Origin of the sequence: Escherichia sp. E10V5, from assembly GCF_004212315.1 — a bacterium.
In the GTDB taxonomy this organism is placed as follows: domain Bacteria; phylum Pseudomonadota; class Gammaproteobacteria; order Enterobacterales; family Enterobacteriaceae; genus Escherichia.
The window spans coordinates 1-113,371 of sequence record NZ_RHJM01000030.1 but is presented as its reverse complement, the minus strand read 5'-3'; the positions used below and the strand labels follow the sequence as shown (position 1 = coordinate 113,371).

The following is a 113,371-nucleotide window of genomic DNA, read 5'->3' as shown; positions in this document are numbered from 1 at the left end:
AAATATCGAGTCTCCTTGTTTCTACTTAAGCTGGCAATTGGATTTGCCAGCTTTCTTTTTAATTTTTGGGGAAAATTAACATCAACTGCATTAATTACCTTCTTATTGAGCCAATGCTTGCCAAACCTTGATTTCATTTTCCCACAGCACTTTTAAACATTAAACCTGACTACAGAAAATATCAGCCATGATAATGTTTGAAATGGCTAATTTGCTGTGAAATTTATAAAACCATAAAGGTTTCAGCGAGTTGTTTAATGAGTCGCACGGTAATTATTTCAACGATGGTTTATGTTTTGCCATGGTGGCGATATGAAGCGGGAGTGTTATATGCCTCATAGTCACCATAAGTGATTATGAGGCGGTGTGGGAAATACTGTGCCGACGGTCTGATATTGATTATTTTTTAACGAATAAACTAGCGAAGCTAAACAAGCTGGCAGCGCTGAATATTAGTTCTATCCCCACCAGTGTAGAAACTAGTGTTACAGAAACCATTGGCGTTGCACCCAGGAATATCCATGCAATGATGATATCCAGGATACCAATGACTAGTTGTAGCCAGCTGCCTTTCATTGAACGCTGGCGATACCAGCTCATCAAGCGAATAACCCCAGCGACACAAAACAAGCCAGCGATAAACGCCGCAATAGCAAAAATTCCCAGTTCTGGTGCGCGGATGAAGAAATAGCCGATCAACAAATAGGCGACAGCGACAAGGAAGCCGGATAATACAGGCCAGAAATTATGACTCCGGTTGCTGAATAAACCGACAATAAGCGCAATGCCTGAGCAGATTAATAATGCGCCAACGACTGTGCTAAGGATATCGCCAGAGACAAACGGGAAGCTTATACACAGTAAACCGACAATAAACAGTAGCACAGCAATAAACTGGATTGCTCTCCGATGCTTCTTAAGCATATCCAGATCAAATTTCAAAATTGTTGCCTTATCTATATATAACATAGAACCACCCTATAAATTTAAGAAGAAAAATCCCTACTATCAATCTATGCCAAAAATGCATCCAGGAATGCATGTGATTTAATAAAAATTTCCTAATTAATGTGCCCAACACCCATGTAACTTGTTGTATTTAAATAAAAATATCTTATTTTGATATTTTATCTCAACATGACATACCCAAAAAACCAGGTTATAACCTCAATGTCGAAATTGATTCGTGACGGCTCTTTCACTTTATAGTTGAGGATATTACGATGAAAAAAGTATTAGGTGTAATTCTTGGTGGCCTGCTTCTTCTGCCAGTTGTGAGCAATGCCGCGGATGCACAAAAAGCAGCTGACAATAAAAAACCTGTCAACTCCTGGACCTGTGAAGATTTCCTGGCTGTGGACGAATCCTTCCAGCCGACTGCAGTCGGTTTTGCTGAAGCACTGAATAACAAAGATAAACCAGAAGATGCGGTTATGGATGTTCAGGGCATTGCAACCGTAACCCCAGCTATCGTTCAGGCTTGTACTCAGGATAAACAAGCCAGCTTTAAAGATAAAGTTAAAGGCGAATGGGACAAGATTAAGAAAGATATGTAATTCATGGAATGCGTTGCATCGTATTTCCTTGAATATTGAACAGGCAGGAATACCTCGCGTTAAAAGCAGATAATCCTCCTGTTCATATATACTTTATTTGTTGAATGGGTTGTAAAATGAATATTTCATCTCTACGTAAAGCCATGATCTTCGTTGGCGCTGTAGCGGCACTTTCACTGGTTAATGCACAATCTGCACTGGCTGCTAATGAATCTGCTAAAGATATGACTTGTCAGGAATTTATTGACCTGAATCCAAAAGCGATGACACCGGTTGCATGGTGGATGCTGCATGAGGAAACGGTTTACAAAGGTGGTGATACTGTAACCTTAAATGAAACTGATCTGACTCAGATTCCTAAAGTGATTGAATATTGTAAGAAAAATCCGCAGAAAAATTTGTATACCTTCAAAGATAAATTGGCAAATGTCCTGCCGAATTAACAGGAATAAAGCAAAAAGGAGTAGCAAGTTGAGCCATCTTGCTGCTCCTTTTTGCATTTTTATATGACTGCAGAATTTATTATTCGTCTAATCCTGGCTGCTATTGCCTGTGGTGCTATTGGCATGGAAAGGCAAATCCGCGGCAAAGGGGCAGGGCTTCGTACACATGTCTTAATCGGTATGGGTAGCGCCCTGTTTATGATTGTGTCGAAATATGGTTTCGCTGATGTGCTGGCGCTGGATCACGTCGGGCTTGATCCCAGCCGTATTGCCGCTCAGGTTGTCACTGGCGTCGGTTTTATAGGCGCGGGTAATATCCTCGTCCGTAATCAAAATATTGTCGGCCTCACCACCGCTGCGGATATCTGGGTAACAGCTGCAATCGGTATGGTGATTGGTAGCGGCATGTATGAGCTGGGGATTTACGGTTCTGTAATGACCTTGTTGGTACTGGAAGTCTTCCATCAATTAACTTTCCGGCTGATGAACAAGAATTACCATTTACAGCTGACGTTGGTGAACGGTAATACGCTGTCGATGCTCGACTGGTTTAAACAACAAAAAATAAAAACTGATTTAGTTTCGTTGCAAGAAAATGAAGATCATGACGTGGTTGCTATTGATATTCAGCTTCATGCGGCGACGTCGATTGAAGACTTATTAAAGTCGCTAAAAGACATGACGGGTGTGAAAGGTGTTTCAATCAGCTAATGTGAATATTAATGATATCGACGGGAGTACACCCGGTACTCCCGTCGTATTTAACTATCGAGGACAATCAGCGGAGAATGATTGGCAGGGGCGTTTAATACAGTAATATCCGCGCCGTAGAGCATAGTCAGCGCCTGCTGTGTCAACACGTCCTGCGGTTTACCATTGGCGATAACCTTTCCTTTTTGCATCAATACAACACGGTCGGCATAGCGGGCGGCAAGATTAAGATCGTGCAATACACAGCAGACGTTGAATTGCCGTTCGCGAACTAACTGACGTAATAAACGAAACAGATGCTGCTGATGGTGAATATCCAGCGCCGACGTTGGTTCATCAAGAAATAACCATTTCGGCGAGGGGATTGCTTCCCAAAGTTGTACCAGCAGGCGCGCTAATTGCACACGCTGTTGTTCACCGCCGGATAATTGCCGATAGTCGCGGTTTGCTAACGCCTGACAGTCGCATAGCGCCATTATCTGTGCCGTTTCATCCCCCTGATTACCGGTACGATGCGGATGGCGCCCCATCTGGATCACTTCTTGTACGCTGAATGGGAACGCCATATGGCTATTCTGACGCATCACGGCCCGGTGTTTCGCCAGTTCGGTAATTGACCATTCATTTGATGGCTTATTAAATAACCGGCATTCGCCGCTATCAGGTTGAAGATAGCCGGTGAGCTGGCGAAGCAACGTGGATTTTCCCGCACCATTAGGGCCGAGAATGGCAACAATTTCCCCGCCGGGAAAAGTCAGCGAGACATTGTCAGTCAGGCGTCGCCCATGAAGGCTATAAACCAGGTTCCGGGCGCTAATCATGCGATCCTCCGGTTGCGCAGAATCAACCACATGAAATACGGGCCGCCAAGCAGGCTGGTTAGTAATCCGACAGGCATTTCTGCTGGCTGTACCAGTGTGCGGGCAAGCGTGTCTGCCATCAGTAATAAGCAGGCTCCGGCAAGGGCAGAGCAAGGAATTAGCCAGCGATGATTTGCTCCGGTAGTCATGCGAATCAGATGCGGGATCACCAGGCCAATAAAGCCGATAATGCCGCTTACCGATACGGCAGCGCCAACGAGCAGTGAGCTAATCAACAGTAATTGTTGGCGTTTACGCTTTACGTTCACGCCGAGGTAATGGGCTTCTTCATCACCAAGTTGCAGCAAATTCAGCGTTCCGGCGAGACACGTTGTTGCCATAATGGCGGGCAGAATGAAGGAGCTGGCAACCAATAACGTTGGCCATTGCGCCTGACCGAGATTGCCCATCATCCACAACGTGAGTTGTCGTAGCTGTTGCTCATCGCCTATATAGCTCAGTATGCCGATCGCTGCGCCGCACAGGGCATTGATGGCGATCCCGGCGAGTAACAATTGCATCATGCTGCCATCGCGATGGCGCTGCGTGATGAGAAAAATGATGGTGCAGACCACTAAACTTCCGGCGATGGCAAACACCATTTGTTCATAAAGCACCAGCACCACGGGGAAGGAAAAGGGCAGCACAATAGCAACGCCAACCATTAATGCCGAACCGCTACTGACGCCGAGTAATCCTGGGTCAGCCATGGGGTTGCGGAAAAGCCCCTGCATAATCACCCCGGCGGTTGCCAACGCGGCGCCTACCAGCACTGCCAGTAAAACGCGCGGCAGGCGAATATTTAGCCAGATATCGCGGTATTCCTCATCAAGAAGGGCGCTAAAGCTGATTTTTAACGCGCCCTGACTGGCACCGAACAGCACCAGGGCAAGCAATAATAGTGATAGCCCCATAAAGACACTGGCGGATGAAAATGAATCCTTGAGCACGCAAAACTCCGTTATGACGTTGCGGCGCGGAGAGACTGCGCCGCATGGGATTACGCCGGTTTCAGGTCAGGTTCAATCAGACTGTAGATCTGCTTGTTGAGTGCTGGCGCGTTTGCCAGTTCATGAATGTGTGCGGCGACATCGGCACGGCGGACAAAACCATGACACTCCTGATTTTGTATCCGTTGTGCTTTGCCTGTTGCTGCGCCGTCAAGCAGACCGCCAGGGCGGAGAATGGCGTAGTCTAGCTGGCTGGTTTGCAGCCAGCTTTCCGCCAGTGTCTTTTCGCGCACCGCCTGACCAAACGCGGCTTTTGCCCGATCCGATAAGAACGGCCAACTATCGCCGCATCCCAAAGAAGTCACCAGAATCATGCGACTGATGCCTGCCTTTTCCGCCTCATCAATCACCGTTCTGTGGGCCAGATAATCCTGTGCGCCGCCCATTGTTGAGATGATAAGTGCTTGCGGACCAGCCGCGCGGCAGGCGGCTGCGACTACGCTGGCGTCACAAGCGTCGCCAGTAAAAGCCTGCACACCTTGTTGCGTCAGTTGAGCCGCAGCGTCTGCACGGCGAACGACAGCGACGACCGGACGTTGTTCCGCCAGCGCCAGTTCAAGCGTTCTGGCGCCCACACCTTTTCCGCCCGCGCCAAAGAGTAGCCACGGTGTCATCAGGCGTGTTCCTTTAACGATGCTGCCAGAGCATGGAAGGCGTTGACCTGTTCACTCAGGAGCTGACGATGGTCATCCCTGCCGAGGAAGATTTTCAGCATGGCGCTGCCTTCTTTGTTGAAAAAGAGAATGGATGCGGTGTCCATGCCCATAAATTTACGTTCGATTAAGGCAATATGCGTGCAGTTTTCTGCTTTGATATGCCCGGACATGCCGTGCTTTCCACGCAGATTGAAATAGCCGTGGCGGTGGAAACCCGAAGGCAGTTCGCCGCTAAATTCGAGGATCACATCGGCAGTATGCACCAGCGTGGTGACGTTGCCCCATTCGCAGACGGTATCCCAGACAGTATCGAATTTATCGCCTGACACAACTGTCGGAGAGGGCAGATTTTTCACTACCTCCAGCAGCGTGGTGTTGTATTGTTCGGCGATCGCCTCCAGCGTACCGTCTGGCTCCGTTTTCAAAAATTCCTGTAACGAGACATGGCTCATAAATCACTCCTGTTATGGTTTTTCAAGCGCAATCGCTGGCGCATTAAGTACCTGAATCAGTTCATTAAGAGACTGCAAAATGTTGCTTGCCCAGAAACGACCTTCATTGGTTAACCGCAGGCACGTTGAAGCATCGCGGCTTAAGCCTTTTTGGTGCCACTGGGCCAGTAATGGTGCGAGTTTTTCAGCATGTGGCGTAAGTTCGTCCAGCGGTACACGCGCTGTTTCAATGCCCGACTGCAAGGTATGACGCCACTGCGCGTTACGTTCGGCGTTACGCATGATCATCATCAGCGGTTTTTTGCCTGCCGCGACGGATTCATGCCAGGTCTGCAGATTGCGTTCGTTCATCCAGGAGTAACCATTAATCGAACCGCCGGCGCCGGAACCAAAGGCCAGACAATCGGCACCTTGTTTTATCAGCAGGTTATAGAGATTGCGTTCGCGTGTGGTACGGCCCCAGTGGCTGTTACTGATGCAGCGCCAACCGGCATCGTCCATAAAATCACACCCTTGCAGGTAAAGATCGCGACGCTCCGCTGGAGAGGGCACGGTAGTGCGCCCGTTTTCCACGGCTTTGCCCAGTGGAGTGTTGGGCAGGACGTTGAGCGCATAGAGGTCGACGCCGTCAAGACCGATATCGCGGGCAATAGCCAGATCTTCTCCCCAGGTTTGCGCATCCTGACCTGGCAGGCCAAACAGCAGGTCACAGACCACCGCAGCACGGTCGCGTTTGACCAGGCTTTCCATAAACGCAATGGCGGTTGGGCCATCCGAGGTGCGGGCCATTTTCTTGCGGATTTTGCTGTTAAACGACTGAATACCAATTGAGAAGCGGTTTGCTCCCGCATCAAGGCAAGCGTCGATTCGGTCAGCGTCAAAATTCAGTACCCGGCCTTCAATGGTGATTTCACAATCGGGTGCCAGTGGTAATTTTTCTCGTAGTGTGGTGATGATTCTTGCCAAATCGCGCGCGGAGAGTGCGGAAGGCGTACCGCCACCGAAATAGACCGCATGGATGGGCGCGGACTGATGCAATACGCTGTCTGCCTCCTGTTCGATTTCTCGAATCAGGGCATCGGTATAATGAGCACACGCATCTTCATTAAAACGATTCTGATAAAAACCGCAAAACGTGCAGTGTGTCGCGCAAAAAGGAATATGAAGATAAACCAGTCGCTTACGAGGTGAGGTTGTTTGACTGATCATCTCTTGCCAGGTCTGTGCCAGTTGTTCTTTGGCGACCGGAATGGCCCCACGAAACGGCATCATGGCACGCCTGTCTTTAAATGGCTGGTCACCGTCTAAAGCAAAATGAGGCGTGAGATCCAGGGTGTTTTTCATGTTCATACGTCTGATTTAAATCCGTTTATTGCGGCCAAAGTTGCTGGTGTAAAGACTCAACGACATCAGCAATACGCGGGCCCATTCCCAGAATCAGGTTTTGATCAACGGTGATAATGCGCTGGTTCTTCCAGGCGGCGGTGTGGGTAATTCCGGCAATAGAACGTAGCCGATTAATATCGCCATCGACCATTTGTGAGGTTACGACAATCACTTCAGGGTTAGCCGCAATCAGCGATTCCGCGCTGTAGCTTTTGTACTGCTGGTGGGTAGCGACGTTTTCTGCTCCGGCAAGCGACAGAATGGCGTCTGCGACGCTGCCTTTACCGGCGACCTGTGGCGCGCTGCCGCCAGCAGAGAGAATAAACATCGCTTTAACCGGGGCTTTTTTTGCCGCCACGCTTTGCTGTACTCGCTCCAGGCGTTGGCTGATTTGTGTCACCAGCGCCTCGCCTTGTTCAGGAACCTGTAACGTTTTTGCCAGTTGGCGAATGTTGGCGTACATCTGCTCAAGGGTGGCTGGTACACGCGGCAGAGTGACGACGTTGACCTTTTGCGCCCGCAACTGGTCGAGCACAATTTGCGGTCCTGCATCCTGCCAGGTAATTACGCTATCCGGGCGAAGTGACAAAATGCCTTCGCTGCTGAGTTGTTTCCAGTAGCCAATATGCGGCAGTTTGGCGGTTTCTGGGGGATAAGATGTCGTTTCATCGACACCCACCACGCGCTCGCCAGCACCCATCGCGTAGATTAGCTCCGTCAGTGATCCTCCAGCGACCACAATGCGTTCGGCAGCCGTTGCGCTAAAAGCCCAGCTAAGAGCCAGTGCTGCCGTAAACAATTTTTTTCGTTTTACCGCAGTCTTCGCGACAGAGGCCACGGCTGAAATACATAACGTTAGTGGGGAAAAAAGATACGGCCTGTTGGTGATCCTTGGCATCATATGAGAACTCTTATCGAATTGAGAATGATCATGATTATCATTTGAGTTATATATGAAATACAACCGTCGATTCAATACGCAAGGCGTTACAAGCGTATTTATTTTTGATTTTTATCAAGATGCTTCGTCAGCTAACGTTCTTGTTACCGACAAAATTTCAGGGCGGGAAAAAGCTGAGATCTCAGAGATATCGCGGCTTGCAGAGCAAAGAGAAGAGAAAATTATCGCGGTTAACGACAATGTTTCGTTATGAGGTCGTGGGGGAATGCCACAAGAAAAAAATGGTTTTCTGGATACAGGATAGCTTTCATAACCCCCTGTTTATTGTGTTAATGGCGGTTAAAAAAAAGCTTGATCATAAAAAATTGATCGATAATAATTCTCATTATCACGTATGGCTTTAACAAAATATGACTATATGGATAACAAAATCATAGCTTTTGCAAGGGATAACGCACAGCGCTCTTCACTCCAGATGCGGCATATCGCTTTGCCTGACAAAGAGGGCAAATTGTCCGGGATACCAGGCAATTTCACCGGATATTAACGCCCGTTAACTCACCCGGCGAATATTATCGCTTTGAATTGTAAATAAATTTATTTTTCGCCAGCCATCCCGGTATTAATCCAGGTAGCCAGCATTTTTTATTTTCCTCATGGAGAATCGCTATGTCACGTCCGCAATTTACCTCGTTGCGCTTGAGTTTGTTGGCTTTGGCTGTTTCTGCCACCTTGCCAACGTTTGCTTTTGCTACTGAAACCATGACCGTTACGGCAACGGGGAATGCCCGTAGTTCCTTCGAAGCACCAATGATGGTCAGCGTCCTCGACACTTCCGCTCCTGAAAACCAAACCGCGGCTTCAGCCACCGATCTGCTGCGTCATGTTCCTGGAATTACTCTAGATGGTACCGGACGAACCAACGGTCAGGATGTAAATATGCGTGGTTATGACCATCGCGGCGTGCTGGTTCTTGTCGATGGCGTTCGTCAGGGAACGGATACCGGACACCTGAATGGGACTTTCCTCGATCCGGCGCTGATCAAACGTGTCGAGATTGTCCGTGGACCTTCGGCATTACTGTATGGCAGTGGCGCGCTGGGTGGGGTTATCTCCTACGATACGGTCGATGCAAAAGATTTATTGCAGGAAGGACAAAGCAGCGGTTTTCGCGTTTTTGGCACCGGTGGCACGGGGGACCATAGCCTGGGATTAGGCGCGAGCGCGTTTGGGCGAACGGAAAATCTGGATGGTATTGTGGCCTGGTCCAGTCGCGATCGTGGTGATTTACGCCAGAGCAATGGCGAAACCGCGCCGAATGATGAGGCTATTAATAACATGCTGGCGAAAGGAACCTGGCAAATTGATTCTGCCCAGGCTCTGAGCGGATTAGTGCGTTATTACAATAACGACGCGCGCGAACCAAAAAATCCGCAGACCGTTGAAGCGTCTGACAGCAGTAATCCGATGGTTGATCGTTCAACGATTCAACGTGATGCTCAGCTTTCTTATAAACTCTCTCCAGTGGGCAACGACTGGTTAAATGCTGATGCAAAAGTTTACTGGTCGGAAGTTCGTATTAATGCGCAAAACACGGGAAGTTCCGGTGAGTATCGCGAACAGACAACAAAAGGTGCCAAACTGGAGAACCGTTCCACTCTGTTTGCCGAGAGTTTTGCCTCTCACCTGCTGACGTATGGCGGTGAGTATTATCGTCAGGAACAGCATCCTGGCGGCGCGACGACGGGCTTCCCGCAAGCAAAAATCGATTTTAGCTCTGGCTGGCTACAGGATGAGATCACCTTACGCGATCTGCCGATTACCCTGCTTGGCGGAACCCGCTATGACAGTTATCGCGGTAGCAGCGACGGCTACAAAGATGTTGATGCCGACAAATGGTCATCTCGTGCGGGGATGACTATCAATCCGACCAACTGGCTGATGTTATTTGGTTCATATGCCCAGGCATTCCGCGCGCCGACGATGGGCGAAATGTACAACGATTCTAAGCACTTCTCGATTGGTCGCTTCTATACCAACTATTGGGTGCCAAACCCGAAATTACGTCCGGAAACCAACGAAACTCAGGAATACGGCTTTGGACTGCGTTTTGATGACCTGATGTTGTCCAATGATGCCCTGGAATTTAAAGCCAGCTACTTTGATACCAAAGCGAAGGATTACATCTCCACAACCGTCGATTTCGCGGCGGCGACAACCATGTCTTATAACGTCCCGAACGCCAAAATCTGGGGCTGGGATGTGATGACGAAATATACCACTGACCTGTTTAGTCTTGATGTGGCCTATAACCGTACCCGCGGCAAAGACACCGATACCGGGGAATATATCTCCAGCATTAACCCGGATACCGTTACCAGCACCCTGAATATTCCGATCGCTCACAGTGGCTTCTCTGTTGGTTGGGTCGGTACGTTTGCCGATCGCTCAACACATATCAGCAGCAGTTACAGCAAACAACCTGGCTACGGCGTGAATGATTTCTACGTCAGTTATCAAGGGCAGCAGGCGCTCAAAGGCATGACCACGACTCTGGTATTGGGCAACGCCTTCGATAAGGAGTACTGGTCGCCGCAGGGCATTCCACAGGATGGACGTAACGGCAAAATTTTCGTGAGTTATCAATGGTAATCATCAGCCCCGATATTTCGGGGCATTTATCTGGAAGGAAGAGAGACAATGAACCACTACACACGCTGGCTTGAGTTAAAAGAACAAAATCCCGGAAAGTACGCGCGTGACATCGCAGGTTTAATGAATATCAGCGAAGCAGAACTGGCATTTGCGCGCGTCACGCACGACGCGTGGCGGATGCGCGGCGATATTCGTGAAATTCTGGCGGCGCTGGAAAGCGTTGGTGAAACCAAATGTATTTGTCGTAATGAATATGCAGTCCATGAGCAAGTTGGCTCGTTCACAAACCAGCATTTGAACGGTCATGCCGGATTAATACTCAACCCGCGCGCGCTGGATTTGCGACTGTTTCTTAATCAGTGGGCCAGTGTTTTCCATATAAAAGAAAACACGGCTCGCGGTGAACGTCAGAGTATTCAGTTTTTTGATCATCAGGGCGATGCGTTACTGAAAGTTTATGCTACTGACAATACCGATATGGCGGCATGGAATGAGCTTCTGGCACGCTTTACCGTCGAGGAAAATACGCCGCTTGAGTTAACAACGGTTGATGCGCCTGTCGCACAAACCGACGTCGATGCCAGTGTTGTAGAACAAGAGTGGCGTGCGATGACGGATGTCCATCAGTTTTTTACGTTGCTCAAGCGCCACAACCTGACTCGTCAGCAGGCGTTCAATCTGGTGGCAGACGATTTGGCCTGCAAAGTACCTGGCAGTGCGTTGGCGCAAATTCTTGAATCTGCACAGGAGGATGGCAATGAAATCATGGTGTTTGTTGGCAACCGTGGCTGCGTACAGATTTTCACGGGTGTGGTAGAAAAAGTGGTGCTAATGAAAGGTTGGCTGAATATTTTCAACCCGACGTTTACTCTTCATCTATTAGAAGAGAGCATTGCTGAAGCCTGGGTTACCCGTAAACCGACCAGCGATGGCTACGTAACCAGCCTGGAACTGTTTGCTCATGATGGTACGCAGATTGCGCAACTTTATGGTCAGCGTACTGAAGGGGAACAGGAGCAGGCGCAATGGCGTAAACAGATTGCGGCGCTGACGCAGGAAGGCGTTGCTGCATAACGAGTCATTATCCGGAGGTCTGGCTGTCGCCGGGCCTCTTTATAAATATCAGCTGGAGATTTCAGACCAGATAATCAATATGTTGATGACGTACCAGCTCATTGATCCGCTTAAGATTGAGGATCATCATAATATTGTGTTTATGGCAGTAGAATGTTTTCAGCGATATTTTGAGTTTCCCCAGAATATCTTCTGTCGTCATTTGATTCGCAATGCAGCTCAGAACCTGATGCTGTTTGCGCGAGAGTGACACGTCTGCTTCAGGTACAGAGCAATAACTGCCATTGAGCAGTGCGATGAAGTCAATAATCGTAATATTTCTCTGGACAAAGGTTACCGGAACTTTCCCCAGACAGCGTTTAATATTAAACGGCGAGAAAACAATGACATGAACAGGCCGCAGGCGTTCAATTTTGTTGAGCATTGATGAGTGGAATACATTATTCATTAATGTATCAATAATCACTAAGGCATTCTGATGCAACGTTAAGTCAATCTCTTCTTCGTTCTGTATATGAACGACATTACCTTTACTTACAATATTTTTCATCGCGGTGAAAAACATGGTGTCTTTGGTAATTATAAGAAACATAACCGACTCCCTTTGCGAACATTAACTTTATAATCAGGTTGCCAAAGGTAATAAAAAGGTCAGAGCTTGTAATTATACTAATTAGCTTGCTGTACATTAATTGAATGTGTTCAAAGATGCAGATATCTCATCAATATCTGCATCTTCAGGTAATGTTATTTGACCAGTTCTGGCGTTACCTGGCTAACCGCATCGGTATAGTAAGGAGTGCCGCCCCAGCCGGGTTCTGGCCAGAATGCGCCGTAGCCGTAATCCCACAGGTTATAGGTTGTGTTCACCACTTCTCGTAAATGCCACACCTGAATCCCCTGCATATTCACTTCAAGGAAGTTATATGGGACTTTATTGATAAAGCCAGGTTGTTCGCCCTGAATGGTTCCGAGGATGGTGACATAGTGGTTACGGTAGTTTACTGGGTCAAGGAAACCACTTTGTCTGGCGAGCAGTCGCCCTTGATAGTTGGCCTCAATGTCAGGTTTCGCATAGCTATCCAACGGCAATACGGCGATTTCTAGCAATGTATCGGTTTTGCCATTAATGACGTTAATGACTTTACCGCCAAAGCGGGCCTGCTGACCAACGTATAAATTTGGTTGGTTATGAACAGCAACAAAACTTTTTTGGATATCAGGCTGGTTATTACCTTTGATATTTTGTGGAATAGAACTACACGCGGCAAGCAATAATGCAAGGCTGACGATGAGAGCACCTTTTGACTTGTTCATGTTACTATCCTTATCAACAAATGTTAAAACCATAATAGATATTTCTTTATGGTTTTCATCTGATTTTCAGGTGATATGCCTGATAGTAACGTAAACCTGTCTGATATTTATATCCTTGCAGATGAGATCCGGAAAGCATTGATGTGTGATGTTATTATGTGTCTCCTTATAATATGGGGTATTATAAGGCGGCTCTTATTTCTAATGGCACATGGTGTAAAGATTGTTATTGATGTGATGATAATGGTTTATAAATGTTAGATATGCAAGCCATTCGTAATTTTAACTTTGGGGACCTTCAATTTAAAAACACTTATTATATGACTCATTTTATCTGTTCATTAAAAAAACATTGTTTATCCGTCCTGCATGGATATCAATAAGTTACTGAAATTGCACGATCGAAATTATGTATTTTTTGTCAATAATGAGAGGGCGCAGCCGCCCCCTTTGTTTATTTTAATCGTTTACCCGCCTCATCAACCACTTTCTCGCCATCTTCCTTGGTGAACGCGCCTTGTTGCGCATCTGGCAGAATTTCCAGCACCACTTCTGAAGGGCGGCACAGACGAGTTCCCAGCGGTGTAACCACAATCGGGCGATTAATCAGGATGGGATATTGCAGCATAAAGTCGATTAACCGATCGTCAGTAAATTTATCTTCCGCAAGGCCCAGATCCTCATATGGCTCGACGTTTTTACGCAGCAGCGCGCGTACCGAAATCCCCATATCGGTAATGAGTTTGACCAGTTCATCGCGCGTCGGCGGTGTTTCCAGATAATAGATAATGGTCGGTTCTGTGCCGCTGTTGCGGATCATCTCCAGCGTATTACGCGACGTGCCGCAGGCCGGGTTGTGATAAATGGTAATGTTGCTCATATCAGTATCTCATTACGATGTGAAAGAGAGGCGTAGCGCCAGCGCGGTCAGCGTCACAAACAGCACAGGCAGGGTCATGATAATTCCTGTACGGAAGTAATATCCCCAGCTGATTGTCATATTCTTCTGCGAAAGTACGTGCAGCCAGAGCAGCGTTGCCAGACTACCAATCGGGGTAATTTTCGGCCCCAAATCGCAGCCAATCACGTTGGCATAAACCATCGCTTCTTTGATAACGCCAGATGCCGTGCTGCCATCAATGGACAACGCGCCAACCAGCACCGTTGGCATATTGTTCATAATAGAAGAGAGGAAGGCGGTGAGGAATCCGGTGCCGAGCGTCGCGGCCCACAGACCGTTATCTGCCAGCACGTTGAGTACGCCAGAAAGATATTCCGTTAGTCCTGCATTGCGTAGGCCATAAACCACCAGATACATGCCGAGCGAGAAGATGACAATCTGCCAGGGGGCACCGCGCAGGACTTTGCCCGTATTAATCGCATGACCGCGTTTAGCGACCGCAAACAAAATCAGCGCACCCACTGCCGCAATGGCGCTTACCGGAATGCCGAGTGGTTCCAGAACGAAAAATCCCACCAGCAGAAGCAGTAAAACAACCCAGCCAGTTTTGAACGTAGCAGGATCTTTAATCGCTTCTGCGGGAGATTTTAGCAGCGCCATATCGTAGTTCTGCGGAATATCTTTGCGGAAATAGAGATGCAACATCACCAGGGTCGCCAGTATCGCGGCGATATCCACCGGCACCATCACCGAGGCATATTCGCGAAAGCCGAGGCCAAAGAAATCTGCGGAAACGATATTCACCAGGTTGGAGACGATAAGCGGCAGGCTGGCTGTATCGGCAATGAATCCCGCAGCCATCACGAACGCCAGCGTCGTGCCTTTGCTAAAACCTAAAGCCAGCAGCATGGCGATGACAATCGGCGTCAAAATAAGCGCCGCGCCATCATTGGCAAACAGGGCCGCAACGGCGGCACCGAGCAGGACAATCCAGCTAAACAGCAGGCGACCGCGTCCATTGCCCCAGCGTGAGACGTGCAGCGCCGCCCATTCAAAAAAGCCGGACTCATCCAGTAGCAGGCTGATGATAATGACGGCAATAAACGCAGCCGTCGCGTTCCAGACGATATTCCACACCACCGGAATATCACCCGGATGTACCACGCCCGTAACTAACGCCAGTACTGCGCCGAGCGTTGCACTCCATCCGATGCCTAAACCTTTCGGCTGCCAGATAACCAATACGATGGTCAGGACAAAGATAGCGCCTGCCAGTAACATAATGCCTCCCGGATAAAACACATGCGAAAATCCATATGTGTTTGGATAAATTTTTTAACTGCAAATGTTATTACAGTCTGCGGAACAATTTTGTCGAGACAGGTTGCGGACAATCGCCTGAACCTTTTCTTGCTCACATCGCCAGGCCTGCTCAATAATTTTCGCTGCCCATGCTGGAATATGCGGCGATAAGCGGTAATGAACCCACTTTCCTTGCTTGCGGTCCAGCAATAGTCCGCTTTCACGCAGCAATGCCAGGTGACGGGAGATCTTGGGCTGCGACTGGTCGAGGGCAGTGCAGAGATCGCAGACGCATAACTCTCCCAGCTCGCTGAGCAGTAAAACGATGCCCAGACGGGTTTCATCGGCAAGAATTTTGAACAGTTGGATGGGTAACATAAATGACATATTGCGCTCCTGATTGTTACAGGCAGTGTCTCTCTTCAAAGCGGATAAGTCAAAAACATATATGAATTAATGAATATGTAAGTGCAGAAGATGGTAATAGGTGTGAATTTTGAGTTGGGTATTCATTTGAAAGGCGGTCTGAATCAGGACGTAAAAAAACCGACTTTGCGTCGGTTTTTTTACTCTTCAGCCTGAGTTGGTGGCTCTGGCTGGAGTGAGAATGCCATCATCTAACAGCTCAATACTATTAGCCAGTGGCTAACATTGCAAGAATTAGCTATTTCTTCAGCTGGCAGAGGGAGCACTTCGGTATATATCGCAGTGAAAGATGATTTATATACTTTCACCGGATTATCGCCGTATTAAGCCTTGTCCGAATCAGGACGTAAAAAAACCGACTTTGCGTCGGTTTTTTTACTCTTCAGCCCTGAGTTGGTGGCTCTGACTGGAGTGAGAATGCCCACATCTAACTTTTCCATGCTATTACCTTAAAGGATACATTGCAAGGTTATGCTGGTTATTTAGCCTAATTTCACTGTATGATTATCCAGTTAGCTCTGAGGCATTTTCACTCTGGCAATGCGCATAAACGCTTTCAAAGTCCTGATCAGTGGTACGGGTGGTGCCGTTAACTGATGCTCTGGCCGGAGTGAGAATGCCATTATCTAACAATGGGGTATGCGCCGTGACAGGCAGTGGATGAGTAAGCGGATGCATTCTCACTCCATCGCATGGAGAAAACGGGTGATTGATAAAGCAATCATCGTTCTTGGGGCGTTAATTGCGCTGCTGGAACTGATCCGCTTTCTGCTTCAGCTTCTGAACTGATAGCGGAAACGTAATTAAGGGCTAAGAGCACACTACTCTTAGCCCTTTAACATTTAACGCATTGTCACGAACTCTTCTGCCGCCGTCGGGTGAATGGCGACGGTATTGTCGAAGTCTTTTTTGGTTGCCCCCATCTTCAGCGCCACCGCGAAGCCCTGCAACATTTCGTCCATACCAAAGCCAATGCCGTGAATACCGACAATCTTCTCTTCCGGTCCAACGCATACCAGTTTCATGCGGCACGGCTGGCGGTGAGTGGTGACGGCGGTATACATCGCGGTGAAAGAGGATTTATACACTTTCACCTGATCGTCGCCGTACTGCTCGCGCGCCTGCGGTTCCGTTAAACCAACAGTACCAATCGGTGGATGGCTGAAGACCACGGTCGGAATGTTGCTGTAATCCAGATGCTCATCCGGCTTGTTATTAAACAGGCGTTCAGAGAGACGGCGACCCGCTGCAACTGCCACCGGTGTCAGTTCCACTGCACCCGTGTTATCGCCTACCGCGTAAATACCTTCAACGTTGGTGTTTTGATATTTATCGACGACGATATAGCCTTTTTCGTTGGTTTTTACGCCAGCGGCTTCCAGGTTGATGTTGTCATTGGCAGGCTCGCGACCAATCGCCCAAATCAGGCAATCCACCGTTTCACTGCGACCATCTTCCAGCTCCAGCGTCAGGCTGCCATCGGCATTTTTCACCACCGCTTTCGGGATGGCGTTGGTGTGCAGCTGCGGGCCTTCGGCGTTCATCACTTCAACCAGCGTTTCAGAGATCATCGGGTCGAAACTGCGCAGCGGCGCATGTTTACGCACAAACAGATGCGTTTTCGCGCCCAAGCCGTTAATCACGCCCGCCAGCTCAACAGCGATGTAACCTGCGCCAACAACCGCTACACGCTCTGGCAAAGCAGGAAGGGCGAAGAAACCATCGGAATCAATACCATATTCCACGCCTGGAATATCCGGGTGGCTCGGACGACCGCCGGTGGCGATCAGAATATGATCGGCCGTGATGGTTTCGCCGTTTACCTCTAGCGTTTTGGCATCAACGAAGCGGGCAAAGCCTTTGATTACATCAACGTTATTTTTACCGAGCACGTTTTCATAGGAAGTATGAATACGGTCGATATAAGCGGTACGGCTGGCGATCAACGTTTCCCAGTTGAATTTATTGATAGTGGTATCGAAACCATAATCCGGGCCGTACATATGGATCGCTTCACGGATTTGCGCCGCGTGCCACATCACTTTTTTCGGCACGCAGCCGACGTTCACGCAGGTGCCGCCCAGCTCTTTGGCTTCAATCAGCGCGCATTTCTGGCCGTACATAGCCGCGCGGTTGATGGAGGCGATACCGCCGCTGCCGCCGCCGATGGCGATGTAATCATAGTGTTTAGTCATGACAGAGTGTCCTTATCGTTGATTACCGCGATTGTAGCGCGAGACGTAATAGGTGCCAGCAATGGCTGCAATTACTCCGGCACGATCCAGCTTACGGTGGCGTGCCCGGTGCCAGCCGGAACCAGTTTGCTGTGCAGCCACGGCAGCACGTTATTCATCTGCTGTTCCAGCTTCCACGGTGGGTTAATCACAATCATGCCGGAAGCGGTCATGCCACGGCGATCGCTGTCTGGCAGCACCGCCAGTTCAATTTGCAGAATTTTGCGAATGCCGGTCGCTTCCAGGTCGTGGATCATGCGCTTAATTTGCTGGCGCAGCACTACTGGATACCACAATGCGTAAGTGCCAGTGGCGAAACGTTTGTAACCTTCTGCTATCCCGCTGACCACCGCCTGATAGTCGGTTTTCATTTCATACGGCGGGTCGATAAGGATTAAACCACGGCGGGAAACCGGCGGCAGCTTGGCCTTAAGCTGCTGGAAACCGTCGGCTTTTTCCACGCGCGCACGGCTGTCTTTCTGAAATTCAGAACGCAGCAACGGGTAATCGCTCGGGTGCAGCTCGGTCAGTTGCAGGCTGTCTTGTTCGCGCAGTAGCTGGCGAGCAATCAACGGCGAACCGGGGTAATAGCGCAACTGACCGCTACGGTTGAAGTGTTTTACCACATTGATGTACGGCTCCAGCTCCGCAGGCAAATCCTCCTGCTGCCAGATACGGGCGATACCTTCGAGATATTCGCCGGTACGCTCGGCATGTTCGCTGCCTAACTGATAACGCCCGGCGCCTGCGTGGGTGTCGAGATAGAGAAACGGTTTATCTTTCTCTTTCAGCGACTCGATGATCAGGCTCTGAACGGTATGTTTAAGGACGTCGGCGTGGTTGCCAGCGTGAAAGCTGTGGCGATAACTGAGCATGGGTAAAGGTGTTCCGGTAAGTAAAAATCGGCCCGTATTTGGGGCGCACAAAAGCCTATCAGGACAGTATACCGAAAAGAGGCCGCCGCCGCGAAAGCGTAACGTTTCTCATTGAAATTCACTACACTTAACCCCATGCTATTGCCATTACGCGCCGGATGAGATGCTTTGTGTCACACCCGGCGAAAGCGCCTGTGAGCGTTTTGTTCCCCTCTTTAACCAGGACTGTACCTATGACGAATCCGTTACTGACTCCCTTTGAATTGCCTCCGTTTTCTAAAATTCTCCCGGAACATGTGGTTCCAGCCGTGACTAAGGCGCTGAACGACTGCCGCGAAAATGTGGAGCGCGTAGTAGCGCAAGGGGCACCGTACACCTGGGAAAATCTCTGCCAGCCGCTGGCGGAAGTGGACGATGTGCTGGGGCGTATCTTCTCCCCGGTCAGCCACCTGAACTCGGTGAAAAATAGCCCGGAACTGCGCGAAGCCTACGAACAAACCTTGCCGCTGCTGTCAGAATACAGCACCTGGGTAGGGCAACATGAAGGGCTGTATAAAGCGTATCGCGATCTGCGCGATGGCGATAACTACGCCACGCTGAATACGGCGCAGAAGAAAGCGGTTGATAACGCACTGCGCGACTTCGAACTCTCTGGCATCGGTCTGCCGAAAGAGAAACAGCAGCGTTACGGCGAAATTGCTACCCGTCTTTCCGAGCTGGGCAACCAGTACAGCAACAACGTCCTTGATGCGACGATGGGCTGGACCAAACTCGTTACCGACGAAGCTGAGCTGGCGGGTATGCCAGAAAGCGCACTGGCTGCGGCAAAAGCCCAGGCCGAAGCGAAAGAACTGGAAGGCTACCTGCTGACGCTGGATATCCCAAGCTACCTGCCGGTAATGACCTACTGCGACAACCAGGCCTTGCGTGAAGAGATGTATCGCGCTTACAGCACCCGCGCCTCCGATCAAGGGCCGAATGCCGGTAAGTGGGATAACAGCAAGGTGATGGAAGAGATCCTCGCGCTGCGTCACGAACTGGCGCAACTGCTGGGCTTTGAAAACTACGCCTTTAAATCCCTCGCCACTAAAATGGCAGAAAACCCGCAGCAGGTTCTGGATTTCTTAACCGATCTGGCAAAACGCGCGCGTCCGCAGGGCGAAAAAGAGCTGGCGCAGCTGCGCGCCTTCGCCAAAGCCGAATTTGGCGTCGATGAGTTGCAGCCGTGGGATATCGCTTACTACAGCGAAAAACAAAAACAGCATCTTTACAGCATCAGTGACGAACAGCTGCGTCCGTACTTCCCGGAAAACAAAGCGGTTAACGGCTTGTTTGAAGTGGTGAAACGTATTTACGGAATCACCGCTAAAGAGCGTAAAGATGTTGATGTCTGGCATCCGGATGTACGTTTCTTCGAACTGTATGACGAAAACAACGAACTGCGCGGTAGCTTCTACCTCGACCTGTATGCCCGTGAGAACAAGCGCGGCGGGGCGTGGATGGATGACTGCGTAGGCCAGATGCGTAAAGCAGACGGTTCGCTGCAAAAACCGGTCGCGTATTTGACCTGTAACTTCAACCGCCCGGTAAATGGCAAACCGGCGCTGTTTACCCACGACGAAGTGATCACCCTGTTCCACGAGTTCGGTCACGGCCTGCATCATATGCTGACCCGCATCGAAACTGCTGGTGTTTCCGGGATCAGCGGGGTGCCGTGGGATGCGGTCGAACTGCCGAGCCAGTTTATGGAAAACTGGTGCTGGGAGCCGGAGGCGCTGGCGTTTATCTCCGGTCACTATGAAACCGGCGAACCGCTGCCGAAGGAGTTGCTGGATAAAATGCTGGCAGCGAAAAACTACCAGGCGGCGCTGTTTATTCTGCGTCAGCTGGAGTTCGGCCTGTTCGATTTCCGCCTCCATGCAGAGTTCCGCCCGGATCAGGGAGCGAAAATCCTCGAAACTCTGGCAGAAATCAAGAAACTGGTTGCCGTGGTACCGTCTCCGTCATGGGGCCGTTTCCCGCACGCTTTCAGCCATATTTTCGCCGGTGGTTATGCGGCAGGCTACTACAGCTACCTGTGGGCCGATGTGCTGGCAGCAGATGCCTTCTCGCGTTTTGAGGAAGAGGGCATTTTCAACCGTGAAACCGGGCAGTCGTTCCTCGACAATATTCTGAGCCGTGGTGGTTCAGAAGAGCCGATGGATCTGTTCAAACGTTTCCGTGGTCGTGAACCGCAACTGGATGCGATGCTGGAGCATTACGGCATTAAGGGCTGATCATTCAGTGAAAATCTGCTTAATTGATGAAACGGGCGCCGGAGACGGCGCCTTATCTGTTCTGGCGGCCCGCTGGGGGCTGGAACATGATGAAGACAACCTGATGGCGCTGGTGTTAACGCCGGAGCATCTGGAACTGCGCAAGCGCGATGAGCCAAAGCTTGGCGGCATTTACGTTGATTTTGTTGGCGGAGCGATGGCGCACCGCCGCAAATTCGGCGGTGGTCGCGGTGAGGCGGTGGCGAAAGCGGTGGGCATTAAAGGCGATTATCTGCCGGATGTCGTCGATGCTACCGCAGGGCTGGGGCGCGATGCCTTTGTGCTGGCTTCGGTCGGCTGCCGCGTACGGATGCTGGAGCGTAATCCAGTGGTTGCTGCATTGCTCGACGATGGCCTGGCGCGTGGTTATGCGGATGCGGAGATCGGCGGCTGGTTGCAGGAGCGTTTGCAGTTAATTCACGCCTCCAGCCTGACGGCGCTGACCGATATTACCCCGCGCCCGCAGGTGGTCTATCTCGACCCGATGTTCCCGCATAAGCAGAAAAGCGCGCTGGTGAAAAAAGAGATGCGCGTGTTTCAGTCGCTGGTGGGGCCGGATCTCGACGCCGATGGGTTGCTGGATCCTGCGCGGCTGCTGGCGACCAAACGTGTGGTGGTAAAGCGCCCGGACTACGCGCCGCCGCTGGCGAATGTCGCCACGCCAAACGCGGTTGTCACCAAAGGGCATCGCTTTGATATTTATGCGGGTACACCGGCATAAAAGTAAAACAGGGTAGCGTTATCGCTACCCTGTTTTCTTCCAAAATAATCAATGGCTTTCCGGCGTCTCAATCATGCGTTTCAGCCACGGCACCATCAACAGCATCACTACTGCAACGGCCAGTGTAACCAGACCAATCTTACCAAACACGTTGGTATAGACAGGCAGCGTCTCAAGCGGGTCGGTAATGTTGTCTGGTACTGCGGTAAATGTTGCCACATAGCCGCCCAGCAAGAACGCGGCAGCCTGCGTAAGGAACCACATCCCGAGAATAAAGCCCATCAAATGTTGTGGCACCAGAGCAGCAATCATTGCCAGGCCCAGGGCGCTAATAAGCAGTTCACCTAAGCTCTGGAATAAGTAAACCAGCACGATAAACCATGGCGATGTCAGCCCCTGGGCATCCGCAAACCACATTCCCGCTGCGGCGGCTGTCAAAAAGCCTAGCGAGCACATAAACATACCGAGAGTAAATTTCATCGGCATGGAGAGGTCTTTGCCTTTGTTACCCAGATGCGTGTAAATGCCTGCCAGAACTGGGCTGGCGAGCACCACCCAGAACGGGTTAAGCGCCTGGAAGCTCACCGGGTTGATGGAAAAACCGAGAATTTCATGATGCACGTTGTTGATAGCAAAGAAGTTCAGCGACGTTGGCATCTGGGCGTAGAGGATGTAAAACACTACCGCTTCAAGCATCAGCACAAAGGCGACAAACATCTTATTGCGCCCGGTTTTATCCAGCTTGAATGCCTGACGGAAGAAGATAATGGTCACGACGATAGAGAGAACAATCAGTACCAGATTGGCGACTTCCACGTTGTGCATCAGCCATGCGCAAACGAAAATCATCACCACGCTGCCCATCAGCACGTACAACAATTTGCTGAAGTTCATCGGTCGGAAATCTGGTTCAGAACCAATATCTTTCACCATTCCGCGACAGGCGATGTAAACCAGTAGCGCGACAATCAATCCTGCTCCGCATAAGTTATAGGTGACGGAATAGCCAAATCTGTCAGCGATAACCGGTGCTAGCGACAGCGCAATCAACGAGCCGATATTGATCGACATATAGAACAGGGTGAAAGCGCCATCGAGACGAGGATCTTTCGGTGGATAGCACTTCGAAAGCAGGCTTGCCGGGTTGGCTTTAAACAGGCCGTTGCCGACGGCGATTGTTCCCAGCGCGATGAATATCAGGTCTGGCTTGAGTAGCGACATCCCGGTCATGAAGTAGCCCATCGCCAGAACAATTGCCCCAAGGACAATGGTGCGTTTAGTTCCTAACAGATGGTCGCCAACATAACCACCGATCGAGATAAGGCCATAGACCAGCGCAGCGAAGGCACCAAAGGTGACAAAAGCCTGTTCTTGTGAGAAACCGAGCTGTTTAACGAAGAAAACGGCCAGGACGCCTTGCACGCCGTAGTAACCGAATCGCTCCCATAGTTCGACAAAAAAGATCATGAAGAATGGGCGAGGTTGTTGCAGCATCCCAGTGGGTGTTGTTGTATTCATAATTTTTAGCCTTTCAATACCATCATGAAAAGTATGAACGCGTAAGTGATTGCGCGCGAAAGAGTTTACACATGTCTAAAATTCTTAATATTGATGCAATGAATGCATTAATGCACTATCTCAGCAAAAAATAACCAGCTAATCATGCTGATTGTTTGAGTTATTATGGCGTTAAACGCTTTTTTTTGGTGGGGTAAATTTGAATTATTCGATGCGTAGTTGAAGTTTCTGACCGCAGATGAATACCGGCTTGATTGAGCGACCTCGTGTTTGTACCCGCACGTCGCATTCGGGTACAACACAAAAAGCAGAACGCCCGCATAAGCGGGCGTCCAGGAGCAAGTGGGGGAGATATTATTCTTCTTCGTCGCGCAGCGGAACAATCAGCATATCAACGTGAACGGTGTTGATCAGCTGACGCGCGGAAGACATCAGTTTGCTCCAGAAGTCCTGGTGGTGACCACAAACAACCAGGTCCATGTCGTATTTCTTGATCGCATCAACCAGAACCTGACCCAAATCGCCGCTGCCGCTAAGGGTTTCAGTAATTGGGTAGCCTGCGTTGGTGGAGAGTTCGGTCAATGCATGATGAGTCTCTTCGGAAATGCGTTTCTGCATGTCACCCAGATTTACATCAATAAGTCCGGTGTATAGGTCAGAGTAGTTTACATCTACGTGGATCAGAGAAACTTTCGCATTGTAGGGGCGAGCCATAGAGACTGCTTTCTCTACCAGAACTTTGCTTTCCGGGGAGAGATCGACCGCGATGAGAATGTGTTTATAAGCCATAGTGTTACTCCTTCCATAAAGTTGTCGATGACTGGCCAGCTTGCGTTTCTTGTGCCGTTACGTCACCCGCGTCCTGCGAACTACGTGCGCGGGGCTAACCCAGCCGTAAAGATTCAGTGAAAAGACCATCCTTACCTTATAGCGACCTGGATGATCCGTCAATCCGCCTTGCTTACCAATCAGATAATCAAATTTTCTACATGAATGTATTGATAGTGGTTAACCTTATGGAAAAAAAACAACCTGATCTCCTACACTATCTATAGAGCCGCTCGGATGTTTGTCATCACAAAAGCGGTTTCTCCAGGACCTGGTGTTAACTGATTGGCAGCGTATCGGGAGCGGTAGCCCCGGAGGGGAACTCCGCGGGCAGGTCGCCGGGGAGGGGGTATGATAAGCACCGTCGCATTATTTTGGGCTTTATGTGTCGTTTGCATTGTTAACATGGCGCGCTATTTCTCATCACTACGCGCGTTGTTAGTGGTACTGCGTAATTGCGATCCATTGCTCTATCAATATGTTGATGGAGGGGGCTTTTTTACCTCACATGGCCAACCCAACAAACAGGTGCGTCTCGTTTGGTATATCTATGCTCAACGTTATCGCGATCATCACGATGATGAGTTTATCCGTCGCTGCGAGCGCGTGCGTCGTCAGTTTATTCTGACCAGCGCATTGTGTGGCCTGGTGGTGGTAAGCCTGATTGCGTTGGTGATTTGGCATTAAGCGCCACGGTAATAACGCATAAAAAAAGCGGGCCAGTAAACTGACCCGCTCGAGACTGATTACAAACGCAAAATTGCCTGATGCGCTACGCTTATCAGGCCTACATAATCTCTGCAATCTCTTGAATTTGCATGTTTTTGTAGGCCGGATAAGGCGTTCACGCCGCATCCGGCATGAACAAAGCGCACTGTGTCAACAATCTGAAGCGGGCCAGTAAACTGACCCGCTCGTTTTTATGCGTGCGATTACAGGAACTGCAAGGAGATCCAGTACAGCGCACCGGAGAGCAGAACTGCAGCCGGGAGGGTAAACACCCAGGCCATCAGAATGCTGGTCACGGTTTTACGCTGTAAGCCGCCGCCGTCAACCACCATTGTCCCCGCTACGGAAGAGGAGAGTACGTGAGTGGTGGAAACCGGCATCCCGGTATAACTCGCCAGACCGATAGACACCGCTGCCGTCATCTGAGCAGACATACCCTGAGCGTAGGTCATGCCTTTCTTACCGATTTTCTCACCGATAGTGGTCGCCACACGACGCCAGCCAATCATCGTACCGATACCTAACGCCAGCGCGACCGCCATGATGATCCACACCGGAGCATACTCGATGGTGCTCAGCATATCGGACTTCAGTTTCTTCAACAGACGCTGATCATCCGCAGTGACGCCAGGCATTTTCACCACTTTGTCGATAGTGTCAGAAACGCACAGCATAATGCGGCGCATCTGGCTACGTTGGTCAAGCGACAGCTTGTCGTAGCTTTCCACATCGGCGGTCAGCATGCCTTTCAGGCGGTTTAGCGCGTTAATGGTATTCGACGGATGGCAATGGAACTCCGCAGGTTGTGTTGCGCCTGCTTCCGGAGCCGGTACTAACTGATCGGCACCGGTCGCCTGCTTAAGCAGTGCAGGATGCTGCTCAAAGTAAGCTTCCACATTGTTGATGGCATCACGGGTACGGGTGATTTCGTAGCCAGTGGCATTCATATTCACCACGAAGCCCGCTGGTGCGACGCCAATTAGAACCAACATAACCAGACCAATGCCTTTCTGACCATCGTTCGCGCCGTGAGAAAACGCCACGCCGATAGCGGAAAGGATCAGCGCGATACGCGTCCAGAACGGCGGCTTTTTCTTGCCGTCTTTCTTTTCACGTTCCGCTGGGGTCAGGTGGATACGGGCGCGTTTCTTGGTGCCGCTCCAGTAGCGACGCAGCAAGAAAATCAGACCGCCAGCAAACACCAGGCCGACAATAGGGGAAACGATCAGAGATGCGAAAATACTTAATACTTTCGGGATATTGAGTGCATCCACCACTGACGTACCGGACATCAACGCATTGGTTAAACCAATACCGATGATCGCGCCAATCAGCGTATGGGAGCTGGATGCAGGTAAACCAAAGTACCAGGTACCAAGGTTCCAGATAATTGCTGCCAGCAACATAGAGAACACCATGGCAAGACCATGGGACGATCCCATATTAAGCAGCAGATCCGTCGGCAGCATATGCACAATGGCATAGGCAACACTAAGACCACCCAGCAAAACACCCAGGAAGTTGAACACTGCCGCCATAACCACAGCGAGCTGAGAACGCATCGCGCGGGTATAGATGACAGTTGCCACGGCGTTGGCTGTGTCATGGAAACCATTGATGGCTTCGTAGAACAGCACAAAAGCCAGTGCAAGCAATAATAACAGCCCGGTATGCAAATCCAGGCCAGCAAACAAATGTAGCATAGGACGTTACGCCATTTTGAGGACATGAACGCGGCGCATTATCAGTGACTTTCGCGGCGCGGGCAAAGTGAAATATAGATTTTTTTGATTTGCCTCCTGTATGAATTTCGCTCAAAAAATAATTATCTTATATAATTCAGACAAATACTTCCCCTAAGTAATATTGATGCTGGTGCGACCACTGAGGAATCTTTACAATTCACGCCCGTTTTTTCTAAGAGGAACGCAACGTGGAAAAGTTTGATGCCATTATTATAGGCGCTGGCGCGGCGGGTATGTTCTGTTCTGCGCTGGCAGGTCAGGCAGGGCGCAGAGTTTTGCTGATCGATAATGGCAAAAAACCGGGGCGCAAAATCCTCATGTCTGGTGGTGGGCGCTGTAACTTCACCAACCTTTATGTCGAACCAGGTGCCTATCTGAGCCAGAATCCGCATTTTTGTAAGTCTGCGCTTGCCCGATTTACCCAGTGGGATTTCATTGATCTGGTCAATAAACACGGCATCGCCTGGCACGAGAAAACGTTAGGGCAACTCTTCTGTGATGACTCCGCTCAACAGATTGTCGACATGCTGGTGGATGAGTGCGAGAAGGGCAATGTGACCTTCAGATTACGTAGCGAAGTGTTGAGCGTGACGAAGGATGACGCGGGATTCACGCTTGAACTGAACGGCATGACCGTAGGCTGCGATAAACTGGTCATTGCGACCGGAGGCCTCTCGATGCCGGGGCTGGGCGCGTCGCCGTTTGGTTATAAGATTGCCGAACAATTCGGGCTGAACGTGTTGCCGACGCGCGCAGGCCTGGTGCCATTCACCCTGCATAAACCGTTGCTGGAGGAGTTACAGGTGCTGGCGGGCGTGGCGGTGCCTTCTGTGATAACCGCTGAAAACGGCACCGTGTTCCGTGAAAACTTACTCTTCACCCACCGCGGCTTGTCTGGCCCTGCGGTATTGCAGATATCCAGCTACTGGCAACCGGGTGAATTTGTCAGCATCAATCTGCTACCGGATGTCGACCTGGACGCTTTTCTTAATGAACAGCGTAACGCGCATCCAAATCAGAGCCTGAAAAACACGCTGGCGGTTCATCTGCCGAAACGGTTGGTTGAGCGTTTACAACAACTTGGGCAGATCCCGGACGTTTCGTTAAAACAGCTCAACGTGCGTGACCAACAGGCGCTCATTGCCACATTGACCGACTGGCGCGTACAACCTAACGGCACTGAAGGCTATCGCACCGCCGAAGTGACGCTCGGCGGCGTGGACACCAATGAACTCTCATCACGGACGATGGAAGCGCGTAAAGTTCCGGGCTTGTACTTTATCGGCGAAGTGATGGACGTTACCGGCTGGCTAGGGGGCTATAACTTCCAGTGGGCGTGGTCGAGTGCGTGGGCTTGTGCGCAGGATTTGGCGGCAGAATAAGAGGCAAAATGCCCCCCCCTCGTTTTCGCGGTGTAACCAGGGGGGATTACCTGAACAAAGTCCAGATAAGACGCTCGGCGCCTTATCTGAAGCCTTTTCTATTATTTTTTCGCAGACCCTGCTTCTAATATAGAAACGATGGAAAACAGTGTAAAACACACTGCACCTAAGCCAACCAAAACTCGCGAAGGAATAAAATAAGCCATATCGGTTTGCGCAATTTCAGCAAGGAACGCTGCGAGGAACAGGCAAAACAGACAGGTAAATACCGGAATCATGGGTATTCTGTTGGCTAACGAACAGGTGCGTCGCCATACCAGCGCCAACAACCACACTTTGGAGAAAATACTGTAGCAAATCATTCCCAGACAAATAAGAATAATGCCGGGTGCCAGTCTGGCACTTTCATCAGAACTGACTAAAACGTAGATCCCCTGAATAACCGTCAGTGAGCCAAGTAAAATAACCCAATAGCACCACAGCCAATGCTCTTTCATTGAGAACGTATTCCGCGTTTGATGGACAATAGTGGCGACAAGACCAATAAGACAAGCGCAAATTGCCGTTAACCCCAGCAGTACGTGACCAGCAACATAATGTGGTGTGATATTTGCACTACGTAACAGCGCGACTGACCAAATGAAACCAAAGAGAGTAAGCAGAACGGGAACGGCAATTAAGCCATTACCGATTGTTGAAGAATAAGCCTGCAACGGCGTACCATCACTCTTACTGCCCGAGGCGTTTTTGGGAATTAGCAGAAAATGCCCGGAAGACGCCGCCACGGTTGATACGCAGGCAGCAATCATCCCAACACCGAAAATAACATGCCCGGCAACAAATTCATCGGCCATGACATTATCACTTGCCAGCAGCAACCATCCCCAAATCATAGTTGCGACAGACCCAGCGTAACCAATAACAGGAAAAAGTGTGCTGTAGAGCTTATTCACACCATGCGTTAACTGCGAAATAATAATAAATGCAGTAGTGAATAACGCCAGACATATTGCAGAAAGCGAAATAAGTACATGTCCCGCCACAAAATACTCACTTTGCCCGGAACCTGCTAATACAAAATCACCCAATGCAATACATATTATCCCCATAATTAAAGGGATTAATTTAAATAGCCATCCGATATATATATTCATTTTAAACTCCATGTGTACTTTCTGCTAATATAAGAAAGTGTATCAGTAGTATTTTTAGTCAGTTAAATATAACAATGAGATACCACCAAATGTAACAAGTAACTTTACTATAGCCGGATTTATTGCCCGGAGTGTTAAGTTTTAGATGTGAGTTAATGCTGATAAATAAATATTTATCCTAAGGTAAATTCCGAGTTAATATTTTTATCTTATACTCTAAATAATTCGAGTTGCAGGAAGGCGACAAGCGAGTGAATCCCCAGGAGCTTACATGAGTAAGTGACTGGGGTGAGCGAACGCAGACGCAGCACATGCAACTTGAAGTATGACGAGTATATTTTTATTTTGTTGCTTTAAACGACCTTGTTCGAGACTGCTTTATTTAATACATAAGCCTTTATCATCTTTTTAAAAAATTATTTCGCTTTCGGTAAATATTTGCACCTCGGCGATAATAACGCTATGTGATAGTCATCGGGTTTTCTGTTACGGAAACCTACGCAGTAGTACCTGAGAACCTGTGCAGAAGATTTTTGGTTAAAAACGCTATCGGACAGAAGAACATCGCGATGTATCACAAGCTGATGGTAATCAAATAGACAACATGAATATAACTGTTAGTATTTAATTGATTTCACTTATGAGTATGCGTGTTTCATTTACGGCCAGGAATGCTGATGATGACAACATTACTACCCGTTTTCACCAGACCTTCCCCGTTGGCGCTCAGTTTGCTGCGCCCTGGCCGCCTTTGCCGTTTCCTTCTTATCCCGGATGGAATAATTCGCTGAACGTCGTTCGGTGGCAGTTGTAACACGCGTCGATTGCTTACAGGGATTATGGCGGGTCGATTATGGATAATATTAAGCGCCATCTGGCGTGGTGGGTTGTCGGGTTACTGGCGGTGGCTGCTATCGTGGCGTGGTGGCTGTTGCGTCCGGCAGGTGTGCCGGAAGGCTTTGCCGTCAGCAATGGGCGCATTGAAGCGACGGAAGTGGATATCGCCAGCAAAATTGCCGGGCGTATCGACACCATTCTGGTGAAAGAAGGCCAGTTTGTTCGCAAAGGCGAAGTGCTGGCGAAGATGGATACTCGTGTGTTGCAGGAACAGCGACTGGAGGCCATCGCGCAAATCAAAGAGGCGCAAAGTGCCGTTGCCGCCGCGCAGGCTTTGCTGGAACAGCGGCAAAGTGAAACTCGTGCCGCACAGTCGCTGGTTAATCAACGCCAGGCTGAACTGGACTCCGTAGCCAAACGTCATACCCGTTCCCGCTCGCTCGCCCATCGTGGGGCTATTTCTGCGCAACAGCTGGATGACGACCGCGCCGCTGCCGAAGGCGCCCGTGCTGCGCTGGAATCGGCAAAAGCCCAGGTTTCGGCTTCTAAAGCCGCTATAGAGGCGGCACGCACCAATATCATTCAGGCGCAAACGCGCGTCGAAGCGGCACAAGCCACTGAGCGGCGCATTGCCGCAGATATCGATGACAGCGAACTGAAAGCCCCGCGTGACGGACGCGTGCAGTATCGGGTTGCCGAGCCAGGCGAAGTGCTGGCGGCAGGTGGTCGGGTGCTGAATATGGTCGATTTGAGCGACGTCTACATGACCTTCTTCCTGCCAACCGAACAGGCGGGCACGCTGAAACTTGGCGGTGAAGCACGGCTGATCCTCGATGCCGCGCCAGATCTGCGTATTCCTGCGACCATCAGCTTTGTCGCCAGCGTCGCCCAGTTCACGCCAAAAACCGTCGAAACCAGCGATGAACGGCTGAAACTGATGTTTCGCGTCAAAGCGCGTATCCCACCGGAATTACTCCAGCAGCATCTGGAATATGTCAAAACGGGCTTGCCGGGCGTGGCGTGGGTGCGGGTGAATGAAGAACTTCCGTGGCCTGAAGACCTGGTGGCGAGGTTGCCGCAATGACGCATCTGGAACTGGTTCCCGTCCCGCCTGTCGCGCAACTGGCGGGCGTGAGCCAGCATTATGGAAAAACCGTTGCGCTGAACAATATCACACTCGATATTCCGGCCCGCTGCATGGTTGGGCTGATTGGCCCGGACGGCGTCGGTAAGTCGAGTTTATTGTCGTTGATTTCCGGTGCCCGCGTCATTGAGCAGGGCAACGTGATGGTGCTGGGCGGCGATATGCACGACCCGAAGCATCGCCGCGACGTCTGCCCGCGCATCGCCTGGATGCCGCAAGGGCTGGGCAAAAACCTCTACCACACCTTGTCGGTGTATGAAAACGTCGATTTTTTCGCCCGCTTGTTCGGGCACGACAAAGCGGAGCGGGAAGTGCGAATTAATGAGCTGCTGACCAGCACCGGGTTAGCACCGTTTCGCGATCGTCCGGCGGGAAAACTCTCCGGCGGGATGAAGCAAAAACTTGGGCTGTGCTGTGCGTTAATCCACGACCCGGAATTGTTGATTCTTGATGAGCCAACAACGGGGGTTGACCCGCTCTCCCGCGCCCAGTTCTGGGATCTGATCGACAGCATTCGCCAGCGGCAGAGCAATATGAGCGTGCTGGTTGCCACCGCCTATATGGAAGAGGCCGAACGCTTCGACTGGCTGGTAGCGATGAATGCCGGAGAAGTGCTGGCAACTGGCAGCGCTGAAGAGCTGCGGCAGCAAACGCAAAGCGCCACGCTGGAAGAAGCATTTATAAATCTGTTACCGCAAGCACAACGCCAGGCGCATCAGGCGGTAGTGATCCCACCGTATCAACCGGAAAACGCAGAGATTGCCATCGAAGCGCGCGAGCTGACCATGCGTTTTGGTTCCTTCGTTGCCGTTGATCACGTCAATTTCCGCATTCCACGCGGGGAGATTTTTGGTTTTCTTGGTTCGAACGGCTGTGGTAAATCCACCACCATGAAAATGCTTACCGGACTGCTGCCCGCCAGCGAAGGTGAGGCGTGGCTGTTCGGGCAACCGGTTGATCCAAAAGATATCGATACTCGCCGTCGGGTGGGCTATATGTCGCAGGCGTTTTCGCTCTATAACGAGCTCACCGTGCGGCAAAACCTGGAGTTACATGCCCGTTTGTTTCATATCCCGGAAGCGGAAATTCCCGCGCGAGTGGCTGAAATGAGCGAGCGTTTTAAGCTCAACGACGTTGAAGATGTTCTGCCGGAGTCATTGCCGCTCGGCATTCGCCAGCGGCTTTCGCTGGCGGTGGCGGTGATTCATCGCCCGGAGATGTTAATCCTCGATGAGCCTACTTCTGGTGTCGATCCGGTGGCAAGGGATATGTTCTGGCAGTTGATGGTGGATCTCTCGCGTCAGGACAAAGTGACCATTTTCATCTCCACCCACTTTATGAACGAAGCGGAACGCTGCGACCGTATCTCACTGATGCACGCCGGAAAAGTGCTCGCCAGCGGTACACCGCAGGAGCTGGTTGAGAAACGCGGAGCTGCCAGTCTGGAAGAGGCTTTTATCGCCTATTTGCAGGAAGCGGCAGGGCAGAGCAACGAAGCCGAAGCGCCGCCCGTGATACACGATGCTACACTCGCGCCGCGTCAGGGATTTAGCCTGCGCCGTCTGTTTAGCTACAGCCGCCGTGAAGCACTGGAATTGCGTCGCGATCCGGTACGTTCGACGCTTGCGCTGATGGGAACGGTGATCCTGATGCTGATAATGGGTTACGGCATCAGTATGGATGTGGAAAACCTGCGCTTTGCGGTGCTCGACCGCGACCAGACCGTCAGTAGCCAGGCGTGGACGCTCAATCTCTCCGGTTCCCGTTACTTTATCGAACAGCCGCCGCTCACCAGTTATGACGAGCTTGATCGCCGGATGCGTGCGGGCGATATCACGGTGGCAATTGAGATCCCTCCCAATTTCGGGCGCGATATCGCGCGTGGTACGCCTGTGGAACTCGGTGTCTGGATCGACGGTGCGATGCCGAGCCGCGCCGAAACGGTAAAAGGCTACGTGCAGGCCATGCACCAGAGCTGGCTACAGGATGTGGCGAGCCGACAATCCGCGCCCGCCAGCCAAAGCGGGCTGATGAATATTGAGACGCGCTATCGCTATAACCCGGATGTAAAAAGCCTGCCAGCGATTGTTCCGGCGGTGATCCCGCTTCTGCTGATGATGATCCCGTCAATGCTAAGCGCCCTTAGCGTGGTGCGGGAAAAAGAGCTGGGGTCGATTATCAACCTTTACGTGACCCCTACCACCCGTAGCGAATTTTTGCTTGGCAAACAGCTGCCGTACATCGCGCTGGGGATGCTGAACTTTTTCCTGCTCTGCGGCCTGTCGGTGTTTGTGTTTGGCGTACCGCATAAAGGCAGTTTCCTGACGCTCACCCTGGCGGCACTGCTGTATATCATCATCGCCACCGGAATGGGGCTGCTGATCTCTACCTTTATGAAAAGCCAGATTGCCGCCATTTTCGGTACGGCGATTATCACGTTGATTCCGGCGACGCAGTTTTCCGGGATGATTGATCCGGTAGCTTCGCTGGAAGGTCCAGGACGTTGGATCGGCGAGGTTTACCCGACCAGTCATTTTCTGACTATCGCCCGCGGGACGTTCTCGAAGGCGCTGGATCTGACTGATTTGTGGCAACTTTTTATCCCGTTGCTGATAGCCATCCCGCTGGTGATGGGCTTAAGCATCCTGCTGCTGAAAAAACAGGAGGGATGATGCGCCATTTACGCAATATTTTTAATCTTGGTATCAAAGAGTTACGCAGTCTGCTCGGTGATAAAGCGATGCTGACGTTGATTGTTTTCTCGTTTACGGTGTCGGTGTATTCGTCAGCGACCGTCACGCCAGGATCGTTGAACCTCGCGCCGATCGCTATTGCCGATATGGATCAATCGCAGTTATCGAACCGGATCGTTAACAGCTTCTATCGCCCGTGGTTTTTGCCACCGGAGATGATCACCGCCGATGAGATGGATGCCGGACTGGACGCCGGACGCTATACCTTCGCGATAAATATTCCGCCTAATTTTCAGCGTGATCTCCTCGCCGGACGCCAGCCGGATATTCAGGTGAACGTCGATGCCACGCGCATGAGCCAGGCATTCACTGGCAACGGGTATATCCAGAATATTATCAATGGTGAAGTGAACAGCTTTGTCGCGCGCTACCGTGATAACAGCGAACCGTTGGTATCGCTGGAAACCCGGATGCGCTTTAACCCGAACCTCGATCCTGCGTGGTTTGGCGGGGTGATGGCGATCATCAACAACATTACCATGTTGGCGATTGTGCTGACCGGATCGGCGCTGATCCGCGAGCGTGAACACGGCACGGTGGAACATTTACTGGTGATGCCGATAACGCCGTTTGAGATCATGATGGCAAAGGTCTGGTCGATGGGGCTGGTGGTGCTGGTGGTATCGGGATTATCGCTGGTGCTGATGGTGAAAGGCGTGCTGGGCGTACCGATTGAAGGCTCGATCCCGCTGTTTATGCTGGGCGTGGCGCTCAGTCTGTTTGCCACCACGTCAATCGGCATTTTTATGGGGACGATAGCGCGTTCAATGCCGCAACTGGGGTTGCTGGTGATTCTGGTGCTGCTGCCGCTGCAAATGCTTTCTGGTGGCTCCACGCCGCGCGAAAGTATGCCGCAGATGGTGCAGGACATTATGTTGACCATGCCGACGACACACTTTGTCAGCCTTGCGCAGGCCATACTCTACCGGGGTGCCGGATTCGAAATCGTCTGGCCGCAGTTCCTGACGCTGATGGCAATTGGCGGCGCGTTTTTCACCATCGCGCTGCTGCGATTCAGGAAGACGATTGGAACAATGGCGTAAGGAAGGGAAACTTGACTTCATACTGTGATGTCATACTATTGATGTCATAAAGTGAAGTCATAAGGACATGCCATGAGAACCCAGGTACAGGCTTTACGGAAGAAACAAAAAAACACATTGGATCAAATATTTAAATCTCCTGTTCCTCAAGGGATCAAGTGGTCTGATATAGAGTCACTGGTTAAAGCATTAGGCGGAGAAATTAAGGAAGGAAGAGGTTCGCGTTGTAAGTTCATACTAAATATGAGCGTTGCGTGTTTCCATCGGCCTCATCCGTCGCCAGATACCGATAAAGGCGCTGTAGAAAGCGTGCGTGACTGGTTACTAAGTATAGGGGTAAAACCATGATCAAACTGAAGACGCCAAACTCTATGGAGATTGCCGGGCAACCTGCTGTTATTACCTACGTGCCAGAACTAAATGCATTTCGTGGCAAATTCCTGGGCTTGTCAGGTTATTGTGATTTTGTCTCTGACAGCATTCAGGGGCTGCAAAAAGAAGGGGAGCTTTCCCTGCGAGAGTATCTTGAGGATTGTAAAGCTGCGGGTATTGAGCCGTATGCGCGTACAGAAAAGATTAAAACCTTTACGTTACGCTATCCAGAATCGCTGAGTGAACGCCTTAATAATGCGGCTGCGCAGCAACAAGTCTCTGTTAATACTTATATTATTGAAACGCTGAATGAGCGTTTGAATCATTTATAAATTTTAGCGGCGTACATTACGCAGAATATCTGCCTTTACAGGAGCTATCTATGCAACTGAACTTAATTATATAAATTAAGTTCAGTTAATATCTTTTCTTTCCTCGTTTTAGAAATAACTCAATCTTCCTTCGGCAAGCACTGCAAATGCCCGTGCCGCACGCCGCGTTGGGCGATAACGTCATCGGCAAAATGCTGCACGTCGCCCATGTCACCTTTCAGCACGGCAATTTCCAGACAGTCGTCGTGATTAATGTGCACATGCAGCGTGGCGACCGAGAGATCGTGGTGGTGATGCTGCGTGGAGACAATACGGCTGGCTAAGTCGCGTTTTTCGTGTTCATACACATACGACAGCACCGCGAAACCTTGTGTGCCGTGCTGCTGGGTAGCTTCCTGCGCCAGGGCGCTGCGCAGAATATCGCGGATAGCTTCGGAACGGTTGTTATAACCACGACGCTGGCTCAGGCTGTCCAGCGTCTCCAGTAAATCGTCATCAAGCGTGATGGTGACTCGTTGCATTTGCGTTAAACCTTTTCTGTGGCGCGACGGCGCACGGGGAATGCGGGTAATACCGCGTTTTGTAGCACACGTCCGGCGTCAGAGGAAAAGGTTAATTTATCTCCCACCGCCTGGGTTTCGACGATTTTTCCGTTGTCCATCACCATCACCCGCTGACAGAAGCGTTCTACAAGACGTAAGTCGTGGGTGATGAACAGGCAGGCGGTGCCAAACTGTTGTTGTAGCTTTTTCAGCAGGCGAATGACGCCCGCCTGTAACACGAGATCAAGGTTAGAAACGGCTTCATCCAGAATCAGCAGTTTCGGTTCGACCACCAGCGCGCGCGCAAGGCAGACACGCTGGAGCTGGCCGCCGCTTAACTGCGGTGGGCGTTTGTCGAGCACGCTGTCGTCAAGATCGACCGCCTTCAGCATTTCGCTGGCGCGCGCCAGTTGTTCGGATTTTTTCAGCGATAGCAGGTGGCGCATCGGTTCACGCAGGATCTCGCGCACGGTTTTGCGCGGATTTACGGCGCTGATGGAGTCCTGAAACACCATCTGAATATCGCGGCGAAACGCTTTACGTTGCGCGCGATTAAGTTTCGTCAGCGGTTCGCCACGCCAGCTAATATTTCCCTGTGAGGGCGATTCTAAGCCTACCAGCAGCCGCGCGAGGGTACTTTTTCCGCAGCCACTGCGCCCTAACAGAGCGACGGTTTCACCGCTTTTCAGGGTCAGGGAAACGTTATTCAGCACTGCCTGATGCTGGTGCTTACCGCTAAATCCACCGTGCGCATAGTGATGGGAAAGGTCGCAGACGTTAAGTAAAGTCATGATGCCAGCTCCATACCATAAAGGGCGAGATGAGCGGAAACCAGGCTGCGCGTCACCGCATGTTTGGGGGCGTTAAACAGCGTTTCTACATCACCCTGTTCGACAATCTTACCGTGCGACATCACCGCCACGTCATCCGCCAGACGCGCCACCACGCCCATATCATGGGTGACCAGCAGCATTCCCGGCGCTTGTTTTTGCATAATGCTTTCCAGCAGATCGAGGATGCGCGCCTGCGCCACCACGTCAAGGTCGGTGGTGGGTTCATCAGCGATGATAAAAGGTGATTCACACAGCACCGCCATCGCAATCATCATGCGCTGCAACATACCGCCGCTCATCTCGAACGGGTACAGCTTCAATACGCGCGCGGCGTTTTCCAGCCCCACCGCTTCTATGGCAGCGGTAAGCGTGGCGTCATCGGCGGGTTTCCCCAGCGCCAGGCAGGTTTCCCGCGCGTGGGTCTGCATGGTGTGTAGCGGATTAAAGGCGCTGCGCGGGTTCTGCATGATGGTGGCAATTTTGATGCCGCGCAGGGCGCAGGGAGAAACCGGTTTGCCATCGGCTAAAATTTCCCCCGCCGTCTGGCGAACGCCAGCGGGCAGAATGCCCAGCGTCGCGGCGCAGGTCAGTGATTTTCCGCTGCCGCTACCGCCGACTAACGCCAGCACACGCCCGCGTTGCAGGGTTAACGATACGCCGTGCACCAGCGGCTGCGCGGCCTGTAGCGCGATATCGCGCAGTTCAATCTGTTGCGGCATTAGTGTGCGTGCTCCGTCACCAGATGAGGGTCCAGATGATCGCGCAGTGCGTCACCCACCAGGTTAAAGGCCATCACGCTGATAAACAGCGCCAGCCCCGGCCAGAACATTTGCAGCGGCTGGGTCCAGATATACTGGCGCGCGTCGTTAATCATCACGCCCCATTCGGCGGTCGGCGCGGTCACGCCGAGGCCGAGGAAGGACATACCCGCGACGTGCAGCATCATATGGCCGATATCCAGCGTTGCCAGCACCAGCAGCGAGGGGATCACCGCACCTGCCAGATGATCAACAAACACCCGCACATGGCCCGCACCAGAAAGCCGTGACGCCAGCACAAACTCGCGCTGGCGCAGTGAAATCACCAGGCTGCGCACCATGCGTGCATACCACGCCCAGTGCGACAGGGCGATGGCGATAATTACGTTGGTCAGCCCGGTGCCGAGCACGCCAACCATAAAGAACGACAGAATCGAGGTCGGGAAGGTCATAAACATATCCGCGACGCGCATGGTGGCCTGATCAACGCGTCCGCCAATCAGTCCGGCGCTGCCGCCAATAACCAGCCCTAATGTCAGCACCAGCAGCAGGCAGGCCATTACTGAACCGAGCGACACGCGGGTCGCCGCCATCAGCCGCGAGAAAATATCGCGCCCTAAGTGATCGGTCCCCAGCCAGTGCTGCGCATCCGGCGAAAGCAGGCGCGAAGGCAGATCAATCGCCTGCGGGTCATAGGGCAGCCACCACTGACTGGTGAGCGCAATCAGCGCCAGCAGGGCGATAATGATCAGCGCCAGGCGAACCGACCAGCGGGAAGAGAGGAAAAAGTTCACGCGTGCGCTCCTTCATGACGACGAATGCGCGGGTCCAGCGCGGCGTTGAGCAAATCGACAATCAAATTACAGACCACAAAGACCACCACCATCATCAGCGTAAAGCACTGAATGACCGGATAGTCACGGTTAAAAATCGCCGACACCGCATAGCGCCCGACGCCCGGCCAGGCAAAGATGTTTTCGATAATCATCGTCCCGCCGATCAGTTCGCCGATGTGCATCCCCACGGCGGTGATCATCGGCAGCGAGGCATTGCGCAGAATATGGCGGCGTTCGGTCTGTTTGTCGTTCAGACCGCGCAGCCGCGCCCAGGTCACATGACGCTGACCGGCAACGTCCAGCATACTGGCGCGCAGCAGCCGCGCGTTAATCGCCAGCGACATAAAGGCGATGGAAACCGCAGGCAAAATGATGTGCTGCCAGCCGCCGTAGCCCATCGCAGGTAGCCATTGCAGATACACCGAAAACGCCATCACCAGTAAAAACGCCAGCCAGAAGTTGGGCATCGACACGCCGAGAAACGCGATAAAACGTACGGCGAAATCCGGCAGACGGTCGCGATGGCGCGCCGCCCAGATACCGAGTGGCACTGAGGTAAGCAGAATTAACACCAGCGCCGCGCCCGCCAGTTCCAGCGTGGCGGGCAGGAAGTTCAGCATATCGTCCAGCACCGGGCGTTGGCTGGCGAATGAGATACCAAAGTCAAGATGCAGTGCTTTCCACAACCAGGTGCCGTACTGGACGTACAGCGGCTGATCCAGCCCCAGCATGGTGCGGGTAGAGGCCAGCATTTCCGGTGTCGGCGGCAGGTTAGACAGACGCAGATAATCGAGCGCCGGGTCGCCGGTGCCGAGGCGCAGCATCAGAAAAATGATCACCGAGGCGGCGAGCACCATCGGGATCAGCAGCAGAAAGCGGCGTAATACGTAACGCAACATTAAGGTTTCACCGGTTTAATCTGTTCGAACGGAATTTCGGTGGCGATCGGCGCGTAGGGGATGTTACCCAGCTCCGGTTTTGATACCACCATCATTGAGATGTAACTGATAGGCAGATAAACCGCCTCGTCATGCAGACGGGTCAGAATGTCGCGATACAGCGTCTGACGTTGCGTTTCGTCATGGGTCGCCAGCACTTCGCCGATCTCTTTATCAATCAGCGGTTTGTCGGCTAATCCTTGCTGTGCCTGGAAGTCAGCATGCGACGGTACGCGCATTGAACTCAGGAAGGCGTGTGGATCGTATGGCGCGCCCCAGGTGCGGTGGAAAATCATGCCAAAACGACCGTCGCGCTGACGAGCATAGATACTGCTCTCTTCTTCGCCAATCAGCGAGACATCTGCGCCAATCAGGCGCATATCAGCCTGAATGATTTCCGCCATCGATTTGCTTAACGCATCGGTACCGATGAACGACAGTTCAATGCGCAGCGGCTGACCGTTTTTCTCGCGGATGTCTTTGCCCGCAGGTAGCGTCCAGCCTGCTTTTTCCAGCAACTCTTTCGCTTTCTGCGGATCGTACTGGCGCGGTTTCAGGTCGAGGTTGGCGTAGGGTACAGAAGGGGCAAACAGAGTGTCTGCGACCTGCTGGGTGCCATACAACGCGTTATCAATCAGCGATTTTTTGTTTACCGCGTAATTGAGAGCTTCACGTACTGCCAGCTCGTTGGTGGGGGCTTTGGCGGTATTAAGTGCCAGCATCACGGTTTCGATCGGCTGTGACAGTTGGGTATGGTAAGCCGGATTCTGGCTAAAGCGGGCGAAGGTATCGAGCGGTAATAACCCTTCGTTTCCGTACAGCAGGTCGATATCGCCAGTTTCAAACGCTACCGCGCGGGTAGTCGGGTCCGGGATCACGTTAAAAGTGATCTTTTTAATCGCCGGCTTTTCGCCCCAGTAGTTTTCGTTTCGGACGAAGACATCGTACTGATTCAGTTTCGATTCCTGCAAAACCCACGGCCCGGTGCCAATCGGCGCTTTAATCCCGTTCATGGTTTCATGGTTTTTAAACTGCGAGGGGGCGATAAAGCGGAAAGGGCGGGGCAGGGCCAGTTCTTGCAGGAAAGGATAGTAGGCGCTTTTCAGGGTGATTTGCAGCTCGTTTTTACTGAGTGCTTTGACATCAACAATCTGGTTTGCCAGCTCCAGCCAGGCGTGACGTTGACGGTTATCGAGCACTGCGCGGAAGTTTTCTGCCGCCGCCTCTGCATCAAACGGTTCGCCGTTAGAGAATTTCACGCCATCACGCAGAGTGAAGGTCCAGGTTTTGCCATCTTCCGAATGGGTCCAGCTTGTTGCCAGCCACGGGATCACCGAACCGTCTGCCTGATATTTCACCAGCGGTTCATAAACCATGCTCTGGGCGAACATCTGGTTAGGCGTGTAAAGATGCGGGTTTAGTGGCCCGACATTCACCGGCCAGGCGGTGGTGATTTCATCTGGCGCGGCGGCATGAACGATAAAAGACGCACAAGCCAGCAGCGCAAATAGAGTGCGGCGGAGTGTGGAGAGCATGGTAACCCCAATGGATTAAAATAGATGGCGGAAATCAGTATGACGATTTTAAGTATTCGTCATACTGATTACCTGTTCTGGATCAAGAGATAGGCAGTCGGACGGGCGGATCAGTTAACTGAATCGATCCATTGCACACTGTCGGCGGTGAGCGTAAAGGGGGTAGGGGTGCAGATTGCCAGGCTTAAATTGTCGAGCTGGCAATGGCTAACTGACAGCGATGACTGATAGGTGCTGTCTACGCTGACGATTTGCCAGGCGCTGCCACCACGCTGTTTAACGATGGCTTCTTTGCGCGTCCAGATGCGCCAGAACATTTCCAGTTGCTGATCAGGATGCACGGCGTCCATCTCAGCATGTTCCCCGAGGCTGAACACGGCGTTCGCCAGCCAGCGCCAGTTGGCGCGCGGGCGAATCACTTCGATATCGCAGCCGACTTCGCCTTCATCGCTCAACAGCAGGGCGATATCGTCACCGCTATGGCTTAAGTTGAACCATAGCGGCGTTTCCGGCGCGAATGCAGGTTTGCCTTGTTCGCCATAGATGATCTCCGGTAGCGGGGAAAGCGTGTGCGAAAGCAATGCACGCCCCGCCAGCCAGCGTTCGCGTCGTGGACCTTGCGGTGCTTGATCGTGTAAAGCCGGTGGCAGTGGAGCTGCGCTTAAGGTCGAAACTTTCCCCAGAACTATCCGATACATATCAGGGCCAACGTTTAATGATGATGGATGTATTAATGCCGCCAAAGGCAAAGTTGTTACTCTGCAAAAACTCACAATCAACCTTGCGGGCTTCATGCATGATGTAATCCAGCGCGCCACAATTCGGGTCTGGTTTATTCAGGTTTAGCGTAGGAGCAAACCAGCCTTCGCGCATCATTTGCAGACTCATCCAGGCTTCGAGCGCGCCACAGGCACCAAGCGTATGACCAAAATAACTTTTCAGCGAGGAGAGCGGCACATTATCACCGTAAATGGTTGTTGTCGCCAGACTTTCTGCCATATCACCACGATCGGTCGCCGTGCCATGCGCTGAAATATAGCCGATATCTTGTGCGCTTAACCCGGCGATTTTCAGCGATTGCTCCATACAATACTGCATGGTCTCACGCTGTGGCTGGGTGATATGCGCGGCGTCGCAGTTAGTCGCAAAGCCGACGATTTCACCGTAAATGGTCGCGCCGCGCGCTTTGGCGTGCTCCAGTTCTTCGAGGATGAGCGTCCCTGCGCCTTCACCAATCACCAGCCCGTCGCGGTTTTCATCGAACGGTGAAGGTGTGGTTTTCGGCGCATCATTGTGCTGGCTGGTGGCGAAAAGCGTATCAAATACCGCTGCTTCTGAAGGACATAACTCTTCGGCACCACCAGCAACCATCACCGTTTGATAACCGTGGCGAATGGCTTCCCACGCATAACCGATCGCCTGGCTGCCGGAGGTACAGGCGCTGGAGGTTGGGATCACCCGCCCGCGCAGGCCGAAAAAGAGGCCAGTATTAACGGCGGTGGTGTGCGGCATCATCTGCACATAGGTGGTGCCAGTGATGTTATTGGTGTGCTTTTCCGTCAGCATGGTGGCAAATTCGCTCACCGGACCGGTACTGCCGGTCGATGAACCGTACGCAATGCCCGTTTCGCCGCTGGTTAATATCGGATCGCCAATCAACCCTGCCTGCTCTAACGCCAGCTCGCTGGCGCGGGTCGACATTTGCGACACGCGGCCCATCGCACGGATACGCTTGCGGGTGTAGTGCTCCGGCAGCGTGAAATCATCAATAGGCGCGCCAAGCAGGGTGTGCAGGCCATCGTAGACCTGCCACTCCGGCATTTTGCGCACTGCGTTCTCATACGCCAGCAGACGTGCGGAAACGTCCTGCCAGTTTTCACCAAAGGCAGTCACGCCGCCCATTCCTGTAATCACTACGCGACGTGTCATAACATCCCTCCGTTGATGGAAATAACCTGGCGGGTGACGTAACCCGCAATATCAGACATTAAATAGCTGGCAAGCCCGGCAACGTCTTCCGCCTGGCCCATGCGTTTCATGGGGATCATCGACATTGCCTCTTTCAGGGCGCTCTCTTCCATTTCGATCATCCCGGTATCAATAAGTCCCGGCGCGATGCAGTTGACGGTGATTTTGCGCTTCGCGAGTTCGATAGCCAGTGCTTTTGTTGCGCCGATAATTCCGGCTTTGGCAGCGCTGTAATTCACCTGGCCGCGATTGCCCATTACGCCGGAAACCGAGGACAGCGTGATGATGCGCCCACCCTGGCGTGCGCCGATCATCGGCATAATGCACGGCTGAATGACGTTGTAGAAACTGTCGAGATTGGTGTGGATCACTGCATCCCAGTCGTCATCGCTTAAAGCCGGAAAAGCGGCGTCGCGGGCGATCCCGGCGTTACTGACTACGCCGTACCAGGCGCCGTGTTGCGCGATCTCGTGCTCCAGCACTTCCCGACACTGTTCGCGGTTTGCGACGTCGAAACTGAGCAAACGCCCGTTACCACCGTTGGCGACAATGGCATTCAGCGTTTCCTGAGCGCCTGCGGCGTCACGATGATAGTGAACGCCAATGTTAAAGCCGTCTGCCGCCAGTTGGCAGGCGATGGCGCGACCAATGCCTTTGCTGGCACCAGTAACCAGAACTGAACGACTCATCAGGACGCTCCTTGTTGAAACAGGGTGGTAAGTTCTTCCGCGGTCGGCTGGAAGGTGTTAATGCGGCCCGTCGCCTCGCCGTCGTTGATGCTGCACTCAAAACTGCCGAAGCGATCGTCTTGCATCAGCAGTTTGACGGTAATGGTCAGCGTCTGGCCTGCGGGCAGAATGCCAGTGGTGCAAAGCAATTCACGCGCGCCCAGTACCATCCCTAACTCAATACTGTTTTTGCCCTGCTGGTGGCGATGCCAGCCAGACCAGACGCCGACGGTTTGCGCCATCAGTTCAAGGGCAAACCAGCCAGGGAGATTGCCGTCCGGGTCGAGAAACGGTGCCAGTACGCCACTGGGCGAGACTGTTACGCGGCAGACCGCGCTGTCATCGCTGACGCTCACCACTTCTTCCAGCAGTAACATGGGCGCGTCGTGGGGCAGATAAGCGCCGGGGGATAAATAGTGGCTCACGAAACCCTCCCGAGCAGAATGCTGGCGTTATTGCCACCAAAGGCGAAGGAATTGGACAGGATCACTGGACGTGCCAGCGGCTGCGGTTTTTCGATAATGCCACACGGTGGCAGCGTGGGATCGCGCGGCGACAGGCTGAAGTCCTGAGCGGGCAGCGGCAAATCACGCTGTAAGATCAACATGCTGATTGCTGCCTCGGTAATGCCCGCCGCGCCCAGCGTGTGTCCGGTCAAATGTTTGGTGGAACTGCAAGGTACGCGTTCGCCAAACAGGGCGTTAACCACCATCGATTCAATCTGGTCGTTGAGTTGTGTGGCGGTACCGTGCAGGTTGATATAGCCGACGTCATCTGGCGTAAGCTGCGCATCAGCCAGCGCCTGATTAATAGCGCGGATCGCCCCTTCGCCCTGCGGATGCGGGGCCGAAATATGGTAAGCGTCGCTTGATTCACCAACGCCCAGCAACGCGATGGGCTGCGGTTCGCGGGTTAATAACATCAGCCCCGCCCCTTCGCCAATGGTAATACCCGCGCGGTCACGACCAAACGGCTGACATAAGGTTGGCGAGAGCGATTCGAGGCTGTGAAAACCGTTAATCGGCATTCGGCTCAGGGTATCTGCGCCACCCACAATGGTGGCATCGACCAGCCCCGCTTCGATAAGTCTGCGCCCGCTGATCATCGCTCTGGCACTGGAGGAGCAGGCGGTTGAAAGGGTATAGGCCGGGCCGTCGAGCGCCAGCCAGTGGCTGAGAAAACGCGACGGATCGCCGAGTTCCTGTTGTGCATAGTGCCACGTGGTGCTCGGCTGTCCGTTGGTGCGCAGCTTAACGTGCGTGTCGCCTTCATGCAGGCCGGAGGTGCTGGTGCCAAGCACAATCGCGATGCGCTCGCGGCCATATTTCGCGATAGCGTCATCAACCTGCGGCTGGATCTGCGCCAGCGCCGCCAGCAGGATCTGATTGTTGCGCGAGCGGTGCGCAGCGAATTTTTCCGGGATAAGCGGAAGCTCGCCATCCACGCCAGCCAGGACTGCCTGCGGATGCCCCTGCAACCAGCCTGCGCGTGGGCGCATTCCGGGAGCGGCACCGCGAGTCAGGTTGGTCGCGATTTCGTCAAGGTTATTTCCCAGGGCGTTGATCATGCCGACGGCGGAAATATAAATCATATCAGTCACCTAAGTATTGAATGGTGATGTGGTATTTAAAGACATGCTGCTCAATGCTGATTGGCACGCGTTTGCCCTTGCGATTCAGATAGGTGATTTCCGTGACCAGTTTGCCGCTGGCGTTACGTAGCTCGCGTTTGTCGCCGTTGTCGCGAAGCGTCCAGCCAGTGGGAAGTTGCGGCTGCCAGGCGCTAATCGGCCAGTGGCTGAGCATTACGTCAGCCAGTACCTGACTTGCGGGCGGTAACTGTGGGACGACGATGGATTGCTCGGCGCGTAGCCCTTGCGCATCGTAGGTCACCAGAAACAGGCGAATGCCGACCGACGACAGCCCGGCAAGGGTGATTTTCTGGTCGTCGGCGTTAAGCATCACTAGCAGCGACTGGGTTTTGCCGTTGAAGCTTCCGGTCAATAGTTGTTGGGAATTGACGGCGGGTGAAATCCCCGGCGCAGGCAGCGTGATGCGTGTGCCAGGTTGCAGCCACGCTTGCGGGCGGCCTTCCTGTTCCGGTTGCGAGTGGCTACAGCCGGTGAGGATAAGCGTAGCGGTCAGGGCGAACGCTCGCCAGAAGGTAGGTTTGATCATTTTTTTGTTCTCTTTTTATCGGGCATAGCCAGCGGCGAAAGCAGGAAGGCAGTGAAAATACCGCTCACCAGCACAATGCCAAAACTGCTGATGGCCTGGGTGGTGCTGAATACCAGCATACCCAGCGTCAGCAAGGTGGTGAGCATTGCCAGCGTGATCGCCAGTAGTGAAGTTAACGGTGTACCGCGCGGATTACTGAAAAACAGCGTGTAGTTGATGCCGATGCCAAGCACCAGCACCAGCGCCAGTAGCGAAAAGAGATTCACCGCCTGCCCGCTCATCGCCAGCACCGCCAGACCGCAGCCCAGCGAAAGTACCGAAGGCACCAGGCTGATAAGCCCTTTGCGCCAGCCGAGGCGGGCCACCGCGCCGCAGGCAATTACTGCCAGCGCCACCAGCAACAAACCGGTTAACACATAACGGTAAAGTGCGAACAATTCATCAAAGGTGTTTTTGCGATCAACCCAGGCAATGCCACAAGGGTAATATGTGGAGATTTCCTGTAGCGCCGCGCTATTTTTAACCCCTTCAACTGGCACCAGCACGCCGCTTGCGCCGTTTTCCAGCGTCAGCCACAGCAGACGCCAGCCTTCACTGGCGGGGCTTGCCAGCCATTCATCGACCTTCACCGGCATGGCGTTGAGATCCGGATTCACTGCCGTCAGCCCGGCATTTTGCAGTGCTTTTGTTACCGTCGGGGCCGCCGTTTTCAGCAGGTGTAAATCTTCCTCCTGCCGCGCCAGGGAGTTCAGCGGAATGGTGCGGTAGTTGCTGATAAGGCCGTCTTTTTTCGCCTTCTCCAGCGAAGCGGTAAATTTCTCCAGCCGTCTTAATGTTTGCTGTGGGGAGTCGCCGTAAACCACAAACCATTTTTGATCGACGCTTTGTCCGGTCAGGGCGGTAATGGCTTTTTCCTGCGCCAGAATATGCTGCGGCAGCGCCTGTAACTGCGAGATATCGTCATCGACGCGCAGCATTGACATCCCCGCCAGCGAAAACAGCGCCAGCGCGACGGGCAGACCCCGCGACAATTTTTTATTACGCCGCCACGCTGCCAGCCAGCGCAGCATCAGCGCCATCGCCGGAACCGGACGCACCGGCAGGCCACGGCACAGCCACGGATGCCAGAACAGGACGGTCAGACAAGAGGCGCTCAACCCGACGGCGGCAAAAATCGCCATCTGGCGAATGCCGGGGAAGGGGGCGAGCATCATAATCAGATACGCCGCCACGGTGGTGAGCAGCGCCAGCAGCAGGGCATTGCGCACTTTCGCCAGGCTTTGCCACGGCGAAACGTCGTTGCCGTGCACCATCCGCTCGGTGAGGTAATAGAGCGTGTAGTCAGCGGAAATGCCGATAACGCTCATACTCATCACCAGCGTCATCAGGTGTAATTCACCGAAAATCAACAAGGTGGCGACCGTTCCCGCCAGCGCGCCGATGCCGATGGAAATCACGCAAAGCAGCAACGGACGTAGAGAGCGGAACACCGCCACAATCAGCAATATCACCCCGAGCAGCGTTGCCACGCCCAGGGTGGAGATATCTTGCTTCGCCTGTTGGCTGGCGTAATCGCTGTAAAACACCGTGCCGCGCGAGAGCAGCTGCGCCTGCGGGTAACGTGTTTTCAGATCTTTTTCCAGCGTATTCAGGGTCGTGATGAGCTTGTGGGTTTGCTGCATATCAAACGACGATCCCGCCAGTTCTCCGTGCAGCAGATACCAGTAGTTGCCCTGGGGATCCTGCGTCACCAGCCAGCCGTCCATCAGTCGTAAACGCTGGCCGTTTTTCGCCATCGCCAGCTGCGAGCCGCGCATTAACATCAGCGGATCGTTTTGCAGCTCCTTGCCGCTTACCCCGGAGAACGCAGAATAAAGCTGGGAGAGGATCCACTGCGCCTGCGCTTCGCCGCCGTTTTGCAGGCGGGCGCGGGTGTCGGGGTCCATCAGGCCGTTGCGGTGCTGCCAGAAAAATGCTCCCCACGCCTGCTGGCTGGCGGCATCCATTGGCCCTTTAACGTCGCCGAGCGCAGCGGATTTTTGCAGCAGCGTCAGCCACTCCTGAGCCACCCTGGGATTAGCCTCTTTACCGGGGCTGACCAGCCACACCAGTTGGCGGTCCAGACGCTGCATAAAGCCGTCATTCAGCGCAGGGGGAATATCGCCCATCGCCTGTTTGGGTAACATAGCCAGCACGCTACTGTTCAGCCGTGATTGCGGCAGCAGGATCAGCAACGCCGCCGCCATGACCAGGCAGACGATCCCCCATAACAGCGCGGGGCGTTTACTGGGCGGCAAAACGTTGGCGTTCGTCATCGGTCAGTTGCGCTGGCGTCAGTTGATGTTGGGTAAGAGCGATATCGGTGCGATCGCCCTGTTTATCATTAAGCTGAATGCTCTCCAGATAGGTTTGCCCGGCGAGATCGATGGTGTTGAAAATTTTATCCAGCGGCGTGGTGGTTGGGGTCAGGCGCAGCGTCCAGCGGCCTTCGCCTTTGTCAGCAAATTCGACGCGGAAGTTTTGTTCCAGCACTTTGCGATCGGCCTGGAACAGCGCGCGCAGCAGGTGGTTAAACTGGAACATCTGCGGGTTATTTTCTGCCGTGATGATTTGCGGCGGCTGACCGTTGATCACCTGCACCATGCGTTTATCGTCCAGCAATAGCTGCATGGAGAACGGTGAGGTTTGATCCCACAATAACCCATGGTCGCGGGCGATCAACATCTGGCCCTGCGATCTCAGCGGCTGCGGCAGATCTTTAATCGTCCGAGTTTGATCGAAATGGGCGCGGATCACCGGCTGTTCGGTAAAGCGTTGCTGAAGATCGTCCAGGGTCAGGGCGCTCACAAACGGGCTAATCAGCATCGCCAGCAGCGGCAAAAATTTCATGGTTTGACTCCCATGCGTTCAAACAGAATATCGGGGCTGACAAAGCACAGTTCGCGGCTTTTCTCGTCGACCGCGACCTGAATGGTGTATCCGGTGGTGGCGCGTTTACCCGTTTCGGCATCGAAAATCTGATAGGCAATCCGCAGACGGTTTTCGAACTCTTCGATATGCGCACGCACGCGGATGCGCTGCTCAAAGGTGAGGGCGTGGCGATATTTCACCCGCGCATCGACCACTGGCCACAAATAACCTGACTCTTTCATCTGCCGATAGCCGTAATTGAACTGGTTGAGCAGCGCCTCGCGGGCCACTTCAAAGTAGCGAAAATAGTTACCGTGCCAGGCCACGCCCATCATATCGACGTCGTGAAAGGGAATGGTCAGCTCGACTTCAGCGGTAAATCGGGGATCGTTAAGCACCCTTTACTCCTTGTCATGGACTTCCGGCAGTTGCCAGAAATCGAAAAAATTAAACCAGTCGAGGGGCGACTGGAGCGCGAAATGTTCCAGACGCGCGGCGTAGTGGTCGATAGCGTTTTGCAGCGCCTGCTGGCGTTCGCCACGCGGCAGCTGCAGTGGGTCGGCAAAGGTTTCGCAGTGAATATGCAGCTTGCCGTGCTGGCGCAGGGCGAAAATCAGATTCACCGGGCAGCGCAAAATGGACGCGAGAATAAACGGCCCCTGTGGGAAAGGTGCAGGCTGACCCATAAACGGACTCCAGCAGACGCGCCAGTCGCCGCCGCGTTGCGGGTTGACGGCGATGCGGTCACCGACAATCGCCACCCATTCGCCGTTATCCAGCTTCTCTTTCAGCAGGATGGCGGTTTCCGGGCCGATATCTGTTACCGGGAGCAGGTTAATGCCTGCCTGAGGAGCCATCTCCTGCATTATCTGTTTAAAGCGTTGGGCATTTTCGCTAAACACCAGCGCGTTAATGGTTTTGTAGCCCTGAATTTTTGCCAGCGCCCGGCACACTTCCACATCGCCAAGATGCGAGGCCAGCAGCAATTTGCCGCGCGGATCGCTGACGTTAAGCGCCGCTTCTGCGCCTGGCGCAAACAGCACATCGCGCCCCAGTTGCAGCTCGCCGCGCCAACTGGCGATTTTGTCGAGCATGGCGTTGCCGAAACGTAAAAAGTGCTGGTAGCTGTTGAGTTTTGCTGCCTGTGGTTGATGCTGGCGCACACGGGCGAGCCAGTCTTGCGATGCTTTACGCGCACGGGAGGCGGTGAGCCAGTAGACGCCCACCACCGGGTAAAGCAGCGCGCTAAACGCCGTTCTTCCCAGCAGACGCCAGACCAGCAGCATCAGGCGCATTCCCCATAATCCTTTCACTTCACTCTGCCGCGCCCAGTGGCTGGAAGAGCGGCGCATTAACAGCGAAGGAATACGCGGCAACATGCCGAAAAACAGACGCGTGTGCATGAGCGAGATGCGGACGTTATCTTTCAGGGCATCAAAATGCGAAAGCCCGTCCAGCGGATAGGTGACGCGGGTCGGCACGAAATAACTGGTATTTCCCTGCCAGTAGAGGCGCACCATCACTTCGGTGTCGAAATCCATCCGCTTGCCGATGGTGGCGTGTTTTGCCAGTTGCAGCGTTGGCGCAACCGGATAAACGCGAAAGCCGCACATGCTGTCTTTCAGTTGCAGGGAGAGCGTTTCGATCCATACCCAGACGTGGGTGACCCAGCGCCCGTACAGCCGTGAGCGGGGGATGGAGTCATCGTAAATCGGCTGGCCGGAGATCAGCGCCGCAGGGTGCTGTTCGGCAAGTGCCAGCAGTTTGGGGATATCTTCAATCGCGTGTTGACCGTCAGCATCCACCTGCACCGCATGGCTGAACCCCGCGTCTGCCGCCGCCTGTAAGCCGCGCATCACCGCCGCGCCTTTGCCTGCGTTTTCTGCCTGGCGAATTAAGGTCACGCCAGGCTGTTCGCTAACCAGCTTATCCAGTTGCTGTTGCGTGGCGGCATCGCTGCCGTCATCCACCACAATACAGGGCAGATTAAATGGCTTAAGACGCGCCAGCACGCCCGGCATCATTGCGCCGTGGTTGTAGCAGGGGATCAACACGCAGGGAGAAAAGTTTACCGACATAGGCGGATCTTCCCGCTACTGGCGGTGTGGCGGGCGTCACCGTCGTGACGCTGATAGCTAAAGCTCAGAATCTGGCGATCTTCCTGCCAGTTAAGCGTGAGGGTGACGTGGTTATCCGGCAGTAAAGGCGCCTGGAATTTTATGTTCTGAATGGAGTGAAAACGCCAGCCGGGCGCGAGCAGGGCAAGCGCGTAGCTCATCGCCCAGTCGATTTGCGCCACGCCGGGGAGTAATGGTTGCACGGCAAAATGACCGCGAAACCAGAACAGATCTGCCCTGAGATGCAAAACAATCTCAAGGTGATTCGCTTGTGCCTGATGGCGCTCGATTTCATGGGGCTTCATGAAATAACTCCTGTAATTGCGCATAGACACGCTTGTTCATACTGTTTACTGGCATTTCATCAATAACGCGCCAGTAACGCGGAATGGCAACTGGCTCCAGCGTCGGGCGCAGTAATCGCCGCCAGGTCATTTCCTGGCTATGCCCGCCACCGTTCTGCCATTGCAGATGAGCTTCGTCATCCAGCACCAGCAAAACGCCAATGCACTGACGCCCGCCGCGCGTAACGGGAACTGCCGCCACCTCGCGAATATCGTCCAGCGCCAGCAGACGCTGTTCCACTTCCTGCAGAGAAATACGTTTTTCTTCAATCTTAACGATGCGCCCACGACGCCCCATCAGATGAAACTGACCGTCTTCAGTAAACTGCAAGATATCGTCGAGTAACAGGCCGTTATCTTCCGTCATCAGCGGTGAAAAGAGGCGAAAAGAATCACCTTCTGCCTGGAACTGCATACCTGGGAAAGGCAGCCAGCGGCGTTGCTCCTGTTCGCGGTAACGCCAGGCGATGACGCCGGTTTCCGTGCTGCCGTAGATTTCATCAGGCCAGACGCGCAGCCAGCTCGCGGTGTGTTGTACGTCCTGCCACGGCAGCTCACCGCCAGCAGAGAGAAGCACCTGAACAGGCGGCGGGGATAGCTGAGCATCCAGACGCTTCAAAAATGCCGGGCTGCTGATGAAGATATAGCGATGCTGATGACTCAACGCGGCAAACTGTTCGACATACCAGAGCATGGCGGCATGCAGGGGTAATCCCAGCGCCATTGGCAAGAAAATGCGAAAAGTCAGGCCGTACAAATGCTGCGGCAATACGGAACCGACCACCCGACAACCCGCCAGACGTGCGCCTAATCGTTCAGCCAGCAGTTCTGCTTCACGGTCCAGCAAATGAACAGGTTTAATCACCCGCTTCGGCTGTCCCGTGGAACCAGAGGTAAATAGCTCGATATAAGCGTCTGGCGCTATAGCAGCAAAGGTGAATGATTGTGGCGCGACTTGTGGGGAACTTGCTACCAACAGCAATGAACCTTGCCAGTTAAGTTCGCTGTCGCTAAGCACACCATCGAACAGTTCACGTTGCTCATTAAGCTGGATGACGCGGTTATGCCCCGGAAGCACCGGCGTTTTTCCGGCGTGTAGCGTGGCGAGCAGGGCAACGATAAACAGATAGCTGTTCTCAAAGCATAGCGCCCAGCGTTTCCCGGGCTGTTGCTGTAAACGGCAGATAAGTTGCGCGACATCGTGACGCAAATCGCCCAGCGTCCAGGTGCTTTCGTCCAGCCACGCAATGGGCGTGTCATCAGGGCGTGGCGCAGTCAGCCAGCGTGCAAGCGGTAAGGTCTGCTTCATGAGCGATCTCTTTTCATCACCTGACGGCGCACCAGCCATTCACCAGCCATTAATGTTCCCATCAACAAATAAGCGATCATGCCGTTCCAGGCAGTCCATAACGACATATCGCCATGCAGCGCGGTAAAGAGGGCAATTCCGCCGTTGATGATGAAAAAGCCGCACCAGATTTGCGTGACGTGGCGGGTATAGCGCACGCCCTTTTCTGGAAGGTCTGGCTCCTGCAAACGCGCCAACCGCTCAACTATCGGCATTGCCGACCACAGCGAACCGCCAAAAACCGCCAGCATTACCGCATTAACCACTACCGGGTAAAACAGCAGTAGCTGGTGCGTTTTCAACAGAAAGCTGGCGACACACAAGGCGATGCCCACGACAGCGACGATTTGTGTGACGACCTGGAGCGGCCCCGCCTGGCGACGGGTCTGGCGCAGGCGCAACAAAAGCAGCAGCGCCATCAGCGGCAACAGCCAATGCAGGCCGTTATGTGCCAAACCAAGCCAAATCACGAACGGCCAGGCGAGCAGCAATAATCCAGTCAGCAGCTTAATAATCGGTAGCGAGCGAATGCCCGACATCAGATCAGGCTTCTTGTAGCAGGCGTTCTACGGCCTCTACGACATCCTGGACTGTACGCACTGCTTTAAACTCTTCCGGCTTGATTTTCTTACCGGTTTTCTTTTGCAGGTGCACAATCATGTCAACGGCGTCGATGCTGTCCAGTTCCAGATCTTCGTACAGGCGCGCTTCAGGTTTGATGTCCTGCGGATCGATTTCAAACAGCTTGACCAGCAGGGCTGAGACTTCCTGATAGACGGTTTGTTGTTCTGTCATGATGGCTTTCCTCAGGCGCGTTGCGCAGCAATGAAAGAGGCCAGAGTGGCGACGGAGAAAAAGTGCTGACGCATCTCTTCACTTTCCGCGGAAAGTACAACGCCATATTCATTTTTCACTGCCAGCCCCAGTTCCAGGGCATCGATGGAATCCAGCCCTAAACCGTCGCCGAACAGCGGCGCATCGGTATCGATATCATCAGGAGTCAACTCGTCCAGATTGAGGGTGCTGATGATGAGATTTTTAATTTCCAGATAAAGCGCTTGCATTATTTATTCCTGAGAGAGGTAAACAACCTTGTTGTAATTGAAGCAAAAGATGCTGGTTTAACCGCCTTGCTGCCAGCGCCGGTTCTTGTGAAGTTGCATCGTAAAATTTATTGATTTCTACCCGCCCACGGACTTCAACCGTAAAAAACGGCCTGGCAGGCGGAACGTCATACCATTTACTTTGTTTATCCAGCAGATGCTCGCTACAGCCGATCGTCACGATGCGTAAATCGCTGGCACAGCGCACGGCAATATTCGCTGCCCCGCGCTGCAACGTCATTTTTTCACCAGGCTTCGTTCGCGTGCCTTCGGGGAAAATCAAGATAGTGTCGCCCTGTGCCAGTCGCTGTTGGCAACGGGGTAAGAGGGTTTCAGCTTCGCTGTTGATTAAATAATCTGCCGCCCGCACGACGCCGCCAAGAAAAGGATTTTTTAACAGCGCGCTTTTCACCAGGCAGTCAGTTTCTGGCATGACTGACGCCAGCAGTACGTAATCGATCAGCGTGGGATGATTGGCTACGACGAGGCAACCGCGTTCCTGACGTAAAATTTCAGCCCCATCAATCCGATAATCCAGCACGCCAAGCCCTTTTGCGACTGTTAAAAACAGACGAAAACTGGCGGCAATGCTGCGGCGCGCCACACGACGGCGGCGGGAAGTATCCCACACCAAAACTAACAATACGTTAAACCACACCACAGAGAGCAGTAGTCCGCCGAGGCCAAACAGGGCAAAACACAACCCGGTCATAACCAATCGCCATGCCCACTCCAGGCGCGACATCAGCTTACGCATCTGCGGCTCCAGCGCCATTGCACGCGCTCGCCAGGCAGTGAAAATTTATTAGCGTTTTGTAAATAGTGCTGTAAAAACAACATGCTTTGCGGCAGTGATGTTTCATTGCCCGCAATGGCTGGCTGTGTTTCACATTGCCAGTCATCGCCAGCTTCAATCACCAGCGCGACGGCGTACGGCCAGGTCGGCATTTCTGCTGGCAGTTGTGGGTGATAGAACTCAGGCAGAAAGCCATCAAAATCGACCATCAACACGCGCTGGTATCCCGCTTGTAACAGGCTAAGCACTTCACATAAACCTTGCTGGAAACTGTCGCGACCAGCCGAAAGCGATGACGAAACGATCGGTTGTTTGGCCGCAATGGTCAGGTTACCCACGGAAGAGTTGTGTACGGAGAGCGCGAAGTCTGTCGGAGAGAGTGCCTGTTCGGTTGCCAGTGCATGAACAATGCGGTAATTGCGTTCCAGTTCGCCATGACGACTGGTATACAAAACGGCGTCTATTTGATGGCGGCGTAGCATTGCCAGACCGCACTCCACGGCCAGTTTACTGCCAGAACTGAGACGGCGGGCGGTCATCATTGGCAATTCGCATAATTTTGCCAACGGTGCAGCAGGGTCAACCGCCCACGGCTGGCGCGACCATGCTTGCCATTGCTGGGCTTCGCTGAGTCCAGGCGCCAGTGCCTTCCAGTCGGTAATATTTAATGTAAATTTCATCAACGCGCGCCCGCGGTAAACCAAAATTATTAAGTGACGATTATTTCTTTTGGCATATCAATAATGTATGCCCAACGCCTAAATTATCGTGGCGCTCTGCTACCTGAAATCCTGCTTTATTCAGATAGTCGTAAAATTTCTCTGCGCTATAGAAACGGCTGTTACCGTTTGCCATGCAGGTGAAATAAAGTGAGGAGGCATTCAGGCTAAACGATGCCGCTTCAAACCGCTGCGCATCCCAGAACAACTCCATAATGCAAAGTTTTGCCCCGGGCTTCATTACGCTGGCAACTTTGCTGAGTATGCTAATTATTTGTTCGGGTGAAAAACAGTCTAAAAATTGACTCATCCACCAGATATCAGCCTCGCCCGGTAACGGCGCATCGCTTAGCATATCCACAGCATGGAAATCTATACGATCAGAAAAGCCTGCATTCGCGATATTTTCTTTGGCGAGCACGATTTGTTGTGGCAGATCTAATAACGTAACGGTGATGTTTTCGTTGTATTTACAGCAGCGCAAAGCCCACTTACCGGTATTGCCGCCTACATCGTACAAGGTTGTGGGGTTGTTGGCGAATACATAAGGCAGTGCGGCGTTAAATGCGCCATCTGAATAGTAATGATCAAACGCGAACCAGCTTTCACGGGCGGCGTCAGGTAATTGTGAAAGTGCCGGATATATCGTCGGCCAGTCGCCAAATACTTTTAACCCGGAAGGTTTGCCTTCATTGAGTGAATCGGCGAGGAAGAATAGCCCCTGATAACAGACATCCTGGGTGAAATCCATATTCACGCGCGTCATGGTGTCATGCAGGAGGTAATGACCGATTTTCGCCAGGTAATAAATTCCCTCTTTGCAGGTAATAATTCGCCCGCTTAAGCCCATATCTAACAGAACGCTGGCAGCATATTCGTTGATATGACTATTTTCGGTGATATCAGCCAGCGTTGCGCCATGTTTGCCTTGCCGATCCAGATAAGAAAGTACACCCGCATTACGCAGGCAGAGAGCTGTTTGAAAAAGCATGGGGGCAAAGGCAATGCGTTGAGCTTCGGTAATCGCATCCAGTGCGCTAAGAGAATCCTGTTCGTACATGTTGGGCACAACCTGTTAAGAGGGAATTAAATTATTATCGGACCGAAGCGGCCCGACTTTAGGGGAAATTACAAATCTGCGCCAGCCGACAAATTCAGTTGAATATCTTTGTCGAGATTGCGGACCCAGCGATTATAGTTTTTATGAATTTGTCCGCCTGATGCTTGCAGGTTCTGACTATTTTCATAATTGATATCGTAGCTGGATGCCGTGTAGTTAATGCGAATTTCTGCTGAATGATCGCGTGACTGTTGACGTGCTTTAATTACACCTTGTCCGGCTTCGGACATAATCCATTTGCGTTCAACGCCGGCTTTCAGAATCGCTTTTTTAACTTGATCCTGGGTATGACCGGCGCTGACGGTTGAGTGGACTTGATCAATTGGTGCAGTACGCGCACAACCCGCTAAAGCGCCGACAACAGCAATAGCAGCAAACCATTTCATGTAGTGTTTCATTAAAGCCCCATTAAAGTATTGTTTTTACGAGTAAAGCAGGATTTAACTGTAATTGCTGGTATCACTATTCTTTATTTAGCGAAAAATTTACTTATGAGATAAGTCAGTAAGTGCACATCAGAACAAATCATTTTGAGATGACTAAATTACTGCCAGCGGGGACCAACTATAAGTGAGTGAGAAAAATGAGGCAATAAAAATAACACAATATAATCAGTGCGTTCTCTGGGATGGGAATTTAATGATTATTCGGTGTTTATATATATTTGACTTAAGGAGTGGTTTTTAGAAATTAATTTTCTGAATAATATTGCATCATTTTCTCGAATCAAATGGCCACCGTTAGATAAACGGTGGCCATTGTCTGATCAGGGTGCGCTATTACCCCGGTAACCGACTTTTCGGTCTGCCCGGCCCCAGTAAAATCGCCAGTTTGCTACCGCCTTTAGTGGTTTCCATCCAGATTTTACAGACGCTGGTTAATGGCACCGAAAGTAGCATCCCTACCGGACCGAGCAGCCATCCCCAAACCAACAACGAAAGAAATACCACCATGGTGGACATCCCCAGGCGATGGCCCATCATCCGTGGTTCTAAAATATTGCCGATGACCATATGGACAACTAAAAACAATGCGCCGACCAGAATACATTCGTAAACACCATTAAACAGCAGCACCTGAATCATTGGCGGTACGGCGGAAATTACCGCGCCGATATTGGGGACGTAGTTGAGTAAAAAAGCCAGTACCGCCCACATCAGCGCAAACTGCACGCCCATCAGCGCCAGCCCCAGCCAGACGATAACGCCCGTCCATAAACTTAGCAGCGTTTTTAATGCCAGATAATGCGAAACGCCTTTTAATGCGCGGTGTAATCCGGCGATGTGAATCTGTGGGTTATTCAACGCAAAGCGCATTTTGTAAGGGACGTGGCGTACTTCAAACAACATAAAAACAACGGTCATCACCAGCAGAAGTACGCTCGCCATTGCCCCGGAAAGCCCGGTCATTAAAGCGGTGGTGAAGGTAACCACTTTTTCTGAATCCATCCGCTGCAACATTCGTTCCGGCGACATATGCAAATTAAGAAAAGGCAGCATCTCCTGCAATTTAAAAAGCTTGCGCGTCAGCTCCTTATTAAACTTCGGCAGCATAGAGATGAATTCGTTAAACGATGCCGCCAGCACACCGACCAGCGCAGTAAGCGCAATCAACATCACTACGACCACAATCGTAATGGCAACGGGACGCTGAACTCCGCGACGAATAAACCAGGTCACCAGTGGATTGAGGACGATGGCGAAAAACAGCGCCAGTAACAATTGCACAATGATATCTGCCGCTGCGTGAATACCTGCGAGGATTACTACCAGTGAAGCCAGCTTGAGTAGAATGTGCATGCCCGTTTTATCGGGTTGAGATGTTTCCATTGGGGCTTCCTTATGACTTTTTGTATTAAGTGTAGCGGGAGTCACGCCAGCAATATTCTGATTCTTCTTGCTGATTTACACGCCACCACGTGGTAAAAATGAAACACTGTTGTAAAAATGTGGTGCTTCTCATGCCCGTACCTGTTGCCGAACCGGCGCTTAACGGAATGCGTCTGAATTTGCGCATTGTCTCCATTGTCATGTTTAACTTCGCCAGCTATCTGACCATTGGGTTACCGCTCGCCGTGCTACCGGGCTATGTCCATGATGTGATGGGCTTTAGCGCCTTCTGGGCGGGGTTGGTTATCAGCCTGCAATATTTCGCCACGTTGCTGAGTCGTCCTCATGCCGGGCGTTATGCTGATTTGCTGGGGCCAAAAAAGATTGTCGTCTTCGGTTTGTGCGGCTGCTTTTTGAGCGGGCTGGGTTATCTGGTGGCTGGGTTAACCGCCAGTCTGCCAATTATCAGTCTGTTATTACTTTGCCTGGGGCGCGTGATTCTTGGGATTGGGCAAAGTTTTGCCGGAACGGGGTCGACACTGTGGGGCGTTGGCGTGGTCGGTTCGCTGCATATCGGGCGAGTGATTTCGTGGAATGGCATTGTCACTTACGGAGCGATGGCGATGGGCGCGCCGTTAGGTGTGGTGTTTTATCACTGGGGCGGTTTGCAGGCGTTGGCATTAATCATTATGGGCGTGGCGCTGGTGGCTATTTTGTTGGCAATACCGCGTCCGACGGTGAAAGCCAGTAAAGGCAAACCTCTGCCGTTTCGCGCGGTACTTGGGCGCGTCTGGCTGTACGGTATGGCGCTAGCGTTGGCTTCCGCCGGGTTTGGCGTTATCGCCACCTTTATCACGCTGTTTTATGACGCTAAAGGCTGGGACGGTGCGGCCTTCGCGCTGACGTTGTTTAGCTGTGCGTTTGTTGGAACGCGATTGTTATTCCCTAACGGCATAAACCGCATTGGTGGCTTAAACGTGGCGATGCTCTGCTTTAGCGTTGAGATAATCGGCCTACTGCTGGTTGGCGTGGCGACTATGCCGTGGATGGCGAAAATCGGCGTCTTACTGGCGGGGGCGGGCTTTTCGCTGGTGTTCCCGGCATTGGGCGTAGTGGCGGTCAAAGCGGTGCCGCAGCAGAATCAGGGGGCGGCGCTGGCAACCTACACCGTATTTATGGATTTATCGCTTGGCGTGACCGGACCACTGGCAGGGCTGGTGATGAGTTGGGCGGGCGTACCGGTGATTTATCTGGCGGCGGCGGGGCTGGTCGCAATCGCGTTATTGCTGACGTGGCGATTAAAAAAACGGCCTCCGGTGGAAGCACCTGAGGCCGTTTCGTCATCTTAAAACTTACTGAATAACCAGCGTGTTAATGATGTTTTCTGCGGTGGTCTGCGCTTTTTGCTGATCGTCAGCAGGCAGTGTGATTTGCATTGTCAGCAGTTGGTTGCCCACGTTACCCAGAATGACGGAAGAGTACGCCGTCTGGCCTTTAGCAGAGATAACGCTGTCTAACTGCTGCATTTTGTGACCTTTCAGCTCAATGGCTTTGTTGGTCACCACTTGCAGCTGTGGATCGCGGCTACGTTGCTGATCTTCCAGACGCTTCGCCAGCACAGCCAGGTCTTCTTTCGGATCATCGCCCATAATAACAATCACCGCTTTCTGCCCGGTGGCGTCGGACCAGACGTGCATGTTATTGGCCTGTGTTCCCAGCTTACCGCTCTGGTCGGTCATATCCGCTGGCAGCGAGAAGCTTAACTTGCCATCAAGCAGGTTGACGGGATTCGCGGTAGCGTTACTTTCCGCGACTGTACCTTCCGCTGTAGCGTTAGTGTCTTTATCATCACAGGCCGCAAGCCCCATAACCAGCAGGCCAATTCCGACATATTTAACCAGATTGCGCATTGACATCTTCCTTTCGATAAACGGCCATAACGGCTCATTCATCCATCTTATCACAAGTCTGATAACGAACCTTTAACTGGCCTGCAAAGCGTTGATTTCGGATTTATCTGCCAGTCTTTTCAATAGCATATTGAGTAATACGCCATACATTGGCAGGAAAAAAACGATGCTGATTAACACTTTGAAACAGTAATCAACCAGCGCGATTTCCATCCAGTGTTCGGCCATAAAGGCATCCGGACTACGCCAGAAAGCAATGAAGAAGAAGGCCAGTGTGTCACTGACGTTACCGAACAGTGTGGACGCCGTCGGTGCCAGCCACCAGCGGCGATTCTGGCGCAGGCGGTTAAATACATGCACGTCGAGGATCTGCCCCAGTGCGTAGGCCATAAAACTGGCGGCAGCGATACGGGCGACAAACAGGTTGAAGTGGGCGAGAGCGCCGAATCCCTGCCATGAACCCATATAGAACAGCGACGAGATGACATAGGAGATCAATAACGCAGGGATCATCACCGCAAAGATGATACGACGGGCCAGCGGTGCGCCAAAAATACGCACGGTCAGGTCGGTAGCAAGAAAAATAAACGGAAAGCTAAACGCGCCCCAGGTGGTATGAAAACCAAAAATGGAGACAGGAAGCTGAACCAGATAGTTACTGGAGGTGATCACCAGCAGATGAAATAACGATAACCAGAACAACGCCTTATAGCGTTGAGTTTGTGAGGAAACGTTCATATTGTACCTTTTTGATTAGCCATTGGGGTGAGGGAACCCAATACGTACGACACGTCTGTTACCTTAACATAATAACGTGCTTACCCTTTTTTCGAGCCGCCGCATGATACTGCTTTACGTTGACAATGCAATGGTTAATTTTCACGCAATCGTTAACCTGGTTTGCTTACGGACTCACAGAGCGTAAACTAGCGCCGTTTTTTTATGTGATGAGAAGAAAATGACCGATCTCTTTTCCAGCCCTGACCACACACTCGACGCGCTTGGCCTGCGCTGCCCGGAACCGGTGATGATGGTGCGCAAAACCGTGCGCAATATGCAGCCTGGCGAAACGTTGCTGATTATTGCTGATGATCCGGCGACGACTCGCGATATTCCTGGGTTTTGTACCTTTATGGAACACGAACTGGTTGCTAAAGAGACGGATGGCTTGCCTTATCGTTATTTGATTCGCAAATCGGGTTAAGGTGGAGCAGGCTAGCGGACCGATCGCGCTCAATTTTGCGGTTTGCAACGGGTTTGTAGGACGGATAAAACGTTCAAGCAGCATCTGGCGATACGGTGCGCAATGCCTGATGCGACGCTGTCGCGTCTTATCATGCCTACGAGTTCGATGCCTTGTGTAGGCCGGATAAGGCGTTCACGCCGCATCCGGCGGTGGTGCGCAATGCCTGATGCGACGCAGCCGCATCTTATCATGCCTATGAGTTCGATGCCCTGTGTAGGCCGGATAAAGCGTTCAAGCTGCATCTGCGATACGGTGCACAATGCCTGATGCGACGCTGCCGCGTCTTATCATGCCTACGAGTTCGATGCTCTGTGTAGGCCAGATAAGGCGTTCACGCCGCATCCGGCACGCAATAGTAATGGAATGCACAAATGGATTATTTAATTCCAGTTTGTCTGGCATTGCTGGTATTGCTGGCGATGTTCGCCCCCAATTGGCTGATGCCTGTTTTTATCATCATGGGGGGATGGCTGGGGGTACTTGCCTGTGGTTGGCTCTGGTTAATGATTTTTTTACCTTTACTTAGTGGTGTCGGGCTTGCTTATGCCATGTGGTTGATGTTCAAAAGGCCATCATTAGCATCCCGCCTGGTTGCTGCATGCTGTGTTATCTCAGTCATTCTGATGTTAGCGCTATATTACGCTATTCTGACCATGCCGCCGTTCCCGCCTCAGCACTAAGCCTGATAGCCAGAGGCTATCAGGCAACACCTTTATCTCCTGCGCAACAACCTTAATGCATTCGCCGTTACCAGCACCGTCGCCCCCGTATCTGCCAGCACTGCCAGCCACAGGCCGGTCATCCCTAATAGCGTAGTGATGAGGAAAACGCCTTTCAGCCCCAGCGCAATGGTGATGTTCTGGCGGATATTGGCGTGAGTGGCGCGCGCCAGTTCAATCATTTGCACCAGACCGCGCAGGTGGTTATGGGTTAACGCTGCATCGGCGGTTTCCAGCGCCACGTCTGTGCCGCTACCCATTGCAATCCCGATGGCGGCAGCTTTCATTGCTGGCGCGTCGTTAATACCGTCACCGACCATTGCCAGCGGCGCATGTTGATTCAGCTCGGTCACCGCTTTGACTTTATCTTCCGGCAACAGGCCCGCTTTAAATTCCAGCCCCAGTTCCCCGGCGATTGCCGCCGCTGCGCGTGGATTATCGCCAGTGAGGATCACCCCTTTGACGCCCAGCGCGTTCAGTTCATTGATAGCAGTTGCGGCATCGGCGCGCAGGGTGTCCTGCAATGCAATGACACCCAGCACGTCATCGTTACGTACCACCAGCACTACCGTTTGCCCGGCGCTTTCCAGTTCATTAATCAAACCGGCGAATGCATCAGCAGGATGTTTTCCGGCAGCGCAAATCAATACGCGCTCACCGTTAACCTGCGCTTCAATGCCGGACCCGACCAGCGCCCGCTGTGACTCGGCGGCGGGAATGGCGAGTGCAGCGACCTGCGCTTCACGAACTATGGCTTGCGCAAGTGGATGCGTTGCGCCTTGCTCGACCGCCGCCGCCAGTGTCAGCAGTTCAGATTCGCTAATACCCGTTGCCGGATGGATGGCGGTAACGCGTGGTTTCCCGACGGTCAGCGTTCCGGTTTTATCAAACGCCACCTGGGTAACGCGACCTAGCTGTTCCAGTGCCGCGCCACCTTTAATCAATGCCCCTCGACGTGCCGCCGCCGCCAGCCCGGAAGTAATTGCCGCGGGCGTGGAGATAACTAACGCACACGGGCAACCAATCAGTAGCAGCGTCAGACCTTTATAAATCCACTCCTGCCAGCTTGCGGCAAACAGCAGCGGCGGAACCAGCGTTACCAACAGAGCGACGGCCATAATCGCGGGCGTATAGATACGGCTGAAACGGTCGATAAACCGCTCAATGGGCGCGCGGCGCTCTTCGGCTTCTTCGATCAGTTTCAGAATCCGGTCAATGGCGCTGGCACCCGGTTCTGACAGCACTTCCAGTGTCACCAGACGGTCTACGCTGGTGGCGCCTGCAGGAACTTTATCGCCCGTTGCGCGCTCCACCGGAATGGATTCTCCGGTCAGGGCGCTTTCATCAAAACTGGCAAACGGTGAGAGCAGTTTACCGTCGGCAGGCAAACGCCCACCTGCCGCAACTTCAATCACATCGCCAGGGCGCAGGCTATTGATCGCCACCTCTTCCCGCTCACCGTTACGCAGGCGCGTGGCGGTTTCTGGTTTCAACGCCATTAACGCGCTAACGCCCTGACGTGCGCGGCTGGCGGCCCAGCCTTCCAGTCGTTCGCCAATCAAAAACAGCAGCAACACCATCGCAGCTTCAGCCGTTGCGCCAATAAACAGCGCACCAATGGCGGCTACGCTCATTAACGTTTCAATAGCAAAGTAACTGCCGGATTTGATCAGCCGTAATGCCTGACGAGCAATTGGGTACAGCCCAACCAGCGTGGTCGCGATAAACGCCAGTTGACCAAACGGATGATTGAACTGCTCCAGTCCCCAACTGATTGCCATCATCACGATAAGCGTAATCAGCGGCAGATTCTCTTTCAGGCGTGATGCTTGCGGTTCGTCGGCGGCCTGTTCATCGCGCAGGGAATAGCCTGCTTTTTGCACCGCAGATTCAACTTGTGCACGGATGTCATTGTCGGCATCAACCACCAGCTTCTCGGTGGCGAACAACACCTGCACCTGATTCACGCCTGCAAGCTGGCGCACGGCATTTTCTACCTTGCGCGCACAGGCAGCACAGTCCATGCCGCTGACTTTCCAGCTATAGCGGTTGCCGGAGACGTTTTCAGAAAGGGGGGGCGTACTGGAACATGCGCCGTCGCAGCAACAGTCGTTGGCGTTCTTTACTGGTGTTAGCGGTTTGAACGCAGCAAATTGAGGGGCTTTCTTGCCGAGATTGTCAGGAGTCGACATGGCATCCTCCGGTTAAGTTTTTTCTCATTAACCGAAGGATACACTCTGGAGTCGACTCCAGAGTCAAGTTTTATCAGAGATACAGCGAGCGGACGATGAGGAAGTGACCAGCAAAGTAGCAGGCAGCAGCAATCGCGTTATCGGCCCGGAAGCGGCGGCGATAGTGGCTACCCAGCCAGACAAAGTTGCTGATAAACAGTAACGAAGCGCCGACAAACGCAGAGAGCGCCGGAGCGGTCGGGCGGAAGAACCACAGTTCGCCTGCCAGCCACACCATCACCAGCGTCATACCGACAAAGGTACAAATGGGCCAGCGTAACTCTTCCAGGCGTGTCCAGATAATGGCCAGCAACAGCGCGCCCAGTACCAGCAGCACCAGCGGCAATGGCCAGAAGAAAGAGAGCGTCATCTGGCTGGCAAAATAGATGGTGTACAGCAGGTGCGAGAGGAAAAATGCGCCAATGGCGTACATCAGACGCTGACGTGGTAATAGCGTTAGCGCATCGCCCAGCAGCGACGCACATAGCCCCGCCAGTACCAGATAGCTAATGGCGTCGAACATCGGCGCTTGCCAGGCCAGCAACAGCAGGAGAAGAAGAGTTAACGGTTTAAACACCCAGCGTTGCCAGGTTGAACCACGATAGGAGGCATCCACAGATAGCCATGCGGAAAGACAGACAGCGATAAACGACCAAAGCATCTTAGTTCCTTGAATTCGTTATTATTTAGTAAGCGGAATGCCTACAGTCTTGCTATTCAGTTTAGTGGCGAGGGCGGACAGATGACAACACCATAACGGGCAGGGTATGCTTATTTCCGCATTTTCCGATAAGGTACAAAGATGAGTAAACCACCTCTTTTCTTTATTGTTATCATTGGCTTAATTGTTGTCGCTGCATCGTTTCGCTTTATGCAGCAGCGGCGGGAAAAAGTTGATAATGATATGGCACCGCTCCAGCAAAAGCTGGTGGTGGTGAGTAACAAGCGGGAAAAACCAATTAACGATCGCCGTTCGCGCCAGCAGGAAGTGACTCCCGCTGGCACCAGTGTGCGCTATGAGGCAAGCTTCAAACCGCAAAGCGGTGGACTGGAGCAGACGTTCCGTCTAGATGCCCAGCAGTACCACGCCCTGACAGTGGGTGATAAAGGTACGCTGAGCTATAAAGGCACGCGTTTTGTCAGCTTTGCTGGCGAAGAATAAGGTTATTTTTTAACTTTAAATTTCTTCTGCCAGGCCAGCAGTTCAAACACGCCGAAAAGGAAAATACGCACCTTTTCGGCACTGCTTAGCTGCGGACCATCCTTCGGCAAAGTGGATTTCAATAGCGCCAGCTGCATACCATGCATCAGCACGGTAAAAATCAGCGCCACGTTAACGAAAATATTCAGCGGTCGCGGAAATGGCTGAACAATATTGAGGATTAAAAATCCCCATACGCAAAGCATTAACAAACGTCCAATATTAATCAGCATCACTTTCTCCTTGTGTTTCACGCTGATACAACCGATAAGCAACTTGACCCGCCACTTTTTCCCGATATAACGACCAGTTTGCCGGAACAGTGGGCAGACCGTTTTCGACTTCACTCTCGACATATATCCAGGCTTCGTCAGCCAGCCAGCCGTTGTCTTCCAGTAAATTAATGGTTTCTTCCAACAAGCCTCGGCGGAATGGCGGATCGACAAACACGATATTATGCGGTGTGCCTTTTTGCGCCAGGAATGACATTGCATTGCTGTTAACCACCCGCGCATTATCTGCTTTCAGGGTTGCCAGATTCTTGATTAATTGCTGATGCACCGCACGATCCATCTCAATCAGCGTGGCGCCCGCAGCGTAGCGAGACAAGGCTTCCAGCCCCAGCGCGCCGCTACCGGCGAAGCAATCCAGACATTGCGCATCGACGATAACCGGAGCCAGCCAGTTAAATAACGTTTCGCGCACGCGATCGGTGGTGGGGCGCAGGCCTGGGCTGTCCGGAACCGGGAGTTTACGGCCTCGCCACTGCCCGCCAATAATGCGGATTTGGCCGCTACCGGAATGATTCGGTTTTTTCATGATAAATTGCTCAATCCGCCAGATAACACATAATTGCAGGCGGTGATGTGTATTCAGTTAAGTGATAGACTATTTCATCATTTTTTTAGCTGCTATGTACATAGCGTTAACGCTGTGCCATGAAGCAACAGCGAGGAGTGTAGTCGCAGATGGCGAAAGAAAAAAAACGTGGCTTTTTTTCCTGGCTGGGCTTTGGTCAAAAAGAGCAGACCCCGGAAAAAGAGACAGAAGTCCAAAATGATCAATCGGTTGTAGAAGAAACTGTCCAGGCAGAAGAGCCTGCGAAGGTTGCTGAACAACCTGTTGAGGAGTTGCCGCAGTCCCATACTGAAGCCGAGGCGGAAACTTTTGCTGCCGAAGTGGTGGAAGTGACGGAACAGGTTGCCGAAAGCGAGAAAGTGCAGCCTGACGCTGTTGTCGAAGCGGAAGCCAGTGCGCAGCCAGAACTCGTAGTGGAAGAATCGCCAGCACCGGTAGTTGAACCTGAAGTCACGCCGGAGCCAGTGGCTATCGAGCGTGAAGAGCTGCCGTTGCCGGAAGACGTCAACGCCGAAGAGGTTTCGCCAGAAGAATGGCAGGCAGAAGCGGAAACCGTGGAGATTGTCGAAGCGGCGCAAGAAGAAGCGGCTAAAGAAGAAATCACCGACGAAGAGCTGGAAGCACAGGCGCTGGCTGCCGAAGCGGCAGAAGAGGCGGTGATGGTGGTTCCTCCGGCAGAAGAAGAGCAGCCGGTGGAAGAAATTGCCCAGGAGCAAGAAAAACCGACCAAAGAAGGTTTCTTCGCGCGCCTGAAACGCAGCCTGTTAAAAACCAAAGAAAATCTCGGTTCCGGATTTATCAGCCTGTTCCGCGGTAAAAAAATCGACGATGATCTGTTTGAGGAGCTGGAAGAGCAGCTTTTGATCGCCGATGTGGGTGTGGAAACCACGCGTAAAATCATCACCAATCTGACAGAAGGCGCATCCCGCAAGCAGCTTCGTGACGCCGAGGCGCTCTATGGCCTGCTGAAAGAAGAGATGGGCGAGATTCTGGCGAAAGTCGATGAACCACTGAACGTCGAAGGCAAAGCGCCGTTTGTGATCCTGATGGTCGGCGTCAATGGCGTGGGGAAAACCACGACGATTGGCAAGCTGGCGCGTCAGTTTGAACAGCAAGGTAAATCGGTGATGCTGGCGGCGGGCGATACTTTCCGTGCGGCAGCGGTTGAGCAGCTTCAGGTCTGGGGTCAGCGCAACAATATCCCGGTGATTGCCCAGCATACTGGTGCGGATTCCGCCTCTGTTATCTTCGACGCCATTCAGGCTGCGAAGGCGCGTAATGTTGACGTTCTGATTGCCGATACCGCCGGACGCTTGCAGAACAAATCGCACCTGATGGAAGAGCTGAAGAAAATCGTCCGCGTGATGAAGAAACTCGACGTTGAAGCCCCGCATGAAGTTATGCTGACTATCGATGCCAGCACCGGGCAGAATGCGGTAAGCCAGGCCAAATTGTTCCACGAAGCGGTTGGCTTAACCGGCATCACGTTAACGAAACTGGACGGCACGGCGAAAGGCGGGGTAATTTTCTCGGTGGCTGACCAGTTTGGTATTCCTATCCGCTATATTGGTGTCGGCGAACGTATTGAGGATTTGCGTCCGTTTAAGGCGGACGACTTTATAGAGGCACTTTTTGCCCGAGAGGATTAACAATGATTCGCTTTGAACATGTCAGCAAGGCTTATCTCGGTGGGAGACAGGCGCTGCAGGGCGTTACGTTTCATATGCAGCCGGGTGAGATGGCGTTTCTGACCGGTCATTCCGGTGCAGGGAAAAGTACCCTCCTGAAGCTGATCTGTGGGATTGAGCGGCCAAGCGCCGGGAAAATCTGGTTTAGCGGCCATGACATCACGCGTCTGAAAAACCGTGAAGTTCCGTTTCTGCGCCGCCAGATCGGCATGATTTTCCAGGATCACCATCTACTGATGGACCGTACTGTCTATGATAACGTGGCGATCCCGTTGATTATCGCCGGTGCCAGCGGTGACGATATTCGTCGCCGTGTATCGGCGGCGCTGGACAAAGTCGGGCTACTGGACAAAGCGAAAAACTTTCCAATACAGCTTTCTGGCGGTGAACAGCAGCGCGTTGGCATTGCCCGCGCGGTGGTGAACAAACCTGCGGTACTGCTGGCGGACGAACCGACCGGTAACCTGGATGATGCGCTGTCAGAAGGGATTTTACGTCTGTTTGAAGAGTTTAATCGCGTTGGGGTAACAGTATTGATGGCTACACACGACATCAACCTGATTTCACGACGTTCCTATCGCATGCTCACCCTGAGCGATGGTCACTTGCATGGAGGCGTGGGCCATGAATAAGCGCGATGCAATCAATCATATCCGGCAGTTTGGCGGGCGTCTTGATCGCTTCCGTAAATCGGCTGGCGGCTCTGGCGACGGGGGGCGTAACGCGCCGAAACGCGCGAAGTCCTCGCCAAAACCGGCAAATCGCAAAACCAACGTTTTCAACGAACAGGTGCGCTATGCGTTCCACGGCGCTTTGCAGGATCTGAAAAGCAAACCGTTCGCCACGTTTCTAACCGTGATGGTCATCGCCATCTCCCTGACGCTGCCAAGCGTCTGTTATATGGTGTACAAAAACGTTAACCAGGCGGCGACGCAGTATTATCCGTCACCACAAATCACCGTTTATCTACAAAAAACACTGGATGATGACGCCGCAGCAGGCGTAGTGGCGCAGCTACAGGCCGAGCAGGGCGTGGAGAAAGTGAACTATCTTTCTCGTGAAGACGCACTGGGCGAGTTCCGTAACTGGTCTGGCTTTGGCGGCGCGCTGGATATGCTGGAGGAAAACCCGCTTCCGGCAGTAGCGGTGGTGATCCCGAAACTCGATTTTCAGGGGACGGAGTCACTGAATACGCTGCGCGATCGAATCACTCAGATTAACGGCATTGACGAAGTGCGGATGGATGACAGCTGGTTTGCCCGTCTGGCGGCGTTGACCGGGCTGGTCGGGCGCGTTTCGGCGATGATCGGCGTGTTGATGGTGGCGGCCGTGTTCCTCGTCATCGGCAACAGCGTACGTCTGAGCATCTTTGCTCGCCGTGACTCCATCAACGTGCAGAAACTGATTGGTGCGACGGATGGTTTCATCCTTCGCCCGTTCCTGTACGGCGGTGCGCTGCTGGGATTTTCTGGCGCATTGTTGTCATTAATTTTGTCAGAAATTCTGGTACTGCGTTTGTCGTCAGCGGTGGCGGAAGTGGCGCAGGTTTTCGGAACTAAGTTTGATATCAATGGCTTATCTTTCGATGAATGTCTGCTTTTGCTGCTGGTGTGTTCGATGATTGGCTGGGTGGCAGCCTGGCTTGCCACGGTACAACATTTACGCCATTTTACGCCTGAATAATAAAAGCGTGTTATACTCTTTCCCTGCAATGGGTTCCGTAGCAGGGAAAGAGACCCCGTTGTCTCTTCCCGGTATTTCATCTCTATGTCACATTTTGTGCGTAATTTATTCACAGCGTTGCATTGAACTTGTGGATAAAATCACGGTCTGATAAAACAGTGAATGATAACCTCATTGCTCTTAAGCTCTGGCACAGTTGTTGCTACCACTGAGGCGCCAGAAGATATCGATTGAGAGGATTTGAATGACTGACAAAATGCAAAGTTTAGCTTTAGCCCCTGTTGGCAACCTGGATTCCTACATCCGGGCAGCTAACGCGTGGCCGATGTTGTCGGCTGACGAGGAGCGGGCGCTGGCTGAAAAGCTGCATTACCATGGCGATCTGGAAGCAGCTAAAACGCTGATCCTGTCTCACCTGCGGTTTGTTGTTCATATTGCTCGTAATTATGCGGGCTATGGCCTGCCACAGGCGGATTTGATTCAGGAAGGTAACATCGGCCTGATGAAAGCAGTGCGCCGTTTTAACCCGGAAGTGGGTGTGCGCCTGGTCTCCTTCGCCGTTCACTGGATCAAAGCAGAGATCCACGAATACGTTCTGCGTAACTGGCGTATCGTCAAAGTTGCGACCACCAAAGCGCAACGCAAACTGTTCTTCAACCTGCGTAAAACCAAGCAGCGTCTGGGCTGGTTTAACCAGGACGAAGTCGAAATGGTGGCCCGTGAACTGGGCGTAACCAGCAAAGACGTGCGTGAGATGGAGTCACGTATGGCAGCGCAGGACATGACCTTTGACCTGTCTTCCGACGACGATTCCGATAGCCAGCCGATGGCTCCGGTGCTCTATCTGCAGGATAAATCATCCAACTTTGCCGACGGCATTGAAGATGATAACTGGGAAGAGCAGGCGGCAAACCGCCTGACCGATGCGATGCAAGGTCTGGACGAGCGTAGCCAGGACATCATCCGCGCGCGCTGGCTGGACGAAGACAACAAGTCCACGTTGCAGGAACTGGCTGACCGTTACGGTGTTTCCGCTGAGCGTGTGCGTCAGCTGGAAAAGAACGCGATGAAAAAACTTCGCGCTGCTATTGAAGCGTAATTTCCGCTGTTAAGCAGAGAACCCTGGATGAGAGTCCGGGGTTTTTGTTTTTTGGGCCTCTGCAATAATCAATTTCCCCCTCCGGCAAAACGCCAATCCCCACGCAGATTGTTAATAAACTGTCAAAATAGCTATTCCAATATCATAAAAATCGGGTATGTTTTAGCAGAGTATGCTGCTAAAGCACGGGTAGCCATGCATAAAACGAAATAAAGTGCTGAATAACAACATCACAACACACGTAATAACCAGAAGAATGGGGATTCTCAGGATGAATATAAAGGGTAAAGCGTTACTGGCAGGATGTATCGCGCTGGCATTCAGCAATATGGCTCTGGCGGAAGATATTAAAGTTGCGGTCGTGGGCGCGATGTCTGGTCCGGTGGCCCAGTACGGTGACCAGGAGTTTACTGGCGCAGAGCAGGCGGTTGCAGATATCAACGCTAAAGGCGGTATCAAAGGCAACAAACTGCAAATCGTAAAATATGACGATGCCTGTGACCCGAAACAAGCGGTCGCGGTGGCGAACAAAGTCGTTAACGATGGCATTAAATACGTGATTGGTCACCTCTGTTCTTCATCAACGCAGCCAGCGTCTGACATCTACGAAGACGAAGGCATTTTAATGATCACCCCAGCGGCAACCGCGCCAGAGCTGACCGCGCGCGGCTATAAGTTGATTATGCGCACCACCGGCCTGGACTCCGACCAGGGACCGACGGCGGCGAAATATATTCTTGAGAAAGTGAAACCGCAGCGTATTGCTATCGTCCACGACAAACAACAGTACGGTGAAGGTCTGGCGCGTGCGGTGCAGGACGGCCTGAAGAAAGGCAATGCTAACGTGGTGTTCTTTGATGGCATCACCGCTGGGGAAAAAGATTTCTCAACGCTGGTGGCGCGTCTGAAGAAAGAGAATATCGACTTCGTTTACTACGGCGGCTACCACCCGGAAATGGGGCAAATCCTGCGTCAGGCACGCGCGGCAGGGCTGAAAACTCAGTTTATGGGGCCGGAAGGCGTGGCTAACGTCTCGCTGTCTAATATCGCGGGCGAGTCAGCGGAAGGGCTGCTGGTGACCAAGCCGAAGAACTACGATCAGGTTCCGGCGAACAAACCGATTGTTGACGCGATCAAAGCGAAAAAACAGGATCCAAGCGGAGCGTTCGTCTGGACCACCTACGCCGCGCTGCAATCTTTGCAGGCGGGCCTGAATCAGTCAGATGATCCGGCTGAGATCGCTAAATACCTGAAAGCGAACTCGGTTGATACCGTGATGGGACCACTGACCTGGGATGAGAAAGGCGACCTGAAAGGTTTTGAGTTCGGCGTATTTGACTGGCACGCCAATGGCACGGCGACCGATGCGAAGTAACAGATAGATAAATGAAAATGCCCGATGCGCTTAACGGCTATCGGGTTTTTTTGTGTTTGTCGAAATGGTTGTAGAAAGATTAAACAATCCAGGATATGCTTATTGTACGGTGATGTGCCGTACATATTATACGGAGCAGGAGAGTTCACATGTCTGCTGTTAAAAAGCAGCGTATCGATCTGCGTTTAACTGACGATGATAAAAGTATGATTGAGGAAGCGGCAGCGATATCTAATCAGTCCGTCAGCCAATTTATGTTGAACAGCGCTTCACAGCGGGCTGCGGAAGTGATTGAACAGCATCGGCGGATGATCCTCAATGAGGAATCCTGGACGCGGGTGATGGATGCGCTGAGTAATCCCCCGTCGCCAGGTGAAAAGCTAAAACGCGCGGCAAAACGTCTTCAGGGAATGTAATAATTTATGGATGATCTGACGATAGAGATTCTGACCGATGATGCAGATTATGATCTACAGCGATTCGACTGCGGCGAGGAAGCGTTAAATCTCTTTCTGACGACACATCTGGTTCGTCAACATCGCAATAAAATTCTGCGAGCGTATATCCTTTGTCGCAACACTCCAGAACGTCAGGTGCTGGGATATTACACATTATCCGGCAGTTGTTTTGAACGAGCCGCATTGCCCTCGAAATCGAAACAGAAAAAAATTCCCTACAAAAATATTCCCAGCGTCACTCTTGGGCGTCTGGCAATTGATCGTTCATTACAGGGGCAGGGATGGGGAGCAACATTGGTTGCTCATGCCATGAAAGTCGTCTGGTCAGCCTCTTTAGCGGTAGGTATTCACGGTCTTTTTGTCGAGGCGCTGAATGAAAAAGCCCATACGTTTTATCGGTCGCTGGGCTTTATCCCGTTGGTCGGAGAAAACGAAAATGCGTTATTTTTCCCAACTAAATCCATTGAACTGCTTTTTACACAGAGCGATTAACGCTTCTCCCAGCCGCCCAGTTGTGACGTAAACCCCAGTGCCTGCATAAACGCTGTCATCACGCCGCGATCTTCCACGCCAGCATCCGCCATCCACCAGCCTGAAACGCCAGGATTGTTACGCAAAACCTCTTCCAGCAGATATTGCCCTACACCGCGACGCCGGGTGACTTCCCGCACGCGCAGGGAATCCAGTGCTCCCTCGGTGCCGCTTAAGGTTACCCGCACGGCCGCGAGCAGACGCTCGTTAAAACGCGCGGCGTAGATACGGTGGTTATCGTCAATCTGTAAAGAGGAAGGGGAATACTCCGGCCAGATCTTTTGCAGGTCAATCCGGTCCTGGTCGCTAAAGTTTTCTAATCGAATGATGGTCAGCTTCATGGGTAACCCGTGTAAATCACAAAAGTGGAACCAGTGTAGCGAAATAATTTAATCGGAGGCTTTCTCTTTTTTATTTCTTTTGGCAGGTGATTAATTTTTTTTCAGCAATAATTACAAATTAAAAACATTAGAGAATGAAAATTGTCCAGCATAATCCCCTGATGGGTAGTGAATTGTTCCGCCCTTTATGCCGTTATTTTATGCTGACAACGACGCTTTTTTCTGTTTATCTATCAACATATTCAGAATATTATCTGTTCTTAATCGACTGAAAAATAGGGATTTTAATCGCTATTATCACAATATACTGCGCTAAACCCTTAATCAGACAGGTAAAAACAGTGCAGTATAAAAAAGAACAGTCTGATTTCTGAATACATAAAAACAAAGCAGCACAACATTACGAGTGGGGATTTTGAATAATGAAACGGAATGCGAAAACTATCATCGCAGGGATGATTGCACTGGCAATATCACACACCGCGTTGGCCGACGATATTAAAGTTGCCGTTGTCGGCGCGATGTCCGGCCCGGTTGCCCAGTGGGGCGATATGGAATTTAACGGCGCGCGTCAGGCAATCAAAGACATCAATGCCAAAGGGGGAATTAAGGGCGATAAGCTGGTTGGCGTGGAATATGACGATGCCTGTGACCCGAAACAAGCCGTTGCGGTCGCCAACAAAATCGTTAATGACGGCATTAAATACGTTATTGGTCATCTGTGTTCTTCTTCTACCCAACCTGCATCAGATATCTACGAAGACGAAGGTATTCTGATGATCTCGCCGGGAGCGACCAATCCGGAGCTGACCCAACGCGGTTATCAACACATCATGCGTACTGCCGGGCTGGACTCTTCCCAGGGGCCAACGGCGGCAAAATACATTCTTGAGACGGTGAAGCCCCAGCGCATCGCCATCATTCACGACAAACAACAGTATGGCGAAGGGCTGGCGCGTTCGGTGCAGGACGGGCTGAAAGCGGCTAACGCCAACGTCGTCTTCTTCGACGGTATTACCGCTGGCGAGAAAGATTTCTCCGCGCTGATCGCCCGCCTGAAAAAAGAAAACATCGACTTCGTTTACTACGGCGGTTACTACCCGGAAATGGGGCAGATGCTGCGCCAGGCCCGTTCCGTTGGCCTGAAAACCCAGTTTATGGGGCCGGAAGGTGTCGGTAACGCATCGCTGTCGAACATTGCCGGTGATGCCGCCGAAGGCATGTTGGTCACTATGCCAAAACGCTATGACCAGGATCCGGCAAACCAGGGCATCGTTGATGCGCTGAAAGCAGACAAGAAAGATCCATCCGGGCCATATGTCTGGATCACCTACGCGGCAGTGCAATCTCTGGCAACTGCCCTTGAGCGTACCGGCAGCGATGAGCCGCTGGCGCTGGTGAAAGATTTAAAAGCTAACGGTGCAAACACCGTGATTGGGCCGCTGAACTGGGATGAAAAAGGCGATCTTAAGGGATTTGATTTTGGTGTCTTCCAGTGGCACGCCGACGGTTCATCCACGGCAGCCAAGTGAAAATCCCACCGCCCGTGAAATGCGGGCGGGTTTAGAAAGGTTACCTTATGTCTGAGCAGTTTTTGTATTTCTTGCAGCAGATGTTTAACGGCGTCACGCTGGGCAGTACCTACGCGCTGATAGCCATCGGCTACACCATGGTTTACGGCATTATCGGCATGATCAACTTCGCCCACGGCGAGGTTTATATGATTGGTAGCTATGTCTCCTTTATGATCATCGCCGCACTGATGATGATGGGCATTGATACCGGCTGGCTGCTGGTGGCGGCGGGATTCGTCGGCGCAATCGTCATTGCCAGCGCCTACGGCTGGAGTATCGAACGGGTGGCCTATCGCCCGGTGCGTAATTCTAAGCGCCTGATTGCGCTCATCTCGGCAATCGGTATGTCCATCTTCCTGCAAAACTACGTCAGCCTGACCGAAGGTTCGCGCGACGTGGCGCTGCCGAGCCTGTTTAACGGTCAGTGGGTGGTGGGTCATAGCGAAAACTTCTCTGCCTCTATTACCACCATGCAGGCGGTGATTTGGATTGTTACCTTCCTCGCCATGCTGGCGCTGACGATTTTCATTCGCTATTCCCGTATGGGGCGCGCCTGTCGTGCCTGCGCGGAAGATCTGAAAATGGCGAGCCTGCTTGGCATCAACACCGACCGGGTGATTGCGCTGACCTTTGTGATTGGCGCAGCGATGGCGGCGGTGGCGGGTGTACTGCTCGGTCAGTTCTACGGCGTCATTAACCCCTATATCGGCTTTATGGCCGGGATGAAAGCCTTTACCGCGGCGGTGCTCGGCGGGATTGGCAGCATTCCGGGGGCGATGATTGGCGGGCTGATCCTGGGGATTGCGGAGGCGCTCTCTTCTGCCTATCTGAGTACGGAATATAAAGATGTGGTCTCATTCGCCCTGCTGATTCTGGTGCTGCTGGTGATGCCGACCGGTATTCTGGGCCGTCCGGAGGTAGAGAAAGTATGAAACCGATGCATATTGCAATGGCGCTGCTCTCTGCCGCTATGTTCTTTGTGCTGGCGGGCGTCTTTATGGGCGTGCAGCTGGAGCTGGACGGCACCAAACTGGTGGTCGACACGGCTTCGGATGTCCGTTGGGAGTGGGTGTTTATCGGCACGGCGGTGGTCTTTTTCTTCCAGCTTGTGCGACCTGCTTTCCAGAAAGGGCTAAAAAGCGTTTCCGGGCCGAAGTTTATTCTGCCCGCGATTGATGGCTCCACGGTGAAGCAAAAGCTGTTCCTCGTGGCGCTGCTGGTGCTTGCGGTGGCGTGGCCGTTTATGGTGTCGCGCGGGACGGTGGATATTGCCACCCTGACCATGATCTACATTATCCTCGGCCTCGGGCTGAACGTAGTGGTGGGGCTTTCCGGCTTGCTGGTGCTGGGCTACGGTGGCTTTTACGCCATCGGCGCTTACACCTTTGCGCTGCTCAATCACTATTACGGTCTTGGCTTCTGGACCTGTCTGCCTATTGCCGGGTTAATGGCAGCGGCGGCGGGCTTTCTGCTTGGCTTCCCGGTGCTGCGTCTGCGCGGTGACTATCTGGCGATCGTTACCCTCGGTTTCGGCGAAATTGTGCGCATATTGCTGCTCAATAACACCGAGATTACCGGCGGCCCAAACGGTATCAGTCAGATCCCGAAACCGACTTTCTTCGGCCTTGAGTTCAGCCGTACCGCCCGTGAAGGCGGCTGGGACACCTTCAGTAATTTCTTTGGCCTGAAATACGATCCCTCCGATCGCGTTATCTTCCTCTACCTGGTGGCGTTGCTGCTGGTGGTATTAAGCCTGTTTGTCATTAACCGCTTACTGCGGATGCCGCTGGGCCGTGCGTGGGAAGCGTTGCGTGAAGACGAGATAGCCTGTCGTTCACTGGGCTTAAGTCCGCGTCGTATCAAGCTGACTGCCTTTACCATCAGTGCCGCGTTTGCCGGTTTTGCCGGAACGCTGTTCGCGGCGCGTCAGGGCTTTGTCAGCCCGGAATCCTTCACCTTTGCCGAATCGGCGTTTGTGCTGGCGATAGTGGTGCTCGGCGGTATGGGATCGCAATTCGCGGTGATTCTGGCGGCAGTTCTGCTGGTGGTATCGCGCGAGTTGATGCGTGATTTCAACGAATACAGCATGTTAATGCTCGGTGGTTTGATGGTGCTGATGATGATCTGGCGCCCGCAGGGCTTGCTGCCCATGACGCGCCCGCAACTGAAGCTGAAAAACGGCGCAGCGAAAGGAGAGCAGGCATGAGTCAGCCATTATTATCTGTTAACGGCCTGATGATGCGCTTCGGCGGCCTGCTGGCGGTGAACAACGTCAATCTTGAACTGTACCCGCAGGAGATCGTCTCGTTAATCGGCCCTAACGGTGCCGGAAAAACCACGGTCTTCAACTGCCTGACCGGATTCTACAAACCCACTGGCGGCACCATTTTACTGCGCGATCAGCACCTGGAAGGTTTGCCCGGCCAGCAAATAGCCCGCATGGGCGTGGTGCGTACCTTCCAGCATGTGCGTCTGTTCCGTGAAATGACGGTAATTGAAAACCTGCTGGTGGCGCAGCATCAGCAACTGAAAACCGGGCTGTTCTCTGGCCTATTGAAAACGCCTTCTTTCCGTCGCGCCCAGAGTGAAGCGCTCGATCGCGCCGCCACCTGGCTTGAGCGCATTGGTTTGCTGGAACACGCTAACCGTCAGGCGAGTAACCTGGCCTACGGTGACCAGCGCCGTCTGGAGATCGCCCGCTGTATGGTGACGCAGCCGGAGATTTTAATGCTCGACGAACCGGCAGCAGGTCTTAACCCGAAAGAGACGAAAGAGCTGGATGAGCTGATTGCCGAACTGCGTAACCATCACAACACCACTATCTTGTTGATTGAACACGATATGAAGCTGGTGATGGGGATTTCAGACAGAATCTACGTGGTCAATCAGGGTACGCCGCTGGCAAACGGTACGCCGGAGCAAATCCGTAATAACCCGGACGTGATCCGTGCCTATTTAGGTGAGGCATAAGATGGAAAAAGTCATGTTGTCCTTTGACAAAGTCAGCGCCCACTACGGCAAAATCCAGGCGCTACATGAGGTGAGCCTGCATATCAATCAGGGCGAGATTGTCACCCTCATTGGCGCGAACGGGGCGGGGAAAACCACCTTACTCGGCACGTTATGCGGCGACCCGCGCGCCACCAGCGGGCGAATTGTGTTTGATGATAAAGACATTACCGACTGGCAGACGGCGAAAATCATGCGCGAAGCAGTAGCGATTGTCCCAGAAGGGCGTCGCGTCTTCTCGCGGATGACGGTGGAAGAGAACCTGGCGATGGGCGGCTTCTTTGCTGAACGCGACCAGTTTCAGGAGCGCATAAAGTGGGTGTATGAACTGTTTCCACGTCTGCATGAGCGCCGTATTCAGCGGGCGGGAACGATGTCCGGCGGTGAACAGCAGATGCTGGCGATTGGTCGCGCGCTGATGAGCAACCCGCGTTTGTTGTTGCTTGATGAGCCCTCGCTCGGTCTTGCGCCGATTATCATCCAGCAAATCTTCGACACCATCGAGCAGCTGCGCGAGCAGGGGATGACTATCTTCCTCGTCGAGCAGAACGCCAACCAGGCGCTAAAACTGGCGGATCGGGGCTACGTGCTGGAAAACGGCCATGTGGTGCTCTCCGATACTGGCGACGCGCTGCTGGCGAATGAAGCAGTGAGAAGTGCATATTTAGGCGGGTAAATTATCGAATACCCGGCAGCCAAGTTCTGCCGGGCTCTTCGTCCGTATACAGACTTGTTTCAACAGACCGGGAGGATTAAAACCAGACCACTTATTTGCCACGGAAAGGTTTGCTCCCATGCATTATGCCGTTGTTGTCATGCTTGAACTGCTTTGCTGTATTCACGCTTACCGTACCGGACAAGAGCGGTACTGGATTTTTATCATCTTCTGTTTTCCGGTGATTGGTTGCGTGGCGTATTTTGTCATGGTGATGCTGCCTGAAACGGGCGCTGACCGTCACGGGCGTACTTTGCTGATGCGTCTGCAGGACACAATCAGCCCGGAACGGCACCTGCGCAAATTAACCGAAGAGCTGGCGATTGCCGAGACTAATCAAAACCATTATGCGTTGGCTAATGAACTGGTGCGCCTTGGGCGTTATCACGAAGCCGTTCCCCATTATCAGCAGGCGTTAAGCGGGATATTCGTCCATGAAGCGGCAATGATGTTAAGCCTGGCACAGGCACAATTTGCCATCCAGGAGTTCGCCGCCTGTCAGCAGACGCTGGAAGATGTGATGCGTTATAACCCCGATTTTCAGTCGGCAGACGGGCATTTATTGTTCGCCAGAACCTTAGCCGCCCAGGAAAAATACGCTGATGCGGAAAGCGAGTTTGAGGTGCTTGTTTCTTATTACCCCGGCCCGCAGGCGCGTATTTACTATGCGGAAATGCTGGCGAAAATGAGTCGACTACGTGAAGCCAACGAGCAGTATGTTGCTGTGGTTGATACGGCTAAACGCTCAAGACCTCATTATAGAAAACACCACCGGGAATGGATTAAGACCGCCAATGAACGGCTGAAGCAGAGTGTGGTGCGATGAAAATCTTCTTTGCCGTTAGACCAGTGTAGCGGCAATCTATTGTTAAAATTGAAAAATGTACTTCTCATCGGGCAGCAAAACTGGACGCAGAATTTGCTGCCATTTTTGCTCTTCATGGTAAGGCGTTCTGGCGATTAGAAGGTCGTTAATCGCCTCTTTTCAGTGCATTCTTGGGATATCCGTGCCCCATCTCCCATTTTCCCTCACCCGCGCCGTCACCGCCTTGTCATCTTTCTGACACCTTACTATCTTAAAAATGTAACAAAAGAGTTATTTTTCTGTAATTCGAGCATGTCATGTTACCCCGCGAGCATAAAACGCGTGAATTCGCGCATTCGGTACAACAAGAGAGATAATCAATGAAACCGTTACATTATACAGCTTCAGCACTGGCGCTCGGACTGGCGTTAATGGGCAATGCGCAGGCAGTGACGACCATTCCGTTCTGGCATTCAATGGAAGGGGAACTGGGGAAAGAGGTGGACTCTCTGGCCCAACGTTTTAACGCCGAAAACCCGGATTACAAAATTGTACCGACCTATAAAGGCAACTACGAACAGAATTTAAGCGCGGGGATTGCCGCATTCCGTACCGGTAACGCGCCGGCTATTTTGCAGGTTTATGAAGTTGGTACCGCCACCATGATGGCGTCGAAAGCCATTAAACCGGTGTATGACGTGTTTAAAGAGGCGGGGATTCAATTCGATGAGTCGCAGTTTGTGCCGACGGTTTCAGGTTACTACTCTGACAGCAAAACGGGCCACTTACTCTCCCAGCCGTTCAACAGCTCGACTCCCGTTCTCTATTACAACAAAGACGCCTTCAAGAAAGCAGGGTTAGACCCGGAACAGCCGCCGAAAACCTGGCAGGATCTGGCTGACTATGCCGCGAAACTGAAAGCCTCCGGCATGAATTGCGGCTACGCCAGCGGTTGGCAGGGCTGGATCCAACTGGAAAACTTTAGCGCCTGGAACGGTCTGCCGTTTGCCAGCAAAAACAACGGCTTTGACGGCACAGACGCGGTGCTTGAATTCAACAAGCCGGAGCAGGTGAAACACATCACCATGCTCGAAGAGATGAACAAGAAGGGCGACTTCAGCTACGTCGGGCGTAAGGATGAATCCACCGAGAAGTTCTATAACGGTGATTGCGCAATGACGACAGCCTCTTCTGGTTCTCTTGCCAACATTCGCGAGTACGCCAAATTCAACTACGGCGTAGGCATGATGCCTTACGACGCCGATGCGAAAGGTGCGCCACAAAACGCCATTATCGGCGGGGCCAGCCTGTGGGTGATGCAGGGCAAAGATAAAGAAACGTATACCGGCGTGGCGAAGTTCCTCGACTTCCTCGCGAAGCCAGAAAACGCTGCCGAGTGGCATCAGAAAACCGGTTATCTGCCAATCACCAAAGCGGCGTATGACCTGACCCGTGAGCAGGGCTTTTACGAGAAAAACCCCGGGGCGGATATCGCGACGCGTCAGATGCTGAACAAGCCGCCGTTGCCGTTCACCAAAGGGCTGCGTCTGGGCAACATGCCGCAGATCCGCGTGATTGTGGATGAAGAACTGGAAAGCGTGTGGACCGGTAAGAAGACGCCACAGCAGGCGCTGGATACCGCCGTTGAGCGTGGGAATCAGTTGCTGCGCCGCTTTGAGAAATCGACGAAGTCTTAACCAGTGAAATGTCGGGTGCGCTTCGCTTATCCGACCTGCCATCGAGTGTAGGCAGAATAAGCGAAGCGTATCCGGCACAGTTCAGGAATTAACCGTAATGCCATCATCCCGTCCGGTGTTTCGCTCGCGCTGGCTGCCTTATTTGCTGGTCGCGCCGCAGCTCATCATCACCGTTATCTTTTTTATCTGGCCTGCGGGCGAAGCGTTGTGGTACTCGCTACAAAGCGTCGATCCGTTTGGTTTCTCCAGCCAGTTTGTCGGCCTGGATAACTTTGTCACGCTGTTCCATGACAGCTACTATCTCGACTCCTTCTGGACGACGATAAAATTCAGCACCTTTGTCACCGTCAGCGGTTTGCTGGTGTCGTTGTTCTTCGCGGCGCTGGTGGAGTACATCGTGCGCGGCAGCCGTTTCTATCAAACCTTAATGCTGCTGCCGTATGCCGTGGCTCCCGCCGTTGCCGCCGTATTGTGGATCTTCCTGTTTAACCCCGGTCGCGGGCTGATCACTCATTTTCTCGCAGAGTTCGGCTACGACTGGAACCATGCGCAAAACAGCGGTCAGGCGATGTTTCTGGTGGTATTTGCCTCGGTGTGGAAGCAAATCAGCTACAACTTTCTATTCTTCTATGCCGCGCTGCAATCCATTCCCCGTTCGTTGATTGAAGCCGCAGCTATTGACGGCGCAGGGCCGATTCGCCGCTTCTTTAAGATTGCGCTGCCGCTTATCGCCCCGGTGAGTTTCTTCCTGTTGGTGGTGAACCTGGTGTACGCCTTCTTCGACACCTTCCCGGTGATCGACGCCGCCACGTCCGGCGGGCCGGTTCAGGCCACCACGACGCTGATTTATAAGATCTACCGCGAAGGCTTTACCGGACTGGATCTGGCTTCGTCTGCCGCGCAGTCGGTGGTGTTGATGTTCCTCGTCATCGTGCTGACGGTGGTGCAGTTCCGCTATGTTGAAAGCAAGGTGCGTTACCAATGATTGAGAACCGTCCGTGGCTGACGATATTCAGCCATACCATGCTGATCCTCGGGATCGCGGTGATCCTCTTCCCACTGTACGTGGCGTTTGTCGCGGCGACGCTGGATAAACAAGAAGTCTACGCCGCGCCGATGACGCTTATTCCCGGCACGCATCTGCTGGAAAATATCCACAACATCTGGGTGAACGGGGTCGGCACGAATAGCGCGCCGTTCTGGCGGATGTTGCTTAACAGCTTTGTGATGGCGTTCAGCATTACGCTCGGCAAAATTACCGTCTCGATGCTCTCGGCATTTGCCATTGTCTGGTTTCGTTTTCCGCTACGTAACCTCTTCTTCTGGATGATTTTTATCACCCTGATGTTGCCGGTTGAAGTGCGTATCTTCCCGACGGTGGAAGTCATCGCCAACCTGAAAATGCTCGACAGCTACGCTGGTTTAACGCTGCCGCTGATGGCCTCGGCGACCGCTACCTTCCTGTTCCGCCAGTTCTTTATGACGCTGCCGGATGAACTGGTGGAAGCGGCGCGGATCGACGGCGCGTCGCCAATGCGTTTCTTTTGCGACATCGTTTTTCCGCTGTCAAAAACCAATCTGGCGGCGCTGTTTGTGATCACCTTTATTTACGGCTGGAACCAGTATTTGTGGCCGTTGTTGATTATTACCGACGTTGATCTCGGCACCACCGTGGCAGGGATTAAAGGGATGATCGCCACTGGCGAAGGCACCACGGAATGGAACTCGGTGATGGCGGCGATGTTGTTAACCCTGATCCCACCAGTAGTGATTGTTTTAGTGATGCAGCGTGCCTTTGTGCGCGGCCTGGTCGATAGTGAGAAATAAGATGGCAGGACTGAAATTACAGGCAGTAACCAAAAGCTGGGATGGCAAAACCCAGGTCATTAAACCGCTGACCCTTGATGTGGCGGATGGCGAATTTATCGTGATGGTCGGGCCGTCTGGCTGCGGGAAATCGACGTTATTGCGAATGGTGGCCGGACTGGAGCGGGTAACGACGGGCGATATCTGGATCGACCGCAAGCGTGTCACTGAAATGGAGCCGAAAGATCGCGGAATTGCGATGGTATTCCAGAACTACGCGCTTTATCCGCATATGAGCGTTGAGGAGAACATGGCGTGGGGGCTGAAAATCCGCGGCATGGGCAAGCAGCAAATTGCCGAGCGCGTTAAAGAAGCGGCGCGTATTCTGGAACTGGACGGCCTGCTCAAACGTCGCCCGCGTGAGCTATCCGGCGGTCAGCGCCAGCGTGTGGCGATGGGGCGCGCGATTGTGCGTGAGCCGGCGGTGTTCTTGTTTGATGAGCCGCTCTCTAACCTCGATGCCAAGCTGCGCGTGCAGATGCGGCTTGAACTACAACAACTGCACCGTCGCCTGAAAACAACTTCACTCTACGTTACCCACGATCAGGTTGAAGCGATGACCCTCGCCCAGCGAGTGATGGTAATGAACGGCGGTGTTGCCGAACAGATTGGCACGCCAGTTGAAGTCTACGAAAAGCCCGTCAGCCTGTTTGTGGCGAGTTTTATCGGCAGCCCGGCGATGAACCTACTGGCTGGCCGCGTGAATAACGAAGGCACGCATTTCGAACTGGATGGCGGTATTGCGCTGCCGCTAAACGGTTACTATCGCCAGTATGCCGGGCGTAAAATGACCCTCGGTATCCGCCCGGAACATATTGCGCTAAGTTCGCAGGCAGAAGGCGGCGTGCCACTGGTGATGGACACGCTGGAGATCCTCGGCGCTGATAATCTGGCACACGGACGCTGGGGGGAACAGAAGCTGGTGGTGCGACTGGCGCATCAGGAGCGCCCGACGGCAGGCAGCACGCTGTGGTTGCATCTGCCGGAAAATCAGCTACATCTTTTTGATGGTGAAACAGGACAACGAGTATGAGTAACTGGCCTTATCCCCGCATCGTCGCTCATCGTGGCGGCGGTAAGTTGGCCCCGGAAAACACCCTGGCGGCAATCGACGTAGGGGCAAAATACGGTCATAAGATGATCGAATTTGACGCGAAGTTATCGAAAGATGGCGAGATCTTCCTGCTCCATGACGATAATCTCGAACGTACCAGCAACGGTTGGGGCGTTGCGGGCGAGCTGAACTGGCAGGATTTACTGCGTGTGGATGCGGGCAGTTGGTACAGCAAAGCGTTTAAAGGTGAGCCGCTGCCGTTGCTTTCGCAGGTGGCGGAACGCTGTCGCGAACATGGGATGATGGCGAATATCGAAATCAAGCCCACCACTGGCACCGGGCCATTAACGGGCAAAATGGTGGCGCTGGTGGCACGTGAACTGTGGGCCGGTATGACGCCGCCGCTGCTGTCATCGTTTGAGATTGATGCTTTAGAAGCCGCACAATTGGCGGCACCGGAACTGCCGCGTGGTTTATTGCTTGATGAGTGGCGCGACGACTGGCGCGAACTGACCGCGCGGCTGGGCTGCGTCTCTATTCATCTCAATCATAAGTTGCTCGATAAAGCGCGAGTGATGCAGTTGAAAGACGCCGGACTGCGGATTCTGGTGTATACCGTCAACAAACCCCAGCGCGCGGCAGAGTTGCTGCGCTGGGGCGTGGATTGCATCTGTACCGATGCGATTGATGTGATTGGTCCGAACTTTACGGCCCAATAGTTTTCAACGGAATGTCAGGCTGCGACGTGCTGGGCGGATTCAGCATGTCGCCGTTTTTCCTCTCTTGCAGCATATGCTGCTGATTTAGCGAACTATCCGGATTATGGTTACTGTTTAACATCCCGCCGTTGGTGTTGGGCAGCATTTGCTGCCGGGCAGGATTTAGCTCCCCTGGCTGCGACTGCAATACCCGCTGAGAGTTGCTATTAATCTGATTTTCTAAATGCTGCTGTTGCAATTGCGTCTGAGTTTTCAGTTGCTGATTCAGCATCCCTTTTTGCTGGATTTGCTGAGTCTGCATTTGAGTTTGCATCCGCTGCTGGCTGGGGATCTGATACCCCGGCTGGTTAGGATTATTCAGAGTATTAATGGGCTGTGCAAAGCCGACAAACGGCAGGAGTGCCGTCAAAAGCAGAAGTCGTTTCATCGCGTATCCTCCTCTGAAGATATCCTTTAAGTTTACTCGCTTCCCGGCAAAACGATGATTAATTCAGAGTTATATACCAGGCTTAGCTGGGGTTGCCCCACACATAACTGGAGAATAACGATGATAAAACCGACGTTTTTACGCCGGGCGGCGATTGCAGCTTTGCTTTCAGGATGTTGTTTTAGTGCGGCAGCCGCGCCACCTGTTTCTTATGGTGTGGAGGAAGATGTCTTCCATCCGGTACGCGCAAAGCAGGGGATGGTGGCGTCTGTAGATGCTACTGCCACTCAGGTGGGGGTGGATATCCTCAAGGAGGGCGGGAATGCCGTTGATGCCGCCGTGGCGGTGGGCTACGCGCTGGCGGTAACGCATCCGCAGGCAGGGAATCTGGGCGGCGGTGGTTTTATGTTAATCCGCTCGAAAAATGGCAATACCACGGCTATCGATTTCCGCGAAATGGCGCCCGCCAAAGCGACCCGCGATATGTTCCTTGATGATCAGGGCAACCCGGACAGCAAAAAATCACTCACTTCGCATCTGGCTTCCGGCACGCCCGGTACGGTAGCAGGTTTCTCGCTGGCGTTGGATAAATACGGCACCATGCCGTTGAACAAAGTGGTGCAACCGGCGTTTAAACTGGCACGCGATGGTTTTATCATTAACGACGCTTTGGCAGACGATCTCAAAACCTACGGTAGCGAAGTGCTGCCGAATCACGAAAACAGCAAAGCTATCTTCTGGAAAGAGGGCGAACCGCTGAAAAAGGGCGACAAGCTGGTGCAGGCGAACCTGGCAAAGAGCCTGGAGATGATTGCCGAAAACGGCCCGGATGAATTCTATAAAGGCACGATAGCGGAGCAGATCGCTCAGGAGATGCAGAAAAACGGTGGCTTGATTACGAAAGAAGATTTAGCCGCGTATAAAGCAGTAGAACGCACACCGATTAGCGGCGATTATCGCGGGTATCAGGTTTACTCCATGCCACCGCCCTCTTCCGGCGGGATTCATATCGTACAAATCCTCAATATTCTGGAAAACTTCGATATGCAGAAATACGGCTTTGGCAGCGCCGATGCGATGCAAATCATGGCAGAAGCTGAGAAATATGCCTACGCCGACCGCTCGGAATATCTTGGCGACCCGGATTTTGTCAAAGTCCCGTGGCAGGCGCTGACCAATAAAGCCTATGCCAAATCTATTGCCGAGCAAATCGATATCAATAAAGCGAAGCCGTCCAGCGAGATTCGCCCTGGCAAGCTTGCGCCTTATGAGAGTAATCAAACTACCCATTACTCTGTAGTGGATAAAGACGGTAACGCGGTGGCGGTGACCTATACGCTGAACACCACCTTCGGTACGGGCATTGTCGCGGGTGAGAGCGGTATTTTGCTCAATAACCAGATGGATGATTTCTCCGCCAAACCGGGCGTGCCGAACGTTTACGGGCTGGTGGGCGGTGATGCCAACGCCGTCGGGCCGAACAAACGTCCGCTGTCGTCGATGTCGCCGACTATTGTGGTGAAAGACGGTAAAACCTGGCTGGTGACTGGTAGCCCTGGCGGTAGCCGGATTATCACCACTGTGCTGCAAATGGTGGTAAATAGCATCGATTATGGGATGAACGTCGCCGAAGCGACCAATGCGCCGCGTTTCCACCATCAGTGGTTGCCGGACGAGCTGCGTGTCGAGAAGGGGTTTAGCCCGGATACGATCAAGCTGCTGGAAGCAAAAGGTCAGAAAGTGGCGCTGAAAGAGGCGATGGGCAGTACACAAAGCATTATGGTTGGGCCTGACGGTGAGTTGTACGGCGCATCCGACCCGCGCTCGGTGGATGATTTAACAGCAGGGTACTAATATCTTAAGCCCTCTCCTGGTAGGTGAGGGCTTAAATGACAAACTTAGATTGCAAATTCTCTATTTCACCCGCGCCATATAATACGCATCGATATATTCACCATTACGCAATGCGTACTTCTTGCCAGTCCCTTCAATCTCAAAGCCGAATTTTTTATAGACCTTAATTGCTGGCGCGTTATCGACGAACACCGTTAGTTCAATACGATCTACCCGCAACCAGTTGTCGCACATTTCAATCATCTCTCGCATCAGGGCGCTGGCGACGCCGCGATTCTTCCAGCGGGCGTCGACACAGATACCAAAATCGGCAACATGACTGCGGCGCGGGCGTTGCTGTACATCAATGGTGAGATGACCTACTACAGTTCCATCAATACAGGCGACGAGTTGCTTGATGCTGGGGCGATCGGCGAGTCGTTCCAGCCACATATGTTCTGAAGGATGAGGCACTTGTAGTGTGTTGTAATACACCTCCGGCTGGGCGTGGATATGCCGAATGGCCTCATAATCGCGCGTTTCTGCGTGGCGTATTACTATCTCACTCATTCCTCTGTCCTCTTTCGGGTAAATGTCCCTTTCAACATCATTGACTTTCAAATACGAGTCAAATGCATTTTTTTGCAAAAAGTGTTGGACAAGTGCGAATGAGAATGATTATTATTGTCTCGCGATCAGGAAGACCCTCGCGGAGAACCTGAAAGCACGACATTGCTCACATTGCTTCCAGTATTACTTAGCCAGCCGGGTGCTGGCTTTTTTTTGCTTTCGTACTGGTTTGTTTGCCATTTTGTCCACGTGAAGTGTTCCTCGTGTCGAGACAAATGCAAAATTGCCTGATGCGCTACGCTTATCAGACCTACAAACCGATGCCATTTTGTGTAGGCAGGTAAGGCGTTCACGCCGCATCCGGCATGATCAAAGTGCACTTTGCCAACAATCTGACGTACTGAAGCCCAGGCATAGGAACCGCGTCCGCTTTGCGCTAAGGTGTAAATAACCACCTTAAAAAGGACGAAATCATGGTCATCAACTGTGCCTTTATTGGCTTCGGCAAAAGCACCACCCGTTACCATCTTCCGTATGTACTTAACCGCAAGGATAGCTGGCATGTCGCGCATATTTTTCGCCGCCATGCGAAGCCGGAAGAACAGGCTCCCATTTATTCCCATATTCATTTCACCAGCGATCTCGACGAAGTGTTAAACGATCCCGATGTTAAGCTGGTTGTCGTCTGCACCCACGCGGACAGCCACTTCGAGTACGCGAAGCGCGCGCTGGAAGCCGGGAAAAATGTACTTGTCGAAAAACCGTTCACCCCGACGCTTGCGCAGGCGAAAGAGCTGTTTGCGCTGGCGAAAAGTAAAGGGCTGACCGTCACGCCGTATCAGAATCGTCGCTTTGATTCCTGCTTCCTGACGGCGAAAAAAGCGATTGAAAGCGGCAAGCTGGGAGAGATTGTCGAAGTGGAAAGCCATTTTGACTATTACCGCCCGGTGGCAGAAACCAAACCTGGACTGCCGCAGGATGGCGCGTTCTATGGGCTTGGTGTGCATACCCTGGACCAGGTTATCTCGCTGTTTGGTCGCCCGGATCACGTCGCTTATGACATCCGCAGCCTGCGTAATAAAGCCAATCCTGACGACACCTTTGAAGCGCAGCTGTTTTATGGCGACCTGAAAGCGATCGTTAAAACCAGTCATCTGGTGAAAATCGATTATCCGAAATTTATCGTTCACGGTAAGAAAGGTACATTTATTAAATACGGCATCGACCAGCAGGAAACCAGCCTGAAGGCTAATATTATGCCGGGCGAACCTGGATTTGCGGCGGATGATTCGGTCGGTGTGCTGGAGTATGTCAATGACGAGGGCGTGACGGTCAGAGAAGAGATGAAGCCAGAGATGGGCGACTATGGACGTGTGTATGATGCGTTGTACCAAACCATCACCAACGGTGCGCCAAATTACGTCAAGGAATCTGAAGTTCTTACCAATCTGGAAATCCTTGAACGCGGTTTTGAACAAGCCTCTCCCTCCACAGTGACTCTCGTGAAGTAAGTTTGATGGCCCCTCGAATAGTTCAATTTTTTTGAACAGAGGGGTCAATTTTCACCCTCTATCATCCCAGGCGGATCGGGTCCACACTAAGCCCATCGAAATCATTCAGGGGGCGAATACAAATGATCTACTTACGCAAAGCAAATGAACGCGGTCATGCTAATCATGGCTGGCTGGACTCCTGGCATACTTTCTCTTTTGCCAATTATTACGATCCGAACTTTATGGGCTTCTCCGCGCTGCGCGTGATTAACGACGACGTGATTGAAGCAGGGCAGGGCTTCGGCACTCACCCGCATAAAGATATGGAAATTTTGACCTACGTGCTGGAAGGTACTGTTGAGCATCAGGACAGCATGGGCAATAAAGAACAGGTTCCGGCGGGCGAGTTCCAGATTATGAGTGCGGGTACGGGTATTCGTCACTCAGAGTACAACCCAAGCAGCACCGAGCGTCTGCATCTGTATCAGATCTGGATCATGCCAGAAGAAAACGGTATTACGCCGCGTTATGAACAGCGTCGCTTCGATGCCGTGCAGGGCAAACAGCTGGTGCTCTCGCCGGATGCGCGTGACGGTTCGCTGAAAGTATATCAGGATATGGAACTGTACCGCTGGGCGCTGGTAAAAGATGAGCAGTCGATACATCAGATTGCCGCTGAACGCCGCGTCTGGATCCAGGTGGTGAAAGGTAATGTCACTATTAACGGCGTAAAAGCCTCGACCAGCGATGGTCTGGCGATTTGGGATGAGCAGGCGATTTCCGTCCACGCTGATAGCGACAGTGAAATCCTGCTGTTCGATTTACCGCCAGTCTAAATTTATCTCACAAACCTTCCTGAGGAATCAGGAAGGTTGTGATGCGTCCGTGGTAAACTAAAGGAATCTATCCCTTTTGTACCTTTCAGGACGATGAAAAAGAAAAGACCCGTACTTCAGGATGTGGCTGACCGTGTAGGCGTGACCAAAATGACGGTCAGCCGTTTTTTGCGTAACCCGGAGCAGGTTTCCGTCGCTCTACGTGGCAAGATTGCCGCCGCTCTTGATGAACTGGGTTATATTCCCAATCGCGCGCCCGATATCCTCTCTAACGCCACCAGCCGGGCGATTGGTGTCCTGTTACCTTCTCTCACCAACCAGGTTTTTGCGGAAGTATTACGCGGAATCGAAAGCGTCACCGACGCGCACGGTTATCAGACGATGCTGGCGCACTACGGTTATAAGCCGGAAATGGAGCAAGAACGCCTTGAATCGATGCTCTCCTGGAATATCGATGGCCTGATCCTTACCGAACGCACCCACACGCCACGCACCTTAAAGATGATTGAAGTGGCGGGTATTCCGGTGGTGGAACTGATGGACAGCCAGTCGCCGTGCCTCGATATTGCTGTCGGTTTTAATAACTTTGAAGCGGCACGCCAGATGACTGCTGCCATTATTGCTCGCGGGCATCGTCACATTGCTTATCTCGGCGCACGTCTCGACGAACGTACTATCATCAAACAGAAGGGATATGAGCAGGCGATGCTGGATGCAGGCCTGGTGCCATATAGCGTGATGGTTGAACAATCTTCTTCTTACTCTTCCGGTATTGAACTGATTCGTCAGGCGCGGCGGGAATATCCGCAGTTGGATGGCGTGTTCTGTACCAACGATGACCTGGCGGTCGGCGCGGCGTTTGAATGTCAGCGTCTGGGGTTGAAAGTTCCTGACGATATGGCGATTGCCGGTTTCCACGGTCATGATATTGGTCAGGTGATGGAGCCACGGCTGGCAAGTGTGCTGACGCCGCGTGAGCGGATGGGCAGCATTGGCGCTGAACGCCTGCTGGCGCGTATTCGTGGCGAAGCGGTGATGCCGAAAATGTTAGATTTAGGTTTCACCTTGTCACCAGGTGGATCTATTTAAGCCTACAAATTTGAAGTAGCTCACACTTATACACTTAAGGCACGGATGGATATTGCTTCTGATTTTGTCCGGCCGGACAATGTTACCGATAACAGTTACCCGTAACATTTTTAATTCTTGTACTGTGGGGGCACCACTTTGAGCACGACTAACCATGATCACCACATTTACGTTCTGATGGGCGTCTCAGGCAGCGGCAAATCTGCGGTCGCCAGTGAAGTGGCGCATCAACTTCATGCCGCGTTTCTTGATGGCGATTTCCTCCATCCGCGCTGCAATATCGAAAAAATGGCGTCTGGTGAACCGCTGAACGACGACGATCGCAAACCGTGGTTGCAGGCGCTGAACGACGCCGCGTTTGCCATGCAGCGTACCAATAAAGTGTCGCTGATCGTCTGCTCTGCACTGAAAAAACACTATCGCGACTTGCTGCGTGAAGGTAATCCGAATCTCTCTTTCATCTACCTGAAAGGCGATTTTGATGTGATTGAAAGCCGCCTGAAAGCGCGCAAAGGCCATTTCTTTAAAACCCAAATGCTGGTGACGCAGTTTGAAACGCTGCAGGAGCCGGGTGCGGACGAAACCGATGTACTGGTGGTGGATATCGATCAACCGCTGGAAGGTGTTGTGGCAAGCACCATTGAGGTTATTAAAAAAGGCAAATAAGTAGTGACTACATTAACGCTTGTTTTAACAGCTGTAGGGTCTGTTTTACTGCTGCTGTTTTTAGTCATGAAGGCGCGTATGCACGCTTTCCTGGCTTTGATGGTGGTGTCTATGGGGGCTGGCCTTTTTTCCGGTATGCCGCTCGATAAAATTGCAGCGACGATGGAAAAAGGGATGGGAGGCACCCTCGGCTTCCTGGCGGTGGTTGTCGCCCTGGGAGCCATGTTTGGCAAGATATTACATGAAACCGGCGCAGTCGATCAGATTGCCGTCAAAATGCTCAAATCCTTCGGTCACAGCCGCGCGCATTATGCCATCGGCCTTGCGGGGCTGGTCTGCGCGCTACCGCTGTTCTTTGAAGTGGCGATTGTTCTGCTGATTAGCGTTGCCTTCTCGATGGCGCGCCACACCGGTACGAATCTGGTGAAACTGGTAATCCCATTATTCGCAGGCGTGGCGGCAGCGGCGGCATTTCTGGTGCCTGGACCAGCGCCGATGCTGCTGGCATCGCAGATGAACGCCGATTTTGGCTGGATGATCCTGATTGGCCTGTGTGCGGCAATTCCGGGGATGATCATCGCCGGGCCGCTGTGGGGTAACTTCATCAGCCGTTATGTTGAGCTGCATATTCCTGACGATATCAGCGAACCGCATCTCGGCGAAGGCAAAATGCCGTCTTTTGGATTCAGCCTGTCCCTGATCCTACTGCCGCTGGTGCTGGTAGGTCTTAAAACCATTGCTGCGCGTTTTGTACGAGAAGGATCAACTGCTTACGAATGGTTTGAGTTTATCGGTCATCCGTTTACTGCGATTCTGGTTGCTTGTCTGGTAGCAATTTATGGCCTGGCAATGCGTCAGGGCATGCCAAAAGATAAAGTGATGGAGATTTGCGGTCACGCGCTGCAACCGGCGGGGATCATTCTGCTGGTGATTGGTGCGGGCGGCGTGTTCAAACAGGTGCTGGTTGACTCTGGCGTAGGTCCGGCGCTGGGCGAAGCGTTAACCGGCATGGGCCTGCCGATTGCCATCACCTGCTTCGTGCTGGCAGCGGCAGTGCGCATCATTCAGGGGTCTGCCACCGTTGCCTGTTTAACGGCGGTGGGGCTGGTGATGCCGGTCATTGAACAATTGAATTACTCCGGTGCGCAAATGGCGGCACTGTCGATTTGTATCGCTGGTGGTTCGATTGTCGTCAGCCACGTTAACGACGCTGGTTTCTGGTTGTTCGGTAAATTTACCGGTGCGACTGAAGCCGAAACGCTGAAAACCTGGACCATGATGGAAACCATCCTCGGCACTGTTGGTGCCATCGTCGGGATGATTGCGTTCCAGTTGTTGAGTTAAGTCTGTTTGCCCGGTAGGTCTTACACTACCGGGCTCCTTCCTGGTAATGCCTCTCGTCACCCCTTCATCCACATCCGAATGCCGTCGAGGAACATCTGGGTTGCCATCATCACCAGAATCAATCCCATCAGGCGTTCCAGCGCATTCACTCCTTTCTCGCCCAGCAGACGTAAAAATAGCGATGACTGTAGCAGGATAACAAAGGTGCCGCCCCAGGCCAGCAGCAGCGCAATTACCAGATGCCCCATCTGATTCGGGTACTGGTGAGACAGCAACATTAATGTGGCGAGAATAGTCGGCCCTGCTACTAATGGGATTGCCAGCGGCACAATAAACGGCTCTTCACCTGCCGGAAGCCCACTGCTATTGCCTGAAGCACTGGGGAAAATCATCTTAATGGCGATCAGAAATAGAATGATGCCGCCAGAAATGGAGACGGTTTCCGCCCGCAGGCTAAGAAATGCCAGAATTTTCTCACCCGCAAACAGGAACACCAGCATCACCATGAGAGCAATAAGCAACTCTCGCACCATGATTGCCCGACGTCTTTTCGGTTCTGTATGTTTCAGTACGGACATAAAAATAGGTAGGTTTCCGAGCGGATCCATAATCAAGATCAATAAAACTGCTGCAGAAATGATTTCATTCATAACTCAAGTTCCCTGATAATTGCCGTGGACTTTCTGCGTGCTACGAAAGCAGGATAAGTCGCATTACTGATGGCTTCGCTATCATTGATTAATTTCACTTGCGACTTTGGCTGCTTTTTGTATGGTGAAAGATGTGCCATGAGGACACCGGCACATATATACAGCACACATCTTTGCAGGAAAAAACGCTTATGAAAAATGTTGGTTTTATCGGCTGGCGCGGTATGGTCGGCTCCGTTCTCATGCAACGCATGGTTGAAGAGCGCGACTTCGACGCCATTCGCCCTGTCTTCTTTTCGACTTCACAGTCTGGTCAGGCTGCGCCTTCCTTCGGCGGTGCTTCTGGCACACTTCAGGATGCCTTTGATCTGGAGGCGCTGAAGGCTCTCGATATCATCGTAACCTGTCAGGGCGGCGATTATACCAACGAAATCTATCCAAAGCTCCGTGAGAGCGGATGGCAAGGTTACTGGATTGACGCAGCATCGTCTCTGCGCATGAAAGATGACGCCATCATCATTCTTGACCCAGTCAATCAGGACGTCATTACTGATGGATTAAATAAAGGCATCAGGACTTTTGTTGGCGGTAACTGTACCGTAAGCCTGATGTTGATGTCGTTGGGCGGTTTATTCGCCAATGATCTTGTAGATTGGGTTTCCGTTGCAACCTACCAGGCGGCTTCCGGCGGTGGTGCGCGACATATGCGTGAGTTGTTAACCCAGATGGGCCAACTGTATGGCCATGTGGCGGATGAACTCGCGACACCGTCCTCTGCTATTCTCGATATTGAACGCAAAGTCACGACTTTAACCCGCAGCGGCGAGTTGTCAGTGGATAACTTTGGCGTGCCGCTGGCGGGTAGCCTGATTCCGTGGATCGACAAACAGCTTGATAACGGTCAGAGCCGCGAAGAATGGAAAGGGCAGGCAGAAACCAACAAGATTCTCAACACATCTTCCGTTATTCCGGTAGATGGTTTGTGTGTGCGTGTCGGGGCGTTGCGCTGCCACAGCCAGGCATTCACCATCAAATTGAAAAAAGATGTGTCTATTCCGACCGTGGAAGAACTGTTGGCGGCCCATAACCCGTGGGCAAAAGTGGTTCCAAACGATCGCGAAATCACTATGCGTGAGCTAACCCCAGCTGCCGTCACCGGTACGCTGACCACGCCGGTAGGCCGTTTGCGTAAGCTGAATATGGGACCTGAGTTCCTGTCAGCCTTTACCGTGGGCGACCAGCTGCTGTGGGGGGCCGCGGAGCCGCTACGCCGGATGCTTCGTCAACTGGCGTAATGTTTATTCATTAAATTTGGGGCGTAATGCTGCCCCTTTTAGTGCGTAGTACAGGAGTAAGCGCAGATGTTTCATGATTTACCGGGAGTTAAGTAGAGCATTGGCTATTCTTTAAGGGTGGCGGGATACATACGTATTCAATGCCTTACCTGAAGTGAGGACGGCGTAGAGAGGATGCACAGAGTGCTGCGCCGTTCAGGTCAAAAAAATGTCACAACCAGATGTCAAAAATTAGTTGGATGGGGTGACACAATAAAACAGGAAGACAAGCATGTCCGATCGTATCGATAGAGACGTGATTAACGCGCTAATTGCAGGTCATTTTGCGGATCCTTTTTCCGTACTTGGAATGCATAAAACCACAGCGGGACTGGAAGTCCGTGCCCTTTTACCTGACGCCACCGATGTGTGGGTAATTGAACCAAAAACTGGACGCAAAGTCGCTAAACTGGAGTGTCTCGACTCTCGTGGATTCTTCAGCGGCGTCGTTCCTCGGCGTAAAAATTTTTTCCGCTATCAGTTGGCGGTTGTCTGGCATGGCCAGCAGAATCTGATTGATGATCCTTACCGTTTTGGCCCTTTAATCCAGGAAATGGACGCCTGGCTGTTATCTGAAGGTACCCACCTGCGCCCATATGAAACCTTAGGTGCGCACGCAGATACTATGGATGGCGTTACCGGCACGCGTTTTTCTGTCTGGGCGCCAAATGCCCGCCGTGTCTCGGTTGTTGGGCAATTCAACTACTGGGATGGTCGTCGTCACCCGATGCGCCTGCGTAAAGAGAGCGGCATTTGGGAACTGTTTATCCCTGGCGCGCATAACGGTCAGCTCTATAAATACGAAATGATTGATGCCAATGGCAATCTGCGTTTGAAGTCTGATCCTTATGCCTTCGAAGCGCAGATGCGCCCGGAAACCGCTTCCCTTATTTGCGGACTGCCTGAAAAGGTCGTGCAGACCGAAGAGCGCAAAAAAGCGAATCAGTTTGATGCGCCAATTTCTATCTATGAAGTTCACCTGGGGTCATGGCGTCGTCACGCCGACAACAACTTCTGGTTAAGCTATCGCGAACTAGCCGATCAGTTGGTGCCTTACGCTAAATGGATGGGCTTTACCCACCTCGAACTGCTGCCAATTAACGAACATCCATTCGATGGCAGTTGGGGCTATCAGCCGACAGGTTTGTATGCGCCAACTCGCCGTTTTGGCACTCGCGATGATTTCCGCTATTTCATTGATGCCGCCCACGCAGCAGGTTTGAACGTGATTCTCGACTGGGTGCCGGGTCACTTCCCGACAGATGACTTTGCACTTGCCGAATTTGACGGCACAAATCTGTATGAACACAGCGATCCGCGTGAAGGCTACCATCAGGACTGGAACACCCTGATTTACAACTATGGCCGCCGTGAAGTCAGCAATTTCCTTGTTGGTAATGCGCTGTACTGGATCGAGCGTTTTGGTATCGATGCGCTGCGCGTCGATGCGGTTGCTTCGATGATTTATCGTGATTACAGCCGTAAAGAAGGCGAGTGGATCCCGAACGAGTATGGTGGACGCGAGAATCTGGAAGCGATTGAATTCCTTCGCAATACCAACCGTATTATCGGTGAACAAGTTCCTGGTGCAGTAACGATGGCGGAGGAGTCTACCGACTTCCCGAACGTTTCCCGCCCGCAGGATATTGGTGGTCTGGGCTTCTGGTACAAGTGGAACCTCGGCTGGATGCACGACACTCTGGATTACATGAAGCTCGACCCGGTTTATCGTCAATACCACCACAATAAACTCACCTTCGGGATGCTCTACAACTACACTGAAAACTTCGTCCTGCCGCTGTCGCACGACGAAGTGGTGCACGGCAAAAAATCGATTCTCGACAGGATGCCTGGCGATGCATGGCAGAAGTTTGCCAATCTGCGAGCCTACTATGCCTGGATGTGGGCGTTCCCGGGCAAGAAACTGTTGTTCATGGGTAACGAATTTGCCCAAGGGCGTGAGTGGAACCACGATGCCAGCCTCGACTGGCATCTGCTGGAAGGTGGCGACAACTGGCATCACGGTGTCCAGCGACTGGTACGCGATCTGAACCATACTTATCGTCACCACAAAGCTCTGCACGAGCTGGATTTCGACGCCTACGGCTTTGAATGGCTGGTGGTGGATGACCATGAGCGCTCGGTGCTGATCTTTGTGCGTCGCGATAAAGAGGGTAACGAAATTATCGTTGCCAGCAACTTTACGCCGGTGCCGCGCCATGATTATCGCTTTGGCATTAATCAGCCAGGTAAGTGGCGTGAGATTCTCAACACCGATTCCATGCACTACCACGGCAGCAATGCTGGCAATGGCGGCGCGGTACATAGCGATGAGATCGCCAGCCACGGTCGTCAGCATTCATTGAGCCTTACTCTACCACCGCTGGCCACTATCTGGCTGGTGCGGGAGGGAGAATGACACAACTCGCCATTGGCAAACCTGCTCCCCTTGGCGCGCACTATGATGGCCAGGGCGTCAACTTCACGCTCTTTTCCGCTCATGCCGAGCGGGTAGAGCTGTGTGTGTTTGACGCTCAGGGCATAGAACACCGGTATGACTTGCCAGGACGCAGCGGCGATGTCTGGCACGGTTACTTGCCGGATGCGCGCCCGGGTTTGCACTATGGGTATCGCGTACATGGCCCCTGGCAACCTGCCGTGGGGCATCGCTTTAACCCGGCGAAGTTGTTGATTGATCCTTGCGCGCGGCAAATTGAGGGTGAGTTTAAAGATAACCCGCTGCTGCATGCAGGCCATAATGAACCTGATTATCGTGACAACGCCGCCATTGCGCCGAAATGCGTGGTGGTGGTCGATCACTATGACTGGGAGGATGATGCCCCGCCGCGCACGCCGTGGGGCAGCACCATCATTTATGAAGCCCATGTCAAAGGATTAACCTATCTGCATCCGGAGATCCCGGTTGAGATCCGCGGCACCTATAAAGCGCTCGGCCATCCGGTGATGATCAACTATTTAAAACGGTTGGGTATTACCGCACTGGAACTGTTGCCAGTGGCGCAGTTTGCCAGTGAACCGCGCCTGCAACGCATGGGGCTAAGTAACTACTGGGGCTACAATCCGGTGGCGCTGTTTGCGCTGCATCCGGCATATGCCAGCTCGCCCGAAACGGCGTTGGACGAATTCCGCGACGCAGTGAAAGCCCTGCACAAGGCGGGTATTGAAGTTATTCTCGACATCGTACTCAACCACAGTGCGGAACTGGACCTGGACGGCCCTGTATTCTCACTGCGCGGGATCGACAACCGTAGCTATTATTGGATAAGAGAAGACGGCGATTATCACAACTGGACCGGCTGTGGTAATACGCTCAATCTGAGCCATCCGGCGGTAGTGGAGTACGCCAGCGCCTGTCTACGCTACTGGGTGGAAACCTGCCACGTTGATGGTTTCCGCTTCGATCTCGCAGCAGTCATGGGGCGAACACCGGAGTTTCGTCAGGATGCGCCGCTGTTTACGGCTATCCAGAATTGCCCAGTGCTTTCGCAAGTGAAGTTGATTGCCGAACCGTGGGATATCGCGCCAGGTGGTTATCAGGTGGGCAATTTCCCACCGCTGTTTGCCGAGTGGAATGATCATTTCCGCGACGCCGCACGCCGTTTCTGGCTGCACTATAACTTGTCGCTGGGTGAGTTTGCCGGGCGTTTTGCCGCCTCCAGCGATGTTTTTAAACGTAATGGCCGTCTGCCGAGCGCTGCGATTAATCTCGTTACTGCGCATGACGGTTTTACGCTTCGCGACTGCGTTTGTTTCAACCATAAACACAATGAAGCAAATGGAGAGGAAAATCGCGACGGGACCAACAACAATTACAGTAACAATCATGGTAAAGAAGGGTTAGGCGGTACTCTTGATTTGATTGAACGGCGGCGCGACAGCATTCACGCCCTGTTAACGACGTTGTTGCTCTCCCAGGGTACGCCGATGTTACTGGCAGGTGATGAACATGGTCACAGCCAGCATGGCAATAACAATGCCTACTGTCAGGATAACCAACTAACGTGGTTGGACTGGTCGCAGGCAAACAGTGGGTTAACGGGGTTTACCGCCGCGTTAATCCATTTGCGCAAGCGCATTCCTGCTTTGGTAGAGGATCGCTGGTGGGAAGAAGGCGATGGCAATGTCCGTTGGCTGAATCGATATGCTCAACCTTTAAGCTCGGATGAGTGGCAAAACGGGCCAAAGCAGCTGCAAATTTTGCTTTCGGATCGTTTTTTGATCGCAATAAACGCCACGCTTGAGGTAACAGAGATTGTTTTACCTGCTGGGGAGTGGCACGCCATTCCCCCATTCGCTGGAGAGGATAACCCAGTGATTACGGCTGTCTGGCCGGGACCTGCACACGGATTGTGTGTGTTCCAGAGATGATAAAAAAGGAGTTAGTCATGGTTAGTTTAGAGAAGAACGATCACTTAATGTTGGCGCGCCAGCTGCCATTGAAATCTGTTGCCCTGATACTGGCGGGAGGACGTGGTACCCGCCTGAAGGATTTAACCAATAAGAGAGCAAAGCCTGCCGTACACTTCGGCGGTAAGTTCCGCATTATCGACTTTGCGCTGTCCAACTGCATCAACTCTGGGATCCGTCGTATGGGCGTGATCACCCAGTACCAGTCTCACACCCTGGTGCAGCATATTCAGCGCGGCTGGTCGTTCTTCAATGAAGAAATGAACGAGTTTGTCGACCTGCTGCCCGCGCAGCAGAGAATGAAAGGGGAAAACTGGTATCGCGGTACCGCAGACGCGGTAACTCAAAACCTCGATATTATCCGCCGCTATAAAGCGGAGTATGTGGTGATCCTGGCTGGTGACCACATCTACAAGCAAGACTACTCGCGAATGCTTATCGACCACGTCGAAAAAGGTGCGCGTTGTACTGTTGCTTGTATGCCAGTACCGATTGAAGAAGCCTCTGCATTTGGCGTTATGGCAGTCGATGAAAACGATAAAATTATCGAATTTGTTGAAAAACCTGCTAACCCGCCATCAATGCCAAACGATCCGAGCAAATCTCTGGCGAGTATGGGTATCTACGTCTTTGACGCCGACTATCTATATGAATTGCTGGAAGAAGACGATCGTGATGAAAATTCCAGCCACGACTTTGGTAAAGATTTGATTCCAAAAATCACCGAAGAAGGCCTGGCTTATGCGCATCCATTCCCTCTCTCTTGCGTACAGTCTGACCCAGACGCCGAGCCGTACTGGCGCGATGTGGGAACGCTGGAAGCTTACTGGAAAGCGAACCTTGATCTGGCCTCTGTGGTGCCGGAACTGGATATGTACGATCGCAACTGGCCAATTCGCACCTACAATGAATCATTGCCACCAGCGAAATTCGTTCAGGATCGCTCTGGTAGCCATGGGATGACCCTTAACTCACTGGTTTCCGGCGGTTGTGTAATCTCTGGTTCAGTGGTGGTGCAGTCCGTTCTGTTCTCGCGCGTTCGTGTTAATTCATTCTGCAACATTGATTCCGCCGTATTGTTACCGGAAGTATGGGTAGGTCGCTCGTGCCGTCTGCGCCGCTGTGTCATTGACCGCGCGTGTGTCATTCCGGAAGGCATGGTGATTGGTGAGGATGCAGAGGAAGATGCACGTCGTTTCTATCGTTCAGAAGAAGGCATCGTGCTGGTTACGCGCGAAATGCTACGGAAGTTAGGGTATAAACAGGAGCGATAATGCAGGTTTTACATGTATGTTCAGAGATGTTTCCGCTGCTTAAAACCGGCGGTCTGGCTGATGTTATTGGGGCATTACCCGCAGCACAAATCGCAGACGGCGTTGACGCTCGCGTACTGTTGCCTGCATTTCCCGATATTCGCCGTGGCGTGACCGATGCGCAGGTGGTATCTCGTCGTGATACCTTTGCCGGGCATATCACGCTGCTGTTCGGACATTACAACGGGGTTGGTATTTACCTGATTGACGCGCCGCATCTCTACAATCGTCCCGGAAGCCCGTATCACGATACCAACTTATTTGCCTACACTGACAACGTGTTGCGTTTTGCGCTGTTGGGGTGGGTCGGGGCAGAAATGGCCAGTGGGCTGGACCCATTCTGGCGCCCTGATGTGGTGCACGCGCACGACTGGCATGCCGGCCTTGCGCCTGCGTATCTGGCGGCACGCGGGCGTCCGGCGAAGTCGGTGTTTACTGTGCACAATCTGGCCTATCAAGGCATGTTTTATGCACATCACATGAATGACATCCAATTGCCATGGTCATTCTTTAATGTTCACGGGCTGGAGTTCAACGGGCAAATCTCTTTCCTGAAAGCCGGACTGTATTACGCTGACCATATTACAGCGGTTAGTCCGACCTACGCTCGCGAGATTACTGAACCACAGTTTGCCTACGGTATGGAAGGTTTACTTCAGCAGCGTCATCGTGAAGGGCGACTTTCCGGCGTACTGAACGGCGTGGACGAGAAAATCTGGAGTCCAGAGACGGACTTACTTTTAGCCTCGCGTTACACCCGCGATTCATTGGAGGATAAAGCGGAGAATAAGCGCCAGTTGCAAATCGCAATGGGGCTTAAGGTTGACGATAAAGTGCCGCTTTTTGCAGTGGTGAGCCGTCTGACCAGCCAGAAAGGCCTGGATCTGGTGTTAGAGGCCTTACCGGGCCTTCTGGAACAGGGCGGACAACTGGCGCTGCTCGGCGCGGGCGATCCGGTATTGCAGGAAGGTTTCCTTGCTGCAGCAGCGGAACACCCCGGTCAGGTTGGTGTACAGATTGGTTATCACGAAGCATTTTCGCATCGCATTATGGGCGGCGCGGACGTCATTCTGGTGCCCAGTCGTTTTGAACCGTGCGGCTTAACGCAACTTTATGGATTGAAGTACGGCACGCTGCCGTTAGTGCGGCGTACCGGTGGGCTTGCTGATACGGTTTCTGACTGTTCTCTTGAGAACCTTGCAGATGGCGTCGCCAGTGGGTTTGTCTTTGAAGATAGTAATGCCTGGTCGTTGTTACGGGCTATTCGACGCGCTTTTGTTCTGTGGTCCCGCCCTTCATTGTGGCGGTTTGTGCAACGTCAGGCTATGGCAATGGATTTTAGCTGGCAGGTCGCGGCGAAGTCGTACCGTGAGCTTTACTATCGCTTGAAATAGTTTTCAGGAAACGCCTATATGAATGCTCCGTTTACATATTCATCGCCCACGCTTAGCGTAGAAGCTCTTAAGCACTCTATCGCTTATAAGCTGATGTTTACGATTGGCAAGGATCCTGTCGTTGCCAATAAACATGAATGGCTGAACGCAACGTTATTTGCTGTGCGCGATCGTCTCGTGGAGCGCTGGTTACGCTCGAATCGTGCCCAGCTGTCGCAAGAAACTCGTCAGGTTTACTATCTGTCGATGGAGTTTTTGATCGGTCGTACTCTCTCCAACGCCATGCTGTCGTTAGGTATTTATGACGATGTCCAGGGAGCGCTGGAGTCGATGGGATTGAATCTCGAAGAGTTGATTGATGAGGAAAATGACCCTGGCCTCGGTAACGGCGGTCTGGGGCGTCTGGCGGCCTGCTTCCTGGATTCTCTGGCGACTTTAGGGTTACCAGGTCGCGGCTACGGTATTCGTTACGACTACGGCATGTTCAAGCAGAACATCGTTAACGGCAGCCAGAAAGAGTCACCGGACTACTGGCTGGAATACGGCAACCCGTGGGAATTTAAACGACACAATACGCGCTACAAAGTGCGTTTTGGCGGACGTATTCAGCAAGAAGGCAAGAAAACTCGCTGGATTGAAACTGAAGAAATTCTGGCCGTTGCTTATGACCAGATAATCCCCGGCTATGACACTGACGCAACTAATACCCTGCGTTTATGGAGCGCACAAGCCAGTAGCGAAATTAACCTGGGTAAATTCAATCAGGGTGACTACTTCGCGGCGGTGGAAGACAAAAACCACTCCGAGAACGTATCTCGCGTACTGTACCCGGACGACTCCACTTATTCCGGGCGTGAACTGCGTCTGCGTCAGGAATACTTCCTGGTTTCCTCGACCATTCAGGACATTTTAAGCCGCCATTATCAGCTGCATAAAACCTACGATAATCTGGCAGATAAAATCGCGATTCATCTCAATGACACCCATCCGGTGCTGTCGATTCCTGAATTGATGCGTCTGCTGATTGACGAGCATAAATTCAGCTGGGATGACGCTTTTGAAGTGTGTTGCGAGGTCTTCTCTTACACCAACCACACGCTGATGAGCGAGGCGCTGGAAACCTGGCCGGTAGATATGCTGGGTAAAATTCTGCCGCGTCACTTGCAGATAATCTTTGAAATTAATGACTATTTCCTGAAAACCTTGCAAGAGCAGTATCCGAACGACACTGACCTGCTGGGACGGGCGTCAATCATTGATGAATCCAACGGGCGTCGTGTGCGGATGGCCTGGCTGGCGGTTGTCGTGAGTCATAAAGTCAACGGTGTTTCGGAGTTGCACTCTAACCTGATGGTGCAGTCACTGTTTGCTGATTTTGCGAAAATCTTCCCGGGTCGTTTCACCAACGTTACCAACGGTGTGACGCCGCGTCGCTGGCTGGCGGTAGCAAACCCATCGCTTTCAGCCGTGCTGGACGAACACCTGGGCCGTAACTGGCGCACCGACCTTAGCCAGCTGAGCGAGCTGCAACAGCACTGTGATTTCCCGATGGTCAACCATGCGGTGCATCAGGCGAAGCTGGATAACAAAAAACGTCTGGCCGAGTACATCGCCCAGCAGTTGAATGTGGTGGTGAATCCGAAGGCGCTGTTTGATGTGCAGATCAAACGTATTCACGAATACAAACGTCAATTGATGAATGTGTTGCACGTTATCACTCGTTATAACCGTATCAAGGCCGATCCGGATGCTAATTGGGTGCCGCGCGTGAATATTTTTGGCGGCAAGGCCGCTTCGGCTTATTACATGGCGAAGCACATTATCCATTTGATCAACGATGTTGCTAAAGTGATCAACAACGATCCGCAGATTGGCGACAAGCTGAAAGTGGTGTTTATTCCGAACTACAGCGTTAGTCTGGCGCAGTTGATCATTCCGGCGGCCGATCTGTCTGAACAGATTTCACTGGCGGGGACGGAAGCCTCCGGCACCAGTAACATGAAGTTTGCTCTTAACGGCGCGCTGACTATCGGTACGCTGGACGGCGCGAACGTCGAGATGCTGGATCATGTCGGTGATGACAATATCTTTATCTTTGGTAACACTGCGGAAGAGGTGGAAGAACTGCGTCGTCAGGGTTACAAACCGCGTGAATACTACGAGAAAGATGAAGAGCTGCATCAGGTGCTGACGCAAATCGGCAGCGGCGTGTTCAGCCCTGAAGACCCAGGCCGTTACCGCGATCTGGTTGATTCGCTGATCAACTTTGGCGACCACTATCAGGTGCTGGCGGATTATCGCAGCTATGTCGATTGTCAGGATAAAGTCGACGAACTCTACGAGCGTCAGGAAGAGTGGACTGCAAAAGCGATGCTGAACATCGCCAATATGGGCTACTTCTCTTCAGACCGTACGATAAAAGAGTACGCCGATCATATCTGGCATATTGATCCAGTGAGATTGTAAGTTCGTAAAGTGATAACTGCCGTGTGTTCCCTTAAAGCTACCGTTAATGGGCACACGGCATTTTTATATCAGATAAACAAAATATCATGAAAATTTACATATGCTATCAATATATAATTAATATTTGTTATTTATTAATAAGGTACCTCATCAGGGAATGTTCCATATAACGAACATTATAAATAAATAATAAATCATTTGTCGTGTTTATATATTTACTCACTCCTCAGTTCTTCTTTCTAAAATAAACTCCTTTGTTTTCAAATGACTGTATTTTTATATAAAGTCAATTATTGCGAGCGTTGATTCTTTTAGTTACATTACCAAGCAGCTCATATAATATTTTCCAGCCATTCTATCTCTTAATTTTTCTGGGATTAACCACACCAGCTTTATTCATTTAAATAATGTGATTTGTTAAAGCTGAATGTAAAAATAATCGCCAATATTGCTTGGATTTTTTAACAAAAGGAAAGGTATAAATGAAATTCAATCTATCTAATTTATCCGTAGTTTTACTCGCATCAGGTATGCTGATGTCAACTGCGGTAACTGCTGCGCCAGGCGATGCATCACAATTTGGTGGTGCGGATACAGACTGGAGCACCGTTGATTATCCAAAACTCACCGATATGGATAGCAACACCGATGCGATGGGCGGAAACATCCGCTTTACTGGTCGTGTGGTTAAAGCGACGTGTAAGGTTGCTACAGAATCGAAACAGATTGAAGTGGTACTGCCAGTCGTACCTTCTAACGCTTTCACGGGCATTGATACCGAAGCAACGGGTGCCAGTAACCAGACTGACTTCAACATTAAACTGACCGACTGCAGCAATACAGACAGTCAAAACATTGAATTTCGTTTTACTGGCGTAGCAGACAGTGCCAACCAGACGCTTGCCAATGAAGTTGAAGGGGCCGCTGATGCTGATAGTACTGGCGAAGCAGGTGCAACAGGTGTAGGGATTCGTATTTATTCTAAAAACACTACAGCTGATGGTCTGATTAAACTGAATACACAAACTCCTCAGGGGAGTAGTTCTTCGGCAGCTTACGTGATTCCTGGCGATGCAGCCAAACATGATTATACTGCCGCATTTACCGCGGGCTATGCGCAGAACGGTAGTACCGTTGCACCAGGTCTGGTGAAAACTACGGCAAGTTTCGTTGTGCTGTACGAATAATTACAGCAAGATAATTTCAGGTTACAGTTAATTGTAGCCTGAAATTAATATTACGTGTTTATTTATAATAAATAGACACGTATCAGCAATTACAATTAATTTCATCTACAAGGATGCAGTATGAGATGGATTTCAAAAAATAAATGTTTAGCCAATAGAAATATAAATTCTTTGCTGAAGACTCAATATGCCATAAGGGCAGCGGCTCTATTTTTGCTGTCCGCCATATCTGTCAACGCTATGGCTGCGGGTGGTTTCGGTCTTGGTTCTACGCGTCTGGTTTATCCATCGGACAGTCAGCAAATTACGCTAAGTGTACAGAATGGTGGGGCTAACACCAGCTATTTAATCCAGTCATGGATTGATGACAATCAAAGCAGTAAAAAAAGTCAGGATTTTGTGGTTACGCCTCCTTTATTTATGTTGCCAACGCGAAAAGAGGCATCATTGAGGATAATGTTTATTGGTAAAACACAGTTACCGACTGATCGTGAAACATTATTCTGGATGAATGTGAAAGCGATTCCGCCGACGGATGAGAAGAATACTCAGAAAAACACGTTGCAACTGGCGTTACAAAACAGAATTAAATTATTTTACCGTCCGACTAATTTACCCATTCAGGCTGGTAAAGCACGGGATATGCTGCGATTTAAATACGAAGGTAAACAGCTGAGAATCATTAATCCTTCTCCCTATTACCTGACGGTGACAGGAATCAGGATGCAAGGGGCAAAATTACCCAATGCGTTTGTTCCCCCGAAAAGTGACATCACAGTTTCTTCTCCGGTGACGTTAGCGGGCGAAATTACTTATCAAACTATCAATGATTACGGTGCCACAACGGCCAGGCAAAAGGGAACGATGCAATAAACCTGGAAGATTAAAACGTTAAAGCAACTCAGGTCAGGGATATGAACCTAAAGCTCAGAAAACTCGAACACTGGATGGCAAGGAAAAAGCAGATGAGGCTGTGTATACCGCTTCTCCTGACACTTTTGCCTACGTGTTCAGTGGCGGGTATGCGCTTTAATCCTGCCTTTTTGTCGGGTGATACAGAAGCTGTTGCTGATTTATCTCGTTTTGAGAAAGGGATGACGTATCTGCCAGGTAGCTATGAGGTTGAAATATGGGTCAATGATTCGCCTTTGACATCACGTAAGGTTACTTTCAAAGCTGATGAGCAGAATCAGTTGATTCCCTGTTTTTCGCTCGATGAGTTAGTTACTTTAGGAATTAACAAAAGTGCATTGCCGGAGCAGGCGCAAGCAGAGGGAAATCATTGTCTCGATTTACGTATATGGTTTGCTGAAGTTCAATATACTCCTGAACTGGATGCGCAACGACTCAAACTGACCTTCCCGCAGGCAATATTAAAGCATGAAGCTCGTGGTTATATCCCACCTGAGGAATGGGATAATGGTATCCCGGCTGTTCTTATTAATTATGACTTTTCTGGTAACAGCGATCGTGGAGACTATGCGTCTGATAGTTATTATTTAAATCTTCGTTCAGGTTTAAATTTAGGTGCGTGGCGTTTTCGTGATTATTCTACATGGAGTCGTTCAGGTAATTCTCCGGGTAAAATTGCACATGTGAGTAGTACGTTACAACGGGTAATTATTCCGTTCAAAAGTGAATTAACACTGGGTGATACCTGGTCTTCATCAGATGTTTTCGACAGCGTGAGTATTCGCGGTGCTAAACTTGAGTCCGATGAAAACATGCTGCCGGATAGCCAAAGTGGCTTTGCTCCTACTGTGCGCGGCATTGCTAAAAGTAATGCTCAGGTAACGATTAAACAAAACGGTTATGTTATTTATCAGACCTATACTCCCCCTGGGCCGTTTGAAATCAACGATCTGAACCCTACGTCTTCCGCAGGGGATTTGGAAGTTACGATCAAAGAGTCTGATAATTCCGAAACTGTCTATACTATTCCTTACGCCGCTGTACCCATCCTTCAACGCGAAGGACATATTAAATATTCCGCAACTGCCGGTAAATATCGTAGTAATAGCTATAATCAAAATAATCCGAATATCTTTCAAGGCGATTTGATTTGGGGGTTACCCTGGGATATTACCGCCTATGGAGGGATACAATACTCTGATAATTATCGGGCAATAGCACTCGGGCTTGGGTTCAACCTTGGTATGTTTGGTGCGACCTCATTTGATTTGACGCAAGCCAATAGCACACTTGCTGATGGCAGTAAACATCAAGGGCAATCGTACCGTTTTCTATACTCAAAATCGTTAGTGCAAACAGGTACAGCTTTTCAGATTATTGGTTATCGCTACTCGACGGAGGGATTTTATTCGTTGAGTGATACCACATATAAACAAATGTCAGGTACGGTTATCGATCCTGATACCATTAATGAACAAGACTATGTTTATAACTGGAATGATTTTTATAATTTACGTTATAACAAAAGAGGAAAGTTTCAGGCAAATATATCACAACCATTGGGCGAATATGGCTCTATGTATTTGGCAGCGAGTCAACAAACTTACTGGAATACGAATGATAAAGATACCTTATACCAGGTCGGCTATAATACGAGTGTGCATGGGGTTTATTTAAACATTGCTTATAACTACAGCAAATCACCAGGTTCAGATGCGGACAGAATCTTATCCGTCAATATATCATTGCCGATCAGCAATTGGTTATCACCAGCAGTCGATGGACGCACTGCGACAAATTCTATGACAGCGACCTATGGTTACAGTCAAGATAATAGCGGTCATGTGAATCAGTATGCTGGAGTATCTGGCTCACTGCTGGAACAACATAATCTCAACTATAATATTCAACAAAATTTTGCCAATCAGAATAATACCGGAAATGGCTCGGTAGGTTTAAATTACCGCGGTACTTATGGTTCACTAAATTCCGGATACAGCTACGATAATAATGGTAACCAGCAATTCAACTATGGTTTAAGTGGCGCCTTGGTTGTTCACGAAAATGGTATCACGCTAAGCCAGCCGTTAGGTGAAACAAATATACTGATAAAAGCACCTGGGGCAAACAATGTAAATGTGGAACGCGGAACGGGGGTTAAGACAGACTGGCGTGGCTATGCTGTCGTACCTTATGCCACGGAATATCGGCGTAATAATATCTCTTTAGACCCTATGTCTATGAACATGCATACAGAATTAGATGCCACTAGCATGGAAGTGATACCCAGTAAAGGCGCTTTAGTTCGCGCTGAGTTTAATGCCCATGTCGGTATTCGTGGTTTATTTAATGTGAGCTATCGTAATAAACCAGTTCCATTTGGTGCGACGGCCAGTGTACCCACTGAGGGAACCACTCAGATTACAGGAATAGTGGGTGACAGTGGGCAGGTTTATCTCTCTGGTTTGCCTTTGCAAGGCATAATAAATATACAGTGGGGAGAAAGTTCTTATCAGCAATGTCAGGCAAGCTATCAATTACCGGAAAGTGAGCTAGATAATGCTATTAGCTATGCAAATCTGGAGTGCCGCTGATGAATATATTACAGAAATTTATTTTATTAATTTTCACTTCATTATCCATGATGGTGGTTTCATATAATGCACTGGCTAACGATACCGTAGTGGTCACATTTACAGGCCAGTTATTAGCAAAAACGTGTGATATTACAGCTGGAAGTAAAGACCAGCCAGTAAACATGGGAACTTATGACGTCAATGATTTTTTAAATGTGGGAGATGTTTCTGGTAGCCGTACATTTACAATAAATCTGGAAGGGTGTCCAACGACAACCAGCACTGTTTATAGTTCAGGAGTTAGTGCTAATGTGCGGTTTAGCGGGGATACAGATGCTATCAATACCACCTTATTACGCCTTACTTCCAGTGCAGATAGTGCAACTGGAGTGGGCGTCGAAATTTTAGATAGCAATGATAAAATTATAGCAATTAATGGTGAGTCAGGCTTCCGGGAATTAGTTTTAGATAATAATGGTGATGCCAGTTTGGCCTTTAAACTCCGCTATAAGTCAACTCAGCAAAACGTACATGCGGGGCAAGCAAATGCGCTGTTGTACTTTGATATAGACTATCAGTGAGGGTGATATGAAGCGCTATTGGAATTTAATTGCTCTGTTATTCTCTGTGATATCCATGTCATCCATTGCTGATGATACAACACATGCTGGTATTGTACGTATAGAAGGAATAATAACGGCAAAGACTTGTATTGTTGCCGATGAGTCTAAAAATTTCACGGTTAACATGCCTGATGTTCCCAGTTATAGGGTTAAAAATTCAGGGGATATCACTGAAAAAATTGACTTCACTATAAAATTAACCCGATGTGGCAGTGATGTCAGTAATGCCAATATCAAATTTGATGGAGCATCTGTGAGTGAAGATACCACTCTGTATAAACTGGAAGAGGGATCTGTTGAGGGGTTAGCACTGGCTATTTATGATAACAACAAACAAAGTATTAGTAATGGTATAAAAAGTACCAGTTATGCCCTTACGCCATTGGTAGATAATACATTGCATTTCTTTGCTGCTTATAAAGCGATAAAAAATGATGTACAACCAGGAGATGCGAATGCATCAGTTTCCTTTATCGTCACTTATGATTAATGTGCTGATATGCTTTTTAATATGTTGCGTAAATGCGCAAGCAGGGGTTATCGTTGGCGGTACCCGTTTTGTTTACCCAGAAAAGCAGTCATCAATTTCGGTCGAGCTTAAAAATACTGCCAGTAAAGATATGCTGGTTAAAATTTCCGTGACACCTGATGATGGACGTCAGTTAAATGGGACAGTAGAATCTCAGCCTTTACTTCCAGATAAGGCATTTATTGCTACGCCACCATTATTGGTACTTAAACAAGATAAAAATACCAAAATAAGAATTAATCGCGTAGGTGGTCAGTTACCTACAGATCGTGAGAGTTTATTTATACTGAATGTTGCTGCGTTACCTGCTCAGGAACAAGACTCACAGCTTAAGCACGAAAATCAACTCCAGGTAGCTGTACGCAACCGGATGAAAATATTTTATCGCCCGGAGGCGTTATCAGGTAATCCACTTAACGCTTATCAGCAGTTACGCTGGTCGCGAAGCAATGAGGCTGTCACTGTTTTTAATCCTACACCCTGGTATGTGACACTCTATAATTTATCTATTGATGGTAAAAACATAAATGGTGGCATGGTCGCACCATTTAGCCATCGTCAACAGAATTGGTGTCAGGGGCAAGGATATTGCGAGATTAACTGGCAGACGTTGGATCTTTACAATAATGCTTTGCCTGTATGGAGTGTGAAATTAAATGTTTTGCAAAATAATGCTATGGGTACAGCAGCGATACATGGATAACTGGAGAGGCATGATGTTTACTTGTTTTTGGGGAAATGTAAAAGCAATTTTTATATTTTCTATTCTTTTAATCAGTAATTTCTATAACATTGTGTATGCTGAAGATATGGGACGTGATCGCGCTTTTTGTTATCCTGGTACTCCTGGTAATAACAGTACGCCAGCAGTATTTTCTTATAATTTTGGTACTATTACTGTCTCTGATGTCAATAATAACTCTCCTGGAACGGTATTACCAACGCAGAACTGGAAAATAGGGCGTTATAAGGCATATTGCAATTCTCTTGATGATTATGAAGTTTATTTTTCCGGTGTGTCTGGAATTGACCCGTCGGGAGCATCTGGTGATCATCAGGGGAGCGATATATTTATTCCTCTGACTCATGAAATATCTGTCTCGACACATATAAAACTCTATAATAAAAATGGCACAATGACAGATAAAACAGTACCTTTTGATAACTATAGCACCAATTATCCAGCAGACAGAAGTAAACCATCTGATTGGACCTCAGGAACAGAGGGATATATAAAAATCAGACTGGATAAAAAAATAATATCCGATGTCTCAATAAATAGTGTGCTACTAGTTTCTTTGTACGTTAGCCAGTTCCCAACTGAACATGGCCCCGTTCCTGTATTTAATGCTTATATTGGCAACTTAAATATTGAGGTTCCACAAGGCTGCACAATTAATGAGGGCACCAGTTTTACCGTTAATATGCCTGATGTCTGGGCTAGTGAGTTAAGTCGGGCTGGCGCTGGAGTGAAGCCAACAGGTATTTCTCCAGTTGCAACCACTATTCCGATCAATTGCACGAACAAAGATATTGATGCCGTAATGACGCTGGTTTTTGATGGAAATATTTCATCAACGAGAGATGTTAACGGTCGGCAAAGTATTCTTCAGGCGGAGGATAACCCAGACGTTGGCATTATGATTATGGATAGCCAACAGGAGTCCGTAGATTTGAACGCTCTTGCTACTCATGTTGGAGTACCATTTAAGTTAATAGAAAACCGGGCAGCATCCGCTCAGACGGCAGACGTGACTTTTCTGTCTCTCCCCGTCAGTACCACAGGGCGACTACCTGCCGCGGGGCGTTATAACGCCCTGGCTGTTTTACGGGTGGAATATCAGTGATATGTGAGTCAGTGCAGAAACGGATTAGCCCGCTTTTAGCCATCGGTAGGGCAGAGCCTGGTGGAAGATGTGGGATATGTGCCGATGTATCCAACAATGAAATAAAATTCGATGCAAAGGAATCAGCGCGATGAATAAATTCACAGGCGTTTTACTGTTAGGTGCAGTATTACTGGCGGGATGCGCCGACCGGGAAGCCTACTATAACAGTGTCAGGGAAGAAGAGAGTCGGGGACTGACTTCTCTGCGGGGAGAACCTGAATTACGTTACAGCGATGATTGGTTAAGATGGCCGAGAGTGTTCGGTGCAACAGCTTTATACCCGCTGTATGCTTCTGCATATTATGAATTAGTACCGGAGCCGAAAGATGCGGATCAAACTTCGCTGGCCTGGCAGGCGTATGGTTTACAGCAAACCCGAACAGCGGAAGCCTACGATAGTCTGATTAAAGGTACTGCGACAGTTATTTTTGTCGCGCAACCTTCTGAAGGACAGAAAAAACGTGCAGAAGAAGCGGGAGTTAAGCTGAAATATACCGCGTTTGCCCGCGAAGCCTTTGTCTTTATCGTTGATATCAAAAACCCGGTTAATTCGCTTAGCGAACAGCAGGTCAAAGACATTTTTAGCGGTAAAGTGAGTCGCTGGAATAAAGTAGGCGGTGGTGACGACCGCATAAAAGTCTGGCAGCGGCCAGAAGATTCAGGAAGCCAAACGGTTATGAAGGGACTGGTTATGCAAGACACTCCAATGCTGCCAGCCAAAAAATCCACTGTTATTGATCTTATGGGCGGTTTAATTACCGAAGTCGCCGACTATCAAAACACTGTAGTGGATCACAAAA

The 113,371-nt window shown here is 51.6% G+C and carries 114 protein-coding genes and 1 pseudogene; 59 read left to right on the top strand and 56 right to left on the bottom strand.

The features are described from left to right. Positions 1-399: 399 nt before the first annotated feature. Positions 400-969, bottom strand: a complete 570-nt coding sequence (gene hdeD / locus D9738_RS20090) for an acid-resistance protein HdeD (RefSeq protein WP_130221293.1) — start codon at positions 967-969, stop codon at positions 400-402. Between the two features lie 254 nt (positions 970-1,223). On the opposite strand from hdeD, the gene hdeA reads away from it, so the two are divergent. From hdeA to D9738_RS20075, 3 genes are all read left to right on the top strand, one after another. After that, entirely contained in the window at positions 1,224-1,556 is a 333-nt protein-coding gene (gene hdeA, locus D9738_RS20085) for an acid-activated periplasmic chaperone HdeA (protein ID WP_130209189.1), read from the top strand. Positions 1,557-1,672: 116 nt separating this feature from the next. Then, a complete protein-coding gene (gene hdeB, locus D9738_RS20080) occupies positions 1,673-1,999 on the top strand; it encodes an acid-activated periplasmic chaperone HdeB (RefSeq protein ID WP_130209187.1) in 327 nt (108 codons plus the stop codon). A gap of 63 nt (positions 2,000-2,062) precedes the next feature. Continuing rightward, complete coding sequence (locus D9738_RS20075) at positions 2,063-2,710, top strand: MgtC/SapB family protein (protein ID WP_130260996.1); 648 nt, start codon at positions 2,063-2,065, stop codon at positions 2,708-2,710. A gap of 50 nt (positions 2,711-2,760) precedes the next feature. On the opposite strand, the gene D9738_RS20070 is transcribed toward D9738_RS20075, so the two are convergent. Genes D9738_RS20070 through shuT form a run of 6 tightly spaced genes read right to left on the bottom strand, consistent with a single transcriptional unit; the run spans position 2,761 to position 7,972 of the window. Further along, on the bottom strand, positions 2,761-3,531 hold the full coding sequence (locus tag D9738_RS20070; protein ID WP_130260995.1) for a heme ABC transporter ATP-binding protein: 771 nt from the start codon (positions 3,529-3,531) through the stop codon (positions 2,761-2,763). Beyond that, complete coding sequence (shuU, locus tag D9738_RS20065) at positions 3,528-4,520, bottom strand: iron ABC transporter permease (RefSeq protein ID WP_214251097.1); 993 nt, start codon at positions 4,518-4,520, stop codon at positions 3,528-3,530. The genes D9738_RS20070 and shuU overlap by 4 nt, the downstream gene beginning before the upstream one ends. A gap of 50 nt (positions 4,521-4,570) precedes the next feature. Beyond that, on the bottom strand, positions 4,571-5,194 hold the full coding sequence (chuY, locus tag D9738_RS20060; protein ID WP_130260994.1) for an anaerobilin reductase: 624 nt from the start codon (positions 5,192-5,194) through the stop codon (positions 4,571-4,573). Next, positions 5,194-5,688 carry a heme utilization cystosolic carrier protein HutX gene (gene hutX, locus D9738_RS20055; protein WP_021550030.1) on the bottom strand — a complete coding sequence of 165 codons (495 nt, stop codon included), beginning with the start codon at positions 5,686-5,688 and terminating at the stop codon, positions 5,194-5,196. Before hutX ends, chuY begins: the two co-directional genes overlap by 1 nt. A gap of 12 nt (positions 5,689-5,700) precedes the next feature. Beyond that, positions 5,701-7,038 carry a heme anaerobic degradation radical SAM methyltransferase ChuW/HutW gene (hutW, locus tag D9738_RS20050; protein ID WP_130260993.1) on the bottom strand — a complete coding sequence of 446 codons (1,338 nt, stop codon included), beginning with the start codon at positions 7,036-7,038 and terminating at the stop codon, positions 5,701-5,703. A gap of 19 nt (positions 7,039-7,057) precedes the next feature. Continuing rightward, positions 7,058-7,972 (bottom strand): heme ABC transporter substrate-binding protein ShuT, encoded by a 915-nt coding sequence (gene shuT, locus D9738_RS20045; protein ID WP_130261002.1) that lies wholly within the window; start codon positions 7,970-7,972, stop codon positions 7,058-7,060. Positions 7,973-8,027: 55 nt separating this feature from the next. Here shuT and D9738_RS24840 point away from each other — a divergent pair, with 55 nt between their 5' ends. The 3 genes from D9738_RS24840 (at position 8,028) to chuS (ending at position 11,704) form a co-directional block, all read left to right on the top strand. Beyond that, a complete protein-coding gene (locus D9738_RS24840; RefSeq protein WP_165383169.1) occupies positions 8,028-8,228 on the top strand; it encodes a hypothetical protein in 201 nt (66 codons plus the stop codon). Between the two features lie 416 nt (positions 8,229-8,644). Beyond that, complete coding sequence (chuA, locus tag D9738_RS20035) at positions 8,645-10,627, top strand: TonB-dependent heme/hemoglobin receptor ChuA/ShuA (RefSeq protein WP_130260992.1); 1,983 nt, start codon at positions 8,645-8,647, stop codon at positions 10,625-10,627. A gap of 48 nt (positions 10,628-10,675) precedes the next feature. Beyond that, on the top strand, positions 10,676-11,704 hold the full coding sequence (gene chuS, locus D9738_RS20030) for a hematinate-forming heme oxygenase ChuS (protein WP_130260991.1): 1,029 nt from the start codon (positions 10,676-10,678) through the stop codon (positions 11,702-11,704). Positions 11,705-11,765: 61 nt separating this feature from the next. On the opposite strand, the gene D9738_RS20025 is transcribed toward chuS, so the two are convergent. The 6 genes from D9738_RS20025 to D9738_RS24835 all read right to left on the bottom strand — a co-directional run bounded on the left by D9738_RS20025 (position 11,766) and on the right by D9738_RS24835 (position 16,328). Further along, a complete protein-coding gene (locus tag D9738_RS20025; RefSeq protein ID WP_130209174.1) occupies positions 11,766-12,296 on the bottom strand; it encodes a LuxR C-terminal-related transcriptional regulator in 531 nt (176 codons plus the stop codon). Between the two features lie 155 nt (positions 12,297-12,451). Beyond that, positions 12,452-13,021, bottom strand: a complete 570-nt coding sequence (gene slp, locus D9738_RS20020; RefSeq protein ID WP_130209172.1) for an outer membrane lipoprotein Slp — start codon at positions 13,019-13,021, stop codon at positions 12,452-12,454. A gap of 454 nt (positions 13,022-13,475) precedes the next feature. Then, positions 13,476-13,901, bottom strand: coding sequence for a glutaredoxin-dependent arsenate reductase (gene arsC / locus D9738_RS20015; protein WP_130209170.1), 426 nt, complete (start codon positions 13,899-13,901; stop codon positions 13,476-13,478). A 12-nt stretch (positions 13,902-13,913) separates the two neighbouring features. Then, positions 13,914-15,203, bottom strand: coding sequence for an arsenite/antimonite:H(+) antiporter ArsB (gene arsB / locus D9738_RS20010; protein ID WP_130260990.1), 1,290 nt, complete (start codon positions 15,201-15,203; stop codon positions 13,914-13,916). Positions 15,204-15,257: 54 nt separating this feature from the next. After that, positions 15,258-15,611, bottom strand: coding sequence for an As(III)-sensing metalloregulatory transcriptional repressor ArsR (gene arsR, locus D9738_RS20005; RefSeq protein WP_130260989.1), 354 nt, complete (start codon positions 15,609-15,611; stop codon positions 15,258-15,260). A 543-nt stretch (positions 15,612-16,154) separates the two neighbouring features. After that, positions 16,155-16,328, bottom strand: coding sequence for a hypothetical protein (locus D9738_RS24835; RefSeq protein ID WP_165383351.1), 174 nt, complete (start codon positions 16,326-16,328; stop codon positions 16,155-16,157). Positions 16,329-16,355: 27 nt separating this feature from the next. Here D9738_RS24835 and dinQ point away from each other — a divergent pair, with 27 nt between their 5' ends. Beyond that, positions 16,356-16,439, top strand: coding sequence for a damage-inducible type I toxin DinQ (gene dinQ / locus D9738_RS20000; RefSeq protein ID WP_001295215.1), 84 nt, complete (start codon positions 16,356-16,358; stop codon positions 16,437-16,439). Between the two features lie 53 nt (positions 16,440-16,492). Here the strand turns inward: dinQ and gorA are convergent, their stop codons facing one another. Together gorA and rlmJ are read right to left on the bottom strand one after the other, a co-directional pair. Continuing rightward, on the bottom strand, positions 16,493-17,845 hold the full coding sequence (gene gorA, locus D9738_RS19995; protein ID WP_000160811.1) for a glutathione-disulfide reductase: 1,353 nt from the start codon (positions 17,843-17,845) through the stop codon (positions 16,493-16,495). A gap of 71 nt (positions 17,846-17,916) precedes the next feature. Beyond that, complete coding sequence (gene rlmJ / locus D9738_RS19990; protein WP_130209162.1) at positions 17,917-18,759, bottom strand: 23S rRNA (adenine(2030)-N(6))-methyltransferase; 843 nt, start codon at positions 18,757-18,759, stop codon at positions 17,917-17,919. Positions 18,760-18,992: 233 nt separating this feature from the next. Here rlmJ and prlC point away from each other — a divergent pair, with 233 nt between their 5' ends. Further along, the gene (prlC, locus tag D9738_RS19985; RefSeq protein ID WP_115423870.1) at positions 18,993-21,035 is read left to right on the top strand and encodes an oligopeptidase A; all 2,043 of its coding nucleotides are present in this window, start codon (positions 18,993-18,995) and stop codon (positions 21,033-21,035) included. Positions 21,036-21,042: 7 nt separating this feature from the next. Further along, a complete protein-coding gene (gene rsmJ / locus D9738_RS19980) occupies positions 21,043-21,795 on the top strand; it encodes a 16S rRNA (guanine(1516)-N(2))-methyltransferase RsmJ (protein WP_130260988.1) in 753 nt (250 codons plus the stop codon). A gap of 48 nt (positions 21,796-21,843) precedes the next feature. On the opposite strand, the gene dtpB is transcribed toward rsmJ, so the two are convergent. Further along, positions 21,844-23,313: a dipeptide/tripeptide permease DtpB gene (dtpB, locus tag D9738_RS19975; protein ID WP_130209158.1), complete on the bottom strand. Its 1,470-nt coding sequence runs from the start codon at positions 23,311-23,313 to the stop codon at positions 21,844-21,846. A gap of 354 nt (positions 23,314-23,667) precedes the next feature. Beyond that, on the bottom strand, positions 23,668-24,102 hold the full coding sequence (gene uspA / locus D9738_RS19970) for a universal stress protein UspA (RefSeq protein ID WP_000323571.1): 435 nt from the start codon (positions 24,100-24,102) through the stop codon (positions 23,668-23,670). Between the two features lie 390 nt (positions 24,103-24,492). Here uspA and uspB point away from each other — a divergent pair, with 390 nt between their 5' ends. Next, the gene (gene uspB, locus D9738_RS19965; RefSeq protein WP_124038640.1) at positions 24,493-24,828 is read left to right on the top strand and encodes a universal stress protein UspB; all 336 of its coding nucleotides are present in this window, start codon (positions 24,493-24,495) and stop codon (positions 24,826-24,828) included. A 74-nt stretch (positions 24,829-24,902) separates the two neighbouring features. Here uspB and D9738_RS25475 read toward each other — a convergent pair. Together D9738_RS25475 and pitA are read right to left on the bottom strand one after the other, a co-directional pair. Beyond that, positions 24,903-25,001, bottom strand: a pseudogene (locus D9738_RS25475) (hypothetical protein); the annotation flags it as partial. Positions 25,002-25,073: 72 nt separating this feature from the next. Then, a complete protein-coding gene (pitA, locus tag D9738_RS19960; protein WP_130209156.1) occupies positions 25,074-26,573 on the bottom strand; it encodes an inorganic phosphate transporter PitA in 1,500 nt (499 codons plus the stop codon). A gap of 230 nt (positions 26,574-26,803) precedes the next feature. Between pitA and D9738_RS19955 the strand changes: the two genes are divergently transcribed. Then, entirely contained in the window at positions 26,804-27,997 is a 1,194-nt protein-coding gene (locus D9738_RS19955) for an NAD(P)/FAD-dependent oxidoreductase (RefSeq protein WP_130260987.1), read from the top strand. Positions 27,998-28,098: 101 nt separating this feature from the next. On the opposite strand, the gene D9738_RS19950 is transcribed toward D9738_RS19955, so the two are convergent. Continuing rightward, a complete protein-coding gene (locus D9738_RS19950) occupies positions 28,099-29,151 on the bottom strand; it encodes a DUF2776 family protein (protein ID WP_130209150.1) in 1,053 nt (350 codons plus the stop codon). A 677-nt stretch (positions 29,152-29,828) separates the two neighbouring features. Here D9738_RS19950 and D9738_RS25260 point away from each other — a divergent pair. From D9738_RS25260 to D9738_RS19925, 6 genes are all read left to right on the top strand, one after another. Beyond that, positions 29,829-29,942: a hypothetical protein gene (locus D9738_RS25260; protein ID WP_214251098.1), complete on the top strand. Its 114-nt coding sequence runs from the start codon at positions 29,829-29,831 to the stop codon at positions 29,940-29,942. 62 nt (positions 29,943-30,004) lie between these two features. Beyond that, positions 30,005-31,072, top strand: a complete 1,068-nt coding sequence (locus D9738_RS19945) for an HlyD family secretion protein (RefSeq protein ID WP_130260986.1) — start codon at positions 30,005-30,007, stop codon at positions 31,070-31,072. Further along, positions 31,069-33,804, top strand: coding sequence for a ribosome-associated ATPase/putative transporter RbbA (gene rbbA / locus D9738_RS19940; protein WP_130260985.1), 2,736 nt, complete (start codon positions 31,069-31,071; stop codon positions 33,802-33,804). The genes D9738_RS19945 and rbbA overlap by 4 nt, the downstream gene beginning before the upstream one ends. Then, positions 33,804-34,928: an ABC transporter permease gene (locus D9738_RS19935; protein WP_130261000.1), complete on the top strand. Its 1,125-nt coding sequence runs from the start codon at positions 33,804-33,806 to the stop codon at positions 34,926-34,928. The genes rbbA and D9738_RS19935 overlap by 1 nt, the downstream gene beginning before the upstream one ends. A gap of 72 nt (positions 34,929-35,000) precedes the next feature. Continuing rightward, entirely contained in the window at positions 35,001-35,276 is a 276-nt protein-coding gene (locus tag D9738_RS19930; protein ID WP_001260301.1) for a type II toxin-antitoxin system HicA family toxin, read from the top strand. Then, entirely contained in the window at positions 35,273-35,632 is a 360-nt protein-coding gene (locus D9738_RS19925) for a type II toxin-antitoxin system HicB family antitoxin (RefSeq protein WP_000593555.1), read from the top strand. The genes D9738_RS19930 and D9738_RS19925 overlap by 4 nt, the downstream gene beginning before the upstream one ends. 119 nt (positions 35,633-35,751) lie before the next feature. On the opposite strand, the gene nikR is transcribed toward D9738_RS19925, so the two are convergent. From nikR to D9738_RS19795, 26 genes are all read right to left on the bottom strand, one after another. After that, positions 35,752-36,153, bottom strand: a complete 402-nt coding sequence (gene nikR / locus D9738_RS19920; RefSeq protein ID WP_001190062.1) for a nickel-responsive transcriptional regulator NikR — start codon at positions 36,151-36,153, stop codon at positions 35,752-35,754. A gap of 5 nt (positions 36,154-36,158) precedes the next feature. Then, positions 36,159-36,965 (bottom strand): nickel import ATP-binding protein NikE, encoded by an 807-nt coding sequence (nikE, locus tag D9738_RS19915; RefSeq protein ID WP_130260984.1) that lies wholly within the window; start codon positions 36,963-36,965, stop codon positions 36,159-36,161. Further along, positions 36,962-37,726 (bottom strand): nickel import ATP-binding protein NikD, encoded by a 765-nt coding sequence (gene nikD / locus D9738_RS19910; protein ID WP_130260983.1) that lies wholly within the window; start codon positions 37,724-37,726, stop codon positions 36,962-36,964. Before nikD ends, nikE begins: the two co-directional genes overlap by 4 nt. Then, positions 37,726-38,559 carry a nickel ABC transporter permease subunit NikC gene (gene nikC / locus D9738_RS19905; protein WP_001008963.1) on the bottom strand — a complete coding sequence of 278 codons (834 nt, stop codon included), beginning with the start codon at positions 38,557-38,559 and terminating at the stop codon, positions 37,726-37,728. The genes nikD and nikC overlap by 1 nt, the downstream gene beginning before the upstream one ends. Beyond that, the gene (gene nikB / locus D9738_RS19900; RefSeq protein ID WP_000947068.1) at positions 38,556-39,500 is read right to left on the bottom strand and encodes a nickel ABC transporter permease subunit NikB; all 945 of its coding nucleotides are present in this window, start codon (positions 39,498-39,500) and stop codon (positions 38,556-38,558) included. The genes nikC and nikB overlap by 4 nt, the downstream gene beginning before the upstream one ends. Next, on the bottom strand, positions 39,500-41,074 hold the full coding sequence (nikA, locus tag D9738_RS19895) for a nickel ABC transporter substrate-binding protein (RefSeq protein WP_130260982.1): 1,575 nt from the start codon (positions 41,072-41,074) through the stop codon (positions 39,500-39,502). Before nikA ends, nikB begins: the two co-directional genes overlap by 1 nt. Before the next feature lie 110 nt (positions 41,075-41,184). Next, entirely contained in the window at positions 41,185-41,772 is a 588-nt protein-coding gene (gene acpT / locus D9738_RS19890; RefSeq protein WP_130209127.1) for a 4'-phosphopantetheinyl transferase AcpT, read from the bottom strand. Position 41,773: 1 nt separating this feature from the next. After that, complete coding sequence (locus D9738_RS19885) at positions 41,774-43,003, bottom strand: beta-ketoacyl-ACP synthase (RefSeq protein ID WP_130260981.1); 1,230 nt, start codon at positions 43,001-43,003, stop codon at positions 41,774-41,776. After that, positions 43,000-43,731, bottom strand: coding sequence for a 3-ketoacyl-ACP reductase FabG2 (locus tag D9738_RS19880; protein WP_130260980.1), 732 nt, complete (start codon positions 43,729-43,731; stop codon positions 43,000-43,002). The genes D9738_RS19885 and D9738_RS19880 overlap by 4 nt, the downstream gene beginning before the upstream one ends. Continuing rightward, complete coding sequence (locus D9738_RS19875) at positions 43,731-44,195, bottom strand: 3-hydroxy-fatty acyl-ACP dehydratase (RefSeq protein WP_130209123.1); 465 nt, start codon at positions 44,193-44,195, stop codon at positions 43,731-43,733. The genes D9738_RS19880 and D9738_RS19875 overlap by 1 nt, the downstream gene beginning before the upstream one ends. After that, positions 44,192-45,361, bottom strand: a complete 1,170-nt coding sequence (locus D9738_RS19870) for a beta-ketoacyl-[acyl-carrier-protein] synthase family protein (protein ID WP_130260979.1) — start codon at positions 45,359-45,361, stop codon at positions 44,192-44,194. The genes D9738_RS19875 and D9738_RS19870 overlap by 4 nt, the downstream gene beginning before the upstream one ends. A gap of 1 nt (position 45,362) precedes the next feature. Beyond that, on the bottom strand, positions 45,363-45,947 hold the full coding sequence (locus tag D9738_RS19865) for a DUF3261 domain-containing protein (RefSeq protein ID WP_000595149.1): 585 nt from the start codon (positions 45,945-45,947) through the stop codon (positions 45,363-45,365). Continuing rightward, positions 45,944-48,262, bottom strand: a complete 2,319-nt coding sequence (locus D9738_RS19860) for an MMPL family transporter (protein WP_130260978.1) — start codon at positions 48,260-48,262, stop codon at positions 45,944-45,946. The genes D9738_RS19865 and D9738_RS19860 overlap by 4 nt, the downstream gene beginning before the upstream one ends. Next, positions 48,231-48,836: an outer membrane lipoprotein carrier protein LolA gene (locus D9738_RS19855; protein ID WP_130260977.1), complete on the bottom strand. Its 606-nt coding sequence runs from the start codon at positions 48,834-48,836 to the stop codon at positions 48,231-48,233. Before D9738_RS19855 ends, D9738_RS19860 begins: the two co-directional genes overlap by 32 nt. Next, positions 48,833-49,255, bottom strand: coding sequence for a thioesterase family protein (locus tag D9738_RS19850; protein ID WP_130260976.1), 423 nt, complete (start codon positions 49,253-49,255; stop codon positions 48,833-48,835). The genes D9738_RS19855 and D9738_RS19850 overlap by 4 nt, the downstream gene beginning before the upstream one ends. 3 nt (positions 49,256-49,258) lie before the next feature. Further along, positions 49,259-50,935, bottom strand: coding sequence for a glycosyltransferase (locus tag D9738_RS19845; RefSeq protein WP_130260975.1), 1,677 nt, complete (start codon positions 50,933-50,935; stop codon positions 49,259-49,261). After that, a complete protein-coding gene (locus D9738_RS19840) occupies positions 50,926-51,279 on the bottom strand; it encodes a beta-hydroxyacyl-ACP dehydratase (RefSeq protein ID WP_130260974.1) in 354 nt (117 codons plus the stop codon). The genes D9738_RS19845 and D9738_RS19840 overlap by 10 nt, the downstream gene beginning before the upstream one ends. Further along, positions 51,266-52,627, bottom strand: coding sequence for an acyl-CoA synthetase (locus tag D9738_RS19835; RefSeq protein WP_130260973.1), 1,362 nt, complete (start codon positions 52,625-52,627; stop codon positions 51,266-51,268). Before D9738_RS19835 ends, D9738_RS19840 begins: the two co-directional genes overlap by 14 nt. Then, complete coding sequence (locus tag D9738_RS19830; RefSeq protein WP_130260972.1) at positions 52,624-53,205, bottom strand: hypothetical protein; 582 nt, start codon at positions 53,203-53,205, stop codon at positions 52,624-52,626. Before D9738_RS19830 ends, D9738_RS19835 begins: the two co-directional genes overlap by 4 nt. Before the next feature lie 4 nt (positions 53,206-53,209). Beyond that, the gene (locus D9738_RS19825; RefSeq protein ID WP_000139646.1) at positions 53,210-53,461 is read right to left on the bottom strand and encodes an acyl carrier protein; all 252 of its coding nucleotides are present in this window, start codon (positions 53,459-53,461) and stop codon (positions 53,210-53,212) included. Positions 53,462-53,472: 11 nt separating this feature from the next. Next, entirely contained in the window at positions 53,473-53,730 is a 258-nt protein-coding gene (locus tag D9738_RS19820; RefSeq protein ID WP_047643688.1) for a phosphopantetheine-binding protein, read from the bottom strand. Continuing rightward, positions 53,705-54,526 (bottom strand): lysophospholipid acyltransferase family protein, encoded by an 822-nt coding sequence (locus D9738_RS19815; RefSeq protein WP_130260971.1) that lies wholly within the window; start codon positions 54,524-54,526, stop codon positions 53,705-53,707. Before D9738_RS19815 ends, D9738_RS19820 begins: the two co-directional genes overlap by 26 nt. Next, positions 54,514-55,245 carry a beta-ketoacyl synthase chain length factor gene (locus tag D9738_RS19810; RefSeq protein ID WP_130260970.1) on the bottom strand — a complete coding sequence of 244 codons (732 nt, stop codon included), beginning with the start codon at positions 55,243-55,245 and terminating at the stop codon, positions 54,514-54,516. The genes D9738_RS19815 and D9738_RS19810 overlap by 13 nt, the downstream gene beginning before the upstream one ends. A 40-nt stretch (positions 55,246-55,285) precedes the next feature. Then, on the bottom strand, positions 55,286-56,344 hold the full coding sequence (locus D9738_RS19805) for a methyltransferase (protein WP_130235625.1): 1,059 nt from the start codon (positions 56,342-56,344) through the stop codon (positions 55,286-55,288). A 68-nt stretch (positions 56,345-56,412) separates the two neighbouring features. Then, a complete protein-coding gene (locus tag D9738_RS19800) occupies positions 56,413-56,790 on the bottom strand; it encodes a hypothetical protein (RefSeq protein WP_130209208.1) in 378 nt (125 codons plus the stop codon). 393 nt (positions 56,791-57,183) lie between these two features. Beyond that, positions 57,184-58,233 (bottom strand): AI-2E family transporter, encoded by a 1,050-nt coding sequence (locus tag D9738_RS19795; protein ID WP_130209100.1) that lies wholly within the window; start codon positions 58,231-58,233, stop codon positions 57,184-57,186. A 98-nt stretch (positions 58,234-58,331) separates the two neighbouring features. On the opposite strand from D9738_RS19795, the gene D9738_RS19790 reads away from it, so the two are divergent. Next, the gene (locus D9738_RS19790) at positions 58,332-59,582 is read left to right on the top strand and encodes an MFS transporter (RefSeq protein WP_130209098.1); all 1,251 of its coding nucleotides are present in this window, start codon (positions 58,332-58,334) and stop codon (positions 59,580-59,582) included. Positions 59,583-59,585: 3 nt separating this feature from the next. Here D9738_RS19790 and dcrB read toward each other — a convergent pair whose 3' ends face one another. Beyond that, on the bottom strand, positions 59,586-60,143 hold the full coding sequence (dcrB, locus tag D9738_RS19785; protein ID WP_130209096.1) for a phage sensitivity protein DcrB: 558 nt from the start codon (positions 60,141-60,143) through the stop codon (positions 59,586-59,588). A 72-nt stretch (positions 60,144-60,215) separates the two neighbouring features. Then, positions 60,216-60,881, bottom strand: coding sequence for a 7-cyano-7-deazaguanine/7-aminomethyl-7-deazaguanine transporter (locus D9738_RS19780; protein ID WP_130209094.1), 666 nt, complete (start codon positions 60,879-60,881; stop codon positions 60,216-60,218). Between the two features lie 220 nt (positions 60,882-61,101). On the opposite strand from D9738_RS19780, the gene tusA reads away from it, so the two are divergent. Then, positions 61,102-61,347: a sulfurtransferase TusA gene (tusA, locus tag D9738_RS19775; RefSeq protein ID WP_000130623.1), complete on the top strand. Its 246-nt coding sequence runs from the start codon at positions 61,102-61,104 to the stop codon at positions 61,345-61,347. A gap of 413 nt (positions 61,348-61,760) precedes the next feature. Then, positions 61,761-62,069, top strand: a complete 309-nt coding sequence (locus D9738_RS19770; RefSeq protein ID WP_130260969.1) for a hypothetical protein — start codon at positions 61,761-61,763, stop codon at positions 62,067-62,069. Positions 62,070-62,101: 32 nt separating this feature from the next. Here the strand turns inward: D9738_RS19770 and zntA are convergent, their stop codons facing one another. Beyond that, positions 62,102-64,300 (bottom strand): Zn(II)/Cd(II)/Pb(II) translocating P-type ATPase ZntA, encoded by a 2,199-nt coding sequence (gene zntA / locus D9738_RS19765; RefSeq protein ID WP_130260968.1) that lies wholly within the window; start codon positions 64,298-64,300, stop codon positions 62,102-62,104. 73 nt (positions 64,301-64,373) lie between these two features. Next, positions 64,374-65,000 carry a lysoplasmalogenase gene (locus D9738_RS19760; protein WP_064527705.1) on the bottom strand — a complete coding sequence of 209 codons (627 nt, stop codon included), beginning with the start codon at positions 64,998-65,000 and terminating at the stop codon, positions 64,374-64,376. A gap of 141 nt (positions 65,001-65,141) precedes the next feature. Between D9738_RS19760 and D9738_RS19755 the strand changes: the two genes are divergently transcribed. Beyond that, positions 65,142-65,501 (top strand): DUF2500 domain-containing protein, encoded by a 360-nt coding sequence (locus D9738_RS19755; RefSeq protein WP_130209088.1) that lies wholly within the window; start codon positions 65,142-65,144, stop codon positions 65,499-65,501. A gap of 2 nt (positions 65,502-65,503) precedes the next feature. Here D9738_RS19755 and D9738_RS19750 read toward each other — a convergent pair whose 3' ends face one another. After that, complete coding sequence (locus tag D9738_RS19750) at positions 65,504-65,773, bottom strand: DUF1145 family protein (protein WP_130260967.1); 270 nt, start codon at positions 65,771-65,773, stop codon at positions 65,504-65,506. Beyond that, a complete protein-coding gene (rsmD, locus tag D9738_RS19745; RefSeq protein ID WP_130209084.1) occupies positions 65,763-66,359 on the bottom strand; it encodes a 16S rRNA (guanine(966)-N(2))-methyltransferase in 597 nt (198 codons plus the stop codon). The genes D9738_RS19750 and rsmD overlap by 11 nt, the downstream gene beginning before the upstream one ends. Before the next feature lie 149 nt (positions 66,360-66,508). Here rsmD and ftsY point away from each other — a divergent pair, with 149 nt between their 5' ends. The 7 genes from ftsY (at position 66,509) to ataT (ending at position 73,193) form a co-directional block, all read left to right on the top strand. After that, complete coding sequence (gene ftsY, locus D9738_RS19740) at positions 66,509-68,047, top strand: signal recognition particle-docking protein FtsY (RefSeq protein ID WP_130260966.1); 1,539 nt, start codon at positions 66,509-66,511, stop codon at positions 68,045-68,047. A gap of 2 nt (positions 68,048-68,049) precedes the next feature. Beyond that, a complete protein-coding gene (gene ftsE / locus D9738_RS19735; protein ID WP_000617723.1) occupies positions 68,050-68,718 on the top strand; it encodes a cell division ATP-binding protein FtsE in 669 nt (222 codons plus the stop codon). Then, the gene (gene ftsX, locus D9738_RS19730; protein WP_130209080.1) at positions 68,711-69,769 is read left to right on the top strand and encodes a permease-like cell division protein FtsX; all 1,059 of its coding nucleotides are present in this window, start codon (positions 68,711-68,713) and stop codon (positions 69,767-69,769) included. Before ftsE ends, ftsX begins: the two co-directional genes overlap by 8 nt. Before the next feature lie 244 nt (positions 69,770-70,013). Beyond that, positions 70,014-70,868: an RNA polymerase sigma factor RpoH gene (gene rpoH / locus D9738_RS19725; RefSeq protein ID WP_000130217.1), complete on the top strand. Its 855-nt coding sequence runs from the start codon at positions 70,014-70,016 to the stop codon at positions 70,866-70,868. A gap of 271 nt (positions 70,869-71,139) precedes the next feature. Continuing rightward, positions 71,140-72,243: a branched chain amino acid ABC transporter substrate-binding protein LivJ gene (livJ, locus tag D9738_RS19720; RefSeq protein WP_074399485.1), complete on the top strand. Its 1,104-nt coding sequence runs from the start codon at positions 71,140-71,142 to the stop codon at positions 72,241-72,243. Positions 72,244-72,392: 149 nt separating this feature from the next. After that, positions 72,393-72,659 (top strand): type II toxin-antitoxin system antitoxin AtaR, encoded by a 267-nt coding sequence (ataR, locus tag D9738_RS19715; RefSeq protein WP_001277106.1) that lies wholly within the window; start codon positions 72,393-72,395, stop codon positions 72,657-72,659. 6 nt (positions 72,660-72,665) lie between these two features. Then, a complete protein-coding gene (gene ataT, locus D9738_RS19710; RefSeq protein ID WP_130260965.1) occupies positions 72,666-73,193 on the top strand; it encodes a type II toxin-antitoxin system toxin acetyltransferase AtaT in 528 nt (175 codons plus the stop codon). Here ataT and panM read toward each other — a convergent pair. Beyond that, entirely contained in the window at positions 73,190-73,573 is a 384-nt protein-coding gene (panM, locus tag D9738_RS19705; protein ID WP_130260964.1) for an aspartate 1-decarboxylase autocleavage activator PanM, read from the bottom strand. The genes ataT and panM overlap by 4 nt on opposite strands. A 422-nt stretch (positions 73,574-73,995) precedes the next feature. Between panM and livK the strand changes: the two genes are divergently transcribed. From livK to ugpQ, 11 genes are all read left to right on the top strand, one after another. After that, positions 73,996-75,105 carry a high-affinity branched-chain amino acid ABC transporter substrate-binding protein LivK gene (livK, locus tag D9738_RS19700; protein WP_130260963.1) on the top strand — a complete coding sequence of 370 codons (1,110 nt, stop codon included), beginning with the start codon at positions 73,996-73,998 and terminating at the stop codon, positions 75,103-75,105. Positions 75,106-75,152: 47 nt separating this feature from the next. Continuing rightward, positions 75,153-76,079, top strand: a complete 927-nt coding sequence (livH, locus tag D9738_RS19695; RefSeq protein WP_001295111.1) for a high-affinity branched-chain amino acid ABC transporter permease LivH — start codon at positions 75,153-75,155, stop codon at positions 76,077-76,079. Further along, complete coding sequence (gene livM, locus D9738_RS19690; RefSeq protein ID WP_130260962.1) at positions 76,076-77,353, top strand: branched chain amino acid ABC transporter permease LivM; 1,278 nt, start codon at positions 76,076-76,078, stop codon at positions 77,351-77,353. Before livH ends, livM begins: the two co-directional genes overlap by 4 nt. Next, positions 77,350-78,117: a high-affinity branched-chain amino acid ABC transporter ATP-binding protein LivG gene (gene livG / locus D9738_RS19685; RefSeq protein WP_000082101.1), complete on the top strand. Its 768-nt coding sequence runs from the start codon at positions 77,350-77,352 to the stop codon at positions 78,115-78,117. Before livM ends, livG begins: the two co-directional genes overlap by 4 nt. A gap of 1 nt (position 78,118) precedes the next feature. Continuing rightward, entirely contained in the window at positions 78,119-78,832 is a 714-nt protein-coding gene (gene livF, locus D9738_RS19680; RefSeq protein WP_000416891.1) for a high-affinity branched-chain amino acid ABC transporter ATP-binding protein LivF, read from the top strand. Between the two features lie 118 nt (positions 78,833-78,950). Next, positions 78,951-79,697: a tetratricopeptide repeat protein gene (locus D9738_RS19675; protein ID WP_130260961.1), complete on the top strand. Its 747-nt coding sequence runs from the start codon at positions 78,951-78,953 to the stop codon at positions 79,695-79,697. 359 nt (positions 79,698-80,056) lie between these two features. Beyond that, entirely contained in the window at positions 80,057-81,373 is a 1,317-nt protein-coding gene (gene ugpB, locus D9738_RS19670; protein WP_130260960.1) for a sn-glycerol-3-phosphate ABC transporter substrate-binding protein UgpB, read from the top strand. Positions 81,374-81,470: 97 nt separating this feature from the next. Then, a complete protein-coding gene (ugpA, locus tag D9738_RS19665) occupies positions 81,471-82,358 on the top strand; it encodes a sn-glycerol-3-phosphate ABC transporter permease UgpA (RefSeq protein WP_130260959.1) in 888 nt (295 codons plus the stop codon). Continuing rightward, on the top strand, positions 82,355-83,200 hold the full coding sequence (ugpE, locus tag D9738_RS19660) for a sn-glycerol-3-phosphate ABC transporter permease UgpE (protein WP_000572183.1): 846 nt from the start codon (positions 82,355-82,357) through the stop codon (positions 83,198-83,200). Before ugpA ends, ugpE begins: the two co-directional genes overlap by 4 nt. 1 nt (position 83,201) lies before the next feature. Further along, the gene (gene ugpC, locus D9738_RS19655; protein WP_130260958.1) at positions 83,202-84,272 is read left to right on the top strand and encodes a sn-glycerol 3-phosphate ABC transporter ATP binding protein UgpC; all 1,071 of its coding nucleotides are present in this window, start codon (positions 83,202-83,204) and stop codon (positions 84,270-84,272) included. Then, a complete protein-coding gene (gene ugpQ, locus D9738_RS19650; protein ID WP_130260957.1) occupies positions 84,269-85,012 on the top strand; it encodes a glycerophosphodiester phosphodiesterase in 744 nt (247 codons plus the stop codon). The genes ugpC and ugpQ overlap by 4 nt, the downstream gene beginning before the upstream one ends. On the opposite strand, the gene D9738_RS19645 is transcribed toward ugpQ, so the two are convergent. Then, on the bottom strand, positions 84,999-85,439 hold the full coding sequence (locus D9738_RS19645) for a DUF2756 family protein (protein WP_130209058.1): 441 nt from the start codon (positions 85,437-85,439) through the stop codon (positions 84,999-85,001). The genes ugpQ and D9738_RS19645 overlap by 14 nt on opposite strands. Positions 85,440-85,559: 120 nt before the next feature. Here D9738_RS19645 and ggt point away from each other — a divergent pair, with 120 nt between their 5' ends. Beyond that, the gene (ggt, locus tag D9738_RS19640) at positions 85,560-87,293 is read left to right on the top strand and encodes a gamma-glutamyltransferase (protein ID WP_130209056.1); all 1,734 of its coding nucleotides are present in this window, start codon (positions 85,560-85,562) and stop codon (positions 87,291-87,293) included. A 60-nt stretch (positions 87,294-87,353) separates the two neighbouring features. On the opposite strand, the gene yhhY is transcribed toward ggt, so the two are convergent. After that, positions 87,354-87,842 (bottom strand): N-acetyltransferase, encoded by a 489-nt coding sequence (gene yhhY, locus D9738_RS19635; protein ID WP_130209054.1) that lies wholly within the window; start codon positions 87,840-87,842, stop codon positions 87,354-87,356. A 473-nt stretch (positions 87,843-88,315) separates the two neighbouring features. Here yhhY and D9738_RS19630 point away from each other — a divergent pair, with 473 nt between their 5' ends. The 5 genes from D9738_RS19630 (at position 88,316) to gntU (ending at position 93,270) form a co-directional block, all read left to right on the top strand. Continuing rightward, positions 88,316-89,353 carry an oxidoreductase gene (locus D9738_RS19630; protein ID WP_130260956.1) on the top strand — a complete coding sequence of 346 codons (1,038 nt, stop codon included), beginning with the start codon at positions 88,316-88,318 and terminating at the stop codon, positions 89,351-89,353. 122 nt (positions 89,354-89,475) lie between these two features. Beyond that, complete coding sequence (gene yhhW / locus D9738_RS19625) at positions 89,476-90,171, top strand: quercetin 2,3-dioxygenase (protein WP_130209049.1); 696 nt, start codon at positions 89,476-89,478, stop codon at positions 90,169-90,171. Positions 90,172-90,264: 93 nt separating this feature from the next. Continuing rightward, complete coding sequence (gene gntR / locus D9738_RS19620) at positions 90,265-91,260, top strand: gluconate operon transcriptional repressor GntR (protein WP_130260955.1); 996 nt, start codon at positions 90,265-90,267, stop codon at positions 91,258-91,260. A 138-nt stretch (positions 91,261-91,398) separates the two neighbouring features. Next, entirely contained in the window at positions 91,399-91,926 is a 528-nt protein-coding gene (gntK, locus tag D9738_RS19615) for a gluconokinase (RefSeq protein ID WP_000108320.1), read from the top strand. A gap of 3 nt (positions 91,927-91,929) precedes the next feature. Continuing rightward, positions 91,930-93,270, top strand: coding sequence for a gluconate transporter (gntU, locus tag D9738_RS19610; protein WP_130260954.1), 1,341 nt, complete (start codon positions 91,930-91,932; stop codon positions 93,268-93,270). Positions 93,271-93,326: 56 nt separating this feature from the next. Here the strand turns inward: gntU and yhgN are convergent, their stop codons facing one another. Continuing rightward, positions 93,327-93,920, bottom strand: a complete 594-nt coding sequence (gene yhgN / locus D9738_RS19605) for an NAAT family transporter YhgN (RefSeq protein WP_130217718.1) — start codon at positions 93,918-93,920, stop codon at positions 93,327-93,329. Between the two features lie 191 nt (positions 93,921-94,111). Here yhgN and asd point away from each other — a divergent pair, with 191 nt between their 5' ends. From asd to D9738_RS19535, 14 genes are all read left to right on the top strand, one after another. Further along, the gene (gene asd / locus D9738_RS19600) at positions 94,112-95,215 is read left to right on the top strand and encodes an aspartate-semialdehyde dehydrogenase (RefSeq protein WP_064527660.1); all 1,104 of its coding nucleotides are present in this window, start codon (positions 94,112-94,114) and stop codon (positions 95,213-95,215) included. A gap of 271 nt (positions 95,216-95,486) precedes the next feature. Then, on the top strand, positions 95,487-97,673 hold the full coding sequence (glgB, locus tag D9738_RS19595; RefSeq protein WP_130209043.1) for a 1,4-alpha-glucan branching enzyme: 2,187 nt from the start codon (positions 95,487-95,489) through the stop codon (positions 97,671-97,673). After that, positions 97,670-99,643, top strand: coding sequence for a glycogen debranching protein GlgX (glgX, locus tag D9738_RS19590; RefSeq protein WP_130209041.1), 1,974 nt, complete (start codon positions 97,670-97,672; stop codon positions 99,641-99,643). The genes glgB and glgX overlap by 4 nt, the downstream gene beginning before the upstream one ends. A 17-nt stretch (positions 99,644-99,660) precedes the next feature. Further along, positions 99,661-100,956, top strand: a complete 1,296-nt coding sequence (glgC, locus tag D9738_RS19585) for a glucose-1-phosphate adenylyltransferase (RefSeq protein ID WP_130209039.1) — start codon at positions 99,661-99,663, stop codon at positions 100,954-100,956. Beyond that, complete coding sequence (gene glgA / locus D9738_RS19580; protein ID WP_130209037.1) at positions 100,956-102,389, top strand: glycogen synthase GlgA; 1,434 nt, start codon at positions 100,956-100,958, stop codon at positions 102,387-102,389. The genes glgC and glgA overlap by 1 nt, the downstream gene beginning before the upstream one ends. A gap of 18 nt (positions 102,390-102,407) precedes the next feature. Beyond that, entirely contained in the window at positions 102,408-104,855 is a 2,448-nt protein-coding gene (gene glgP / locus D9738_RS19575; protein WP_130209035.1) for a glycogen phosphorylase, read from the top strand. A 482-nt stretch (positions 104,856-105,337) separates the two neighbouring features. Continuing rightward, a complete protein-coding gene (locus D9738_RS19570; RefSeq protein ID WP_130260953.1) occupies positions 105,338-106,042 on the top strand; it encodes a fimbrial protein in 705 nt (234 codons plus the stop codon). A gap of 120 nt (positions 106,043-106,162) precedes the next feature. Further along, positions 106,163-106,915 (top strand): fimbria/pilus periplasmic chaperone, encoded by a 753-nt coding sequence (locus tag D9738_RS19565; protein ID WP_130260952.1) that lies wholly within the window; start codon positions 106,163-106,165, stop codon positions 106,913-106,915. Between the two features lie 41 nt (positions 106,916-106,956). Further along, entirely contained in the window at positions 106,957-109,548 is a 2,592-nt protein-coding gene (locus D9738_RS19560) for a fimbrial biogenesis usher protein (RefSeq protein ID WP_165383349.1), read from the top strand. Beyond that, entirely contained in the window at positions 109,548-110,111 is a 564-nt protein-coding gene (locus tag D9738_RS19555) for a fimbrial protein (RefSeq protein WP_130209029.1), read from the top strand. The genes D9738_RS19560 and D9738_RS19555 overlap by 1 nt, the downstream gene beginning before the upstream one ends. Before the next feature lie 7 nt (positions 110,112-110,118). Then, on the top strand, positions 110,119-110,643 hold the full coding sequence (locus tag D9738_RS19550) for a fimbrial protein (protein ID WP_130260951.1): 525 nt from the start codon (positions 110,119-110,121) through the stop codon (positions 110,641-110,643). Then, on the top strand, positions 110,609-111,385 hold the full coding sequence (locus D9738_RS19545) for a molecular chaperone (RefSeq protein ID WP_130260950.1): 777 nt from the start codon (positions 110,609-110,611) through the stop codon (positions 111,383-111,385). Before D9738_RS19550 ends, D9738_RS19545 begins: the two co-directional genes overlap by 35 nt. Before the next feature lie 13 nt (positions 111,386-111,398). Further along, positions 111,399-112,529 carry a fimbrial protein gene (locus D9738_RS19540; protein WP_171021418.1) on the top strand — a complete coding sequence of 377 codons (1,131 nt, stop codon included), beginning with the start codon at positions 111,399-111,401 and terminating at the stop codon, positions 112,527-112,529. 130 nt (positions 112,530-112,659) lie between these two features. Beyond that, on the top strand, positions 112,660-113,371 hold a 712-nt coding region (locus tag D9738_RS19535; RefSeq protein ID WP_130260949.1), incomplete at its 3' end, for a substrate-binding domain-containing protein.

What these genes read in the sequence shown, in the direction of transcription:
- ugpQ (WP_130260957.1), top strand. Translation starts at nt 84,269, where the DNA reads ATGAGTAACTGGCCTTATCCCCGCATCGTCGCTCATCGTGGCGGCGGT.
- zntA (WP_130260968.1), bottom strand. Translation starts at nt 64,300, where the DNA reads ATGTCGACTCCTGACAATCTCGGCAAGAAAGCCCCTCAATTTGCTGCG.
- rsmD (WP_130209084.1), bottom strand. Translation starts at nt 66,359, where the DNA reads ATGAAAAAACCGAATCATTCCGGTAGCGGCCAAATCCGCATTATTGGC.
- chuS (WP_130260991.1), top strand. Translation starts at nt 10,676, where the DNA reads ATGAACCACTACACACGCTGGCTTGAGTTAAAAGAACAAAATCCCGGA.
- D9738_RS19565 (WP_130260952.1), top strand. Translation starts at nt 106,163, where the DNA reads ATGAGATGGATTTCAAAAAATAAATGTTTAGCCAATAGAAATATAAAT.
- gorA (WP_000160811.1), bottom strand. Translation starts at nt 17,845, where the DNA reads ATGACTAAACACTATGATTACATCGCCATCGGCGGCGGCAGCGGCGGT.
- chuA (WP_130260992.1), top strand. Translation starts at nt 8,645, where the DNA reads ATGTCACGTCCGCAATTTACCTCGTTGCGCTTGAGTTTGTTGGCTTTG.
- D9738_RS19835 (WP_130260973.1), bottom strand. Translation starts at nt 52,627, where the DNA reads ATGAAGCAGACCTTACCGCTTGCACGCTGGCTGACTGCGCCACGCCCT.
- D9738_RS19950 (WP_130209150.1), bottom strand. Translation starts at nt 29,151, where the DNA reads ATGAATATATATATCGGATGGCTATTTAAATTAATCCCTTTAATTATG.
- prlC (WP_115423870.1), top strand. Translation starts at nt 18,993, where the DNA reads ATGACGAATCCGTTACTGACTCCCTTTGAATTGCCTCCGTTTTCTAAA.
- ftsX (WP_130209080.1), top strand. Translation starts at nt 68,711, where the DNA reads ATGAATAAGCGCGATGCAATCAATCATATCCGGCAGTTTGGCGGGCGT.
- hdeB (WP_130209187.1), top strand. Translation starts at nt 1,673, where the DNA reads ATGAATATTTCATCTCTACGTAAAGCCATGATCTTCGTTGGCGCTGTA.
- D9738_RS20025 (WP_130209174.1), bottom strand. Translation starts at nt 12,296, where the DNA reads ATGTTTCTTATAATTACCAAAGACACCATGTTTTTCACCGCGATGAAA.
- D9738_RS19810 (WP_130260970.1), bottom strand. Translation starts at nt 55,245, where the DNA reads ATGAAATTTACATTAAATATTACCGACTGGAAGGCACTGGCGCCTGGA.
- arsR (WP_130260989.1), bottom strand. Translation starts at nt 15,611, where the DNA reads ATGTCATTTATGTTACCCATCCAACTGTTCAAAATTCTTGCCGATGAA.
- pitA (WP_130209156.1), bottom strand. Translation starts at nt 26,573, where the DNA reads ATGCTACATTTGTTTGCTGGCCTGGATTTGCATACCGGGCTGTTATTA.
- D9738_RS19555 (WP_130209029.1), top strand. Translation starts at nt 109,548, where the DNA reads ATGAATATATTACAGAAATTTATTTTATTAATTTTCACTTCATTATCC.
- yhgN (WP_130217718.1), bottom strand. Translation starts at nt 93,920, where the DNA reads ATGAATGAAATCATTTCTGCAGCAGTTTTATTGATCTTGATTATGGAT.
- D9738_RS19855 (WP_130260977.1), bottom strand. Translation starts at nt 48,836, where the DNA reads ATGAAATTTTTGCCGCTGCTGGCGATGCTGATTAGCCCGTTTGTGAGC.
- hdeA (WP_130209189.1), top strand. Translation starts at nt 1,224, where the DNA reads ATGAAAAAAGTATTAGGTGTAATTCTTGGTGGCCTGCTTCTTCTGCCA.
- yhhW (WP_130209049.1), top strand. Translation starts at nt 89,476, where the DNA reads ATGATCTACTTACGCAAAGCAAATGAACGCGGTCATGCTAATCATGGC.
- tusA (WP_000130623.1), top strand. Translation starts at nt 61,102, where the DNA reads ATGACCGATCTCTTTTCCAGCCCTGACCACACACTCGACGCGCTTGGC.
- ataT (WP_130260965.1), top strand. Translation starts at nt 72,666, where the DNA reads ATGGATGATCTGACGATAGAGATTCTGACCGATGATGCAGATTATGAT.
- livJ (WP_074399485.1), top strand. Translation starts at nt 71,140, where the DNA reads ATGAATATAAAGGGTAAAGCGTTACTGGCAGGATGTATCGCGCTGGCA.
- slp (WP_130209172.1), bottom strand. Translation starts at nt 13,021, where the DNA reads ATGAACAAGTCAAAAGGTGCTCTCATCGTCAGCCTTGCATTATTGCTT.
- D9738_RS20070 (WP_130260995.1), bottom strand. Translation starts at nt 3,531, where the DNA reads ATGATTAGCGCCCGGAACCTGGTTTATAGCCTTCATGGGCGACGCCTG.
- glgA (WP_130209037.1), top strand. Translation starts at nt 100,956, where the DNA reads ATGCAGGTTTTACATGTATGTTCAGAGATGTTTCCGCTGCTTAAAACC.
- glgC (WP_130209039.1), top strand. Translation starts at nt 99,661, where the DNA reads ATGGTTAGTTTAGAGAAGAACGATCACTTAATGTTGGCGCGCCAGCTG.
- ugpE (WP_000572183.1), top strand. Translation starts at nt 82,355, where the DNA reads ATGATTGAGAACCGTCCGTGGCTGACGATATTCAGCCATACCATGCTG.
- D9738_RS19885 (WP_130260981.1), bottom strand. Translation starts at nt 43,003, where the DNA reads ATGACACGTCGCGTAGTGATTACAGGAATGGGCGGCGTGACTGCCTTT.
- rpoH (WP_000130217.1), top strand. Translation starts at nt 70,014, where the DNA reads ATGACTGACAAAATGCAAAGTTTAGCTTTAGCCCCTGTTGGCAACCTG.
- glgP (WP_130209035.1), top strand. Translation starts at nt 102,408, where the DNA reads ATGAATGCTCCGTTTACATATTCATCGCCCACGCTTAGCGTAGAAGCT.
- D9738_RS19780 (WP_130209094.1), bottom strand. Translation starts at nt 60,881, where the DNA reads ATGAACGTTTCCTCACAAACTCAACGCTATAAGGCGTTGTTCTGGTTA.
- D9738_RS24835 (WP_165383351.1), bottom strand. Translation starts at nt 16,328, where the DNA reads ATGCATCCGCTTACTCATCCACTGCCTGTCACGGCGCATACCCCATTG.
- D9738_RS19790 (WP_130209098.1), top strand. Translation starts at nt 58,332, where the DNA reads ATGAAACACTGTTGTAAAAATGTGGTGCTTCTCATGCCCGTACCTGTT.
- glgB (WP_130209043.1), top strand. Translation starts at nt 95,487, where the DNA reads ATGTCCGATCGTATCGATAGAGACGTGATTAACGCGCTAATTGCAGGT.
- D9738_RS19540 (WP_171021418.1), top strand. Translation starts at nt 111,399, where the DNA reads ATGTTTACTTGTTTTTGGGGAAATGTAAAAGCAATTTTTATATTTTCT.
- uspB (WP_124038640.1), top strand. Translation starts at nt 24,493, where the DNA reads ATGATAAGCACCGTCGCATTATTTTGGGCTTTATGTGTCGTTTGCATT.
- arsB (WP_130260990.1), bottom strand. Translation starts at nt 15,203, where the DNA reads ATGTTACTGGCAGGCGCTATCTTTGTCCTGACCATCGTATTGGTTATC.
- D9738_RS19750 (WP_130260967.1), bottom strand. Translation starts at nt 65,773, where the DNA reads ATGCTGATTAATATTGGACGTTTGTTAATGCTTTGCGTATGGGGATTT.
- gntR (WP_130260955.1), top strand. Translation starts at nt 90,265, where the DNA reads ATGAAAAAGAAAAGACCCGTACTTCAGGATGTGGCTGACCGTGTAGGC.
- yhhY (WP_130209054.1), bottom strand. Translation starts at nt 87,842, where the DNA reads ATGAGTGAGATAGTAATACGCCACGCAGAAACGCGCGATTATGAGGCC.
- D9738_RS19935 (WP_130261000.1), top strand. Translation starts at nt 33,804, where the DNA reads ATGCGCCATTTACGCAATATTTTTAATCTTGGTATCAAAGAGTTACGC.
- uspA (WP_000323571.1), bottom strand. Translation starts at nt 24,102, where the DNA reads ATGGCTTATAAACACATTCTCATCGCGGTCGATCTCTCCCCGGAAAGC.
- D9738_RS19760 (WP_064527705.1), bottom strand. Translation starts at nt 65,000, where the DNA reads ATGCTTTGGTCGTTTATCGCTGTCTGTCTTTCCGCATGGCTATCTGTG.
- shuT (WP_130261002.1), bottom strand. Translation starts at nt 7,972, where the DNA reads ATGCCAAGGATCACCAACAGGCCGTATCTTTTTTCCCCACTAACGTTA.
- dtpB (WP_130209158.1), bottom strand. Translation starts at nt 23,313, where the DNA reads ATGAATACAACAACACCCACTGGGATGCTGCAACAACCTCGCCCATTC.
- D9738_RS19930 (WP_001260301.1), top strand. Translation starts at nt 35,001, where the DNA reads ATGAGAACCCAGGTACAGGCTTTACGGAAGAAACAAAAAAACACATTG.
- D9738_RS19845 (WP_130260975.1), bottom strand. Translation starts at nt 50,935, where the DNA reads ATGTCGGTAAACTTTTCTCCCTGCGTGTTGATCCCCTGCTACAACCAC.
- nikE (WP_130260984.1), bottom strand. Translation starts at nt 36,965, where the DNA reads ATGACTTTACTTAACGTCTGCGACCTTTCCCATCACTATGCGCACGGT.
- livM (WP_130260962.1), top strand. Translation starts at nt 76,076, where the DNA reads ATGAAACCGATGCATATTGCAATGGCGCTGCTCTCTGCCGCTATGTTC.
- hutW (WP_130260993.1), bottom strand. Translation starts at nt 7,038, where the DNA reads ATGAACATGAAAAACACCCTGGATCTCACGCCTCATTTTGCTTTAGAC.
- asd (WP_064527660.1), top strand. Translation starts at nt 94,112, where the DNA reads ATGAAAAATGTTGGTTTTATCGGCTGGCGCGGTATGGTCGGCTCCGTT.
- D9738_RS19840 (WP_130260974.1), bottom strand. Translation starts at nt 51,279, where the DNA reads ATGAAGCCCCATGAAATCGAGCGCCATCAGGCACAAGCGAATCACCTT.
- dcrB (WP_130209096.1), bottom strand. Translation starts at nt 60,143, where the DNA reads ATGCGCAATCTGGTTAAATATGTCGGAATTGGCCTGCTGGTTATGGGG.
- livK (WP_130260963.1), top strand. Translation starts at nt 73,996, where the DNA reads ATGAAACGGAATGCGAAAACTATCATCGCAGGGATGATTGCACTGGCA.
- ugpA (WP_130260959.1), top strand. Translation starts at nt 81,471, where the DNA reads ATGCCATCATCCCGTCCGGTGTTTCGCTCGCGCTGGCTGCCTTATTTG.
- D9738_RS19925 (WP_000593555.1), top strand. Translation starts at nt 35,273, where the DNA reads ATGATCAAACTGAAGACGCCAAACTCTATGGAGATTGCCGGGCAACCT.
- rlmJ (WP_130209162.1), bottom strand. Translation starts at nt 18,759, where the DNA reads ATGCTCAGTTATCGCCACAGCTTTCACGCTGGCAACCACGCCGACGTC.
- ugpC (WP_130260958.1), top strand. Translation starts at nt 83,202, where the DNA reads ATGGCAGGACTGAAATTACAGGCAGTAACCAAAAGCTGGGATGGCAAA.
- panM (WP_130260964.1), bottom strand. Translation starts at nt 73,573, where the DNA reads ATGAAGCTGACCATCATTCGATTAGAAAACTTTAGCGACCAGGACCGG.
- nikA (WP_130260982.1), bottom strand. Translation starts at nt 41,074, where the DNA reads ATGCTCTCCACACTCCGCCGCACTCTATTTGCGCTGCTGGCTTGTGCG.
- D9738_RS19860 (WP_130260978.1), bottom strand. Translation starts at nt 48,262, where the DNA reads ATGACGAACGCCAACGTTTTGCCGCCCAGTAAACGCCCCGCGCTGTTA.
- D9738_RS19830 (WP_130260972.1), bottom strand. Translation starts at nt 53,205, where the DNA reads ATGTCGGGCATTCGCTCGCTACCGATTATTAAGCTGCTGACTGGATTA.
- D9738_RS24840 (WP_165383169.1), top strand. Translation starts at nt 8,028, where the DNA reads ATGAAATACAACCGTCGATTCAATACGCAAGGCGTTACAAGCGTATTT.
- D9738_RS19870 (WP_130260979.1), bottom strand. Translation starts at nt 45,361, where the DNA reads ATGATTTATATTTCCGCCGTCGGCATGATCAACGCCCTGGGAAATAAC.
- ataR (WP_001277106.1), top strand. Translation starts at nt 72,393, where the DNA reads ATGTCTGCTGTTAAAAAGCAGCGTATCGATCTGCGTTTAACTGACGAT.
- nikR (WP_001190062.1), bottom strand. Translation starts at nt 36,153, where the DNA reads ATGCAACGAGTCACCATCACGCTTGATGACGATTTACTGGAGACGCTG.
- D9738_RS20075 (WP_130260996.1), top strand. Translation starts at nt 2,063, where the DNA reads ATGACTGCAGAATTTATTATTCGTCTAATCCTGGCTGCTATTGCCTGT.
- ftsE (WP_000617723.1), top strand. Translation starts at nt 68,050, where the DNA reads ATGATTCGCTTTGAACATGTCAGCAAGGCTTATCTCGGTGGGAGACAG.
- D9738_RS19550 (WP_130260951.1), top strand. Translation starts at nt 110,119, where the DNA reads ATGAAGCGCTATTGGAATTTAATTGCTCTGTTATTCTCTGTGATATCC.
- D9738_RS19570 (WP_130260953.1), top strand. Translation starts at nt 105,338, where the DNA reads ATGAAATTCAATCTATCTAATTTATCCGTAGTTTTACTCGCATCAGGT.
- nikB (WP_000947068.1), bottom strand. Translation starts at nt 39,500, where the DNA reads ATGTTGCGTTACGTATTACGCCGCTTTCTGCTGCTGATCCCGATGGTG.
- D9738_RS19945 (WP_130260986.1), top strand. Translation starts at nt 30,005, where the DNA reads ATGGATAATATTAAGCGCCATCTGGCGTGGTGGGTTGTCGGGTTACTG.
- D9738_RS19545 (WP_130260950.1), top strand. Translation starts at nt 110,609, where the DNA reads ATGCATCAGTTTCCTTTATCGTCACTTATGATTAATGTGCTGATATGC.
- D9738_RS19795 (WP_130209100.1), bottom strand. Translation starts at nt 58,233, where the DNA reads ATGGAAACATCTCAACCCGATAAAACGGGCATGCACATTCTACTCAAG.
- D9738_RS19820 (WP_047643688.1), bottom strand. Translation starts at nt 53,730, where the DNA reads ATGCAAGCGCTTTATCTGGAAATTAAAAATCTCATCATCAGCACCCTC.
- livG (WP_000082101.1), top strand. Translation starts at nt 77,350, where the DNA reads ATGAGTCAGCCATTATTATCTGTTAACGGCCTGATGATGCGCTTCGGC.
- hutX (WP_021550030.1), bottom strand. Translation starts at nt 5,688, where the DNA reads ATGAGCCATGTCTCGTTACAGGAATTTTTGAAAACGGAGCCAGACGGT.
- D9738_RS19675 (WP_130260961.1), top strand. Translation starts at nt 78,951, where the DNA reads ATGCATTATGCCGTTGTTGTCATGCTTGAACTGCTTTGCTGTATTCAC.
- D9738_RS19560 (WP_165383349.1), top strand. Translation starts at nt 106,957, where the DNA reads ATGAACCTAAAGCTCAGAAAACTCGAACACTGGATGGCAAGGAAAAAG.
- acpT (WP_130209127.1), bottom strand. Translation starts at nt 41,772, where the DNA reads ATGTATCGGATAGTTCTGGGGAAAGTTTCGACCTTAAGCGCAGCTCCA.
- D9738_RS19880 (WP_130260980.1), bottom strand. Translation starts at nt 43,731, where the DNA reads ATGAGTCGTTCAGTTCTGGTTACTGGTGCCAGCAAAGGCATTGGTCGC.
- ggt (WP_130209056.1), top strand. Translation starts at nt 85,560, where the DNA reads ATGATAAAACCGACGTTTTTACGCCGGGCGGCGATTGCAGCTTTGCTT.
- D9738_RS19805 (WP_130235625.1), bottom strand. Translation starts at nt 56,344, where the DNA reads ATGTACGAACAGGATTCTCTTAGCGCACTGGATGCGATTACCGAAGCT.
- nikD (WP_130260983.1), bottom strand. Translation starts at nt 37,726, where the DNA reads ATGCCGCAACAGATTGAACTGCGCGATATCGCGCTACAGGCCGCGCAG.
- arsC (WP_130209170.1), bottom strand. Translation starts at nt 13,901, where the DNA reads ATGAGCAACATTACCATTTATCACAACCCGGCCTGCGGCACGTCGCGT.
- glgX (WP_130209041.1), top strand. Translation starts at nt 97,670, where the DNA reads ATGACACAACTCGCCATTGGCAAACCTGCTCCCCTTGGCGCGCACTAT.
- ftsY (WP_130260966.1), top strand. Translation starts at nt 66,509, where the DNA reads ATGGCGAAAGAAAAAAAACGTGGCTTTTTTTCCTGGCTGGGCTTTGGT.
- livH (WP_001295111.1), top strand. Translation starts at nt 75,153, where the DNA reads ATGTCTGAGCAGTTTTTGTATTTCTTGCAGCAGATGTTTAACGGCGTC.
- rbbA (WP_130260985.1), top strand. Translation starts at nt 31,069, where the DNA reads ATGACGCATCTGGAACTGGTTCCCGTCCCGCCTGTCGCGCAACTGGCG.
- D9738_RS19630 (WP_130260956.1), top strand. Translation starts at nt 88,316, where the DNA reads ATGGTCATCAACTGTGCCTTTATTGGCTTCGGCAAAAGCACCACCCGT.
- D9738_RS19825 (WP_000139646.1), bottom strand. Translation starts at nt 53,461, where the DNA reads ATGACAGAACAACAAACCGTCTATCAGGAAGTCTCAGCCCTGCTGGTC.
- D9738_RS19800 (WP_130209208.1), bottom strand. Translation starts at nt 56,790, where the DNA reads ATGAAATGGTTTGCTGCTATTGCTGTTGTCGGCGCTTTAGCGGGTTGT.
- hdeD (WP_130221293.1), bottom strand. Translation starts at nt 969, where the DNA reads ATGTTATATATAGATAAGGCAACAATTTTGAAATTTGATCTGGATATG.
- D9738_RS19755 (WP_130209088.1), top strand. Translation starts at nt 65,142, where the DNA reads ATGAGTAAACCACCTCTTTTCTTTATTGTTATCATTGGCTTAATTGTT.
- D9738_RS19645 (WP_130209058.1), bottom strand. Translation starts at nt 85,439, where the DNA reads ATGAAACGACTTCTGCTTTTGACGGCACTCCTGCCGTTTGTCGGCTTT.
- D9738_RS19770 (WP_130260969.1), top strand. Translation starts at nt 61,761, where the DNA reads ATGGATTATTTAATTCCAGTTTGTCTGGCATTGCTGGTATTGCTGGCG.
- ugpB (WP_130260960.1), top strand. Translation starts at nt 80,057, where the DNA reads ATGAAACCGTTACATTATACAGCTTCAGCACTGGCGCTCGGACTGGCG.
- D9738_RS25260 (WP_214251098.1), top strand. Translation starts at nt 29,829, where the DNA reads ATGATGACAACATTACTACCCGTTTTCACCAGACCTTCCCCGTTGGCG.
- livF (WP_000416891.1), top strand. Translation starts at nt 78,119, where the DNA reads ATGGAAAAAGTCATGTTGTCCTTTGACAAAGTCAGCGCCCACTACGGC.
- D9738_RS19815 (WP_130260971.1), bottom strand. Translation starts at nt 54,526, where the DNA reads ATGCGTAAGCTGATGTCGCGCCTGGAGTGGGCATGGCGATTGGTTATG.
- chuY (WP_130260994.1), bottom strand. Translation starts at nt 5,194, where the DNA reads ATGACACCGTGGCTACTCTTTGGCGCGGGCGGAAAAGGTGTGGGCGCC.
- D9738_RS19865 (WP_000595149.1), bottom strand. Translation starts at nt 45,947, where the DNA reads ATGATCAAACCTACCTTCTGGCGAGCGTTCGCCCTGACCGCTACGCTT.